This window comes from Silvibacterium dinghuense (assembly GCF_004123295.1).
GTDB classification, from domain to species: domain Bacteria; phylum Acidobacteriota; class Terriglobia; order Terriglobales; family Acidobacteriaceae; genus Silvibacterium; species Silvibacterium dinghuense.
In genome coordinates this window covers 1-115343 of sequence record NZ_SDMK01000003.1, presented here as the reverse complement: position 1 = coordinate 115343, position 115343 = coordinate 1, and the positions used below count along the sequence as shown (strand labels likewise).

Annotated in this window: 62 protein-coding genes and 1 tRNA gene (1 of these 63 running past the window's edge); 40 read left to right on the top strand and 23 right to left on the bottom strand. The window is 56.8% G+C overall.

The window, feature by feature from the left end:
• Window positions 1-1366 carry the 5' portion of a carbohydrate porin gene (locus ESZ00_RS14485; protein WP_308419079.1) on the bottom strand. 134 nt of this gene lie to the left of the window's left edge, so 1366 of the gene's 1500 nt are visible here — the first part of the coding sequence; it begins with the start codon at window positions 1364-1366; its stop codon lies beyond the left edge, outside the window.
• A gap of 218 nt (window positions 1367-1584) precedes the next feature.
• Here ESZ00_RS14485 and ESZ00_RS14480 point away from each other — a divergent pair, with 218 nt between their 5' ends.
• Entirely contained in the window at window positions 1585-1860 is a 276-nt protein-coding gene (locus tag ESZ00_RS14480) for a metal/formaldehyde-sensitive transcriptional repressor (RefSeq protein WP_129209041.1), read from the top strand.
• Between the two features lie 254 nt (window positions 1861-2114).
• On the opposite strand, the gene ESZ00_RS14475 is transcribed toward ESZ00_RS14480, so the two are convergent.
• From ESZ00_RS14475 to ESZ00_RS14465, 3 genes are all read right to left on the bottom strand, one after another.
• The gene (locus tag ESZ00_RS14475; RefSeq protein ID WP_129209040.1) at window positions 2115-4709 is read right to left on the bottom strand and encodes a bifunctional uridylyltransferase/uridylyl-removing protein GlnD; all 2595 of its coding nucleotides are present in this window, start codon (window positions 4707-4709) and stop codon (window positions 2115-2117) included.
• A gap of 147 nt (window positions 4710-4856) precedes the next feature.
• Window positions 4857-5195 carry a P-II family nitrogen regulator gene (locus ESZ00_RS14470; protein ID WP_129209039.1) on the bottom strand — a complete coding sequence of 113 codons (339 nt, stop codon included), beginning with the start codon at window positions 5193-5195 and terminating at the stop codon, window positions 4857-4859.
• Between the two features lie 54 nt (window positions 5196-5249).
• Window positions 5250-6653, bottom strand: coding sequence for an ammonium transporter (locus ESZ00_RS14465; RefSeq protein WP_129209038.1), 1404 nt, complete (start codon window positions 6651-6653; stop codon window positions 5250-5252).
• Window positions 6654-6979: 326 nt separating this feature from the next.
• Here ESZ00_RS14465 and ESZ00_RS14460 point away from each other — a divergent pair, with 326 nt between their 5' ends.
• The 13 genes from ESZ00_RS14460 (at window position 6980) to ESZ00_RS14400 (ending at window position 31660) form a co-directional block, all read left to right on the top strand.
• Complete coding sequence (locus tag ESZ00_RS14460; protein ID WP_373283941.1) at window positions 6980-7567, top strand: NADH-quinone oxidoreductase subunit B; 588 nt, start codon at window positions 6980-6982, stop codon at window positions 7565-7567.
• A 503-nt stretch (window positions 7568-8070) separates the two neighbouring features.
• The gene (locus ESZ00_RS14455) at window positions 8071-9627 is read left to right on the top strand and encodes an OmpA family protein (protein ID WP_308419080.1); all 1557 of its coding nucleotides are present in this window, start codon (window positions 8071-8073) and stop codon (window positions 9625-9627) included.
• Window positions 9628-9835: 208 nt separating this feature from the next.
• Window positions 9836-11788 (top strand): VPS10 domain-containing protein, encoded by a 1953-nt coding sequence (locus tag ESZ00_RS14450; RefSeq protein WP_164981535.1) that lies wholly within the window; start codon window positions 9836-9838, stop codon window positions 11786-11788.
• A 338-nt stretch (window positions 11789-12126) separates the two neighbouring features.
• Window positions 12127-12203, top strand: a tRNA-Asp gene (locus ESZ00_RS14445).
• Window positions 12204-12573: 370 nt separating this feature from the next.
• Window positions 12574-13836 (top strand): hypothetical protein, encoded by a 1263-nt coding sequence (locus ESZ00_RS14440; protein ID WP_129209035.1) that lies wholly within the window; start codon window positions 12574-12576, stop codon window positions 13834-13836.
• A 346-nt stretch (window positions 13837-14182) separates the two neighbouring features.
• On the top strand, window positions 14183-16279 hold the full coding sequence (locus ESZ00_RS14435; protein ID WP_229741375.1) for an alpha-N-acetylglucosaminidase: 2097 nt from the start codon (window positions 14183-14185) through the stop codon (window positions 16277-16279).
• A 37-nt stretch (window positions 16280-16316) separates the two neighbouring features.
• A complete protein-coding gene (locus ESZ00_RS14430; RefSeq protein ID WP_129209355.1) occupies window positions 16317-17462 on the top strand; it encodes an acyltransferase family protein in 1146 nt (381 codons plus the stop codon).
• A 57-nt stretch (window positions 17463-17519) separates the two neighbouring features.
• Entirely contained in the window at window positions 17520-20918 is a 3399-nt protein-coding gene (locus tag ESZ00_RS14425; RefSeq protein WP_164981534.1) for a TonB-dependent receptor, read from the top strand.
• 95 nt (window positions 20919-21013) lie between these two features.
• The gene (locus ESZ00_RS14420; protein WP_129209032.1) at window positions 21014-23356 is read left to right on the top strand and encodes a glycoside hydrolase family 2 protein; all 2343 of its coding nucleotides are present in this window, start codon (window positions 21014-21016) and stop codon (window positions 23354-23356) included.
• Between the two features lie 138 nt (window positions 23357-23494).
• On the top strand, window positions 23495-25972 hold the full coding sequence (locus tag ESZ00_RS14415; protein WP_129209031.1) for an ABC transporter permease: 2478 nt from the start codon (window positions 23495-23497) through the stop codon (window positions 25970-25972).
• Between the two features lie 211 nt (window positions 25973-26183).
• Window positions 26184-26555, top strand: a complete 372-nt coding sequence (locus ESZ00_RS14410) for a hypothetical protein (RefSeq protein WP_229741377.1) — start codon at window positions 26184-26186, stop codon at window positions 26553-26555.
• 299 nt (window positions 26556-26854) lie between these two features.
• On the top strand, window positions 26855-30211 hold the full coding sequence (locus tag ESZ00_RS14405) for a DUF5107 domain-containing protein (RefSeq protein ID WP_129209030.1): 3357 nt from the start codon (window positions 26855-26857) through the stop codon (window positions 30209-30211).
• 15 nt (window positions 30212-30226) lie between these two features.
• Window positions 30227-31660 carry a sugar porter family MFS transporter gene (locus tag ESZ00_RS14400; RefSeq protein ID WP_229741379.1) on the top strand — a complete coding sequence of 478 codons (1434 nt, stop codon included), beginning with the start codon at window positions 30227-30229 and terminating at the stop codon, window positions 31658-31660.
• A gap of 27 nt (window positions 31661-31687) precedes the next feature.
• On the opposite strand, the gene ESZ00_RS14395 is transcribed toward ESZ00_RS14400, so the two are convergent.
• Window positions 31688-33937, bottom strand: coding sequence for an alpha-galactosidase (locus ESZ00_RS14395; RefSeq protein ID WP_229741380.1), 2250 nt, complete (start codon window positions 33935-33937; stop codon window positions 31688-31690).
• 187 nt (window positions 33938-34124) lie between these two features.
• On the opposite strand from ESZ00_RS14395, the gene ESZ00_RS14390 reads away from it, so the two are divergent.
• A complete protein-coding gene (locus ESZ00_RS14390) occupies window positions 34125-35198 on the top strand; it encodes a LacI family DNA-binding transcriptional regulator (RefSeq protein WP_129209028.1) in 1074 nt (357 codons plus the stop codon).
• 8 nt (window positions 35199-35206) lie between these two features.
• On the opposite strand, the gene ESZ00_RS14385 is transcribed toward ESZ00_RS14390, so the two are convergent.
• The 3 genes from ESZ00_RS14385 to ESZ00_RS14375 all read right to left on the bottom strand — a co-directional run bounded on the left by ESZ00_RS14385 (window position 35207) and on the right by ESZ00_RS14375 (window position 43826).
• A complete protein-coding gene (locus ESZ00_RS14385; protein ID WP_129209027.1) occupies window positions 35207-37210 on the bottom strand; it encodes a glycoside hydrolase family 97 protein in 2004 nt (667 codons plus the stop codon).
• A 113-nt stretch (window positions 37211-37323) separates the two neighbouring features.
• Window positions 37324-40866 carry a TonB-dependent receptor gene (locus ESZ00_RS14380; RefSeq protein WP_129209026.1) on the bottom strand — a complete coding sequence of 1181 codons (3543 nt, stop codon included), beginning with the start codon at window positions 40864-40866 and terminating at the stop codon, window positions 37324-37326.
• Window positions 40867-41186: 320 nt separating this feature from the next.
• On the bottom strand, window positions 41187-43826 hold the full coding sequence (locus tag ESZ00_RS14375) for a beta-mannosidase (RefSeq protein ID WP_129209025.1): 2640 nt from the start codon (window positions 43824-43826) through the stop codon (window positions 41187-41189).
• Between the two features lie 437 nt (window positions 43827-44263).
• On the opposite strand from ESZ00_RS14375, the gene ESZ00_RS14370 reads away from it, so the two are divergent.
• The 6 genes from ESZ00_RS14370 (at window position 44264) to ESZ00_RS14345 (ending at window position 53943) form a co-directional block, all read left to right on the top strand.
• A complete protein-coding gene (locus tag ESZ00_RS14370; protein WP_129209024.1) occupies window positions 44264-45919 on the top strand; it encodes an FAD-dependent oxidoreductase in 1656 nt (551 codons plus the stop codon).
• A 67-nt stretch (window positions 45920-45986) separates the two neighbouring features.
• Complete coding sequence (locus tag ESZ00_RS14365; protein ID WP_129209023.1) at window positions 45987-47048, top strand: hypothetical protein; 1062 nt, start codon at window positions 45987-45989, stop codon at window positions 47046-47048.
• A 156-nt stretch (window positions 47049-47204) separates the two neighbouring features.
• Window positions 47205-47837: a TetR/AcrR family transcriptional regulator gene (locus tag ESZ00_RS20410; protein ID WP_129209022.1), complete on the top strand. Its 633-nt coding sequence runs from the start codon at window positions 47205-47207 to the stop codon at window positions 47835-47837.
• Between the two features lie 103 nt (window positions 47838-47940).
• Window positions 47941-48549, top strand: coding sequence for an outer membrane beta-barrel protein (locus ESZ00_RS14355; protein WP_129209021.1), 609 nt, complete (start codon window positions 47941-47943; stop codon window positions 48547-48549).
• Window positions 48550-49248: 699 nt separating this feature from the next.
• Window positions 49249-52446 carry a TonB-dependent receptor gene (locus tag ESZ00_RS14350; protein ID WP_129209020.1) on the top strand — a complete coding sequence of 1066 codons (3198 nt, stop codon included), beginning with the start codon at window positions 49249-49251 and terminating at the stop codon, window positions 52444-52446.
• A gap of 189 nt (window positions 52447-52635) precedes the next feature.
• Window positions 52636-53943, top strand: coding sequence for a Gfo/Idh/MocA family protein (locus ESZ00_RS14345; protein WP_240034499.1), 1308 nt, complete (start codon window positions 52636-52638; stop codon window positions 53941-53943).
• A 397-nt stretch (window positions 53944-54340) separates the two neighbouring features.
• On the opposite strand, the gene ESZ00_RS14340 is transcribed toward ESZ00_RS14345, so the two are convergent.
• Together ESZ00_RS14340 and ESZ00_RS14335 are read right to left on the bottom strand one after the other, a co-directional pair.
• On the bottom strand, window positions 54341-56398 hold the full coding sequence (locus ESZ00_RS14340; RefSeq protein WP_129209018.1) for a beta-N-acetylhexosaminidase: 2058 nt from the start codon (window positions 56396-56398) through the stop codon (window positions 54341-54343).
• A gap of 76 nt (window positions 56399-56474) precedes the next feature.
• On the bottom strand, window positions 56475-57548 hold the full coding sequence (locus ESZ00_RS14335) for an amidohydrolase family protein (protein WP_129209017.1): 1074 nt from the start codon (window positions 57546-57548) through the stop codon (window positions 56475-56477).
• A gap of 101 nt (window positions 57549-57649) precedes the next feature.
• Here ESZ00_RS14335 and ESZ00_RS14330 point away from each other — a divergent pair, with 101 nt between their 5' ends.
• From ESZ00_RS14330 to ESZ00_RS14320, 3 genes are all read left to right on the top strand, one after another.
• On the top strand, window positions 57650-59620 hold the full coding sequence (locus ESZ00_RS14330; protein WP_129209016.1) for an enterotoxin: 1971 nt from the start codon (window positions 57650-57652) through the stop codon (window positions 59618-59620).
• 16 nt (window positions 59621-59636) lie between these two features.
• The gene (locus ESZ00_RS14325) at window positions 59637-60908 is read left to right on the top strand and encodes a D-tagatose-bisphosphate aldolase, class II, non-catalytic subunit (protein ID WP_129209015.1); all 1272 of its coding nucleotides are present in this window, start codon (window positions 59637-59639) and stop codon (window positions 60906-60908) included.
• Window positions 60909-61257: 349 nt separating this feature from the next.
• A complete protein-coding gene (locus ESZ00_RS14320) occupies window positions 61258-64818 on the top strand; it encodes a TonB-dependent receptor (protein ID WP_129209014.1) in 3561 nt (1186 codons plus the stop codon).
• 73 nt (window positions 64819-64891) lie between these two features.
• Here ESZ00_RS14320 and ESZ00_RS14315 read toward each other — a convergent pair whose 3' ends face one another.
• From ESZ00_RS14315 to ESZ00_RS14305, 3 genes are all read right to left on the bottom strand, one after another.
• Window positions 64892-66748, bottom strand: a complete 1857-nt coding sequence (locus ESZ00_RS14315; protein ID WP_129209013.1) for a glycoside hydrolase family 35 protein — start codon at window positions 66746-66748, stop codon at window positions 64892-64894.
• Window positions 66745-67752: an aldose epimerase family protein gene (locus ESZ00_RS14310; protein ID WP_129209012.1), complete on the bottom strand. Its 1008-nt coding sequence runs from the start codon at window positions 67750-67752 to the stop codon at window positions 66745-66747. Before ESZ00_RS14310 ends, ESZ00_RS14315 begins: the two co-directional genes overlap by 4 nt.
• 278 nt (window positions 67753-68030) lie before the next feature.
• Window positions 68031-70259: a glycosyl hydrolase gene (locus ESZ00_RS14305; RefSeq protein ID WP_129209011.1), complete on the bottom strand. Its 2229-nt coding sequence runs from the start codon at window positions 70257-70259 to the stop codon at window positions 68031-68033.
• 449 nt (window positions 70260-70708) lie between these two features.
• Between ESZ00_RS14305 and ESZ00_RS14300 the strand changes: the two genes are divergently transcribed.
• The 4 genes from ESZ00_RS14300 to ESZ00_RS14285 all read left to right on the top strand — a co-directional run bounded on the left by ESZ00_RS14300 (window position 70709) and on the right by ESZ00_RS14285 (window position 80637).
• Window positions 70709-74035, top strand: a complete 3327-nt coding sequence (locus ESZ00_RS14300) for an outer membrane beta-barrel protein (RefSeq protein WP_129209010.1) — start codon at window positions 70709-70711, stop codon at window positions 74033-74035.
• A gap of 217 nt (window positions 74036-74252) precedes the next feature.
• Window positions 74253-77285 (top strand): sensor histidine kinase, encoded by a 3033-nt coding sequence (locus ESZ00_RS14295; RefSeq protein ID WP_129209009.1) that lies wholly within the window; start codon window positions 74253-74255, stop codon window positions 77283-77285.
• A complete protein-coding gene (locus tag ESZ00_RS14290; protein ID WP_129209008.1) occupies window positions 77282-77911 on the top strand; it encodes a response regulator in 630 nt (209 codons plus the stop codon). The genes ESZ00_RS14295 and ESZ00_RS14290 overlap by 4 nt, the downstream gene beginning before the upstream one ends.
• Window positions 77912-78123: 212 nt before the next feature.
• Window positions 78124-80637 carry a glycoside hydrolase family 2 protein gene (locus ESZ00_RS14285; RefSeq protein ID WP_129209007.1) on the top strand — a complete coding sequence of 838 codons (2514 nt, stop codon included), beginning with the start codon at window positions 78124-78126 and terminating at the stop codon, window positions 80635-80637.
• A gap of 76 nt (window positions 80638-80713) precedes the next feature.
• On the opposite strand, the gene ESZ00_RS14280 is transcribed toward ESZ00_RS14285, so the two are convergent.
• Together ESZ00_RS14280 and ESZ00_RS14275 are read right to left on the bottom strand one after the other, a co-directional pair.
• The gene (locus tag ESZ00_RS14280; protein WP_164981533.1) at window positions 80714-81937 is read right to left on the bottom strand and encodes a HAMP domain-containing sensor histidine kinase; all 1224 of its coding nucleotides are present in this window, start codon (window positions 81935-81937) and stop codon (window positions 80714-80716) included.
• 106 nt (window positions 81938-82043) lie between these two features.
• Window positions 82044-82727 carry a response regulator transcription factor gene (locus ESZ00_RS14275; RefSeq protein WP_129209005.1) on the bottom strand — a complete coding sequence of 228 codons (684 nt, stop codon included), beginning with the start codon at window positions 82725-82727 and terminating at the stop codon, window positions 82044-82046.
• 264 nt (window positions 82728-82991) lie between these two features.
• Between ESZ00_RS14275 and ESZ00_RS14270 the strand changes: the two genes are divergently transcribed.
• Complete coding sequence (locus tag ESZ00_RS14270) at window positions 82992-85118, top strand: beta-glucosidase family protein (protein WP_229741382.1); 2127 nt, start codon at window positions 82992-82994, stop codon at window positions 85116-85118.
• A gap of 212 nt (window positions 85119-85330) precedes the next feature.
• A complete protein-coding gene (locus ESZ00_RS14265) occupies window positions 85331-86350 on the top strand; it encodes a pectinesterase family protein (protein WP_164981532.1) in 1020 nt (339 codons plus the stop codon).
• Window positions 86351-86389: 39 nt separating this feature from the next.
• Here ESZ00_RS14265 and ESZ00_RS14260 read toward each other — a convergent pair whose 3' ends face one another.
• Complete coding sequence (locus tag ESZ00_RS14260) at window positions 86390-88072, bottom strand: glycoside hydrolase family 43 protein (RefSeq protein WP_229741384.1); 1683 nt, start codon at window positions 88070-88072, stop codon at window positions 86390-86392.
• A 510-nt stretch (window positions 88073-88582) separates the two neighbouring features.
• Here ESZ00_RS14260 and ESZ00_RS14255 point away from each other — a divergent pair.
• Complete coding sequence (locus tag ESZ00_RS14255) at window positions 88583-90451, top strand: heparinase II/III family protein (RefSeq protein ID WP_164981531.1); 1869 nt, start codon at window positions 88583-88585, stop codon at window positions 90449-90451.
• 107 nt (window positions 90452-90558) lie between these two features.
• Entirely contained in the window at window positions 90559-91545 is a 987-nt protein-coding gene (locus ESZ00_RS14250; RefSeq protein ID WP_129209000.1) for a family 43 glycosylhydrolase, read from the top strand.
• A 41-nt stretch (window positions 91546-91586) separates the two neighbouring features.
• On the opposite strand, the gene ESZ00_RS14245 is transcribed toward ESZ00_RS14250, so the two are convergent.
• Window positions 91587-94364, bottom strand: a complete 2778-nt coding sequence (locus ESZ00_RS14245; protein WP_240034498.1) for a TonB-dependent receptor — start codon at window positions 94362-94364, stop codon at window positions 91587-91589.
• Here ESZ00_RS14245 and ESZ00_RS20345 point away from each other — a divergent pair.
• Window positions 94309-94593 (top strand): hypothetical protein, encoded by a 285-nt coding sequence (locus tag ESZ00_RS20345; protein WP_229741397.1) that lies wholly within the window; start codon window positions 94309-94311, stop codon window positions 94591-94593. The genes ESZ00_RS14245 and ESZ00_RS20345 overlap by 56 nt on opposite strands.
• A gap of 106 nt (window positions 94594-94699) precedes the next feature.
• On the opposite strand, the gene ESZ00_RS14240 is transcribed toward ESZ00_RS20345, so the two are convergent.
• Window positions 94700-95335, bottom strand: a complete 636-nt coding sequence (locus ESZ00_RS14240) for a CGNR zinc finger domain-containing protein (protein ID WP_129208998.1) — start codon at window positions 95333-95335, stop codon at window positions 94700-94702.
• A gap of 141 nt (window positions 95336-95476) precedes the next feature.
• Between ESZ00_RS14240 and ESZ00_RS14235 the strand changes: the two genes are divergently transcribed.
• From ESZ00_RS14235 to ESZ00_RS14225, 3 genes are all read left to right on the top strand, one after another.
• Window positions 95477-96325, top strand: coding sequence for an alpha/beta fold hydrolase (locus ESZ00_RS14235; protein WP_129208997.1), 849 nt, complete (start codon window positions 95477-95479; stop codon window positions 96323-96325).
• Entirely contained in the window at window positions 96326-97078 is a 753-nt protein-coding gene (locus ESZ00_RS14230) for an alpha/beta fold hydrolase (protein ID WP_229741385.1), read from the top strand. It begins immediately after the preceding gene.
• Window positions 97079-97144: 66 nt separating this feature from the next.
• Window positions 97145-97918, top strand: a complete 774-nt coding sequence (locus ESZ00_RS14225; RefSeq protein ID WP_129208996.1) for an SDR family oxidoreductase — start codon at window positions 97145-97147, stop codon at window positions 97916-97918.
• A gap of 114 nt (window positions 97919-98032) precedes the next feature.
• On the opposite strand, the gene ESZ00_RS14220 is transcribed toward ESZ00_RS14225, so the two are convergent.
• Window positions 98033-98326 (bottom strand): hypothetical protein, encoded by a 294-nt coding sequence (locus ESZ00_RS14220; protein ID WP_129208995.1) that lies wholly within the window; start codon window positions 98324-98326, stop codon window positions 98033-98035.
• Between the two features lie 170 nt (window positions 98327-98496).
• On the opposite strand from ESZ00_RS14220, the gene ESZ00_RS14215 reads away from it, so the two are divergent.
• On the top strand, window positions 98497-98793 hold the full coding sequence (locus ESZ00_RS14215; RefSeq protein ID WP_164981529.1) for a hypothetical protein: 297 nt from the start codon (window positions 98497-98499) through the stop codon (window positions 98791-98793).
• A 56-nt stretch (window positions 98794-98849) separates the two neighbouring features.
• Here the strand turns inward: ESZ00_RS14215 and ESZ00_RS14210 are convergent, their stop codons facing one another.
• The 4 genes from ESZ00_RS14210 to ESZ00_RS14195 all read right to left on the bottom strand — a co-directional run bounded on the left by ESZ00_RS14210 (window position 98850) and on the right by ESZ00_RS14195 (window position 108131).
• Window positions 98850-99833 (bottom strand): alpha/beta hydrolase family protein, encoded by a 984-nt coding sequence (locus tag ESZ00_RS14210; protein WP_164981528.1) that lies wholly within the window; start codon window positions 99831-99833, stop codon window positions 98850-98852.
• Window positions 99834-99910: 77 nt separating this feature from the next.
• Window positions 99911-101194, bottom strand: coding sequence for a hypothetical protein (locus ESZ00_RS14205; protein ID WP_129208992.1), 1284 nt, complete (start codon window positions 101192-101194; stop codon window positions 99911-99913).
• Between the two features lie 116 nt (window positions 101195-101310).
• Entirely contained in the window at window positions 101311-105282 is a 3972-nt protein-coding gene (locus ESZ00_RS14200; protein WP_164981527.1) for a TonB-dependent receptor, read from the bottom strand.
• Window positions 105283-105329: 47 nt separating this feature from the next.
• Window positions 105330-108131, bottom strand: coding sequence for an RNA polymerase sigma factor (locus ESZ00_RS14195; RefSeq protein ID WP_129208990.1), 2802 nt, complete (start codon window positions 108129-108131; stop codon window positions 105330-105332).
• A 472-nt stretch (window positions 108132-108603) separates the two neighbouring features.
• Here ESZ00_RS14195 and ESZ00_RS14190 point away from each other — a divergent pair, with 472 nt between their 5' ends.
• From ESZ00_RS14190 to ESZ00_RS14180, 3 genes are all read left to right on the top strand, one after another.
• Window positions 108604-110382, top strand: coding sequence for a hypothetical protein (locus tag ESZ00_RS14190; RefSeq protein WP_129208989.1), 1779 nt, complete (start codon window positions 108604-108606; stop codon window positions 110380-110382).
• A gap of 104 nt (window positions 110383-110486) precedes the next feature.
• A complete protein-coding gene (locus tag ESZ00_RS14185; protein WP_129208988.1) occupies window positions 110487-114071 on the top strand; it encodes an MBG domain-containing protein in 3585 nt (1194 codons plus the stop codon).
• Between the two features lie 223 nt (window positions 114072-114294).
• Window positions 114295-115287 (top strand): YncE family protein, encoded by a 993-nt coding sequence (locus ESZ00_RS14180; protein ID WP_129208987.1) that lies wholly within the window; start codon window positions 114295-114297, stop codon window positions 115285-115287.
• Window positions 115288-115343: the final 56 nt, after the last annotated feature.

The window sequence follows — 115343 nt, the reverse complement described above, 5'->3', positions numbered from 1 at the left end:
CTTCGATGTTTTCGCGGCCGTAGTTCAGTCTGCCGTCGCCGAGGATGAAGCCGAGTCCGCCGTAGGCCAGGTAGTTCTGGTGATCCTTCTTGATGGCGTTGCTGACGAAGGTGAGGCCGGCCTTGTCCGCGGCGCGTCCCCAGGCGCTGCCCGCGTAGTCGCCGCCGACTTCGACGGTCTGGTCGACCTCGGTGTAGGCGTAGGACTCATGCTGGCCCTCGTTCCAGCCGAAGCGGCTGAAGAGGCGCAGGTGGTCGGTGATCTCCTGCTCGTTGTTCCAGGTAAAGCCGTACTTCACTGCGCTGAAGTGGGCGTGGGCGTCGACGTTGGGTGTGGCGTCGTGACCGGTGAGGTAGGCGTTCACCGCCTCGCGGTAGTCACCCATGTGGGCGTTGTTCACGTAGGCGAGGATGCGCTCGGTACCCTTGCGGCCGTGGATCAGCGAGCGCCGCAGCTCGAACTCCCAGTTCTGCCCGCGGGCGCGCGAGAAGGCCCAGTCGAGATCGATGCCGTTGGCGACGGTGGGCATGGCAAAGATGCCGTAACGCATGCTCCAGTCGCGGTCGTCGTATTCGAGCACGCCGCCGACGGTATAGCCGCGCGTATCGGCGGCGTAGTCCCATGCACCGTTGTTGTCCACGGTCCAGTTCATGAACTGCAGATGGCTGTCGCTGCCGATGGAGTTGAGGTCGAAGACATCGGGCAGGCTCATCTTGCCGATCATCGCCACAAAGCGGCGCACCGGCACCTTGGTGGGCAGGGAGAAATAGCTGCGCTCGGCATCGATGGTCTCATCGGTGAGGCCGAAGGTCTGCTTGATGACGCCGCGGGCGAGATAGGGCGAGGTGCCGAGATTCGGGTTGCGCACCACGTCGAGATTGGTGAAGCCGGCCAGGCCGAGGGCTTCGCTCATGCCGCGTCCGCCGGCGCTTTCCATGTCGACGATGAAATCGGTGTTGTAGCGGATATTGCGGTGCGGCTGATAGCCGCCGTAGAGCGTGCCGAGCAGCGAGGTCTTGTACTCGCCGGCTCCGTGGAAGCTGTTCGTGCCCTGGTAGGGCGAGTGGAACGAGGGATGGGCCTGGAAGATGATGTTGGCCTGTCCGGCGAGGTAATAGCGAGTGTCGTCCGGATGGGGAAAGAAGGTGGTCGAGGGCTGGGGTTCGGGCTCAGGCTGCTGACGCGCGGCATCCGCGCCGGGCGCGAGATCAAAGGACAGTCCGGGAGGCAGCGGAAAGCGGGCCTGCACGAGCATGGCGTGCGAGGCTGCCTGCGCGGCAGGGGCGTCCGGCAACATGGACTGAGCCTGAGCGACCGGCGATGCCAGGGCGGTCAGCAGGCAGATGTAGGCAAGAGCAGAACGCAAACTTCCTCCGGAAACCTGTGCTCGGGCACAGGCAAGGGCCATTCTGGGATGCAGGAGCAATCTTCTTCCGGGAAGATTGCAGCGTAATTACAGGGCGAAGAGATTCCCGGGGCGGATACGAGGAGCGAGGGGGAATCTGCGGCTGGACAGTTTATAGCATACCCCCCTAGGATATAGTCAACTCCCGGACGTATCTTCCGGACAGGTATGGTAGAGGTATGACACAGGCAGATAAAGAGAAGCAGAAACTGATTGCGCGTATCCGGAGAATCCGTGGACAGGTGGATGCGATCGAGCGATCGCTTTCCTCAGGCGATGACTGCGCGGATGTGCTGATGCTGCTGGCGAATATCCGCGGCGGGATCAACAGCCTGATGGCCGAGGTGCTGGAGGATCATATTCGCCACCATATGAAGGCCCCGGACAAAGAGGGAACGCTGCCGGTTGACCTGGCCGAGGACCTGATCGATCTGGTGCGGGCTTATCTGAAGTAAGAGTTGTAAGGACTGGCCATCCTACCCAGGCCAACTGCGGGCTTGGATGGGGCACTCTCGATCTTCGCCGGATGAGAGAACCGCAGGTCCCTCCACTTCGCGAGACAAAAAAACGTCTCGCTCCGGTCGGGATGACAAGCGTTTAGGAACATGCTCTGGCCGGGATGAGGTTTCTCTGCGGATGACACTTCTTTGCTATGGATGCAAGGCCATGTTGCTACACCCTGGAGCAAGCAAGAGCTGCCGGTGCAGCTCTACTTCATCTCGCTGAGGGCCTGCTTGAGGGAGATCGTCAGCAGCCGCTGTGTCTCGTCATTGAGCTTGTTGCCGCTTGCGGTGAGATAGAAGACGTCGATGGCCATTTCGCCTTCAGTGTCGATGAGCGCGACTTCGATGTTGCAGCCGCAGCGGGCGAAGCTCTTGGCAATCTCACGCAGCAGGCCCGATGTGTCCTGTGCGACGACCTGAAGCAGCGTGCTGTGCGAAGAGGAGTCGTTGTCGAACTCGATGCGGGCATCGATGGCGACCTTGGCCTGTGCACGGCGGCCTGCGTGGCGGCGGGCGCCCAGGAGCTTATCGATGGGCACCTTGCGCGAGACGACATCGCGGATGCTCTGCAGGAAGCGGTCGATCTCGGAGGGATTCAGGGAAAGAGTCTGGAAGGGATCGGTGAACTGGAAGGTATCGACGATGACGCCGGCGGCGTTGGAGAAGGCGTCGGCCTTGACGATGTTCATGCCCCACGATGCGAGTACGCCGGCCACATCGGCGAAGAGCATGGGGCGATCCTGAGTGACGAGCGAGATTTCGCCGAGCTGACGGACGGTGCGGAAGTGCAGCTGGACGGGCTCTTCGGGGAGTGCCAGGGCCATGGTGAAATGGCCGCGTACGACTTCGGGGAGGCGTGTCTGCAGGTAGCGCTGCGGAAAGCCTTCGAGGAAGCGGCGAAGCTCGGCAGCGCGCTCGGGAGCGAGGGCGAGAATCCGGTTGAGCGTGGTGGGATCGGTATCCACGTGGTAGCGGACTTCATCGACACTGCGATCGAGGAAATTCGACGTGCCCATGTAGAGCTGCCAGAGGTTTTCGGCCTTCCATGGCGTCAGGGCATCGGGAGCGACTGCCTTGATGTCGGCGTAGGTCATCAGCGTCAGCATCTTGAGCTGCTGCTGGGTGCCGATCTTGTCGGCGAAGGCGCGCACGGTTTCCGGAGCGAAGATGTCGCGGCGCAGCGCCTGGGACATGGCCAGGTGGTTGCGGATGATGCGGCGGACGGTCTCGCGCTCCTCCATGTCGAATTCGAGGCGGGCGAAAAGGTTTTCGCTGAGCTCGACGCTTTGCAGGGCGTGATTGCCGGTGCGGCGGCCCTTGCCGATGTCGTGCATGAGCAGGGCGAGCAGGAAGAGGTCGAAGCGGTCGATCTCCGGCAAGAGCGTGGCATAGCGCTTTTCCCATTCGTGATGGGGCTGGCGCAGCGCGTGCACGTTGTCGATGACCAGGAAGGTGTGCTCGTCGACGGTATAGCGGTGGTAGGAGTCGCGGATGACCAGCGAATCGATGCCGTGGAATTCAGGGATGAGCAGCTCGAGGATGCCCAGCGCATGCATGGTGCGCAGGGCGTGCGCAGCGTAGGGGCCGAGGAGCACTTCGCGCAGGCAGTTCCAGAGGAACGGTCCCTCGGGCATGTGCACGGCGAGCACCGGGAGGCTGTCGGTGATGCGGTCTTCGACGTTCTGGCTGAGCTTGTAGCCGTGGTTGGCCATGAGGCCGAAGATGCGGAGGATGCTGTCGCCGTCGATATCGGCTGCGCCTTCGCTGAGCTCCAGGCGGCCCTGCTCCAAGTAGAAATCGGTGCCGGCGATGGGAGTGCGCTTGCGGCGGAACTGCTTGTAGAAAGAGCGGCGGGCGGGCGGCAGGTCATCGAGGAGCAGAACGGCGCGGCGATAGATGGTGCGGGCGTGGCGGTAATAGGTCCGCATCCAGTAGGCGGGATCGGCGGAGCCGCGCGTCTCAAGGCCGATGCTCTGGGCCGCGGCTTCGTCCTGGGCGTGCCAATCGAGGATGTTGTCGTCGCGGCGGTTGCGGTAGTGGAGGAAACATCGGGCTGAAGCGAGGAAGTCGTAGGCCGATTCGCGCTCGCTGTGGGGCGCGTAGAAGGCATTGCTCTCCGATTTGGGCCAGGCTTTCTGGGATTTCAGCGCGGTGAGGAGGGTGAGCCACTGGGCGAGATGGTAGTCGCGCAGACCGCCGGGACACTCCTTGATGTTGGGCTCGAGATGGAAGATGGTGTTGCCGTACTTGGCGTGGCGGCTGCGGGCGATTTCGGCCAGATTCTGCACGATGGTGTCGTGGTCGCGCAGGCCGAGGGCGGGCAGCAGGTCATTCTCGAGCTTGCGGTAGAGAGCCATATCGCCGGCGAGAAAACGCCGGTCGAGGAGCGAGACGGTGAATTCGAGGTTATCCGGATCGACGCGGTCGCATTCCTTGATGGTGCGCGTGGCGGGGCTGGCGCGGAGGCCGCAGTCCCACATGGCCTGGGTCACCGAGCGCAGCAGTTCGTGGGAGTCGCGCTCGATGTTGTCATTGGCGCAGACGTAGAGCACATCGACATCGGAGTAGGGGAACAGCTCTTTGCGGCCGAATCCGCCGGTCGCAACCAGGGCGACATTGGGGCGCCCGGCGGGACCGGCAAAGCTCTGCCAGAGCTGCCGGACGATGTTGTCGACGATGGCTGCGCGGCGGCGAATGGCGGCGGAGCCATCTCCGGTGCGGAGGTAAGTCAGACGCAGCTCTTCGCTCTCCTGCTGATACAGGTTTCGTAAATGCTGCAGCAGTGGGAGGTCGCTGGTCATAGGTGGCTGAGGAAAATTGGAAATAAACGTGGAGCCGAAGACTCCGGGTGCCTGCGGAAGATGTCAGAACGTGCCCGCAGCGCAGTGAAACTTGCATGGCCGGCCCGCTGCAGGCGTCCGGAGCAGGACGCCTGCGGCGGCGGAAGGTTAGAGCGCCGTCGAGCCGCGCTCGTCGTTACGGATGCGAATGGCTTCATCGATCTTCGAGACGAAGATCTTGCCGTCGCCGATCTTGCCGGTGCGGGCTGAGGAGAGAATGGCCTGGATCGCCTTCTCCACCAGTTCGTCGGTAACGACCATCTCCAGCTTGATCTTGGGGAGAAGGTCGACGGTGTATTCACGGCCACGATAGAACTCGGTGTGACCCTTCTGACGGCCGTGGCCGCGGGCTTCGAGAATCGTCATGCCTTCGATGCCGACTTCGAGAAGCGCATCCTTGACGGCATCGAGCTTTGAAGGCTGAATTACTGCTTCGATCTTGTGCATCGTAAAGTCCCAAAACTCCCTGGTTCGAGTGAAAGAGTATCAGGTTTGCCGCAACTAGGAGGCGTGGTCGTAGCCTTCTTCGCCGTGCTGCGTCAGATCGAGACCTTCGATCTCCTGCTCCGGGGTGACACGCAGGCCGATGGTGAGATCGACGAGCTTGAGCAGGATGAGGGTGCCGACAATGGAGATGGCCCATGCGATGGCCACCCCGATGAACTGGTTGAGGACCTGGTGCCAGTTGCCGTCCGCGCCGCCGGTGGGTATCGGAGCGCCGCTGGCGGTTTTACCGAAGATGGGGTTGATGGCGCTGGTGGCGAAGACGCCGGTGAGGATGGCGCCGAGCGTGCCGCCTGCGCCATGCACGCCGAAGGCGTCGAGGGAATCGTCATAGCCGAACCAGCTCTTCACCTTGATAACCATGAAGTAGCAGAAGATGCCGGCGATCAGACCGATGATGATGGCGGACATGGGCGAGACGAAGCCGGCCGCGGGGGTGATGGCGACCAGGCCGGCCACCGATCCCGAGATAGCGCCGAGCGCGCTGGGCTTGCCGTTGCGAATCCACTCGGCGGCGGCCCAGCTGAGGGCGGCGGCAGCGGCGGCGAAGTGCGTGTTTACGAAGGCGCTGGTGGCGAGGGTTCCGGCGGCCAGTGCGCTGCCGGCGTTAAAGCCGAACCAGCCGACCCAGAGGAGACAGGCGCCGATGAAGCTGAGTACGACCGAGTGCGGCATCATGGCTTCCTTGGGATAGCCGATGCGCTTGCCCAGGTAAATGGCCGTGACCAGCGCCGAGACGCCGGAGGTGACGTGGACGACGGTACCGCCTGCGAAATCGAGGCAAGGGAAGCGGCCGCCGAGCGAGGCGTTCAGCAGTCCGCCCTTGCCCCAGACCATGTGGGCCATGGGCGAGTAGACGACGATCGACCAGAGGATGAGGAAGGCCGCCATGCCGCTGAACTTCATGCGTTCGGCGAAGGCGCCGGTGATGAGCGCCGGGGTGATGATGGCAAACATCAGCTGGTAGACCATGAAGGTCTGCAGAGGCAGCGTAGCCGCGTAATCGGGATCGGGATTGAGTCCTACGCCCTTGAGAAAGAGGTGGTGCAGTCCGCCGATGAAGGTGGTGCCGGCGTCGAAGGCCAGGCTGTAGTTCACGATGGCCCACATGATGGTGATGATGGCCATCATGGCGAAGCTCTGCATCATGACGGAGAGCACGTTCTTCCTGCGCACCAGGCCGCCGTAAAAGAGGGCCAGGCCGGGGCCGGTCATCATCAGGACCAGTGCGGCGCTGACCAGCATCCAGCCGTTGTCGGCCGAGGACTGGGCCTGCGCAACCTGAGCCTGCAGCCTGGCGATCTGGTCAGCCGTAGACGGCGAAGGAGCGGACTGCGCAAACGAGGTGCCGCAACAGAAGAGAGCAAGTGCGAGAAAAATCCCGAGGAAAGAAGAACGCATAACACTCCCAAAATCGAAAGGTGGCAAGCTGCATCGATGCCGGAGGGTATCCGGCATTCGCTCACAATGGCATGAAATCGCGTGGGGCGGAGTGCCTTTTTCGGAGCGAATGAGACCTGAAGGTACAACGAACTTTGGAGCTACTTTTACATATTTTTCGAAAAGCTCAAACAAAGAATCGCGTCCTGAGCCATGAGGCTGCCGGTCAAAGGGTGATTCGGGAAGAAGGCACGCCCTGCGAACGAGATGGAGCAGAGGAACAGGATGTCGAAAATTCCCCGGGGCAGGGAATCGCAGGATGGCTGCCGGAGGTATAGTGGTTGCATATGAGCGACGCCACGAACGGCAGCACGATGCAGGATCGGTATCTTTTCGGGGCACTGGAGAGCAGCGCGAAGAACCGTCAGAAGCTGGCAGAAGTCAGCTACGGCTATGACCAGCCGGACGGTGTATTCCTGACCTCTCTGGATGCGGCAGTGAACTGGATTCGCAAGAATTCGGTATGGCCCATGACCTTCGGCCTGGCCTGCTGCGCGATCGAGATGATGTCGATGGGAGCATCGCGTTTCGACGTGGCGCGTTTCGGGGCAGAGGTCTTCCGGCCGTCTCCGCGGCAGTCGGACCTGATGGTGATTGCGGGGCGCGTGTCGAACAAAATGGCGCCGGTGATCAAGCGTCTCTATGACCAGATGCCGGAGCCCAAGTGGGTGATCTCGATGGGGGCCTGTGCGACCTCGGGAGGCGTATTCAACAACTACGCACTCCTGCAGGGGGTGAATCAGGTGATACCTGTCGATGTGTATGTCCCGGGGTGTCCGCCCCGTCCGGAGCAGCTTCTTTATGCGATTACGCTGCTGCAGGAAAAAATTCAGCGCGAGCGGGGCAGTCTGAAGCGGGCACTCAATCTGCAATAGTATGATGTTTCAATAAGTTGCAATTCGTTGACGATCGTTCCTCATGGCAAGGGAAAAGAGCGGCTGGCGAGGTCTGCGACGTGCCTGCGAGATGCTTTGCAGGGTATGTAGAAGTTGCCGGAAGGAAGAAAAAAATCCTCGCAAGTGCAGGCAACTCGTTGAAGAAATTATGCTCTAACAAAAAGAAAGTGTGGTAGTTTGAATACCGCCGCACAGAGTCATCCGGCTTGCTCATGGTTTCGTTTCCGCAATGTCAGATTTTCTGCAGTTCCAGACTTTCGCTGCAGTCGTGATGATGGTTTTGTAATCCTGGCCTGTACCAGTTAGGCCTTAAAGTGGTTTTTGTTCGATTTCCAAAGGTTTTGGAGGATAGGCGCATGCATTCTCGTTTCTTGAATCCTTTGAGCCGAATTCTGCTTGTGGGGTGTGCTGTAGGACTTGGCGCATCGAGCATGTATGGGCAGAGTTCGTCCTCAACGCCCTCTGCTGCGGCAGAGGCTCCGGTGTCACGGATTGACATCTTTGCCGGTTATTCGTACCTGGCTCCGAAGGGTACTGTTCAGACCCCTCAGCTGGATGGCACGACGTTCTCCGACAGCTACTCGTCGATTGACTACGGTGCCATCATCAGCGGCGCATACTACTTCAACAAGTATGTGGGCGGCCAGGTTGAGTACGCCAACCATCCGGATGGGAACAATGACGGCGCGCAGACCGCGCAGGCCGGTATCATTTTCCGTTTCCCGCTGCAGGGCATGACGCCCTTCGTTCACGGTCTGGCCGGCGGTGTCCGCCTGGGTGGTCCGAACGACGAACCCTACGCGGCGCATAACTACACCTGGGGTCCGGCTCTGACGGCCGGCGGCGGTCTGGACTACGATCTGCCGTTCTGGCATCATCGCCTGGGTCTTCGCCTGTTCCAGGCAGACTATGAGTATTTCCACGCGAACTACGGACCTGAAGTTGCCTTTGGCGGCCGCGCGAACGTCGGCAATGCCCGTCTGAGCACCGGTCTGGTCTTCAAGTTCGGCAACATCGTACCGCCTCCGCCGGTGCAGTACTCCTGCGCGGTGAGCCCGAACTCGGTCTATCCGGGTGACCCGATCACCGTTACCGGCACCGCCACGAACCTGAACCCCAAGAAGACTGCTTCCTACAGCTGGAGCGGCCAGGGTGTGACGGTGAGCGGCAGCAGCTCCGAAGGCAAGATCGACACGGCGAGCCTGGCCCCCGGTTCCTACACGGTGACCGGCCACGTGACCGAAGGCAACAAGCCTGGCGAGTCGGCTGACTGCACCGCGCAGTTCACGGTGAAGCAGTTCGAGCCGCCGACGGTCAGCTGCTCGGCGAACCCCTCGTCGGTGAAGCCGGGTGACAGCTCGACGATCACTGCGACCGGCGTGAGCCCGCAGAACCGTCCGCTGACCTACACCTACCAAGCCTCTGCCGGCACGATCAGCGGCAACGGCAACACGGCGACGCTGTCGACCACCGGTGCGCCGGCTGGCAGCATCACGGTGACCTGCAACGTGGCTGACGACAAGGGCCAGACTGCTTCGGGCACGACCACGGTCGATGTCCAGGCTCCTCCGGCTCCGGCTCCGAAGACGCAGACGCTCTGCACCATCCAGTTCGATCACGACAAGCGCCGTCCGGCTCGCGTAGACAACGACGCGAAGGGCTGCCTTGACGATGTCGCTCTGAATGCTCAGCGCGCCTCCGACGCCACCCTGGTTGTTGTTGGCAACACCGCTCCGGCACCTGAGGTCAAGGGTCGTCATCACCGCCACGAAGTCGAGCCGAATCTGGCTGCGCAGCGTGCGGTGAACACCAAGGACTACCTGGTAACGGAGAAGGGCATTGATGCCAGCCGCATCACGGTGCGGACCGGCACCACCGGCACCAACGAGGTCGACAACTACCTCGTGCCCGCCGGCGCCACCTTCGACAACGACGTGACTGGTACGACCGCCGTGGATGAGTCCTCTGTGAAGGCTCAGCCCCGCAAGGCGCTTGCCCCGGCCCACCACCACAAGAAGAAGAAGGCTGCACAGCAGTAAGCCAATCGGCGGGGATGCAAATCTCCGCTGAGGATCAGCAAAAGGCCAGCCGCGAGGCTGGCCTTTTGCTTTTGTACCAAGAGAGGAAACAGGCCTTGTACTGGGGAACCGTTCCCGCTTCCGGCGGGAGTATCATCCCAATAACGATCGAAATCCGTAACCCACTATGAACTATCGCCGTCTGCAGTCTTTTCTCCTTGGTTGTGCCGTGTTCGCTTCTCTTCCAGCCGCTTCCGCCCTGGGCGCATCCACGCCCTGGGTATCGGTCGGGCCGGAGGGTGGTGACGCCCGCAGCTTTGCCTTTGATCCCACACACCCGCAGCATCTCTATCTGGGAACACTGGATAGCTGGATTTATGAATCCAACGATGGCGGCGCCAGCTGGAAGCGCCTGGCTCGCCTGGGAAAGACCGACGACCTGGTCGTCGATAACCTGGCCGTCGATGAGGCCGATCCGAAGACGATTTATGCCGCGGTCTGGAGGATGACCCGGGATGGTGGCGGCATCTACGTGAGCCATGATGCGGGCCAGAGCTGGACGTCCTTTGCTGGCATGGAAGGGCAGTCGGTGCGCTCGTTTGCGCAGGCTCCGTCTAATTCCAAGATTCTGGTTGCCGGTGCGATCAGCGGTATTTATCGCAGCGAAGATGGCGGCGAGCACTGGGCGCAGATCAGTCCGCAGGGCAGCGGCGAGATCCGCAAGGTGGAGTCGGTGGCTATCGATCCCCAGGACCCGAAGACGATCTATGCCGGAACCTGGCACCTGCCGTGGAAGACCACCGATGGCGGTGCGAACTGGAAGAACATCAAGCAGGGCGTGATCGACGATTCGGATGTGTTCTCGATCATCATCGATCCCGCGCGGCCAAGCGTGGTGTATGCCAGCGCCTGTTCGGGAATCTATCTGAGCGATACGGGCGGGGAAGTGTTCCGGAAGGTGCAGGGTATTCCTTCGACGGCGCGGCGCACGCGTGTGCTGATGCAGGATCCGGTCAATCGCAACATTGTGTATGCGGGCACGACTGAGGGTCTCTACAAGACGGCGGATGGCGGCGCGAACTGGGCCCGGATGACCGGACCTGACGTAATCATCAATGACGTCTATGTAGATCCGAAGGACGATAAGCACGTGCTGCTGGCGACCGACCGCAGCGGTGTGCTGGCGAGCATGGATGGGGCTGCAACCTTCACGGCGTCGAATGCAGGCATATCCCAGCGGCAGGTGACGGCGTTTCTGACCGATGCGAAGAAGCCCGAGACGCTCTATGCCGGCGTGGTGAACGACAAGAGCTATGGCGGGGTTTTTGTCTCCGAAGACGGCGGCCGGACGTGGGCGCAGCGTAGCCAGGGACTGGATGGCCGCGATGTTTTCAGCCTGGTGCAGAGCGATGACGGGACAATTTTCGCGGGCACGAACCACGGTCTCTTCCGCTGGGACGGCAGCACCTGGCAGCAGGACGGCATGGTTGCGAACACGCGAGAAAAGACCGTCCTGGTGACGCGGCACGGCAAGCGCGAAAAGAAGACGGTGACGGAAGCAGACAAGCCGACACCGATCGATGGACAGGTGAACAGCATCGCGGTGAGCGGTACGGTGTGGTTCGCCGCCACGTCGACCGGGGTGTATCGCAGCGTGACGCAGGGTGCGACGTGGACCGGACCGGTTCTGAACGATGCGGACTATCGCTTTGTCGACGAACACGGGCCGGTGGTCTTTGCGGCGCGCCGGAATGACCTGCGTGTTTCCGATGACAGCGGCATGAACTGGAAGGCCGTTGCTCTGCCGGCGAAGCTGACCCAGGTACAGGCCTTGACTACGCAGCCCGACGGTACGCTGTGGCTCGGGGGCCGCGAAGGCGCCTTCTTCAGCAAGGACCAGGGGCAGACATGGGAAGCGATGACCAATCTGCCGTTTGGCAATATCGCCAGCGTGGACTGGAACGAATCGATGAAGCGCGTGGTGATCACGTCACTCGATTCCACCCTGGTTTTCGCCGTGGATCCTACGGAAAAGTCATGGAAGTGGTGGGATACGGGCTGGCGTGTACGCCGGGTGCATACCATGGGCGGCCGTCTCGTCGCTGCGTCGCTCTACGACGGGATTGTTGTGCAGCCGGAATCCTCGGGCCAGACGGGCGTACTTCAGCAGGCAACGAAATAGCGGGAAGGAATCCGGAACAGGGGTGCTGGAAAGCCGGGATCTCGTTTGAGAGCCCGGCTTCTGTTTTCAGGATGTATGCGCCATTTTCAGAGGAGAAATCACGGCGTAATCCACAGGGAAATGCAAAAAACACCCGCGAGCCGGTGAATCGGCCGTTTGAAGGAAGAGATCTTCTGATAAGATCAATCTTGTTGTGGCAGTGACGGCTTGAGTGTTCTCAACGTCCTCAAGCATGGTCCGCGACAGCAAAAACTTAGAACACGGCAGAAGCGGAAACACTGCAAAAGCCTGATTCTATGTGATATACCTAGAGTTAAAGGTGCGCACGCATCTTTCCTGGGGACGTAGCTCAGTTGGTTAGAGCGCTGCCCTGTCACGGCAGAGGTCGCGGGTTCGAGCCCCGTCGTCCCCGCCACTCAAACAAAAGCGCTTCGCTTTGAGTGGCGACCCACAGTGGCAATCAAAATGGACACGATAAGGGCACAGTAAGCGGATTCCGCTTAGGTGCTGTTTTTGCGTGTGTCCCATTTTTGACTTTGTTGGTGCCATGCCAGGCGCCATTCTCTGAACAACCTTGATCCGCGATGTTTCTTCCCTTTATTGCCGGCGAAGTTGCCCGGAACCCGATAAGCGGGCGAGTTTTGTCGACTTCTCCTGCGCGATTGCCCCTTCAGGAAGCACCTCGCTATGATGTGTGGAATGAATTTCCTACGTGGTGACGGGCCCTCCCACCCTACAGGCGTACAGAAAATAAGGAGGACGATACGGAGACGACGGATGAGCGGTTGGCCCTGCTGCGCCAGATTCTCTCCTCGCGAACGTTTGCCAAATCCGTTCGCCTCGCGCGCTTTCTCGAGTTCATCTGTCTAAGGACTCTCGAGGGCAAGGCTCGCGAAATTAACGAGCAGCAGATCGGCATTCATGTCTTCTCGCGCTCTCCCCACTACATCGCTTCGGAAGACAGCATTGTCCGGACGCAGGCTCGCCTGCTGCGGTTGAGGCTGGACGAGTATTTCGAATCCGAAGCTCCGCACTCGCCGATGGTGATTTCGATCCCCAAGGGCGGATACGTGCCGGTTTTCGAGCCGCGGCAGAGTGTTCTGGTGACCGCTCCTCCGATTCCATCCTCCTCTGTGGCCGTGAAGCCGGAGGCGGCTCTCCCGGAGAGCGAAATAAGGAGCGAAGACAGGCCTCACCGGCGGCAGTGGCTGGGTATCGCCGCTGCCTCCGTCATACTCCTGATTCTTGCGGGATGGGGCTTTCATCTATGGATGAGGGCGCGCATCGACAGCCCATCCCATCTCTTGTGGTCGGGTATCTTTGCGCCCGGCCAGCGGGCCATTCTCGTGCCTTCCGATGACGCACTGGTGCTTTACCAGGAGCTCATTCAGGCGGCGGTTCCGCTCGACGAGTACCTCAGCGGCAGCTATCTGGAGCAGTCGAATCCACGCGTGGGCAATGCGGAGCTCACTTCTAACTGGTTTGCGGCCCACCAATATACGAGTACGGCAGACCTGAATCTGGCCATGCGGCTCGGCCGGCTTCCTGAAGCTGTCAACGCGGATGTGGAGACGCGCAATGCGCGGGTGCTGCGCCTGGACGACCTCAAGAGCTCCAATATCGTTCTGATCGGGGGCATCGGGGCCAATCCCTGGATTGCGCTTTTCGCCGACCGCCTGAACTTCGATGTGAATTACGACTGGAAGACCTCCGAAGGGTATGTGCGCAATAAGCATCTCCAGAGTGGCGAGGCACCCATTTACTATGAAGCGCTGTCGAACGGTTTCCGGCGCAGCTACGGGGTATTGGCTTTTCTGCCCGGTCTTGGAGATGACGGCAATGTGCTGCTCTTCGAGGGGACCGGCATGGCTGGCACCGAATCGGCAGCGGACTTTCCCTTTAACTCTCGCAGCTTCGACGATTTTGCTCATCGGATTGGAGCGACTTCGACCCATATGCCTCACTTCGAGGCTCTGCTTGAAACGACAAGCGTGGGCGGCAATGCTCCGGAATCGCGCCTCATTGCCTGGCGGATCATTCAGCCCTGATCGTTGGTGACTCCTTTCGCCAACCTGCGGCTATTTTGATATGCGTTTTGTTTTGTTGAAGTTGCCTTTGCTCTGAGGGCGTTTTAACAGTGAAAACGGTGCATGGAACGGTGAATTAGCTTCCATCGGCTACTACGGCGAAGGGACACTCCTGCCACTGGAGGGAATGTCGCTTTTGCTGACGCGAAGAAAATTTCTTGAGATCTCCTGTGGGGGCGCAGGGGTTGCACTGGCTCCGGGCGAGTTGGCTGCGATGGTCTATAGGCGGGATGGCGCGGCCCTTACCGGAAGGGGTGGGATATCTCATGAGGGCAGGCCGCGAACAGCCAGCGACGCAGCCCGGTCGGTGCTCGTGCGCCAGCTCGGAGAGGCCTTCCCGGAGATCGAGATCTCCGAGATTCCGCTCGAGGGAGAGCAGGAAGTTTATGAGATCGAGGCTGCCGAGGGCAGGCTGAAGGTCCGCGGAAGCAGCGCCGTCGCCATCTGCCGCGGTGTTTATTCGTACCTGCGCGAGAGCTGCGGTTCGATGATTACCTGGAGCGGGCAACATCTGGATTTGCCTGCGCAGTGGCCGACAGCGGCGGCGCAGCGGGTGGTCTGCCCGTATCGGTTTGTCCAGTACCTGAATCCCTGCACCTACGGGTACACCATGGCTTTCTGGGACTGGGCGCGATGGGAGCGCGAGCTGGACTGGATGGCCTTGCACGGCATCAATATGCCGCTGGCCATGGAGGGGCAGGAGGCCATCTGGCAGCAGGTATGGCTCTCTTTCGGCCTCAGCGAAAGCGAGGTCGACCAATTCTCCACGGGCCCGGGCCATCTTCCCTGGCACCGGATGGGCAACATCAACAACTTCGATGGGCCTCTTTCCCAGAATTGGATCGAGCAGAAGCGTCTTCTCCAGAAGAAGATTCTCGACCGGATGCGTGAGCTGGACATGAAGCCGGTGGCTCCTGCCTTTGCCGGTTTTGTGCCACAGGGCTTCAAGAGAGTCCATCCCGAGGCAGAGACCTTCACGCTCCTTTGGCTGCCGGAGGAATTCAAGACCATCCCTCGCAGTACACGGACCTTTATCCTGCACCCGGGACAGACGGAGCTTTATCGCGAGATCGGAAAGCGCTTCATCGAGCGCTACAAGGCGGAGTACGGAGAGGTCTCCTACTATCTTGCGGACACCTTCAATGAGCTTTCGGTGCCGGTGCGCGAAGAGCATCGGGAGAAAGACCTGGAGCGTTTCGGCCGCACCGTTTATGAAGGCATCCTTGCCGGTGATCCTGAGGGAACCTGGGTGATGCAGGGCTGGGCCTTCGTTTACGACGCGAAGTTCTGGGATAACGCAGCCGTTGCCGCGCTACTGCGCGGCGTGCCGGACGATCGCATGCTGATTCTCGATTATTCGAATGACCTCGCAGCGGATGTGAAAGGCAAATACTCGCCTGAGCAATGGAAGCTGCAGAAGGCGTTTTTCGGCAAGCAGTGGCTGCATGGCATGGCCCACACCTTTGGGGGCAACAACAATATCAAGGGCAACCTCTCTCTGATGGCCTCAGCAGGCGCTGCGGCGCTCGCGAGTGCGCAGCGCGGAAATCTTGCCGGATGGAGCATGTGCCCGGAAGGCATTGAGAATAACGAAGTCGTCTATGAGCTGATGACCGATGCGGCCTGGCAGCGTGAGGCGATCGATCTCGACATCTGGATTCCTGCCTACTGCCGATCGCGCTACGGAGCCTGCCCCGAGAGCATGCGCAAGGCGTGGGAGCTTTTGCAAAAGACTGCTTACGGTAGCCACATCTGGATGACCAAGCAGGCCTGGCAGACGGAGCCCGGCAGCCATCCCGAGGCCGTCGCCGTGAATGCAGGCCCGGAGTATCAGCAGGCCGTCGAGCTCTTTCTCGCATGTGCTCCGCAGCTGGGTGGATCGGAGCTTTACCGAAACGACGTCATCGAGCTTACGGTGCAGGCTGTGGGAGGATACGTCGACAAAGTGCTGGCGGCTGCGGTCGCACTCTATCCAGACAGACGCGATGATGCGGTGAGACACGCGGCGCAAGCTGTTGTGTGGATGGAAGCCATGGACGGGCTGCTGAACATCCGCACCGACCGGCGGCTCGAGACATGGACCACCGCAGCGCGCTCCTGGGCTCGCAACAATGCTGAAGCCGCGTTTTATGACGAGAATGCGCGACGGCTGATTACGACCTGGGGGTGGCCTGAGCTCTCCGATTACGCTGCCCGGGCCTGGTCCGGCCTTGCCCGCGACTATTACGCGGCGCGCTGGAAAGCCTGGTTCGAGGCTCGCCATCGTGGCGCTGCTTTTTCACTCGACCTGTGGCAGCAGACGTGGCTGTCCTCGCCTTATCGCCCAAGCCCGGCAACTCCGGTTGGCGATGCTGTTGTGGAGTCGCGCCGTCTGCTGGAGGCATGCAGACGGTACGAGATCTAAGCAGGCCAGAAGAAAGAGGAGACATACCGTGCAGACCATGACGCAAAAATCGACGCAGACGATGACCGCGACAAGCCCGCGGCTGCAGTTCATCGATGTGCTGCGCGGCATCACCGTCGGCTTCATGATCATGGTGAATAATAACGGGCAGAATGAGCTGGCTTATCGCGCCATGAATCATTCTCCATGGAACGGCTTTACCCCGACCGACCTGGTATTTCCCACATTTCTTTTTGTGATGGGCGTCTCCGTGGTTCTTTCCTTTCGCGGACGCCGCGCGCAATCGACACCGAAGCGCACGCTCCTGCTGCATGTGCTGCGGCGTTTTGTCATTCTCGTGCTGCTGGGGCTGATCGTTAACGGATTTCCTTACTTTCATCTCGAGACGCTGCGCATCTACGGCGTCCTCCAGCGCATTGCCGTCTGCTATCTGCTCGCCAGCCTGCTGGAGCTGGCTACCGGCCGCATTGCGCCACGCATTTTGCTTTTTGTCGCCGCTCTGGTGGGCTACTGGGCGCTGATGCGCTGGGTCCCGGTGCCAGGTTACGGATTGCCCGGCCGCGATATCCCGCTTCTTGATCCGGATCGCAACCTGGTCGCGTATCTCGACCGGCATATCTTTCCTGGGCGTCTCTTTGAAGGCACGCGCGACCCCGAAGGCCTGCTGAGCGATCTTCCATCGTTTGCCAGCACCTTGATGGGGATGATGGCCGGGTGGTATCTGAAGCGCACGCGTGCCACCTGGCGCACCTTTGCGGTGTTTCTGCTCTCCGGTCTTATCTCGCTGGCTGCCGGCCTGTTGTGGTCACAAAGTTTTCCCCTGAACAAAAAACTCTGGACCAGCTCTTACGTGCTCTATGCCGGCGGATGGAGCCTGGTTCTCTTCGCTACCTGTTATCTGCTCTGCGAGCTATGGCAGCTGCGGGGCCGCTGGACATTGCCATGGATTGTCTTCGGCACCAATGCCATTGCCGCGTATGTATTTTCGGAACTGCTCTCATCGGCAGTCGCCACTTTTCACATTCACTCCCGCCTGTCGATTCAGCAGTATGTGTACTCGCACTTCTTTCGCCTCATCGGATCGCCAGCCTTCGGATCGCTGGTCTACTCCGTGGTGTTCGCGGCTCTCTGCTGGGGCGTCGTCTGGCAACTCTACCGCCGAGGCATTTTCATCAGGCTGTAAGCAATGACTAAAACCATAACAAAGACACTTCAGGGTAGGCGCATCAGGAGGCTGAGCATGACTGCACAAACACAAGGTTGGTTCTTCCGGTGTATCGCAACAGACCGCACATCACGCTTCTGTTTCCGCGGACAGCGTGGGGATAAATACATTTCACTCCGCAGCGCCCTAGTCGTTCTGGCGCTGTTCTTCGGCTTCTCCTTTGGGCTGCATGCGCAGAACACTGCGGCGCAGCTTGGAGGAACGATCACGGACACCAGCGGCGCAGTGGTTGCGAACGCTCATCTGTCGATCAAAAATGAGGGCACGGGACTGGTGCGCGAGGCCGACAGCGACGCGAGCGGCACCTATGTCTTCCGCGCGCTTCCACCTGGCGTCTACACGTTGACGGTGGGCGCTCCAGGGTTCGAATCTTTTGTGCAAAAAGGAATCCAGCTTACCGTTGCGCAGAATGCCACGCTGGCGGTGGGGCTGAAAATTGGAAGCACCAGCGATACCGTCACCGTAACCGGCGGCGCCGAGCTGATCAATACGACGTCGGCGGAATTAGGGCAGGTTATCGGGCAGAACCAGGTGACGGAGCTTCCACTCAACGGCCGCGATCCCTCGAATCTTGTCTTCGTGGCCGCGGGCGTCAGCAATGAGCTTTTCTCGCAGGCATCGACTTTAACCGGCAGCAACTCCTTCGCAACGGAATCGGGAGCATCGGCAGGCGGGCAACGCCAGGGCAGCGCCTGGTACCTGCTGGATGGCGTAGCCAACATGGATACCTTCGACCTGCTTGCGTCTCCATTTCCCGACTCGGATGCGACTCAGGAGTTTCGCGTCGTGACCAACAATTTCGATGCTCAATATGGTTTTGCTCCGATGGCCATCGTCAGTATCCAGACGCGTTCGGGCACGAATGAATTCCATGGCGGGTTGTTCGAGTTTGTCCGCAACAACGATTTGAATGCAAAGAACTATTTCACTGGCGCGGTCGACCTGCTCAAGCAGAATCAGTTCGGCGGTTATATCGGCGGTCCTGTCCTGCGCAACAAGCTTTTCTTCTTCACGAACTACCAGGGGACGCGCCGCAGCTATAACTCTTCTTCGAATGTTACGTACACGCCGACACAGGCGATGCTGGATGGAGACTTCAGTTCTGTGCCTGCTTCCAATCTCACCGGCCCGCTGGCTGGGGTATTTCAGACCGTCGATGGAAAGGCGCAACAGGTGAGTACCAGCCTCTTCAGTCCGGGCGCGCTGGCCATCGCCAAATCGCTGCCTCTGGGCTCGAATGCAGCGACCGGTGAAACGAACTATGCGACTCCGGCGGAAACACAGACCTATAACCAGCTCACTTCGCGGCTGGATTATAACCTCTCGCAGAAGCAGCAGATTTTTGCACGCAGCTTTCTTTACACCTTCAACCAACCCGGGCGAACCACTGTCGGCGATATTCTCTCCGGAGTGAATGCCAATACCGGCGTTTATCTGAACCTCGCCGCAGGGCATACGTGGACGATCAGCCCGACGCTGCTCAACAGCGCCATTCTCTCCTGGCAGCAGTATGACTTTTCGACCGGCACGAAAGAGTACAACGCAAGCGGCCAACCGGTCTGCCTATCGGAATACATTGCTGTTTCCGATCCGACCGGCGAGTGCTACATCGGCGGTCTGGAAGCCTTCGATGGCAATTCACTCTATGGCGGCGGCCTTGGCTTCAGCGCCTTCACGGGTGATCCCAACGATACCCACCGCCGTTACTGGATTTTTACCGATACGCTGACCAAGACTCTGGGTAAGCACACACTGCTGGCTGGAGCCAACCTCATGCACCGCTATGGCTACGAGTATTACGGCGGCGAAGTGAATGCGCAGGTGGACTTCACCGGGCAGTACACGGGATTTCCGCTCGCCGATTTTCTGCTCGGCTATCTCTACAGCATGAGCCAAGGCGCCGGCGAATCCGGAAGTGAGCAGGGATGGTTGATGGGCTACTTCGTTCAGGATCAGTACAAGCTTCGTCCCAACTTAACTGTGACCGCCGGTCTTCGCTGGGACCCGAACTTTGCCTTGACCATCGCTCACGGACGTGGCGCTGCGTTCATTCCTGGCCAGCAGAGCACCCGTTATCCCAATGCTCCGCTCGGTCTTGTGTTTGTCGGCGATAAAGGCGTCGGGCCCGGGGTTATGCCCAGCACGTATGGATACTTCGAACCGCGTCTCGGTATCGCCTGGCAGGCACGTTCGAATACCGTGGTACGCGCAGCCTTCGGCATGTTCACGACGCCGATGGAAGATGCCTTTTATAACCACGTGTGGGATGCTGCGCCATTCGCACCGGATTATTCTCTGAATGGAGGCAGTACCACTCCGCTCGATTTCGACAAGCCGTGGAGCAGCTTCACGGCGACGGGAGGCGTCAGCCCGTTCCCGCCTTTCGCGTCACCTTCACAAGTGCCATCGTCGAATGTCACCTTTACCACGCCTGTTGCGCTGCCGGCAGTCTTTTCCACGAACCTCAAGCTCGGCATCACTCAGACATGGAATCTCTCGCTGGAGCAGCAGTTCGCGAAGAACTGGGCGCTGCATATCGCTTACGTTGGCGCGGAGTCCTTTCACCAGGCTACGACGGTAGACCAGAACCCCGGCCACTACTTCGGCACGCCGACGAATGCGAATAACGGAAGCCGCACGACCTATCCCAACTTCAGCGCGATCATTCAGGTACAGGATGGCGCGACCTCGCACTACTCCGCTCTGCAGGCAGGCATTCAGAAGCACCTCTCCTGGGGACTGCAGTTTCAGAGCAACTTCACCTGGTCGCGCGATACGGACGTAGGCGGATCCGGAGATCCTTCGTTCGAATCCAGCGTGAGCGATCCGTACTCTATCCGTCACGACTACGGCCTCTCCAGCCTCAACTACCCGATCATGTGGGTGAGCGATTTCGTTTACGAATTTCCCAAGCTCGAGCACTCCGGCCTGCTGATGAAAAACGTTCTCGGAGGATGGGAGTTCTCGGGTCTCTACACCGCCATGTCCGGGCCGCCATTTACGATGAACGGTGGCGAAGGCAACAACAACTCCTTCTTCAATGAGAATCAGGACCGTGCCGATGTTGTTCCCGGACAACACGCGAATGTCCGCCAGGGTGGCAAGAGCCACTGGCTCAACAGCTACTTCAACACCGCCGCCTTCACGAACAATGCCTACGGCACGCCGGGTAACTCGCAGAAGTTTTCTATTCAGGAAGCCCCTATCGAGACCGCGGATCTGGCTGTTCTTAAGAACTGGACCATCCGCCAGCAGTATAAGTTGCAGTTTCGTTGGGAGGCATTTAACGCACTTAATCATCCGAGCTTCGGGCAACCGGACTCCAATCCTGGAGATTCGAACTTCGGACAGATCACCAGCATCGGTAATGTCGCACCGCGCGTGATGCAGGGCGCTCTCAAGTTCACCTTCTAACTCTGTATGCCTGGCCCGATGGCAAGTTCCTTTTATGTCATCGGGCCAGTTTTTTTCTTGCATCTACAGCAAAGCATTCGAGGATCTTTCACCCGATGGACCGCAGAGAGTTTCTGGCGTTTGGCAGCATGTACATGGTGGGCAGCTCTTCTGTGGCCCGCGCGTTTTCTCCGGAGCACTCGCCAGCATCCGCGCTGCAATCTTCGCGCACAGTGTACCCCTTGAGCCAGGGCTGGCTATGGAGTCGCAATCTGGTTGCCGGGGCAGAAATGCCTGGTTTCGATGACTCTTCTTTCACGCCTGTCACGCTGCCTCACAGCAATGTCTTTGTCTCATGGCATAACTTCGACCAGAATGCGTATCAGTTTGTCTCTCTCTATCGCCGCCATTTTTGCATGCCGGCTGAGCATCGCGAAAAGCGCATCTTTGTCGACTTCGAAGGCGCAGCGACTGCTTCACGGGTCTGGTTGAACGGCACGCTCCTTGGTGAATATCGCGGTGGCTTTACGCCGTTCTCTTTCGAGTTGACGGAACATGTACGGTGGGACCAAGAAAATATTCTGGCGGTCGAAGTGGATGGTCATGAACTGCAGGATGTTCCTCCGTTCGGCTATGAGATCGACTATCTGACCTATGGCGGCATCTATCGCGATGTTTCGATCCGCGTTACTCCGCAGACCTTTCTTGAGAATGTGAAGGTGACCCCGCGTGATGTGCTGAGTTCCGCACCGCAGGTGCAGGTGGACGCATGGTTTGTGAAGGCGGCCGGTGAAACCAGCGGGACTGCCTATACGTTAGAAGCCGAGCTGCTGGACGGCGCAACCGTCATCGCGCAAACGCAACAGCGCATCAGCGTCGCGGAATGGAATGCCGGTCACGCGGTGCTCGTTCTGCGAAATTTTTCCGGCGTACGCCTATGGGAACTGTCTGATCCGGTGCTCTATACCGTGCGTATCCGTCTGCAGACGAGCCATTCTGCCGACGAAACGACTGCGCGCTTCGGCTTCCGCGATGCGCGGTTTACACCGCAGGGCTTTATGCTCAACGGAAAACTCCTGAAGCTCCGTGGTCTCAATCGTCATCAGGGGTTTCCTTTCACTGGGCCTGCCATGCCTGCACGCGTGCAGCGCCGCGATGCCGAGATATTGAAAAGGGAATTGAAGTGCAACATCGTGCGCTGCTCCCATTACCCACAGTCTCATCATTTTCTCGATGCCTGTGATGAGCTTGGGCTTCTCGTCATCGACGAGACCCCAGGATGGCAGCATGTCGATGACAGCGAAGTATGGCGTGAGCGCTATCTCGATAACACTCGCCGCATGATTCGCCGCGATTGGAATCATCCTTCCATCGTGTTGTGGAGTGTGCGCATCAATGAGTCGCGAGACTTTCACGATCTCTATGTGAATGTGAATACATTGGCCCGCTCGCTCGATGCCTCGCGCCAGACCACCGGCGTGCGCTATTTCCAGGAATCCGAATTGCTTGAGGACGTTTTTTCGATGAACGACTTCGGGTTTCCGCTCAAGGTTCCGAACCATCCCCTTTATTTGAATACCGAATTTGTCGGCGCGGAGTTTCCGGTTCGCTCGTCGGATAACAATGCGCAACACCGCGAGCAGATTCTTCGCTATGCGCGCATTTATAACCAGATTGCGGCAGATGCGCACTATGCCGGAGGCCTTGGCTGGTGCGCTTTCGACTACCAGACGCACTGGGACTTCGGTTCCGGCGATCATATTTGCTATCACGGTGTCATGGATATCTTTCGCGAGCCGAAGCCGGCCGCGGGTTTCTACCGTTCCCAGTGTTCGCCTGAGGAGGAGGCTGTGCTCGAACCTGGTTTCCACTTTGCAGAAAACGATGAGCCAGGCGGATTTGAGAAAGAGGTGATCTGCTCCAACTGTGACGAGATTCGCTGCTCCATCCTGCACCACGGGGTGCCCAAGCCGATCATCGTGTTAAAGCCGGACCACGAGAACTTTCCTCATCTTGAACATCCTCCATTCTTCCTCACCTTGCCTGACGGTAATGACGACTGGGGCGATCTGCGCATGGATGGATACGTCAAAGGCACTCTCGTGATTTCGAAGACCTGTTCATCCAAGGGGATCGATCAGAAGTTTGTAGCGCATGCCGATGACCAGGAACTGATCGCCGATGGCTCGGATGCAACCCGCATCGCTCTGCGCATCACCGATGAGTATGGCAACGTGCGTCCGCTTTGCAACGATCCGATATCAATCTCTATCGAAGGGCCGGCCTCGCTGCTCGGAGAAGATATTGTGTCGCTGAGCGGCGGCGTCATGGCGATTTGGGTTCGGGCGACCCGAAGCCCGGGATCGATTGTGGTCACGGCTCGCCATGCTCATCTTGGAGAGCAAAAGGTTATCCTCCAATCTCACCCTGCGGACAGAGCTGTTTCGGTTGAGATCTGAGATATCCCGCTCGATGGAGCATCGATCCCTCTCTCGGTTACCTGCTAGAGTGTTGGCATGATCTAGGGGCTGCTCTTCCTGCAGCATCCAGGCATTGATTTGCCTTTCGTCTTCAGAGGGAAAATCCGGGAGAATCACATGAACGCATGGCTCATGGATCTTCGTCACTCGTCGCGCCGTCTGATCAAGGCGCGCGGCTTCTTTCTCACTGTCACTCTCATGCTGGCTGTTGGCATTGGGGCGATCACGGCGATCTTTTCCCTGATCGAAGGCATTCTGCTGCGCCCCTTGCCATTTCACCAGTCGGAGCGGCTGGTGCAGCTGGGTGAACATGTCGGTGACAACTCCGGAATAGGCATTACTGCCCGGGATATCCAGGCCTATTCGACCGAAGCGAAGGCGTTTGCTTCAACCGGAGCTTTGCGAGGAACCAGTTTCGTGTTGTCCGGAGGCGAGTTGCCGGAGAGTCTCCCTGCGGCACGCCTTACTGCGAGCATGTTTCCGACACTCGGGGTAGACCCTCTCGTTGGCCGCGTCTTTTCTGAAAGGGAAGAGAACGAGCGAGCGCAGGTTGCTGTCATCAGCTATACGTTCTGGAGAGACCGGTATCACAGCGATCCACATGTTATCGGCTCGACCATCGAACTCGATCGCAAACCGTACACCATCATCGGCGTGATGCCGCAAAGCTTTGAATTTCCTCTACAGGCCGGACGGCTGAACCAGGCTCAGCTTTGGGTTCCGTTGAGTCTCACCGCCGATGAGCTTTCGGATGAATCTGCCGGATTCTGGGGATATCAGATGGTGGCGCGCCTGAAAGACGGAGTGACTGTCTCTCAGGCGGCCCAGGACGCGGATCGTGTTTCCCGGCTCATCATGAGCAGTTTTCCTGCAACGATGTCAAAGATCCGTATCCGTGGCGATGTCAAGTTGCTGAGCGAAGTTCTCACTGGAGATGTCAGGCCGCTCTTGCGTGTTCTATTGGTCGCGGTCGCCGTGGTGCTTTTGATTGCCTGCGCGAATGTGGCCATTCTTATGCTCGTGCGTGCTGTCCGGAGTCATCGTGAGTATGCTGTTCGTCTGGCGCTCGGCGCACGCCCTGCTGCGATCCTGCGCGGAAGCATCGTGGAAGGGTTGCTGCTCAGTCTCAGCGGCGGGTTGGTGGGCATACTTCTTGCCGCAGTCGCTGTTCGGATTGCCGTTCGTGCACTTTCCGAATCCATGCCGCGCGTGGATTCGATTTCGATCGATGCGCATGTGGCGCTCTTCGCGCTCGGAATTGTCCTTCTCACCGGAATTCTTTGCAGTCTTGTTCCGGCGTTCGCCGCGCTGCAGATCCATCCGATGGAAAGTCTAAAGTCCTATGCCGTGACGACGACCGGCGCAGCGAGTCATGTTCGGCTCCGCTCTTCTCTCGTGATTGCAGAGGTGGCAGTGGCGCTCGTCCTCCTCTCCGCATCGATTGCGTTTCTGCGCAGCTATCAGAAGATGCTTGCGATCGATCCTGGATTTCAGCCACAGCATGTTCTTGTAGCCGGCTATCGGCTTCCCCCTGAGCAATATCCGACGCAGATCTCAGTGGACAACTTTCATCGAGGACTTATCGAGAAGCTTTTGAGTAAGCCTGGCATCCTCGCCGCTGGAATTGGAGATACGCTTCCGTCGTCAGGAAACTCCGGCATGGCTGCTTATACGATCGAAGGGCAGCCCACGGAAGGATGGAAGCTGAAGTTCGCAACGTTCGGATCCGTTTATGGCAACTACTTCCAGGCTCTTGGCATTCCTTTGATTGCCGGCCGTGTTTTCTCCGATCAGGACCGTGCGGACTCTCCGCTCGTTGTCGTTGTCAATCAGTCTATGGCGCGACATTCCTGGCCCGGCCAGAATCCGCTTGGCAAGCGAATGCATGTGGGCAATCCAAGGAAAAATCTGCCCTGGGCTACGGTCATCGGCATCGTCGGCGATACGCGCATCGGAGGGCGCGATCAGAAGACGAATGATGGATGGTATGCATCCGCGCTGCAACCTGCTGTTCTTTATGGATCGGTGTCTCCGCAAGCCTCTTCTGCCCCAGCGGGTGGATCTATCATCGTGCGCGCAGCTATGCCTCCAGAGTCGATTGCTGGAATGGTTCGACACGCGGTTGCAGAGATCGATCCTCAGCTTGCCATCGATCAGGTGCGCTCCATGACCGATGTGATGTCGGTTACCGAGGCGCCACGCCGAATCATGACCGAGCTCATCAGCGCCTTCGGTCTTGTGGCTCTGGTGCTTGCTGTTGCAGGAATCTACGCTGTCATGTCTTTCTCCGTCGCGTTGCGAACTCAAGAGATTGCTATCCGCATGGCTCTTGGCGCGCGGCGTAGCAGCATCGCACGCATGATCCTGCATTCCGGTGTAACTCTTGCTGTGATGGGCAGCGCGCTCGGAACACTCGGAGCATTTGTGGGTTCTCGCCTGATTCGCTCGTTTCTTTTTCAGATCAACCCTACCGACCCATGGATCTACGGAGGCAGCATATTGCTGATGCTGGCTATCGCTTATTTGGCATCCCTTGTTCCCGCGCTCCGCGCCGCTTCTGCTGAGCCCATCCAGGCATTACGATCCGGGAGTTAGCTTTTCGCGCAGATCGAAGACCGGTCGTAGCTATTGAAGGCGTGAAAGGCGGCTGTGTTCCTAGGCGGACTCATGGCCCGCGAAAAAATCAAGCAGACTCTGCGGCGAGTTTTCTCCGAAAAGGAGCTTCTGCATCCGCTCGCTGGCCTTTGAGAGTTGGGCGCTATCCGTACATTGCGAGATTGGCGCCTTCACCCGATGGCGCCATGAGGTGCGCCGCATCGTCGAGCAACGTTACGCCCGGGAGGCGATCCCGATCGGTGATCGACCGGCAGCGAATAGATGGGCCGCGGTGGGCACCTTAATGGGTTACATCCTTGGCGTCAGCAGGCAGAACGCTGCGAATGGACAGTTTGCTCGAGTACGGGACCTGGATCGATCTGATTTCCTGGAGGCTGTGCCGACTGCGTGGTCGCAGCTTGATCCGGAGGAGTATCCGTTTGCGCGCAGTGTGGCCGAGCGTATCCGCGATCACGACGACAGGGTGGATTTTCTTGCTGGGATCGATGTCATCCTCAGGGGGATTGGCTCGCCGCGTCGCCGCTCCAATCTTCGATCCAAACAGGTGCATCGAACCATCTAGGGCTTGATGGGCAGGAGGTGAGTCGCTTTAACGGTAACGTACACGAAAAATATAAACATGTCCATCGACTGTTGATCGCGATAAGCGGTATTGCACTGCTTGCCGGCGGGAGCTGAGTCAGAAGGGATTCCCATGCTGTATGCTCAATCCGGATAAAGCTGTAAACACTGTCGTAACGGGTTAAGAGTCTTGTCTCATGCTAGAAGGGTAAAAAGCAGTTGCCATTTTTACTTTCGTAGCGTTAACGTAAACGGAAAGAGAAGCTGGGATGTATCCGAATCTTTTTGTTCAGGCAAACTATGAATTCACCCGTATCGGCTGATCCGACTCTCGTACTGCCCGAAGCTCCTGCCTCCGAGACTGCCCCCGTAAAGGTGTGGCAACAGCCGGTGGTCATGAAGACATACATGCCGGCCGATCCAGATCCCAATCCTTTGTTCCTGGAGAAGCGTGTCTACCAGGGCAGCAGCGGCAAGGTTTATCCTCTCGCAGTCATTGATCGGATTTCGACCGAGCCCTCGGAGCATACATGGCAGGCTGTACATCTTGAAAACGAATACCTGCGGCTGATGATTCTGCCTGAGATCGGCGGAAGAATCCACGTGGGATATGACAAGATCAATGGCTACGACTTTTTTTATCGCCAGAATGTCATTAAGCCGGCGCTCGTGGGGCTGGCCGGTCCATGGATCTCCGGCGGAGTGGAATTCAACTGGCCACAGCATCATCGGCCGGCTACTTTCATGCCCGTCGAGATTTCGATCGAACGCGCTGACGATGGATCGGTAACGGTGTGGTGCAGCGATCATGATCCGCTGTCGCGGATGAAGGGCATGCATGGCGTATGTCTGCGTCCGGGGTGCGCCTTTCTGGAATTGAAGGCTCGTCTCTTCAACCGCACCCTCGATACGCAGACGTTTCTATGGTGGGCCAATGTTGCGACGCGGGTTCATGAGCACTATCAGTCTTTTTTCCCGAGCGATGTTCGCTTTGTTGCCGATCACGCGAAGCGCGCTGTCACGGAGTTTCCACGCAGCCTGGGAAGTTATTACGGCATCCCGTATGGTGAGCGGGCGATCAGCGGCGTGCCCGCAGAAGAGCTGCCCAGCCAATTTGTGCCTGATGGATCTTATCCGCCAAATGATCTGAGCTGGTATTCCAACATCCCGGTTCCGACGAGCTACATGATCGTGAACACGCGGGAAGATTTCTTCGGCGGCTATGACCACGCAGCCCATGCAGGCGTTATTCACATCGCCAATCATCATATTGCCCCAGGAAAGAAGCAGTGGACGTGGGGGAACCACGAGTTTGGTTATGCCTGGGACCGCAGCCTCACAGACAACGATGGGCCATACATCGAACTGATGGCCGGCGTTTATACGGATAACCAGCCGGATTTTTCGTTTCTCGCTCCTGGAGAGACGAAGACTTTCAGCCAGTTCTGGTATCCAATTCGCGCCATCGGCATTCCCGATAAGGCGACCTTGGATGTTGCGATTCGTCTCGAGCGTGAAGAAGACAGTACCAAGATTCATCTTCTGGCGACGCGTGCGATGACCGATGCCACGCTGAGAATCACTTCGGAAGGGCGAGAGCCACTGACCTGGATCGGTGCCCTGCATCCAGAGAATGCAACTACGATCGAACTTCCGCTTGTCGGCACGATCGAAGACTGGATGCTTGAGGTCATCTCGGAGGGGGAGACTGTGCTGCGCTACACTCCCTCGGAGATGACCCCGGCTGCGGCGCCTGTGGAGGCGACCGAGCCGCCATTGCCTGAGGATGTGCCTACTGTTGACGAGCTTTTCCTGACTGGGTTGCATCTCGAGCAGTATCGACATGCGACTCGTTCGCCAGAAATATATTGGCGGGAAGCACTGCGGCGAGATCCGGGAGACAGCCGGACAAACAATGCAGTAGGGCGCGCGCATCTCCGTAAAGGCGAAGTCGTGATTGCGGAAGAGCATTTCAGAAAAGCCATTTCGAGGCTGACTTTTAGAAACCCCAATCCATACGACAGTGAGCCCTACTACAATTTGGGGCTGGTCCTGATCCTCCAGGATCGGCCTGATGAGGCCTACGACGCTTTTTACAAGGCGACGTGGTCGGCAGCATGGCGCGGGCCGGCATTCCATCGGCTTGCGGAGATCGATGTGCGCAGGGTGCAGTTCCGGGTTGCGCTCGATCATCTTCAGCGATCGCTTCTTGCCGATGGCACTAACTCAAATGCCCGAAACCTGCGGATCGAGGTACTTCGACGCATAGGAAGTTCAGAGCAGGCGGAGAAGGAGCTTGACGAGCTTCTATCCATCGACCCGCTCGATGTCTGGAGCCGTTTTCTCAAATCGGGTGCGATCCCGTCGGACGCGGGCAAGCGTCTTGATCTGGCGTACGACTGTATTCGCGCGGGCCTGCTGGATGAAGCAGAGCGGGCGATTGGTGCAGGGATAAGCGCGATGGAGCTTTATACGCGCTCCTCTATCCTCGCTCTCAAGGGCGATCCGGAGCAAAGCCGCATTGTTGGCCGGCAGGCAGCAGCGGCCGATACGCGCTATGTCTTTCCAAGCAGGCTTGAGGAGATGAAGGTCCTGCTTTTCGCTGTCGAATCGAATCCAGCGGACGCTCGAGCCTCGTATTATCTGGGAAATTTTCTTTACGACCGCAGACGGCATCGCGATGCGATCTTGCACTGGGAAAGAGCTGCGGAACTTGATCCTCCGCTTCCGACTGTCTGGCGGAATCTGGGAATCGGCTATTACAACGAAGAGCGTGATGCAGAGAAAGCGCGAAAGGCGTTTCGGCAGGCTCGGATTGCAGATCCCGATGATGCACGGATTTTGTACGAAGAAGATCAGCTGCGGAAGAGGCTCGGAGATGATCCCGATGAGCGTCTCGCCACGCTTGAAGCTTATGGAACTCTGGTAGCGCAGCGGGATGATCTTTCCGTCGAGCTGGCGGCCTTATACAACCAAGTCGGCAGACCGGCTGATGCTCTTGCATTACTACTCTCTAGGCAATTTCAGCCTTGGGAGGGTGGTGAGGGGATGGTTCTTGGAGAGTATGTCCGGGCTCAACTTCTCCTTGGCCGATCTCTGCTGCAGGCAGGCGATGCTCAGGCGGCTATTCGCTGTTTCGAGTCAGCCGACAAGCCGCCGAAAAGCCTTAATGAAGCACGGCACCTTCTGGCGAACAGCAGCAACATCGAGTTCTGGCTGGGAGAGGCGTTTGCTGCCAACGGTGACAACGCACGAGCAATGCATCACTGGCAGCGAGCTGAGCGGCAGCGGGGCGACTTTCAGCAGATGCAGGTGAGACCCGTATCTGAAATGACCTATTGGAGCGCGATGGCCATGCGCCGGCTGGGCCGCGAGCAGGAGGCGATCTCTGCCTTCGAGAGCATTCTGCAGTATGCGACGGCGCTCGATCAGGATCAGGCAAAGATCGATTACTTTGCGACCTCGCTGCCCACTCTTCTCCTCTTTGATGAGGATCTGCAGAAGCGGCAACATATCACCGCTCTGTTACTGACCGCGCAGGCACTCTCCGGTCTTGGCCGGGAAGCAGAAGCTGGTGCGGCACTCGAGGAAGTGCGGCGCTTGGATCGCTCGCACCCGGGGGCTCAGGATCTTCTGCAGCATATTGCGCGCCGTTAAAGGGGATCTCGTCTCGTGCATATTTCGAGTCTTTCTCAAGGTGACGCGTCTCATTCTTCCACCGCAAGCGTTACCGGCTATGCGTGGAGGATCGCGATTGTCGCGGCCCTCGGCGGATTGCTGTTCGGCTACGACTGGGTTGTGATCGGAGGCGCTCGCCACTTTTTTGAGGTTTACTTTCACCTCGGCAGTGCTGCAGCGATTGGATGGGCGAACAGCTGCGCACTGGTCGGATGCTTCTTCGGCTCTTTGATCGCAGGGCCATTGGGCGCGCGCTTTGGGCGCAAACCGGTGCTTTTGGCATCCGCAATTCTTTTCGCAGTGTCTTCGATCCTGACAGGATGGGCATTTTCGTTCTCCTCTTTTGTCCTCTGGCGTATCGCGGGAGGCATCGCGATTGGCCTCAGTTCTAACATCTCTCCTCTTTACATTGCGGAAGTCAGTCCAGCGGCACATCGTGGCCGCCTTGTGAGTCTCAACCAGTTCGCGGTGGTTGTGGGTATTCTGCTTGCGCAGATCGCAAATTGGCTGATCGCCAAACCGGTTCCAGAGACAGCATCACGAGAGGCATTGCTGGCGTCATGGAATGTTCTGTATGGATGGCGCTGGATGTTCACAGCCGTTGCTCTGCCTGCTGTCATCTTTCTTCTCGCCTCATTGGGGCTTCCAGAAAGTCCTCGCTGGCTCATGGCTCGGGGGCAGGAAAAGAAAGCCGCAGAGATTCTTGAGAGAATCAGCGGGACCAGACAATACGCAGAGCTTGAGCGGGATGCCATCCGCAGTTCCTTGCACTCCGAGCGGAACAAGACTGCTCACTGGAGCGGCCTGCTACAAGGCGGAATCCGTAGATTTCTGCTGATTGGTGTTGTGCTGGCAGTACTCCAGCAGTGGAGCGGCATCAATATCCTCTTCAACTATGCCGAAGAGGTCTATCGCTCTGCCGGTCTTGGAGCGAATCAGATCTTTCTCGATATCGTGATCACGGGCACGATCAACCTGATCTTTACCGTTCTGGCCATGATGTTCGTCGATCGACTGGGGCGGAGACCGCTGATGCTGTTCGGCTGTCTCGGCATTGGGATCTCGCACATCCTCGCGGGTGTTGCATATCGCGCCGGATGGCGCGGAGCTCCCGTGCTGGTGCTGACCCTTGGCGCTATTGCCTGTTATGCCATGACATTGGCTCCGTTGACCTGGGTACTCATCTCCGAGATATTTCCAAACCGTGTGCGATCGCTTGGGGTCTCTGCCGCGGTCTGCGCGCTGTGGATCTCTTCATTTGCCTTAACCTACTCTTTTCCGTTCATGCAGCGCTGGATGGGAAGCTCCGGGAGCTTCTTTACTTATGGGGCCATCTGTCTTTCGGGAGCGATCTTTGTTGCTCTCGTGGTGCCGGAGACGAAGGGCCACTCTTTAGAGGAAATCGAGGCTCAAGCCACTCGATCGTGATCGAGCCTCGATTTCTTACTATAAGTTCTACTGGCCTGGTTCTCTCTGCAGTGTGAACAGCGCAGCCTGGAAATCTCCCCGCAACGACACGCTCACTCCGTGCTGCATCCAGTAGTCCCCGCTGGCGCGCTCGACTGTTCCATCGGCCAAGCTGCCATCTTCCGCGTGGATACTGTAAGTTGCATCCGGGTCGAGTCCCCTCAGGAGCAAGCGGGGAAATGGCTTGCCCTTTGAGCTTGAGTGGAGAAATGCGAATACCGCAGCCTCATGCTGATCTTGCGCCACGGATTCAGTAGCGGAATACTCACCATTCTCCGGAGACATGAGACGGTAAAGAGAGCCCTGCTGCACGGTCTCCCGAATGGCCTTGTATTGGTCGATGAGATGCTTCGCGATGGTAAAGTCTTCGGCATTCCACTTATTCAGATTGGCGCCAATGCCAAGGCTCCCCTGCATGGAAGAGAGAAAGCGATACTCAAGTGAGGTAGAGCGATTGTTCATCCAGTTTGGCGAGTCGGTGACCCAGGCCATCATCAGACCGGGGGCGTATGCATAAGTGAAGCCATCCTGGATGCTCAGGCGATCGAATGGGTCTGTGTTATCGGACGGCCAGGCCTCATCGGTAAAGCGGAGAATGCCGAGGTCGACGCGGGCACCACCGCCAGAGCAGGTTTCTATCTCCACCCCGGGATGCTTCTGCCGCAACTCCGCCAGGATGCTGTATAAGTTCTCCACATATTTGACGTACACCTCTTTCTGCTCAGGGAGCGGCGCTGATGGCCAGCCTGGCTCAGACCAGTTGCGGTTATAGTCCCACTTGAGAAAGGCGATATCGTTTTCGGTCAGAAGTTTATCCAGGAAGCCGAAGACATAAGCGCGCACATCCGGTCTTGCCAGGTTCAGCACGAGCTGGTTGCGGCCTTCACTGCGTGGGCGGTCGGTAAAGTTCAGCACCCAGTCCGGATGGTTGCGGTAGAGCTCGCTATCTGGGTTGACCATCTCCGGTTCCACCCACAGTCCGAAGTCCATGCCAAGCGAGTGGACCTTATCGATCAGAGGCTTTAAGCCATGAGGAAACTTCTGCGGATTTACAAACCAGTCTCCCAGGCCTGCATGATCGTCTTTTCGTTCACCGAACCAGCCATCGTCCATTACGAACCGCTCAACGCCAATGCTGGCGGCCTTTTCAGCGAGAGCCTCCTGGCCTGCTTCGTTGACATCAAAGCCGGTCGCTTCCCACGAGTTGTAGAGAACAGGTCTTACGCGCGGATGCGGAGCTTGCGGAACCATGCTGCCAAGTTCGAAGCGATGCAGCAGGCGCGAAGCTCCACCGATGCCGGTGTGAGAGTAGCCGCCGTAGAATGTCGGCGTTTCCATCGATTGGCCAGGAGCCAGGAGATAAGAGAAGTCGAAGGGCGTGTAGCCACCCGTGATGCGTGGCCGCTCCTGCCAATCCTCCTCGATATTGATTTGCCATGAACCGCTCCAGCCCAGAGCGCCAAACCACACATCGCCTGTCTCCTGATCCGGCTGCTGGCCGCGTTCGATGGCGAACCATGGATTTACTTCATCCCCGGTCGATCCTTTGCGGCTCTCAAGGACTACCTTGCCGGGACGAAGTGCCTGCTGTTGCAGGTTCCATTCGTCGGCCCACCGGCCCGTCAGATAGGTGAGCCGATAGTCGTCACTTGCGGGCAGGTTCCAGGTCGCAGCAAAGACCTGCTCAATCGTCAGAGCCTGTGAGGTATGGTTTTCAATGCGTGCCGAACGCGCAATGATGCCGGTTTCTCCATCGGCCTTGTACAGGAGATGGACAAACACATCACGGCGGATATCTTTGAGCGTGATCGTGAGCTGATTTCCGTCGATCTTGTGATCCACATATTTAAGTACCAAGTCGCGATTGCCGTCAGGGAAGGTGATCTTCAGATCCGGCACGATGGATAAGCCGCCGCCCCACCCCACAAACTCCTGCGGTGTAGCGTTCACCGGTGGATCGAAAGAGGAGGTTCCATTGTCAGCCTTCGCTGCGGGGATCGGGTCTGCGGGGCGCAATCGCTTGCCCCAGTAGAGTGTCTGCAGGGCACCTGCCTGATTCACTCCGAAGGCATAGGTAGTGTCACCCGCATCCAGGCGGAAGGTATGTGCGCTGTCATCGATCCTGATCTGCGCGGCTTTTGAAGCTCCAGAAACGGGTTCTGCTAATGAAAAGCGGGGCGTGATGACGATGGATGAAGCGAACGCAAGGCAGATCGCAGAATGCCAGATGGTCTTCAAGATCAGTTTCCTTTCCTGCATGGATATACCCCTGAAAACGGTGAAGCTTGCAGCAGTGTTCCGTGTACGTTACCGTTATTTTCCACGGTACCTATCTCACTCTTTGCCTGTCAAAATCATTTCTCGCAGGTATCGCGCAATCATCCATGTGCGAGACTGAAAGGCGAGAAGAGAAGCATTTTTGCCTATGGCAACGAACAAAAAGAGCGGCAAGGCCGCCGGTATCAAGGACATTGCAGATGCACTCGGCACGTCGATCGGCACAGTCGACCGTGCTCTGCATGGGCGTAGCGGAGTCAGTGAGCGCACGAAGGCGCGTGTGCTTCGAATGGCCGAACAACTCGGCTACAAGCCGAATATCGCCGCACGCTCTCTGAAACTCAATCGGAGTATTCGTATTGCCGCCGTACTCCCGCGTGAGATTGCTGCTTTTTTCGATCCGCTGCGCAGCGGTATTCAAGCGGCGGCCGATGAAGCGATAGGAATGCGGGTGACCCTGGACTTTATCGATTATCCTCGCCTTGGCTGCGGAGATCAGGCCGCGCTTGAGAGTGCCGCTGCGAAGAAATACGACGGTATCCTGTTTACGCCTGGCCGTCCGCGTGAGCTAGCCCCGGTTATCAGAAAGATTGTCGGGCAGGGAGTACCCATGATCTGCGTAGCCAGCGATGCGCCGGACAGCGGACGTGTTTCTTCTGTGACCGTTGATGCTTATACGAGCGGTGCGCTTGCGGCTGAACTCCTGTCGCATCGACTGCAGACACCTTCCCGGGTGGCGACGATTACCGGCGAACTGGCGACATTCGATCATGCTGAAAAACTTCGTGGATTTGCAGCGACGCTGGCCATGCTGGCACCTCACCTTACTTTGCTGCCCGTAGTGGAATCTCATGAGCTGCCAGAAGACGCATACAGGCAAAGTACCAATCTTCTCAAGAGCAAGAACCGTCCCGATGCACTCTATATCAGCACGGCTAACAGTCTTCCCGTGCTGCGTGCTCTGGAAGAGTTGAAGCTTCTGGGAAAAGTACAAGTGGTTGCTACAGATCTCTTCCAGGAACTGGTGCCGCTTCTCGAATCCGGACAAGTGCTCGCGACGCTTTACCAGAGGCCGGAAGCTCAAGGCAAAATGGCTTTTGAGGCGCTTCTTGGGCATCTTGCAAACCGAGAGAAGCCTCTCAAGGTGCACCGTTTCGCGCCTCATATCATTTTGCGCAGTAACCTACCGTTGTTTATTGACCGCTTGACAGAGTCGGAGTAGATCGAGTGTTACGGTAAAGGCACGAAGCGAATGGCGCATCCGCCGCCGCTGGCAAGCCGCAGTGTCAACGTATCACCGCTTTGTACAGTCTGTTGGCGCATGGTGACATGCTTCGGTTCGTGATCTGCGTCTGCTGCGTCCTCATACAGCTCCGCCTTGTATCTGCCTGTCCCCAGAAAATTCAGAGGGACGTGTAGTTCTCTTGGCGTCCAGTTGGTGAGGCTTCCCAGATACCAGTCTTTGCCCTGGCGTCTGGCGATGGTGACGTATTCTCCGGGCAGTCCATCCAGGACACGTGTCTCATCCCAGGTGGTGGGCACCTCCTTGATGAATTGGAATTCTGGCTGCCCGGCATAAGCGCTCGGAACATCGGAGACCATCGCCAGCGGCTCTTCGAAGACCACATAGAGCGCAAGCTGTTGCGCTCGCGTTCCCATCACCATTGGCGCCTGATCGCGAGCGACAAAAGCCTGGGGCGTAACGTTATCGAAGCCGCCAGGAGTGTAGTCCATCGGGCCGCTCAGCATACGCGTGAAGGGAAACGTCACCCGGTTCAACGGGCCATCTCTTCGCCCGGCCTTATTGTTCTCGAGACCGAGCACTGCTTCGTAGTTCAGGACGTTGGGGTATGTCCGCTGAATTCCCCATGGTTGCGTGGCGCCGTGAAAGTCCACCATGAGGTGATGTTCTGCGGCGAGTTTGGCGACGTTGTAGTACCACTGGATACCGGCCTGATCATTGCGAAGAATGAAGTCGATCTTGACGCCTGCAACGCCCCATTTCTCGTAAAGTGGGAAGGCTTCCTGCATCTGTGCAGCGACTGCTTTCGAGTAGAGCCAGATCCAGATCTTGACATGCTTTTGCGCAGCGTATTGTACCAGCTCCGGTACATCGACGTTGCCGCGCAGCTTCGTAATATCGCTGCCGGACCATCCGGCATCCAGCATCATGTACGGAAATCCGGACGCGGCAGCGAAGTCGACGTAGTACTCCATATTCTTCGTTGTGTAAGCAGACTTGCCGTCGGGTCCGAGATCGCCGTTCCACCAGTTCCACGAGGCTTTACCGGGAATGATCCAGCTTGTGTCCGTGATGCGATTGGGCGGGTTGAGGTCGGTGAACAGGTTGGATTCGACCAGCTTGCCCGGCGTATCCCCGAGCAGGATGATCCGCCATGCACTGTCATGAGGCAGGCTTGCATCGACAGCGGGACCTTTTCCGTCCATCGGAGGGGATATCTTGCTCACCAGGAAGTGCCCGGTCCAGTTACCTGTCGGGTTTTCAAGATACATGGCAGCATTGCCTTCGAGATCCGCTTCTCCTACGGCAGCCCAGGCCACACCTGGCATCTCCATCAACATGGAAGAGCCGTTCAGAATGTAACTCGAGACGCCGCCCTGGTTGCTTAACGCGCTCAGCACTTGCGGCACATATTCACTTTCATAGCCGCTTTGGTAATTGGGAAGGCGTAGCGCCCAGGCCGAAGCATCCATCACTGGACGGAACTCCGTATCTTCCTGCACGAGTTTGTAGCGTGAGAGGCCGGCTTGCTCAGGCACATGATATCGAAAGGCTATGCCGCTGTTGTATGCTCTGGCTTCTATCTCGAAAGTGCGGCCGGGATCTGCGCCTTCCTTTAATTCCAGCGTTACTGCGTTGTAGCTGTCATGGACACTGGATGTTTTTCCAGCAACCAATTTGTAGGCGTCCATTCCGGTATCGGAGTGGGCGCTTGCGATGTGTACCTCGGAGCCAAGCGGAGGCTGGTTCTCAAGCTCGAGGCTCAATGCGGAGCTCTCGAATGCTTCCTTGCCTCGATAGGCGAGCGAGTAGACAAGTTGGCCGTCCTGCAGATTATTTGTGGCAGAGTCGGACTGCCTGGGTTTGACTGTGAAGCGAAGAACGATTTGCTGATCGGGTGAGGCAAGGGCCACGGTGTTTGATTGACCGAAGCCAGATGGTGCACCGACAAAAACGAGCGCGGAGAGAAGACAGAGAGGGCAGCCAATCATTCGCACGGGTGAGGTCTCCAGTAGGGTGGTGCTTCACAGAGCATGAGGTGGTGGCGCTATACCGAAGCGGCTTCTCATTAGAGAAGCCGCTTCGGTATGGAATTACATTCTTTCTAAAACACGTACTTTAACGACAATTGGAAGAAGCGTGCATCCGGAGTGTTGTTCTGGAAGAACTTCGGGCCGGAGATGAGACCGCCGGTGGCGTTCATCGATCCATTCGGTGTTCCGAGTGTTGGATGATTCAAGACATTGAATGCATCGGCTCTGAACTGAAGAAACTGCGCTCTCCAGGTCGTGAAGTTTTTGAACAGCGACATATTGACCTGATAGTAGCCCGGTCCATAGACGGTATTCTGGCGGCCGCCAAGGAGTGCAAGCGCCGTCGCTCTGTCCGTGACAGGACCCGCGAACAGGACAGGTACTCCATCGGAATTTACAGAGCCGACAGGGTGTGTCGCGTCCGAGATCGTCTCGCCAGGAAGCGGATTACGGAAAGCGCATGGGTTGATGTAATTCAGCTTGGTCTTCACCGTCGCTGGGCAGGAGGTGAGGCTGGGATTGCTGGGATCGGGAGTGCCTCCGCCTGCGTATGGATCATGAACCGGATAGGCGCGAGCACTGCCGCCGGAAGCTGTGCTGATGTTAGGAGAGACGGTGAAAGGGACACCGGTTTGCGCTGCGTATGTCAGGCTTGAAGACCAGCCACCTGCCAACTCATCAAGCCAGCGCGAAGAGTTGCTGAGGAATGCGCGGCCATGGCCGAAGGGGAGCTCGTAGTTTCCGTTCAAGGTGAATCGGTTGCGAATGTCGAATACCGAATTGGTGAGCTCATCGATGTATGGAATGAGGGCCGGCTGGCGAACTCCGATGGCCGAAAAAAGACCGCCGGCATCGCTGGCATCATCAAGAGCGTGAGACCAGGTATAAGTCGCAAGGAAGGACAGGCCATGCGAGTACCGCTTCTCGAGTTTCGCCTGGAGCGAGTTATAGGTGCTGACACCGGCGAAGCTTACCTGTCCGATGCCGCCCAGATCTGGGAATGGGTTGAATGGATTGGTGTTGGTTCCCGGCCGCCAGAGCCTTGGAGCGGTGTTGGGTGCTGCATAAAGCTCCATGTGCCGCGAGAGGTTTCCTACATACGTCGTGGTGAAGGTGAAATTGGGAGAGAGCTGCTGCTGTACACCGAGGCTATACGTCATGGTGTATGGAGGCTTGACCTTCGCATCCATGGAGTGGAAGCCAGGCTGCGAGATGAACGTCTGCAGCTGACCATTATTCGTAGCCGGCAGCAATCCAGCTTGCAGTGAGATGCCCTGCGAGGCCAGCGACGGGCAGTCGTCCTGCACGCAGGTGGGAGCGTAGAAGCTTGCCTGATTGGAATAGGGGAAGTTGGCGCCCAGGTTGCCATTCCCCAGCGACTGGAGACCACCGTAGAAGATACCGAAGCCGGACCGGATGACAGTGGTTTCGCGTGGCGAATATGCAAAGCCGATGCGCGGAGCGAAGTCGGTCTTCTGCGAGGTGACGAGGCGGTCGTTATCGACGTACTGGATGGTTACATTGTCTTTAGCCAGTGCATTGAGGAATGGCGCGCCCAGCGCGACATTCTGCTGGCTCTTCGGGAACTGTAAGACTCCGCTGCCTGTGCCAATACCGAGTGGACCGGTTACGATGAAGTTCGACTGCTGTCCGGCCATCTCCTTATAGGGTTGGAAGTAGTCGTAACGAACGCCAAGATTCAGAGTGAGCTTGTGGGTGAGTCTCCAGTCGTCCTGCACGTAGCCGGCATCATACCACTGGGCATCGTTCACATTCGGTGAGACAGAGATAGCAGCATAATCCTCTTGATCTGCCAGCATGTCGGCAACCGCCGAGCCGGTGTTCGCCACGCCTACGAGCCCGGTATATTGACCGTTCCACTGGTACTGTCCACGGTCAACCGGTGCATAGATGTAGTAAAAGCGAACGGCCTGGAAAGAAGCGCCAAACTTCAGAGAGTGATTGCCCCAGATCTTCGTTACGTTGTCGAGAATTTGATACACATTCTGCGATTCGCGGCTGATGCCAACCGAGCCCCACTGTTGAATGGCTCCATTGACATAGCCATAAGGGAGACCGTACTGTCCCGGCTTCAGATACGAAGGTTGCGCTCCGAGGCCGAGCGATGTTGCGAGCGTAGGATTGTAGGCGTTTGGCTGTTGAAAGTTGAAGACGCCCCAGTTGTATCCAAAGCGAAACTCGTTGGTCAGGGTAGGCGTAAAGATATGGGTTTCACTGCCACTGAAATTCATGGCCAGATTGGTATCGTACTGTCCGCCATAGCCGCTGCCATCCAGCACTGGTCCGAGCGGCAGGCCGTTGGTTTTGATTTCGTGCAGATAGCTATAGCGCGCATAGATCTGGTCCTTCGAACTAATGTTCCAGTCGAGACGCTGATCCCACTGCGCGATGTTGTCGGTATTGCCCAGGTTCACGAGGTAATTGTTGTAAAGCTTGCCGTTGTTGGCATTCGGGGACGGATACAGGTTCAGAATGCGCTGTGCCACAGCGTTGATCTGGTTTGCGCAAAAAACATTCGTCTGGCCATTACAGGTAAGGGGCTGGTTGGGATCAGCCGAATTCGGTTGATAGAGGTAGGTCGAAGCTCCGACGCCGGTGAGATTTCCATTGAGCAGTTCGGAGAAATCCCCCTGGCGCTCCAGGGCGCTGGGCACGTTAATCGGCGTTGGGTTGCTGATTGAAATCCGGTTCGCTTCGATATCGCCGAAGTAGAACAGCTTGTTTCTCCAGATGGGGAAGCCCAGTGTCCCGCCGAACTGGTTCTGGTGGTACGGAGGGATCTGTGCGTCGGGGCCGGCATTCCAGTTGATTGCATCCAGATTGGTGTTGCGGAAATACTCCCAGACATCGCCGTGGATCTGGTTCGTTCCTGACTTGATGTTCGCCTGCAAAACAGCGCCTGCAGAGTGTCCAAACTCAGCGCTGAAGTTGCTTGTCTGCAGGCTGAATTCAGACAGTGCGTCCGGCGGAGGGCGCATGATGTAGCTGGAACCGTTCAGGAAGTCTACGAGGTTGGTGTTGTTGTCGACGCCATCGAGGATGAAGTCGTTCTGTTCCGCACGCTGACCATTCGCGACGAAGTCGCCCGATCCAGATCCGCGGGTATTGCCGAAGGGCGGAGCAACACCATTAGTGAGTTGAGCGATATAGACCCAGTTGCGCCCGTTCAGGGGAGTATCGTTGATCTCTTTCGTGGAAATGACCTGTCCCACTGCTGCGTCCTGAGTCTGAAGTACAGGTGCAGATGAGGACACATTCACGGTTTCAGCGGTAGAGCCCAAGGGGAGCGTGAAATTTACGCTTAGCCGCTGCTGGATATCGAGCTGCAGATTCTCCCGGGTTACCGTCTTAAAGCCTTTGGAAGACACCGTGATCGTGTAATGGCCGATCTTCAAGGGAGAGAAGACAAACACGCCGTTGCCATTCGTCGCCGCCTGCAAAACAAGTCCGGTTTCGACATTCGTGACACTCACAGATGCGCCAGGGATGACAGCTCCGCTCGGGTCGAGAGCAATGCCGGTGATGGCGCCCTGATCGGTCTGCGCAAAACAGCTATGGGTGCTGGTAAAGAGCCATAGGGCCACTGCCACCATGCTCAAGAGCAGGAGGGAAAGTTGCCGCTGCGTTCGATTGGGCCTCAAAGAATGTTGTGCCATTTGTTTCTCTCTCCGGGTATCCGTACCGCTCTCTACCGTCATCGTGCACACTTTTTACGAATCGTGTACGTTAACGATTTTGATTAAAACTGCGCGTGTACGTTACCGGAAAGAACGGTAATCACCCACTAGAGAGGTTGTCAAGAAACATTTCAGAGGGTTGCCCGGCAGGAGGCTTTTATACCGAAAAGAACCGGCTCCCCGAGTTCCTCGTAACCGGAAAGGGGGAGCCGCTTCAATCGTCTTTTTACTATGGTTTACTGCGGTCTTGTCCCTGCGGCAGGAGCAAATGCGTCGGCAAGGGTTTGAATCTTCATGGAACCCTTAAGCGCCTGGAGCTGTGCTCCGCTTGTAACGTGAATCGTTACCGGGGTGCGCGGAAGAAGATCGACATAATTATCTGAGAAGGTTGCGTCGTTTTCACCAAATGAGACATACACACTGCGTGCCACGACCGGCGAGGATAGACGCAGATCATAGCCTTCATCCGCTTTGGTGAGTTCAGTCTCTATCATGGGGTGAGGTAGGGCGATGTTCTTGGTTGGAACCAGGTACAAGAGGTTTTGAGAGATGATCTTCTCTCCCTCTTGAAGCTGAGCCACTAGAACGAGCTTGTTGGCATCCTCAGTCTGGACGAGTTGAGTACGCGGTATCTTCATGGCGATGGAAGAACTCAGAGGCTGCACCTGAATAGATTTTTTCGCCTGAAAGATAACAGTGCCGTCAAATTTGATCACGCGGATGGAAAGGCTGGCCTGTTCCGCCGCAACATGGTCGCTGACCACATAGACTGCAACGCTCCCATCCTCTTCCTGCGGTGAGACAAGGACTGGGGCATAAAAGCGGCGGGCATAGTACTGGAGTGCTTTCCAGCGTCCGTAGTAGTCCATGCTTGCCCAGGATGCGACGGGCCAACAGTCATTCAATTGCCAGAAGATGGTGCCCATGGTGCGTGGTCGTAACCGCCGCCATCCTTCAGCTCCGGTCTTGACTGCTTCCGCTTGCAGGACCTGGCTGGCGTAGAGAAAAGACGCAAAGTCCTTCGGTTCGCCGTAATAGCGATTCATATACTCTTCGATCAACTTGTTGCCATCGCCATTCTTTTGATGGGCCTTCATGACAGGAGTGAAGATACTGGTGCGATCTTCAGGGGTCGTGAAGGTTTCGATCGTCTTCATCTCGGGGAAGGACTGAAAACCAAACTCAGAGACGAACCGCCATGGGTGATCGTTATATGCGGAGAAGTCCTTCCGGCCGTGCCAGACTGTCCAGTCGTGATTGTCGCCGCTCTGGTATGTATCGCTCAGGTCTTCGTAATCGGCCGAAGGAGAACTGGGCCAGTATGGGACATCGGGGGCATACTTCGCAGCGGCAACCGCGAGCACTCCGCTGAATTCTGTCAGATAGTCCTGCCAGATATGCTCGTGCACTGCTGGCGGAAGCTGCCCGCGCCCATTCCAGTCTCTTAAGAGCTCTGTCTCATTGTTTCCGCTCCAGAGAATGATGCTCGGATGGTTGCGCAGCCTGCGGATCTGATACGCGGCTTCGGCGGCAATCTCCTGCTTAAAATCGTAGGTTCCCGGTTGCCAGTCATTTCCGAACATCATGTCCTGCCAGACCATGATCCCCAATTCATCGCATAGTTCATAGAACTCATCGGTCTCGTAGTAGCCGCCACCCCAGTCTCGAATCGCATTCATGTTGGCTGCTCGTGCTGACTCGAGAATGTGCTTGTACTGTGCGGTTGTTACCCGGCTTGGAAAGCTGTCAAAAGGGATGACGTCGGCTCCTTTGATGAACACCGGTATCCCATTCACGACAAACTCGAACGACCGCCCCCATTGGTCGGGATCTCGACGAAGCACAATAGAGCGCAGACCGATCTTCCGCTCCGCACTGTCATCGATGTGACCGCTGGTGCTGATTGTTGCTGTGAAATGGTAGAGAGGCTGCGCGCCATAGCCGGCCGGAAACCAAAGCGAAGGGCGATCGATATTGACGGGCACACTCAATTCATTGAGTCCCGGAGATAACAGAACATCCTGGGCAATCTGCTGGCGGCTCGCCCCTAGTCCGTACTCCACGGCGAGGCGGGCATGTTGCACCTTTGAGGATTCCACTTCCGCGTGAACGATCAGGTGCGCGCTTGTTGCTGTAACGGTAGGCTCTTCGACGAAGAGGTCTGCCAGACGCGCGTCGTCCCATGTTTCGAGATACGCAGAGCGCCAGATCCCACTGGTCACAAAGCGCGGTCCCCAGTCCCAGCCATATTCATAAGCGGCTTTGCGGATGTATACCTTGGGCTCAGTGTGGGTTTTGACGCGCCATGGATCCTTGTCGGCCACTGCTTGAGCAGCCTTGAGCGGAGGAGGGAAGTAGATACGGAGGTTGTTGTCGCCCACCTTCAATTTTCCGGAGACATCGATCCGCCACTCGCGGAACATATTGTCCGGCTTTGCTATGCTCTTATCGTTCAGGAACACTTCACAGGCAGCATCAAGCCCCTCGAAAACCAGAACCTGATGCTCGTGAGCCAGGTCTGCGCGGCTGACATGCAGCGTTCTCCGATACTCCCATGCGGCATCCTGAATCCACTGCAAGTGAGACTCGTTATCGCGATAGAACGGCTCCGGAATGCGCTTGTTCGCCAGTAGGTCGAGATGCACATCCCCTGGAACTTTCGCAGGCATCCATGCGGTGGTTTCAGGCAGGCTCGAATCTTGTCCGGATGAGTCAGCTCGCCGGAAGGTCCAGTCTGTTCCGTCCAGAGTTTGTCGGTGCACTGTCTCTGCAAGGGCAGGGAACAGAAACCCTGAAAGGAAGACAAGGCTCAGGAGGAGTAACCCGCTGAAAATTGTCTTTGCCTGGGCGGCGTGTATGTCTGATCGTTGCGTCATCCTTAACCTTTCATGCGAAATCGAACAGGTTGAAAGCCTTTTCAGCAGGGAGCGATGAGAGTGAGCATCGCCCGGATAGAAATATCCGGTGTTCCGGTCTCGCATGCCATTCTAGCGGCAAGATGGCGTGAACGTACACGCGTCCAGTACTTGCATAAGTGAGCTTGAACGCGTGTGCGGTTACTGCCGGGGACGCCTGATCGCCTGAGAGTTGAGCGTGCTGCAATGACTGCCTCACCCTTGGTCGCAACCGCACAAGATGGCGCTTCGACCAGCGCTGATTCCATGAGGGCGCGACGATTTGGAAAAGATCTGCACCCTTTTTCTATGGCGAACGTCTAAACAGCATATAGAATACGTACCAGAAGGTATTTATTGTTGCGGAGCCCTGGTGCATCGAAACTCATTATTTCCATTCGTTTACTGAAGCTCGAGTCATGATTACGTCTAAGATTCTGAAACAACACGATTTGTTCTCGGACTTGCCGAGTGAGGCCTTATCCCGCTTTGCGAGGAAAGCGGCAGATATCCGTCTGCGCCGCGGTGAGTGGCTGGCGCGTGAGGGCGAAAGGCTCTTCTTTTTCATCATCCTCAGAGGCTCGCTCGAATTGACGAAGGAGATCGAGGGACGAGAGATCCATATATCTGATTACAACGCTGGAGAGTTTTTCGGCGAAGCGAATGCTCTGTTCGGCATTCCTGCACTCTCTTCGCTGCGCGCCAAAACGAGTTGCCGCGTTGCAGCCTTTGGCTCACAGCAGTTACAAGAGTTGATTCAGAGCCAGACGGCGTGCGGCAAAATTATCCTGCAGTCTCTGCAGGATGGCCTCGCGGGTGGCCCACGCCATGCCATGGGGCTGCCGACAGTTCGCGTCCACGTTGCAGGGCGGTCGAATGATTCTGCACTGCAACGGCCTCTTGCCTTTCTTAAGTCCAATCGAATTGCTTACGAGGTTATAGAAGGAGGCGCGTCCGACGCGACTCTGGCTGTGGTGCCTCCCGGAATCTCGATCGATGGAGTTCCCCTCGAGCAGCCATGGTCAGAGAGAAAGATTGCCGAGGCCTATGGCCTGGACACAAGGCCTCATCGTACCCACTACGACACGATCATTATCGGAGGTGGTCCTGCTGGACTCGCGGCTGCTGTTTATGGCGCTTCCGAAGGACTGAAGGTTCTGCTTGTCGAGCAATGGGCGATGGGAGGCCAGGCGGGGACCTCGTCGCGGATTGAAAATTATCTCGGGTTCCCAAGTGGGATATCGGGAGAAGATCTGGCCGGGCGCGCGGTGCGGCAAGCAAAACAATTCGGGGCAGAGCTTGTCCTCACGCGCTGGGTCATGTCCGTGGAACGGAAAAGTGATAGCACCTTTGAGCTCATGCTCGATGGTGAGGAGTTGGTCTTTTCGAAGACCGTCATTCTGGCTACCGGAGTCCATTGGCGCGGGCTCGAAGTGGATGGAGTCGAGTCTCTCCGCGGTAAGGGCGTCTTCCATGGAGCGGCCAGCGTCGAGCCGTCGACCTTCTCGGGCAAGCGTCTCTTCATCATCGGCGGTGGTAATTCTGCAGGCCAGGCTGCGATGTCTCTGGCCAACTATGCGCAAACCGTGACGTTGCTGGTGAGGGGAGAAACTTTGGCTACCAGCATGTCGCAATACCTCATCGCACAACTTCATGGAAAGTCCAATATCCGCATAGAGACGAACACTTCCATCCTGTCCGTTTCAGGCAAGAACGCACTGCGCTCCATCTGCACTACGTCGAACGGAAAGATAACTCAGGCACGCAAGATTGATGCTCTCTTCATCATGATTGGAGCAGATGCCGAAACCGGATGGCTGCCACTCGAACTTCAACGGAATGAGGATGGGTTTATCTGTACCGGGCGAAACATCTCCTCTTCTTCTACCTGGGATGAGCAGCGTAGCCCGTTTCTCCTTGAGACCAACCTGCCTGGGCTTTTCTGTGCCGGCGATGTTCGCAATGGCTCTATCAAGCGTGTTTCGAGCGCTGTGGGAGAGGGCAGTATGGCGATTACGTTTGTTCATCAGTTTCTTGCGCTTGAGCGAGAGGCGGAATGCCGATCGGCTCATTAGCTCTGTCAGTTGTAACTGTTTTTGCAATTTTAAAAATACCTACTAGTAGGTATCATTGAGGTGATCCATGCGTTTCAAATTTACTGCTCTTTGCTTTTTCTCACTCTTTACCAGTCTCTGTGTTGCTCAGGGGCTCGACAACGCCACATTCTCTCAGCGGATCGATACGTCCCAATCTGCTCCGACAATCCAGATTACAGCCTGGACATCCCCCAGGGTTCAGCATGCGTATGGCCTGCCAGAATCGAAGCCCAAAGCCAGGGGGACGCTCACGGTGAACAGCACTGGAATCACCTTCCATAGCAAAGCGGGCGAATACGCAGTTCCGTGGGGCTCGATGATCGCTTTGAGCAATGGAAATGAACGTGTCGAGCTTTGGGGTACTACGGGAAGGATCGTTCGGATGATGATTCCGAATGGCGGTGGGCTTGCCGCCGCGGGTGTCATGCACCACAAGGTCTACGAGCTTACTGTCGAATTCCATGATGCGCGTGGTGCCTACCATGCTGCGGTTTTCCTGTTGCCAGGAGGGGATGCTACTCGCGTCCTCGACAGCTATACGCAGGCCGTTCCGGCAGCTCGTCATGAAGCTGCTGGCACCGATGCCGTTTCCACTCCGACGAGTCAGGATTCCTCGCTATGCGGCAGCACCGATTCGCACAACGTGCTCGTCGCAGCGCCAGTCTGGAGTCAAGCAGAGGTGCCAGCAGCTTATCGTGCGCTGGTCTATGAACACATCGTCGACCGCTTGCAGCGTGTCGAAGGTGTTGGCCATGTTTATCGTGCCGGAGAACGGAGCACCATGTCCGCTTGCCCGCGCTATACCGTCGCTATCTCCGTTGTCAGCTTTAAGCCGGGAAGCCAGGTGATACGAGCAGCCACTGGGCCGATCGGCTTCTTTGCCGGTACAACTCAAATGATCTTCAATGTTCAAATTACCGATGGGGCCGGCGGACTGCATGCAAATGAGCAGATCAAAGCCTCTGCACGCGGAGAATCAGAGAGCAGGAACGTCGCAGATGCTGTGGCGAAGAAGCTGGCGAAGTCCTATGCCACTTCTATCAAACAGTATGAAAAGAGCAAGCCAGCAGTAAGCGAGCAGCATTCGTCGCCGCTTGCACCCAGCTAAAGATGGCCAACTGAAGGTATTGGAAGCGCATTGCGGCAGCACCGGAATTTATCGCAGAGAGATGGTATGAACCAGGACATAAGTCAAACGACCAAACAAGTGGAGTTCGATCCTCGAGCGTATCTGCTGCTATCAGCTAGGATGGTAGCGAGAAACATGTCTTCACAAAAGCCGACAAAACACGAACTCAAGACCCAGGAGACCCGTGAGCTCCTGCTGCGTGCCGCCGAACAGGTCATCGTTCGCGACGGCTATGAAAATGCCGACCTTGCGGAGATCGCCAAGCTCGCCGGGCGCACCAAAGGGGCTATCTACGCTCAGTTCAAGAGCAAAGAAGATGTCTTTCTTGCCCTCGTCCAGGAGCATGCCCTGCGGCGCAGAGCCATCATGCAAAAAATGCTGGCCGCATCGACGTCCATCGAGGGGAATCTGTCTGCCTTCCGCAAGTACTTCCTGGAATTTGCGGCCGACGATGCCTGGGGCTCTCTTCTGCTTGAGTTTAAGCTCTACACGGTCCGACGCCCGGAGTCATTGGCGCGTCTCCAGAAGGTCTACGAAAGTATCCTTCCCGCCAACGAAGAGCTGGCTTATTCGGCACTTCTTGGGCCAGCGCCGAAGGGAAAGACTTCCATCAGCAGGGCAATCGCCGTGCATGCGGCGTTTGCTGCGCTGACCGCTTTGCAGCTGGAATCTAAATTTGATCCCGAACTTGTCAGCCGTGATGTGGTCAAGAAAGTGGCTGCAAAGATCTTCGACTCCATGTTCGGGGATGTGTCCGCTCACAAATAACAGCCATAAAGAGAAGGCAGAGGAAGCCTTATCTGCCTGCTTCAGTCATGCGTGTTTTTGCGATTAATAAATTCGTACTGGTACGTATTTATAGGAGATATGTATGCGCAAATTTCTTTATTCCATCGGATTTTTTCTTCTATCGTGCGGCCTTGCGGCAGCTCAGGCTGAGCCTACCGCGCTGCTCAAACCTTCCTCCCAGATCACACTTCAGGGAGGCGGCGTCTTTTCCAGGGCAATGAGCGATGATGGTGTGCGCTACAAGCCAACCTCTGCGGCCAGCATCGATGCAGGCTATCGCTTCTATCTCATCCGATGGTTCGGGGTCGAAGCCGATTTCGACTACTTCCGCAATCGTCAGAAATACACCACGTCAACCTTCGTACTTTCGCAAAAGGCCGATGTTGCAGCGGTCAGTGGCGAGGCGGTTTTCAATCTCCCCAATCCGCTTACCAAGAAGTTCCAATCCTTCTTCATGGTGGGTGGGGGCGCTCTTATCTTCCATCCCCAAAATACAGATGTGAACTTTGAGACCAAGAACGCGATCGTCTTCGGCGGCGGTATCGATATACCGGTAAGCAGGCATCTGGGAATCCGGGTACAGTCGAAGAGCTTCCTCTACAAAGCTCCTGACTTTGGCCAGACAGCGCTAAAGACAGACAAGTTCGCTCAAGCGATGATTCCTTCCGCAGGACTTGTCTATAAGTTCTGACCAGAACAGCCTATAAAGCGGGTACAGATGCCATCTCTGCCAAAGTGCGCAAGCGCATGCGGCTAAAGAGAAATCAACGCAGAGATCCTCGTCAATCACAAAGTCCGAAAATAATCGGCTTGCGGCAAGTGACAAATTAAGCCTCTTCATTTGGGAGAGCTGACGAAGGTGTTGGAGCAATCCGCACCTTTTTATTTTTCCCACGCTTCAGAGTGAGGACAGCCCTCTACCAGGCTTGAGCGCCAGGGTGCGTTCGCTGGTCAGCAGGGATGCCTGCAGCGTCATGTCGTCTCCTATGCGGATACCTCTCAAGGGAAACACCGCGCTCTGGGTTTGCCTGAAAAGTAATAAAACGAAACAGAAGAGATGCCCCAACGACGCCTGGCTTTTGGGCTAAGCCTTATGGTTTGCGCATGCTAAGAGACCGTTTTGTGCTGGTAGATGCCTATAGTTTTTGGGCAACTGCCATAGGCGCGATAAATGTTTCTTATGCTTTCGTAAGATTTCTATTGACATATGCGTGAGGCTCGAAAAAGAATCGTTTACTTTCTTTATCTGGCGCGATGTGTAGCAAAACGCAATTGCTTCTCGCCGGATGGGCTGAACGGCAGGCAGGAGACGCTCACGGCTTATTACTGGAAGAGGCTGGGCCGAAGAGTGGTGGTTTGAATTGCAGGAATAACCCAAAAGAGGCTCAAAATGAGCAAACGCGTTTCCCTTATTCTCTCGATAGCAGCACTGTTTTTTTGTAGCAGTGCGCTTGCCCAGACTCTGAACGCAACACTGCGTGGGACAGTCACCGATAGTTCGGGGGCTGTTATAGCCGGGGCTGACGTAACCCTGCTGGAGCCGAAGACCGGACAGACGGTGCGCCAGGTAAAGACCAGTAATAGCGGCGACTATACGTTTGATGAGCTCAAGCCGGGTACGTATGAGCTGCACTGCAGCGCGCCGAAGTTCAAACAGTTTGTAGCTCAGGACCTGGTGCTCGACAGCGGGCAGGCTCGCCGTCTTGATCCTCAGCTGGCGCTGGGCGCTGCCGTGGAAGAGGTGACGGTTAACGCAGGTGCGGCGGTTATCAACACCGAGTCACCGACGATCTCCGATCTCTTCACCGCAAAGGAACATGACCAGTCGCCGCAGGTGACGATCTATCCGAGCACCTGGTATCAGCTGACGACGCTCGCGGGCGTGCAGGGCGGTACTTATCCGCCTGTCGCCGATGGTGAGCAGGCGTCGCAGCAGACGCAGACCTTTGACGGCATTCCGAACGACCTGCAGGGCATCCAGAGTAACAATGCGAATTTCTATGAGCAGGTTTCAGCAACGCTGTTCAACGCGCCGGCTGAGAGCCCTGTGCCGTTTGAGATGAATCAGGTGACCAAGCGTGGCTCGAACAGCTTCCACGGCAAGGCGACGTATCGCATCTATGATTCGATCTTCGACGCGACCGGTTACTTTGACAGTTCGAAGTCGGCCTATCTCCAGCATGAGTGGGATCTTGAAGCGGCGGGACCGATCTGGAAGAACCGCACGTTCTTCTATGCTGGCTGGTTCGGACAGCGGATTCCGCTGGGATCGACGGTAGTGGCGAGCGTGCCTTCGAATGACTGGCGTAACGGCATCTTTGCAACGACTATCACCGATCCGACAACCGGTCTGCCTTTTGCGAACAATACGATTCCCTCCAACCGCATCAGTTCGGTTTCGCTGGCGGTGCAGAGTAACTATTTTCCGGCGCCGAATGTGGCCAATGGCACCACGGTTAACAACTATCAGTTTCACTACCCGTTCAACAGCGATCTCTATCGCGGTGACTGGCCGATTGTGCGCGTGGACCACCAGGTCTCGAAAAACAATTCGCTCTTTGTGCGCTGGATGCTGCGCCGCACGCCGTACGTGCTGAGCAACGGGTTGCCGGACCTGATCTGGACGCGCATGCGCCATCACCAGCAGTGGGCTGCGGGTGATACGCATATCTTCTCGCCCGCGGTGGTCAATAATCTGCGTCTTGGTTTCTCGACAGATCATATTGTGGATGGTCAAAGTGAGGCTGGGCAGACGCCGCCTGACGGCAGCCAGGTGATCTCAACGATTGGGCTGGAGGGATCGAACCCAAGCGGACTCACAGGGCAGGGCTTTCCAGAGATGGATATCTCCGGCCTCAACTCGCTTTCCGATGTCTCCGGTGGAACAAAGGCGAATAATAAGATCTTCAATGTCAATGACTCGGTGGATTGGCAGGTCGGTACGCATTCCATCAAGATCGGCGGCGGTATCGAGCACTATCACAACTTCTATGGGGTGGTTCCGAACTACGGCCAGTTCACCTTCGATGGATCGCTTACGGGCAGTGCCTATGCGGACTTCCTGCTCGGTTATCCGATTTCGGATCAGCGCCAGACTCCGCTCGGCAACCAGACGCAGGATTTGACGGAGTACAACCTGTTTGCAGAGGATTCCTACAAACTGTCGCAGAAACTTACTCTGAGCTATGGCATCCGCTGGGATGTTTACGGAACGCCGTATGCGGCCGATCACCTGATGTATAACTTCGACCCAACGACGGGCGATGTGGTGGTGGACCCGAAGGCCATCTCGCAGGTGAGCTCGCTCTATCCTTCGAACATCACCGTGGTGTCGGGTAATGTGCGGGCCATTGCGCAGAAGAGTAATGTGGTGCCGCGTATTGGTGTGGCGTATGCCTTCGACGATAAGTCGGTGATTCGCGCCGGCTACGGCATCTTCACCACCAGGCTCGATGCGTCGGGTGCGTTGAATAACTTCCTGCCGATCAATCCGCAGCTTGGCTCGACCGGGCCGTTCTCGATCAGCGAAAACTACACGAACCAATGGAGTGCGGGATCCACACCGCTGCTCGCATTCCCTGATCCGTATCCCTCGAGCACTACATCCGCCGACGTGCCTAGCCAGAGCGTGAATGGCTATCCTATGCACATTACACATGGGCGCCTGCAGCAGTACAGCCTGAGCTATGAGCGCGAGGTTGCACATATCGGCCTGCGCGCATCGTACCTTGGCTCACACGGCGGGAACCTGAACTACACCGTGAATACGAACCTGCCGATGCCGAGCACGATCCCATTCACCACCAGCCGCCGCCCGTATCCGCAGTTCGTCGATACGACGATGCTGCGTTTCGATGGCGGCTCGCGCTTCAACGCGCTGCAGTTCGAAGCAAAGCGTCGCGTGGGCGGGCTTACCTTCAGCGGCAGCTATTCTTACACCGAGAGCCTGGCCAACTATCTCGACACGGAGAATCCGTACGACGTGACGAGCGGACACTGGGCGAACGATGGACAGACTCGCCGCAATTATGTCTCGGCCAACATGGTTTGGGCGCTGCCTTTCGGTCACGGACAGCGGTTCCTGAGCGATGGCGGCCACCTGATGAACGAAGCGGTCGGCGGCTGGTCAGCGAGTGTGCTCACGTATATGGCATCGGGTCTGGGCTTTTCACCGCACTTCGACAGTGCCGATCCGTCGAACACGGATACCTTCGGTGGACTGCCTGATCTGGTCGGTGATCCAAACAACGTGCCTGGAGGCAAGCGGCCCAGCGATTGGTTCAATACTGCGGCCTTCGCGGTGCCACAGGATGGACACTTCGGCAATGCGCGGCCCAACAGCCTGGAAGGGCAACACTTGTATCAGACGCATCTTTCGATCACGAAGAGTGTCGCGCTTACTAGCCGCGTGCATTTTAACTTCGTGACGCAGATGTCGAATATCTTCAACCATCCACAGTTCCTGACTCCGAGCGGCGATATTTCTGTGGCGGGCGGGAACCAGTTCACCAGTCAATACGGGACCTTCGATTCGCTGGAGAGTGGGCAGCAACGGCAGATCACGTTCCTGGGCGGTTTCACCTTCTAATCAAAAGAAATGCGGTGCTCCGGCGCCGCATTTTGCTTGTTTATACGCAATCATCATGGCAATTGCTTATGCTGTTGCCATGATTGTCTTGCGCAATGTTGGATCATGCTGTGCGTTGCGGGAGCTTCGCGCAGAGAGGATGTGGATATGCAGGATGTTTCACGGAGAAGCTTTCTCCGAGCAGGTGCAATGAGCGCCGCAGCGATGAATCTGCCGATGCCCTCTGAGGCGTCGGCAGGCAGCGAACCGAAACTCACAGGGCAGACCATGATGAATGTGTCCTATGAGGCGAAGAACCCACGCGTTGCGTTGATTGGGACAGGCGGCCGAGGCACTTCGTTGCTGGGCAATCTTCTAGGATGCGATGCGCAGGTGGTAGCGCTGTGCGACATTGTGGCGGAGAAGGCTGAGCACGCACAATCGCTGGTCGTGAAGGCAGGGCAGAAGGCGCCGGAACTGTATACCAGGGGCGATCACGACTATGAACGGCTGGTCGCCCGTGAAGACGTGGATCTGGTGGTGATTGCAACGCCATGGAACTGGCACGTGCCTATGGCAGTTGCAACCATGCAGCATGGCAAGCATGCCGCGGTAGAAGTGCCGGCAGCGACGACGATCGAAGATTGCTGGAAGCTGGTGCATACTTCGGAGACGACACGCAAACATTGCGTGATGCTCGAGAACTGTTGTTATGGGTTCAACGAAACTCTGATCCTGAACATGGTGCGTGCTGGTGAATTCGGCGACTTACTCTATGGCGAGGCCGCCTATCTGCATGATCTGCGCGAGGAGCTTTTCTCGAATGCAGGCGAAGGGCTATGGCGGCGTAACTTCCATACGCTGCTGAACGGCAACATGTATCCGACGCATGGGCTTGGCCCGGTGGCGAACTACATGAGCGTGAATCGCGGCGACCGCTTTGAATACCTGGTTTCGATGAGCAGCCCACAGCGTGGTCTCGATGTGTATCGCAAGGTGCATTTAAAGGAGGGCGATCCACGCTGGTCGGAGAAATACATTACCGGCGATCTGAATACTTCGCTCATCAAGACCGCGAATGGACTGACGATCACGCTGAAGCACGATGTGAGCAATCCTCATCCTTACGATCGCATCAACACGATTGCCGGTACAAAGGGACTATTCACGGATTATCCGCCGCGCATCTATTTTGATGGCGAAGACCCGGAAGCATGGGGAGCGATCGACCGCTACAAGGACCAGTACCAGCATCCGCTATGGAAGAATGAGGGCGAACTGGCACGCAAACTCGGCGGCCACGGAGGCATGGATTTCATTATGTGCTTCCGCCTGCTTGAGTGCATGCGGAAAGGACTGCCGCCGGATATGGATGTGTATGATGCCGCGACCTGGTCTGCGCCTGGTCCGCTCAGTGAGCAGTCCGTAGCGAATGGCAGTGCTCCGATGAAGTTTCCGGACTTCACTGGCGGACGCTGGAAGGACCGGCAGGGATCACCAATAGGCAAAGAAGCCTAGAGTCTGTTATGAACTTTCCCGCGGCGGACGCTGGGCGCCAATTTTTCTGAGGTCGAGGAGCGAGTTGCGACGGATATCGGGTTATCTCCGAGCAGCGAGCGACGAAGAGATCGGGAAAATTGGCCCCAGCCCCCTGAAAACGAATATTGGGGTTGCGGGGAAAATCGACCCATACTTCGTTGTCGTCCTCACCTAGGAATAGCCTAAGCTTTCGTCCTCCGTCTCGTCTCGGCCGATTTTCCCCGCGCAACGCCGCTCGCGCGAAAGTTCATAACAGGCTCTCAGGCTGTGGGAGAGGACGCGAGTCTTCTTCTCCTATGTTTTTGTTTTACGAAAAAGCAGGGCCATTTCGGCCCTGCTTTTCATGTCACGAAGTTATCTCTTCGATGCGCGCTCTTTACTTTGTGGCCGAAATATTGTCCAGCAGCGCATTGAGCGGATCCAGTACAACGAAGTCGGTAAGCTCCACATGCTTGCCGGCATCTGAAAGAAGCTGCTTCTGTTGATCGAGCCATGCCGCGGATGGATGCTGCTTTGCCTCGATATAGCCGAGCGATTCCAGGCCCAGCAGGCCGAGGCGCGGAAGCTGCTCGCGCCGTTGCTGCATCTCGGCAATGAAGGGATGATCGACTGCCAGTTGATCCAGTGCGGGGCGGCTGCTGACCCAGGACTGGAAAAGGGATTCCAGTGCCGCGAGAGCATTCTTGTGCTCCGCCGGGTCGGTGCTGTGTAGATAGGTTTCCACCATAGCTGCCAAGGCTTCTTTCATCGGAGGGTCGGGATGCACAAAGTCGACGAGATGCCCGATCGGAGTCCGCTGCGAGGTGTGCTGCTCGGCATAGCGCTCGTGGAAGTCCACAGGCTGAAGAACAGAGGCGAGTACCGAGAGACTTTCCGCACCCTCTTCGCTGCCTGCAATCTGCCGCAATCCGCGCTCCGGGCCGGAGAGATGCGTGAGGTGCAGCGCATCGAGGCGGAGCGATTCGACCTGCAGGCGGCGGTACATGTCCTGGGTGTCGCGCGTGTTTGCCGGTGACCAGAAGCGCTCTGCAACCGCTGCGGTGCGGGGCCAGATGCGTGAGTCCACAATCAGCCCCGTAACCTGTTCGCCCCACATGCAAGCTTCTCCCCCGAGGACAAGCTTAGCCTGCGCATCGGTGAGGCCGGCATCTGCGGGGACTGGATCGGCTGCATACATCTCCGCTGCCGAGTACATGTGATCGAGATAGAAGGGCTTCGAGAGCAGACCATGGTGGCCCTGTCGTGCGCTGTTTATGAGGAACTCGATGCCATGCCAATTCTGCACAACCACATCGGGAGAAAGATCAGCCTGGAGGATCTCATCCCAGCCCACCATCTGGCGGTGGTGCTTCTTCAACAGCTCCTGCACACGTGCATTGAAGTAGGCCTGGAGTGCGGCTGTGTCCTTCAGATTGTGCTGCTGCATGAAATGTTGAATGGAGGGGTTCTCTTTCCATTGCTTGCCGTTACTCTCATCGCCGCCGATGTGGATGTAATCATCGGGGAATAGAGTGGTCATCTCGTCGATGAAACTGTCGAGGAAGCGGTAGGTGGATTCGCGCGTCGGATCCATGGCCGGGTCGTAGATTTTGTTCTGGTACTCCACGTGATAGGGGCCGGGTGCGCTGGCCAGATCCGAATAGCCGACAAACCATGAGGTGGAGTGACCAGGCATGTCGAATTCAGGAACGACGCGTATGCCGCGCTCGGTGGCATACTTCACGACTTCACGAATCTGATCCTGCGTGTAATAGAGGCCATTGGAACCAAGCTGCTGGAGCTTGGGGAAACGCTGGCTCTCGACGCGGAAGCCCTGATCTTCGGTGAGGTGCCAGTGCAGGACATTCATCTTGACGGCGGCCATTCCATCAAGGTTCCGGAGGATGACGTCTACGGGAAGGAAGTGTCTGCCGGGATCGAGCAGGAGGCCGCGCCAGGGAAAGCGCGGAGCATCCTGAATATGGACGAAGGGCAGAGAAAACCCGTCTCCCGATGCCTGGACAAGTTGAAGCAGCGTTTCAAAGCCATGCATCGCTCCAAAGACGTTGGCTGCCTGGAGTTGCACCTTGCCGGCACGAATATCGAGCGTGTAGCTCTCGTCGATGCCCAGCGCCGGCATGGTGAGGGATGAGTCTTTGATTTCAATCGAGACGAGAGCCTGTGCGGGCTGCTGAAGATCTCTGCTGAGTTCCACTCCGGTCATGCTCTCAAGCCGGGTGAGCATACGATTCGTGGCAGATTTCAGGAGCGCATTTTCCGATCCATTCAGAGAGACGGTCCATGCGGAGGTGACCGGCAGCCAGCCATCGGAAACCGTCAGGCTCTGCGGCTGCGGCATCAGAGTGTTCACAAAGTGCACAGGCGGTGCCTGTGCGTACAGCCTGCCGGAGAAAAGAAGAGGCAGGCCCAGCAGTGCGTACAACAGAGGCTTCATCCTGAAATTCCGGTTCGTCACGACGGCTCCTTATATCGGGGGAAAATAGGCGATCAGCAAAAAGTAGGCATCTGCGTCAGCGCAACTTCGGCAGAAGCTTCAAGGCATTGTCCCGATAGACCTTCTTCAGCACGTCGTCCGGCAGGAAGAGACCGTAGATATTCCATCGCCCCTGCCGTGAGGCGTGCGATGGATATTCGAAGTACTCGTCTGCGGTTTCGAGGAAGCGGAAATAGAGACGGTACATCTCCACTTCCGGCAGTAAGTCTGTACCGAAGAGGATGCGGTCGGCGTATTTCAGGAAGAAGGAACGAGCGGTGTATGGCTGGCGTCCGAGTTCCGGCGTGCGTGCGCTGATGTCGATATAGAAGTTAGGAAGCGCATCAAGCTGGCCGGAAAGATAGGCGAGGTCTTCGCCTGATTCTGCGCAATGTGCGCCTACGAAGGTGACATTGGGATGGCGGGCGATGACGCGATTGCGCTGTTCCAGCAGTTCACGCTTCGAGACCGGTGAGTGGCTGAATCCCCAATCGGGATGCGCCGCGAGCTCCTCATAGCGTTCATTCTCGGCATCGATAGGTTCGAAGAAGGCGCTTGGGTCCGCGGTATGGAACATCACCGGCAGCTTCAGGGTTTCGCATGCTTCAAAGATGGGGATGAAGCGCTCGTCGTCGATGCGCAGCAGTGAGCCGTTGGCATCGCGCAGCACCAGGCCGAGATCTTTCCAGAATTTGATGCCGACCGCACCATGCTCCACCATCTGGTGGAGGCGGTCGATGGTGAGCTTCACGAAGTCCGGACGGTCGAGACCATTCCAGTCCATCCAGCCGATCGACGAGAAGCGATCGGGAGCGGCGTTGTGGAACTTGTCCATCATGTCGAGCGCCTTTTGCCCGACTTTCATGGTGATGTTGATACAGTGCTCGACGTTGGTCTGGTCCATGATGGACAGGACTTCTCTGGGGTCTGTCGAGTCGAGATGGTTGTGGTAGTCGATGACGGGGAAGCGTGCGCGTTCTATGGTGTGAACCGCGGTTTGCAGCGAGGAGCGCGGATGGAAATCGCTTAGCCGCAAATCCACCTCCGCGGTGGCATTGACCAAGTTGACGAACATATCGTTGTCAGTCTTCCCGGATTCTCCTGAAGGCATCGTCAGCTCCTCTTTTTCTCCATGGTATAAAAGGTTGTCGTTTTATTTCGTTTTGTTTCGACAAAACTACTGCGATCGATCTCTCCTCGTCAAGGAGCTATATGGCAGAACCTTCCCGATATTCGATCTATGTTGCAATTCTCCTCCTCGCGGGCGGATCTGCAGCCTGGGCCGCTGGGCCGCAGCCTGTATTTGGCAACCGTGTGGTCAGCGCCAATGTACAGAATGACGGAGGGCGGCTGCGATTGGGGGTTCTGGAAGATCGCTCGACGCACGCCCAGCTGCCCTTGGGGGAAGCCTTTGTGCTTGTCCTGCAGGATGGCCGGGAGGTGCCTGCCTCATCCATGAAGATGGAGGGAGGATTTACAGAATCCGTGCTCGAGGCAAGCCCCGAAGCGGCCAGAGCGGCGGAGCATCTGCCGGGCAGGGAACTGTGCGCAGAGCTCAAAGATGAGGGCTCCGGTGCCATGGTGCATTGGTGCATGATCGCCCGGGGCGATGCGCCTTATCTGCGCCAGGAGATCACCATCCACGCTGGCGGCAGGTCATTGCCGCTGGCGGATGTGGAGATGCTGCATTTCCACGACGATGAGGCCAAGGTGGTGGGCTCGGTTGCGGGCTCGCCGATGATCAGCGGGGAGTTTTTCCGCGGCTTTGAACATCCGCTGTCCTATAGCGAGGTAAAGGATGGAGAGGCGGTCGCGGGGCTCAAGCGCACATTGCCACTCGATGCCGGTCAATCCATTACGTATTCGTCGGTTGCGGGAGTGACTCACCCGGGACAGATGCGCCGCGATTTTCTTGCTTACATCGAGCTGGAACGTGCGCATCCTTACCGGACTTTTCTGCACTACAACACCTGGTATGACCTGGGCTTTGGCGAGCGCTTCGGCGCTGATGGCGTGCTGAACCGTATGCATGCGTTCGGAGAGGAGCTGGTCCGGAAGCGCGGTGTGGTCATGGACTCGTTCCTGATGGATGACGGCTGGGACAATACCAGCTCCTTGTGGGGGTTCGATAGCGGATTTCCGGATGGCTTTGCGCCTTTGCGTGCCACGGCAAAGCAGTATGGGTTCGGTATCGGCGTATGGCTTTCGCCGTGGGGTGGCTACGATAAGGAAAAGAGCGAGCGCATTGCTTATGGAAAGCGGGAAGGCTACGAGATCGTAAAAGACGGCTATGCCTTGTCCGGTCCCAAGTATTACGCCAAATTCGAAGAAGCATGCCTGAATTTCATCAGCCAATACGGTGTGAATCAGTTCAAGTTCGATGGTACGGGCAATGCGAACCAGGTCTTTCCCGGCAGTGTGTTTGACAGCGATTTTTCTGCTGCGATTCATCTGATCGATCGCTTGCGGAAACAGGAAAGCAACCTCTTTATCAATCTCACGACAGGTACGAAGCCCTCTCCTTTCTGGCTGCGATACGCGGATACGATCTGGCGCTCGGGGATGGACAACAGCTTTGCCGGGGAAGGGAGCTGGAGACAGCGATGGATTACCTATCGTGACGGCCAGACGTATCAGAATATTGTTCAGGCCGGGCCGCTGTTTCCTTTAAATTCGCTGATGCTGCATGGGCTGATCTATGCGCGGGAGGCGGAACATCTCAGCGATGATCCTGGGCACGATTTCGCAGATGAGGTGCACTCTTATTTCGGATCGGGAACGCAGTTGCAGGAGATGTACATCACGCCGTCGCTGCTCTCCTCCGCAGACTGGGATGTTCTTGCGGAGAGCGCTCGCTGGTCACGTGCCAATGCGGCGATTCTTCGTGACACCCATTGGGTCGGAGGCAATCCGTTGCATGGAGAAGTCTATGGATGGGCTTCGTGGAGCAAGCATGGCGGAATTCTGGTTTTGCGGAATCCTTCCTCCCATGCTGCGTCGTTTCCTGTGGACATCGGAAAGGCATTCGAACTACCGGGAGATGCCGCTTCGCGTTATGTAGCGCATAGTCCCTGGAAGGCAGATGCTGCGCAGCCTGCTGTGGAACTGCAGTCTGGTGATCCGCACACCTTTACGCTGAAGCCATTCGAAGTATTGACCCTGCAGGCTACGCCCCGCAGCTGAATCGGAGAAAGAGAATATGTCGCAGCTATTGCAACAGCTTTTGAAAGAGCGGAATGAGCCCGGGAAGGCGCGCGGTATCTATTCCGTATGTTCGGCGCATCCATGGGTGATCCGTGCATCCATGCAGCAGGCGATTGCCGACGGCAGTCCGTTGTTGATTGAAGCGACTTCAAATCAGGTGAACCAGGATGGCGGTTATACCGGTATGCGGCCGAAGGATTTTCGCAAGCTGGTAGAAGAGCTTGCCGCGGAAGAAGGCCTCGCGCTCGACCGGATTATTCTTGGCGGCGATCATCTCGGGCCGAATCCATGGCAGAACCTGCCTGCGGAAGAGGCAATGAGGCGTGCTGAGGCTATGGTCGCGGAGTATGCAGCTGCCGGCTTCCGCAAAATCCATCTCGATGCCAGCATGGCCTGTGCCGATGATGTGTCTCCTCTGCCAACTGCGGTTGTCGCAGAGCGCGCAGCGCGGCTTTGCCGGGCAGCGGAAAAGGCGGCCACCGGCGAGAAGCCCGGGTACATCTTCGGCACGGAGGTTCCGGTGCCGGGAGGCGCGACAGAAAGTCTGAACGGGCTTGAAGTGACCAGACTCAAGGATGCCGAAGAGACCTGGCGTATTCATCGGGAGGTCTTTCACGCACACGGCCTTGATGATGCATGGGAGCGTATGCTGGGCATGGTGGTGCAGCCAGGGGTCGAATTCAACCACGACAGCGTTGTGAATTATGACCGCGCCAAAGCGGTTACGCTGACCTCTCTACTTGACCGCGCCCATGGGCTGGTGTTCGAAGCGCACTCCACGGATTATCAGCGCCCCGATCTTTACCGTGCTCTTGTGGAGGATGGGTTTGCCATTCTGAAGGTCGGTCCGGCACTTACTTTTGCCATGCGCGAGGCGCTCTTTGCACTCGCTGCGATCGAAAAGGAGTTGGTGCCGCCGGAAGAATCGTCTCGATTGCCGGAGGTCATGGAAGAGGTGATGCTGGCTCATCCGAAGAACTGGTCGAGTCATTATCACGGCAATACAAAGGAGCAGAAGCTCCTGCGCCGTTACAGCTACAGTGATCGCATTCGTTATTACTGGAATGACCCGGATGCGGAGCGGGCGGTGGAGTTGCTGATGCGAAATCTTCGCGCCGTAACACTGCCGGAAACACTGCTGAGCGCCTATCTGCCGCTTGAGTACAGGGAAGTGCGACAGGGAGTTTTGCAGGCCGAGCCGGAAGCGATTGTCCTGCGACAGATTCGTCGGGCGCTAGAGCCCTATGCCGCTGCCTGCTTCGGTTGAGGCCGGAACAGCAAAAGACAGATGAGAGATCGAGGGCGTTTCATCCTATGGCGGCGAGTGTGCCGCCATAGGATGAAACGCCCCTATTTTTGTAGACCGTGGCCTCGACTTCATCACTCGATCGCTACACCAAAAAGCGATATTTTTGCCGGCGTATGAAGAAAAGTATTTCGTGGAATAACGAATAGTGTCGTTTTGTGTCGATTATTAATTTTTACGTTGCATTTACTATTATTTTTTATTTACTTTACCTGCATTATCCGCTCTTTTGTTGACTGGTCCTGATGTTTGAATTGCTCCCCCGCAGCGAGGGGCGGCTGCGAAAGAGACGGCAATTCCGGAGGAACCAATGTCGCAGAAGAGAACGTTGCAGTTCTGTTGGACACTTTGTCTTCTCTTGCTTGGTGCATTGGGGATTGTGTTTCCGTCCTCGATAAAAGCGCAGGTTGATCAAGGGGCTGTCACAGGAGTCGTAGAAGATGGCACGGGAGCCGTTGTTGCAAAGGCGGCGGTAACACTTACAGATCTTGATACCGGGTTGGTATTGAAGACGGTGACAGGTGATGGCGGTGTATATACGTTCTCGCCTGTAAAGATCGGAAACTATAGCATCAGCGCCAGTGCCGCGGGTTTTTCTACGACGACGCAGGCTGGGCTGCAGGTGAACGTACAGCAGCGCCTAAACGTTAACCTGGCCCTCAAGCCGGGTTCGATCGATCAGTCCGTGACGGTGAGCAGCGCTCCGCCGCAACTGCAGACGGAAGAAGCATCCGTGGGACAGGTGATGGATGCAAAAGAGATCAATAACACTCCGCTGAATGGCCGCAACTGGGTCTATATCGCGCATCTGAGCGCAGGTGTTACGCCCTCGGTTGGCGCACGCGGCACGGGGACCGGCGACTTCTCCGCGAATGGACAGAATGCCGAGCAGAACAACTTTGTGCTGGACGGCGTGGATAACAATACGGCTGTTGTCGATTACCTGAACGGATCTTCTTTCGTTGTTCGTCCTCCGCCGGATGCGCTGGCCGAGTTCAAGATCCAGACCGGCGATTACAGTGCAGAGTTCGGGCACTCTGCCGGTGCGGTCATCAATGCCAGCCTGAAGTCAGGCACCAACCAGATTCACGGTACGGCATGGGAATATGTACGGAATGATATTTTCGACGCGCGCAATTATTTCGATACCTCGGTAGCCAAGTATCGCGAGAATCAGTTCGGGGCGACTCTGGGCCTGCCCATTCTTAAGAACAAGCTGTTTTTCTTCGGCGATGTGGAAGCGAATCGCATTGTGCAGGGCGTGAATGATGGGTATTTTTCTGTGCCCACGGCAAAGATGCGTACCGGAGACTTCAGCGAGCTGCTCAATCCCACGCTGAGTGGAGCCTCGGGAGCGATCTACCTCTATCAGCTTTCGAGTGCAGGCGGACAGACGAGCACGGGGGCTACGCCTACGAATGGAACCAGCAACCCCTATGTTCAGAGCTGCAACGGGCAGGTGAACGTGCTTTGCTCTTCGCAGATCAACAGCCTGGCGCAGAAGGTTCTGAACCTGTATCCGCTGCCGAATACCGGTGCCGAAGGGCAGACTTATAACAACTACACGTCGCTGGTGAATGCGACGAACAATACCTGGCAGTGGGACGCGCGCGTGGACTGGAATATCAGTTCGAAGGATCAGGCGTTTGTGCGCTACAGCTATCTGAATCAGGCCGGCTATCAGCCTCCTCCGCTGGGTGTGATCGTGGATGGCGGTTCGTATACGAGCGACGGCAACAATCGCAACCTGGGCGAGAATTTTGCGCTCAGCGAAACGCATGTTTTCACCGATAAGCTGGTGAACGAGTTCCGCTTCGGCTATAACTACGGCCACTTTTTCTATACTGGCGCGTCCAGCGATTCGGATGTTTCCTCCAGCCTCGGACTGGGCGGTATTCCTTACGAGACAGGCTTTGGCGGCATTCCGAACATCGAACTCGATGGTGTGAATTCGCTGACGACGATGGGGCAGCCTGCGTACTATCCTTCGCAGGAGTACCAGAATTCGTATCAGATTCTGGACAATCTGACGCAGCAGGTGAAGAACCACTCCATCAAGGTGGGCTATAGCTTTCAGCGTATCCGGTTCGATGCGTTGCAGCCGCCCTATGCTCGTGGTTATTACGACTATTCCGGTGCTTATACCGGGATTCCCGGAGTGCAGGACAGCGGATACGGTGCTGCGGACTTTCTGCAGGATGCGCAGTACAGCTCCAGCATCTCGAACATCCTGAATACCGACGATCTGCGCTGGGCGCACTCTGCCTATGTGCAGGATGACTGGAAGGCGACGCCGCGGCTTACAGTGAACATCGGCGTGCGTTATGACTATCAGACGCCGATCCTGGAGCGCCATGATAACCAGGCATCGCTCTTCCCGGAGACGCTTGCTGCCGGAGCGGGGACTGGCACCTTCGCCATGCCCATCAGCAAGGAAAGCACGACGATTCCGTCCGGCTTTCTTTCGGCTCTAAGTTCCAGCAACCTGTCGCTGGTGTATTCGAAGAACCGCTATCTCGTCGATCCGCGGAAGGATAACTTCGCTCCGCGCATTGGTGTGGCCTATAGCCTGGATGACCGCACCGTGGTGCGTGCCGGATACGGTCTCTTCTATGGTGGATTCCAGGCGCTGGGACTTGGGAACAATATGTCTCAGAATTACCCCTTCAGCTTTACCGCAAACTACGGCGGTAACACTTCCTGCTATCAGGGCAACTGCCCCACGGATGGCTTCACGCTTGCGAATGGCTTCAGCTCGCAGATCGCGGCGGGGCTGCTGAATTCCGCAGGCACGTCACTGCTGACTCCGATCGGTGCGGATAAGGACCCAAAGACGACTTATAGCCAGGAGTACAACCTGAGCGTGGAGCGTTCTCTGAGCAATCAGATGACGGCAACGCTCAGCTATGTCGGCACGGATGGACGCCATCTTCCGACTTCCTACAACGTGAATTCTCCGATGGAGATTGTACCTTCGACGAGCAGTGCGCAGTCGGTGCGGCCGTTCACAAACTTCTCCGGTGCGAACTTCATTAGCTATCGTGCATCGTCAAACTACAATTCGCTCCAGGCCAAGCTTGAAAAGCGTTATTCCTCCGGCCTGAGCTTCCTGGCTACTTATACCTTTGCGCATGGGCTCGACAATGACATTCTGGTGCTCGAGTCGAACAATGCGAGTTGGTATCGCAACCCGTTGCTGATTCCAATCAGCATGGAGTATGCGAACTCTCCGATGGATGTGCGTCACCGTGTTACCTTCAACGGAAACTATGAGCTTCCGTTTGGACAGGGACGCCGTTTCTATAACCATGCGGGTGTTGTGAACCAGGCCGTCGGCGGCTGGTCCACGAGCTTGACCTTCCAGGCTCAGACCGGCAATCCGATCAGCATCGGCCCGAACATCACGGTTGCATCGGGTCTGGGCACCGCAAATGCGATCCGCTTGAGCGATCCGTTTGCAAGCGGCGGCAGTTCGCCGGCTTCCAACTCCACGACTTGCGCGACGAAGACCAAGACCGTCGCACACTGGTTCAATCCATGTGCGTTTGGAAGTCCGCTTCCGGCGAGCGATCTTACTGCGGCTACATCGAATCTGGCCACGGTTCTCAGCTATGCCGGCGGAACCCGCAGCCAGACGTTTGGCCCGGGCCTGGATCGCGTGAATATGTCCTTCTTCAAGAACTTCACTACCTGGCGTGAGCAGCGGCTGCAGTTCCGGGCCGATGTTTTCAACCTGCTGAATACTCCCGCTTTCGGAACGCCGTCTACGACGAATGGACCAACAGGCGGCGAGATCACGAGTACCCGCAGCCTGCAGTCGTATACGCCAGATGCGAGGTTCTTTCAGTTCTCGGCGAAGTACACTTTTTAACCTTAAGCAAGATACAAAGAGAAGAGGCGGCGATTGCATCGCCGCCTCTTCTCTTTGTGGAAGGACTTTGTTGTTATTTCGCGGGAGCCGCTGTAGCGAAGATCGGTTTATCTCGGCCCTGCATGGTGGGATGGCTTACGCCGTGAAGATCGAGGACGATCACTTCGTTCTCGCCCTGCTTTAACCACGATCCGGGAGTAAAGAGCGTGTGTTGAGGGCCGATGCTCCAGATGCGGCCGAGCGGGTGTCCGTTGATCCAGACAAATCCTTTTGTGAAGTTGCTGGTGTCCAGATAGGTATCTGCGGTGGATTCGGTTTGAAATGAGCCACGATAGAAGCAAGGAGACTGATCACATGCATTACTGCGGAAGGTCATCTCTCCGGGGTTGAGCATCGGCAGCGGATAAATCGACCAGTCCTGCAGCGGAGCGGAGGCGAGCGTTACGCTGCCGAGAATACCTTTTCGTTCTCCGCGGAGTACAGGAGTGAAATTTACGCGTCCGCTGTTTTCGACCAGGAAGTCGAGACGCTGTCCTTTTTTCACGGTGACATGCAGCCGGGTCTGATTCAGCCGACGGTCAAGCGTGCCGAGTAGTTTGCCGTCGGCATAGATTTGCGCGTAGTCATGGAGCCCATCGATGATGAGGTCTCCATCCGCATCGGCCGGTGCCTGTGTGCGGTAGAGAATGTATCCGTAGGCCTGGCCAAGGTCTTCCATCGATTGCAATCCGGCAGAGTGAATCGGCGCAGGAAGGTTATCCCAGAGAGATGCCGCACTGGACAGCGAAAAGCTGGGAATCGTCTGTAGAGTCGGTGCTGCAGGAACCGGCAGAGGAGTTATACCGGTGGCCTTCGCAATCACATCACGAAACTTATAGAACTTATCCGTAGGAATGCCGCTTTCGCTCACCGGCGCGTCGTAATCGTAGCTGGTCGTGTCCGGTTGATACTCTCCTCTGGTCGAGTTGGCGCCGTTCATCCAGCCGAAACTTGTGCCTCCGTCAAACATGTACATGCTTACGGAGTAGCCCTGATTGAGCATCCATGCCAACTCCGCGGCTTCTTTGTCGCCGTCGGTGACGTGATGTTTTTCTCCCCAGTGATCGAACCATCCGGCCCAGTATTCCCCGCTCATGAATGGGCCGTCCGGGCGCAGGGTATGGAGCAGTGCAAAGCCTTCCTTTGCGCCTCCGGTGCCGAAGTTAATCACGGCTGGTAACTCAGGGAGCGCGCCATGGGGAAGCTGCTCCGGGCCGTCGGCGGTATAGAGCATGGCCCTGGTAAAACCGCTGGCCTGGAGGATGCTCTTGATCTGTTCCATGTATGCGTGATCGTCCCCAAAGGACCCGTATTCATTCTCGACCTGTACTGCGATGATCGGACCGCTATTGCCGATCTGCAGCGGCGCCAGCTCCTGTCCAAGCCGCTTCATCCACGAAGTTACAGGTGTAATGAACTTAGGATCAGAGCTGCGAACGACGATGCCTTTCTGCCGCAGCAGCCACGAAGGATATCCGCCCCACTCCCACTCTGCACATACATACGGGCCTGGACGGAGGATCACATAAAGGCCTTCCTGCTGCGCTTCGCGGATAAACTCTGCAACATCGTTTTGCCCGCTGAAGTCGTAGCTGCCTGGCTGCGGCTCATGCAGGTTCCAGAAGACATAGGTGGTGATCGTGTTCAGCCCCATGGCCTTTGCCATTTTGAGGCGCGCCCGCCATTCTGCGCGAGGAATGCGGGCATAGTGGATTTCTCCGGAGATGATGCGAAAGGGTTTTCCATCCAGCGCAAAATGCCCCTGCTGGACGCCGAATGTGTGGGGTGTGCTTTGAGCAAAAAGTGCATGGATGGGGAGCGTCGTGATGCTCAGTGTTAATAGAGCACTGCACGACCAGCGTCCACGAGGTCTCCTGGCAGAGTCAGTCATAATTCTCCGGATTGTTGTGAGATAAGTGGGGCAGTGGAAGCGGTGGGATGCTTTGATGCAAAGCGAATGAATTCTTCCCTGGTGATACCAGCCCGGGATAGATGGAATTCGATCGTGAAGCGGAAGGATTCTCCCGGCATCAGCGGTGTAGCCAGATCCTTTTCACGCGCCTGACGCAGTGATCCACAGGGTGCGGTCGTCGGTTCGGGGGCGAAGGCGTATTGCTTCGGCGTGTTTTCGTTTTCTGGCCAGCCTCCTTGGCAGATCCATAGGCCGATGTAAGGAAGCTTCGATGTATCGAAGCGCATGACAAGACCCTGGCGGTGCAGGGTACGATAGAGGCCGCACCATCCGTGGTTGAGCCTGCCTGTATAAAGCATGTCGGCGGTCTTTTCTATGGAATGTGCCAAGTGATCGAGACGCTGGGAGTATGGATTTGCTGCAGGCCAGCGGACGTTCTCGCCAGGTGCGCCGAGGCGATCGTGCAACGACGAGTGCAGCGTGAGGTTGGAGACTTCCTGCGGAAGAACGATCCAACTGTCTGAATCGATTGCGAGCAGAGGGTGCGTAGCGTACAGGAAATCGGTGGCTTGTTCTCCGATGTTTTTTATGCAGTAGGCAATGCTCAGGCTTGAGTCATGGAGAGAGATATCTTTGCGGAACCTGAGCGGACGGCTGAAGCCTTCCGCGCAAAGAGAAAGCGTGGTTTTCGTGGGGACTGACAGGATTTCCCATGGCATCTGCCAGAAGTCACCGTGGTCGGGAATCTGCTCGCCGTTCAGGTTGCATGCACTGACGGTAGGCAGACATTCTTCGATGCCTGCGCAGGCTCCTTGCAGGAAGATATTGTGCCGAGCCGGCTGCAGGGGCCAGAAGGGACGATGCGGCTGCAGGAGAAATTCGAGTCCCGAGTCCAGGCTTATCACTGAGGTAATGCGACCACCCTCTGCGGGTGCGACGATGACTTGGAGTGCTTCTGTTCTGAGCTCCAGAGATTGTGACACAAGGACTCCGCTTCAGCGCTGAGGTGCAGGTTCTCCGAGAGCCTTCCGATTTCGTCGCGATTGTCAGCGGGTCGATATGACGATTCGCAGTCGTGCTATTGCCAGATCGCAATGCCGGTGGGGATGGAGAGCCAGGAGTATTGCAAGGGAATAGTAGCACTTAAATGTAATAAAACGAAACTAAACGGTGCATGCGTTGCGATCGAGGGCTGGAGGCTGCATCGACATGTTGATGGAAGACCACCCTTTGCGCAGGATGGCAGCGGCTCTCCGATAGATCATGCTTTCCCTTGCACGACGAGCAGCAGGGTGGCATAGGCCGACAGGTGCAGCGGCAAGGAGGAGTAGGGCTTCAAGGTATCGATCTGCAGAGTTTCCGTCTCTCCTGTCTCTGGATTCCATCGCTCCACTTTTTGTGCTTTGAGATTCAACAGCAGGCGATTATCCAGCGTGCGGCTGCCTTCGTTGAACAGCAGGATGACTTGGCCATTACGAATCGTTCGCATCTCCACGCGCAGTGCTGGGTCTGGTTCTGCAAGTTCGACTCCTTGTTTCGGAATCGATGCTTTGAGTTGCTGCAGGAGCGGCGCTGGTGTCTCAAGAGGGGCAGGAGGAGCGGCGGGCGGGAATTGTGGCGGTGTCGGCGTGGGCGCCAGATCTACGGGTACGATGTTGGCCCATGCGAAATCTTCGCTTTTGGTTGAGCGAGCCTGCAGATCCGTGCGGCCGGCAATGAACGAGGGAACTGCTCCGATGAAAAGGACGTGGCCTCCTGTCTTGGCAAAGGCACGAAGCCGCTCGACCACCGTCTGGGGCAGCAATATGGCATGCGGGACAATGACGGTCTTGTATGCATTTCCACTGTCGCTTCGGAATGCTCCGGGTTCTGCCTTCAGCAGATGCCCAACCGCATCTTCGTCGACGATGTCGAAGTCGATCTGATGCTCGGATAAGACCCGTTCCATGGAGACAAAGGTGTCATCGGTTTTGGCACTGCCCATCCAGAGGCTTTCAGCCGGCAGCAGCAGCGCGACCTGAGCTGCGGGTCTGCCTTGCGAGAGGATGTAGCTCATGCGGCTTGCATCGTGCATCAGCGCGGGATAGCCCGGATCGCGCATGAATTCTATGGGGCCGCCCTTGCCTGAAGTCGTGGTCGAGGGGTAGTACATCGTTTCTACTAGATTGATGCCGCGGACGAACTGCTCATTCAGGATGTAGCGCGCCATCGGAACATCCGGCAGTGGACGATAAGCGGCGAAGCTCTCAGTGAATACCCGGGGATGCCCATAGACGTGCGCAGCCGAGCTTGCAAGCCTGGGATAATCGGATACGGTATCTGTCCATATCTGATGCCAGATGGCATCGATTCCTGGAACCTGCACATAGCGCATATCGCGAAAGAAGTCGCCTTCGCTACGAGCCAGCTGAAGCTGCATTTCTTCGTGGTTCAGGTGTACCTGGTACTCGACGCCGTGGGCTGTGCACCAGTCGGCCTGCGGCTTGAAGAAGCCATCACGGAACATCTCCGCGAACACATCGTAGTAGTCTGCTTTCGCGCGCAGTTGTTCTGCTGTCAGTGCGATGTCCTTGCCTTGCAGCAGTGCTGCCAGCCATGGCCGCGGATCGTAGCCTTTCTCTTTCTGAAAGCGGTCGAAGAGTGCTGGCGTCCAGGGTAGTCCGCTGATCGAATAGTCCGGCTCATCGCCGCGGAAGCCGAGTATCGTCTTGCCAAACTCGTCTCCGACAGCTTTGAAATACGCTTCGTGTGTGATCTTCAGGTATTCCGCAGTTGCATTCGGATCAAGGTAGTCTTCGAGGGATTGCGAGGTATCCTTGACCGCTTTCGGATTGGTGTCGGACCTGGTTGGTGAGGTACGGAACTGGTGCTCTACGATGTAGACCGTCCAACTGCCGCTGCCCGATGGCGCGGTCCAGCTTACATGGCCGTCGGAAATCGGTAGCTGAACGCTCTTGCCGTCTGCGCGCATGGCTGCGACGGCTACCGTTGCTGGTGTCACTGCCTGGCTGAAGCTTGCTCCGCCACTTATCGTGGAGTGCGATACGGCGACGAGTGCCTGCATGCGGAGATCCGGGTGATCGGAAGAGATTTTGCCGCCGGCAAATCCACTTGGGTATCCGGCATCGTCGACGATCCAGATGCGCAGGTTGCGGCGCTTTGCTTCCTCTACAAACTGCTTGAAGAAGTTGAAGTACTCGGGCGAGAGATAGGGCAGCTCCGCATTGCGTCCCCCCTGCACGGTGACGGCATGGAAGCCGAGCTGCACCATCGTGTCGAGGTCATGCCGCACCGATTCGATGGTGATGGGGCCGTTCAAGCCATAGTATGGCTCCGGGCCGTATTCCGGCGGCGGTGTCCGCCATGTTTTTCGCAGCTGCTCGACTGTCGGATTGCTGAATCGCTGCCAGGAGGAGGGTCTCTGAGCGCCTGCAACCATGAAAGTGCTGCCTATGGCCAGCAGGCATGCAATGCGGAAATGACGAAGCATGAGAAGAGACACCTTTCCGGGATAACGATTCACGCGACGTAGCCGCAGGCCTGATTATCCTATAGGAATTATTTCCTATTTGAATATTGATGGGATGCCGGTGTCTTGAGCTCTGCGAGAAGCTGGGGGACGATGCAACCGCCGTACTGTCGCGTGCGGCATGCGCTATGCAGCGCAGAGCGGTATGTGGTGGCAAAGCGTGGCGCCTGCCCGCATGGGCTCTAGCGCTGACGCTTCGCTTCGGTGTGATCTTATCGATCGACCTTGTTGCCTTCGTATCCACTTTTTTGTGAGCGGTTCTACTTTCGGCGGATTCGCGGTGTTGATTCCGGCGCATACAGTCTTCGGCGAACCCTGGATAGAGAGATTCGGATGACTGACAGGGCAAGGATCCCGCTCCGTAGAACGGATTACAGGAGCGGGACGATGGCGATTATGGAGGCAGTCGAATGGATAGGAACTGGCGCAGAGATTCTCTGCTGGCGCTGCTGATCTGTGTGCTCATGCTTGGCATGGCCGCTCCGGCTTTGGCGCAGGCAGTAGGAGCCAGCCTCAACGGGCAGATTGTGGACCCGACGGGAGCAGCGATTCCCGGGGCAACGGTCACGGTTAAAAACACGGGCACAGGGTTAACGCTGACGTCGAAGAGCTCAGAGGTGGGTACCTATCGCGTGGCGCCGCTGCCACCGGGCGATTACACGCTGTCTGTTCAGGCTTCGGGTTTCCAGAGCTACCTGCAGCAGGGCATTACAATCACGGTGGATACTCCGGCGACACAGAATGTGACGCTGAAGACAGGCGACGTACAGCAGACGGTCACGGTAACAGCCAATGCCGAGCTGCTGAACACGACAAGCGGTTCGCTGGGGCAGACGATCGATTCGACGTCTGTTTCGCAGCTGCCATTGAACGGGCGGTCGCCTTCGACTCTGGTCTATCTCGCGCCGGGTATGACTTCGGGCGGCAACACCTATTCGCAGACGGGATTTTCGTTCCCTACGGAGACGACTGTATCCGCGAACGGCGGCACGCAGGGCAGCACGTACTTCCTGCTGGACGGCGTACCCAATATGGATACCTATCTCGGGCTGCCGGCGCCGTTTCCCAATGCCGACGCGACGCAGGAATTCCGCGTGATCACGAACAACTTCAATGCCGCATATGGATTCGCTCCGGGTGCGGTGGTGAGCATCCAGACCAAGTCCGGCACCAATGATATTCATGGCGGAGCCTTCGACTTCTACCGCGATAAGGTCTTCAACGCGAAGGACTGGTTCTCGCACGAAGTGAACCCGCTGCACCAGAACCAGTTCGGCGGCTATGCGGGCGCGCCGATCATCAAGAATAAGCTGTTCGTCTTTGCTAATTACCAGGGGACGCGGAATGCCTCGGCCTCGACATCGCTTTCCTCCTACCTGCCGACGCAGGCCATGCTCAACGGCGACTTCAGTGCCTACTCGAGCAGCGGGCAGGAGACGCTGCCGGCGCCTTTCCATATGGTGAATGGTGTGCCGAACCAGATCGACCCGAGCCTCTACAGCGCCGTCGCGGTGAAGGTTGCGTCAGATGCGCTGCCACTGGGGCAGCAGGCGGACGGACTCACTTATTACACCTCGCCGGCGTTCATTAACCAGTTTGATGAAGGGACGTCGCGGCTGGATTACGACATCACGCCGAATCACCGGCTCTCTCTGCGCAGCTTCGTGAACAGCTTCATTCAGCCTTCAGGGGATGTACCGGGAAACCTGCTGGCGATGAACAATAACTGGACCTACGACTTTGCCATCAACGAGCGCTACTACAACGAGACGTTGAACTATACATGGACGATCTCGCCCTCGACGGTGAACGTGCTCTCGGCCTTCTGGACGCAGATGAATGCGGTGAACGGCGCCGAGGCGGATACCAAGGAAGGCCAGCCCTTCTGCTGGTCGAACTATATCGATGTGACCGAATTGCCGGGGCAGTGCTATGTGGAAGGCTTCTCGGTGGGCGGCGACGGGTTCAACGTGGGCTACTACGAACCGTCGTCGGAGGGTCGTACGACTTATGGGCTCTATGACCAGCTGACGAAGACGATCGGCACGCACACACTCTCCTTCGGTGTGGATGTGCAGCACCAGTCGGCGGCGGAGCAGACGCAGTATCCGGCCGCGCCGATCCTCGACTTCAGCGGCGAGTATACGGGCGTGGGGCTGGCCGATTATCTGCTCGGCGACCTCTCGTCGTACACGCAAGGCGCCGGCGAGATTGCGGCAGTGCATGGCTGGCAACCGGGTTTCTTCGCGCAGGACGAGTATCGCTTCCGGCCAAATCTGACGTTGACGGCAGGGCTGCGCTGGGATCCGAATATTCCGCCCCAGATTGTGAATGGACGCGCAGCGACTTTCGTTCCCGGACAGCAGAGCACGGTGTATCCCAATGCGCCGGTAGGCCTGGTCTTCCCCGGCGATACGGGTATTGGCGATGGGCTGATGCGCACGACATACGGGTACTGGGAGCCGCGCATCGGTGTGGCCTGGCAGCCGCGCAGCCTGCCGCATACCTCCGTGCATGCGGGCTTCGGACTATTTACCTCGCCGATGATCTACTCGGACTACAACCACACGGCGGACAATGCGCCGTTTGCTCCGACCTACAGCCTCTACGGCACCGGCACGACACCGCTGGACCTGGCGGCTCCGTGGTCGACATTTGCGGGCACCAATTATGTGAGCCCATTTCCGCCATTTGCATCCTCATCCTACAAGCCGGCCTCGACGGTGGCTTTCAATTCCGGGCTGAGCATTCCGGCAACCATCGATCCGGGCTTCAAGCTGGGCACGACGCAGAGCTGGAATGTGACGCTGGAGCAGCAGATTGGTCAGGCGATGGTGTTGCGGCTGGCGTACGTGGGTAGCCAGACCTATCATGCGCCATTCATCCTGGACCGCAACCCGGGCGTGTACGCGAGCGCGGGAGCGCGCAGCCAGTACACGCAGTTCGGGGAGATTCTCGACATGCTGAGCTACGGCACAGCGAACTACCACGCGTTGCAGGTGAGTCTGGAGCGGCGGCTGAGCCACAATCTACAGTTCCAAACCAACTTCAGCTGGTCGAAGACGCAGGATCTGGCATCGTCGGCCAACATCAGCTTCGGAACGAACCAGCTAGGCGATCCGTTCAACCTGGCATGGAGCCATGGCATTTCGAGTGAGAACGTGCCGCTGCGCTGGGTAGGCAACCTGACCTACACCACACCGGAGCTGCGCGCACATAATGGCCTGCTGCGGCAGGTGCTGGGGAGTTGGGAGCTGAGCCTCATTACCACGGCGCAGTCCGGCTTCCCATTCTCGGTGAGCGGCGGCTTCGGCGCGAACGAGTCCGAGGCGCTGCAGTATGAGGATCGCGCCGATCGCGTCTCCGGCCAGGGACTTGAGGTGCGCAAGGGAGGGAAATCGAACTGGATCAACAGCTACTACAACGTGAATGCGTTTGTAGAGAACCAGCCGGGAACCTTTGGTGACAGCGATAAGAACCTGATGCAGGCTCCTCCGCTGACCTATACGGATGCGGGCCTGTTCAAGAACTTCCCGTTCCTCGAGCGCTATAACCTGCAATTCCGCTGGGAGATGTTTAACGCCTTCAATCAGCCGAGTTTTGCGGCTCCGAACTCTACCAACCAGCTCTCCTATGATTCGACGATCGGCAATGTCGGCGGTAGTGAGGGTAAGATCACGGCGACGGGATCGGAACCGGCACGTATCGGCCAGATGGCGCTGAAGCTGACCTTCTAACTGCTTCGCGCAGGGTGGGACGCCTTCGGCTTCCGCTCCCTTTGGTTGCGGAGTGGGGTTCTGTTCTACCCCACTCATGCCCAAAGCAGGCATGGGCGGGCACTTGGCTTTGAACTTGAAACATGGTTACAAGGCCCGGGTTCTCAAAACCTGGGCTTTCTTGTTTCTGCTTCCTTCATGAGACGCATATCCGGGGTCTATCATCAGCGGCATACGCATGAATTGGTTGGGTTCACTGGGAAGCCGTGCGGTATGGCGGCTATGGATGATCGCACTCGGGCTTTTATCGCTCGGTAGCGTGGCAGCGCACGGACAGATGAGCACAAGTCCGCGCCTGCAGTACACACAGCGCGTGTGGCATGTGCAGGATGGTCTGCCAGAGGAGACAGTGCAGGCTGTGCAGCAGGCTGCAGAGGGTTACCTCTGGATTGGCACGACTGGCGGTCTGGTGCGCTTCGACGGCTCGCGCTTTATCACCTATAGCCGAAGTACGAATCCGGGTGTATCCGAGAACAGTATCTTTTGCCTGGCGGCGGTAAAGGATGGGAGTTTGTGGTTTGGTACCGAGGGTGGCGGGCTGGTTCATCTCGAGCATGGGAGCTTTCACAGTTATGGGCCGGAGCAGGGGCTGACAGACAGCTTTGTGCGCAGCGTGATCGAAGACAGCGCGGGACGCCTCTGGGTAGGTACGGATAATGGTCTCTTCCGCATGGAGCATGACCGGGCGCTGCGTGTGGATACCTCGCAGGTGGCGCCGAGCCTGGCTGTGCATGCCATCTATGAAGACCGCGAACATCGTGTATGGGTGGGTGGCTCGCGTCTGCTGATGTTCTCCGGAGGTGGGGTGCATGCCTACCGGCTTGAGGGAGCTTACAGCCAGAACCGGGTAAAGAGCATCGTCCAGACTTCCGACGGTACGGTGTGGGTGGGCACCGTGAGCGGGTTGCAACGGCTAAGAGGCGGACGTTTCGAAGCCGTGCCTGGACTGCATGCCACGGTGCGGACACTGCGTGAGATGGACGACGGGACGTTATGGATCGGAACGATCGGACACGGATTGTTTCTCTACAGCCATGGCCTTCTTCAGAGCGCCGCCGATCGTGGATTGTTGCCGAGCAAGACGGTTCTGAGCCTGGCAACGGACAGCGCGCACCAGATGTGGATCGGGACGCAGGATGGATTGACGCGGTTGAGCCGCACACCGGTGGGAGTGGTGCCGCTCCCGGGTGGGTCGGATCCGGATTTCGAGACGATTTCCTTTGACCCTAAAGGGGACCCGGAAGGGATGGTATGGGTCGCCGCGTCGCAGGTCTATGCGATTCGGCAGCAGCTCGCGTCGCTGTATAGCTTTTCGCAGCTTTCGGGCGTTCCGGTGCGGAATGTCTTTCGCGATCGCGAAGGAGGTCTCTGGATCGGCAGCGATGGCAGCGGTGCCTATCGTGTTGCCGCAGGCGAAGTGACGCATTACTCGGCACCGGAGACGTTATCGAATAATTTTGTGCGCGGATTTCTCGAGAGCCGCGACCGGGCGATGTGGATTGCGACCGATGAAGGCGTGACGCGCATTGCGAATGGGCATGTGCGCAATTACCGCGTCCGCGATGGGCTCGCATATTTCAGCACGCGCTCCCTGATCGAGGACAACGAGGGCAAAATCTGGATCGGCACGGATCAGGGCCTGAGCTGCTGGGAGGCTGGACGATTTGTACAGAACGAAGCAACACGGATGCTGGCGAAGGAGAAAATCTGGTCGATCCTGCAGGACCGTTCCGAGGCGATCTGGTTTGGCACCCGGGATCACGGCATCTTCCGCTATCGAGAGGGAGTACTTGAGCACTTCACGACGGAGCAAGGGCTGACGAGCAACAGTGTCTATCAGCTGCTGGAGGATCGCTTTGACCAGCTGTGGATCAGCAGCCCGGATTCCATTTCGTCGATCCCACTCTCGGCGCTCGATTCGGCACAGCCGGAGAGCGGTGCGCAATTGCCGGTTACGACCTACGGCATGCCCTACGATGCAAGCGGAGCGCAGATGTATGGAGGCAGGCAGCCGGCAGGTTGTGTGGATCGTGACGGCGGGTTATGGTTTCCGAGCAGCAAAGGTGCGCTGCACATTGTGCCTGAGCCGGCTCCCCGGCTGGAGGCGCCTGCTGTGATGCTTACCGACGCTATCGTGGATGGCCGTTCGATCCCGGCGAGTGCGTTGCATACGATTCCTGCGGATACGTCGCGGCTGGAATTCAGTTACTCTCCCCTCTCGCTTCGTGCCCAAGGCAGCGCGCATTTTCGCTATAAGCTGGAGCCTTTCGATCGACAATGGACGTATGCGGGAAGCTCGCGCATGGCGGCCTATACGAATCTTCCTGCCGGACGCTACACCTTTCATGTTGCTGCCTTCCCCTTGAATAATCCTGAGGCGGTATCGGAGACATCGCTCACCTTTCGTAAGGAACCGCATTTCTATGCGAGCTGGTGGTTTCTTTCGCTTTGTGTTGTGCTGGCAGGATTGCTGGTCCTGGCTTCGTACCGTTGGCGAATGCGCTTGTTGAACCTGCGCTTTCAGGCGGTGCTCGAAGAGCGCAGCCGGCTGGCGCGGGAGATGCACGATACGGTCATTCAGGGTTGCACGAGTATCTCCGCGCTGCTTGAGGCAATATCTTCTTTCGAGCGGGAGAACACGTCGATGCAGCATGATCTGTTGCACCATGCGCGTACGCAGGTTCGAACGACGATCGAAGAGGCGAGGCAGGCGGTGTGGAATCTTCGTCACGGCGAAGAGCCGCAGCAGGATATTGCGGCGGCGGTGGAGTCGATGGCCGAGCACACGGCCCGCGAGTTTGGTATCCCCATTGTGTGCCGAAAGACGGGCTCTGCATTTCTGATTCCACGATCGGCAGCGCATGAAATTCTGATGGTCATTCGCGAGGCTATCTATAACGCGGTGATGCATGGCCGCCCGTCGCAAATCTGGATTGAGCTGGAGGCGCAGTCCGGGTGGCGCGTGGGACAGGGCGTAGGACAAAGAGCGGCGCAGCTCTCCGCAGTGGTGCGTGATGATGGCATGGGCTTCGACCCTGCCTCTCCGCCTGATGATGGCAAGCCACATTACGGTATTGCGGGCATGCGGGAGCGGATCGAGCGCCTGCACGGCGAGATTCAATGGACAAGTGTTCCGGGCTCGGGAACGACTGTTTGCTTCAGCATTCGAAGGCAGGCGCTGGCTCCAGCGCGGGAGGGCATTGCCGTATGACAGAAGAGACGCAGACGAGCGTGCTGGTCGTCGATGACCACCCGATCATGCGCTATGGCGTAGTAGCGATCATTGCCGCGCGAAGCGATATGCGGGTGGTTGCGCAGACAGGAACTGCCTCCGGAGCAGTCGAGCTATTTCGCGAACATCGTCCGGACATCACGTTAATGGACCTGCGCCTGCCGGATCGCAGCGGGGTCGAAGCAATTCGCGAAATCCGGAGCTTTGCGCCGTGGGCCAGATTGATCGTGCTGACGACGTATGAGGGCGACGAGGATATTCATCAGGCGCTCGAGGCGGGCGCACGCGGCTACCTTATCAAAGGCATGCCGCATGAAGCATTGATCGAGGCGATCCGGAAGGTGAAGGCAGGCGGGCGCTTTGTGCCTGCACCGGTGGCGAGAGCGCTGGCCTCGCGTATGCCTGACGGTGAACTCAGCACGCGCGAGCGCGAAGTGCTTGAGCTGCTGGTGCGCGGGAAGAGCAATCGCGAAATCGCCGAGCTGCTTTCGATCAAGGAGGCGACGGTGAAGTCGCACGTCAGCGTCATTCTTATGCGCCTGAATGTGACTGATCGTACACAGGCCGTCATTACGGCGCTGCAGCGCGGACTTGCACATCTGTGAGTGTGCTGATTGCTGCAGGTCCATAACCTCAAATTCAGGTTTGGTTCGACTTTTGGTGGATACGCAAGAAGTTGTGCCTCACGTAATGTTTCGGGTGCAGATGTATTCGCAAAGAGCGAAGCCATCTGTGCGACTATCACCCGTATGGTCTGGCTCACTGCGCGATGCGGAGGGTAGACTGTCTTTATTCGCATTGAGCAGGAACCTTATCCATGTCCATCTCGCGTCGAGAATTTTTAAGCTCCGGAGTTGTTACCGGGGCAGGTTTAGCTCTTGCCCGTTTTATGCAGCCTTCTGCGGCCTCTGCCGCCGAGAGGGAAGGCCCCAACGTTACATCTTCTGCCGTATGGCCGATTGCACCGCGTTTTCGCGAGGCGCACAGCTTTGATCAAGGATGGCAATTCGCGCGGTCGGATGGGAGCGTGCAGGGTCTTCCATCTGATGTTGCCGGTGGGGATCTGATTCCGCCTGATGACAAGAGTTGGGAAGCGGTGACACTGCCGCACAGCGTGAGGCTTGAGCCGCTCAATGCCGGCGGAGGGCAGAATTTTCAGGGCGTGTGCTGGTACCAGAAGCGGTTCACCGCGAAACCGGAGTGGCGCGGACGAGTCGTGAGACTAACGTTTGATGGGGCGATGTCTGTTGCCGATATATGGCTTAACGGACGCCATCTGACTACCCATTACGGCGGATATCTTCCGTTCGTTCTCGACCTTTCTCCGTTGCTCGATTTTGCGAATGGGAATAACCATGTTCTGACGGTGCGGCTGAATAACAAAGACAATCCCGAGGTGCCGCCAGGCAAGCCGCAGGGCGAGCTCGATTTTGTTTACTTCGGTGGACTCTATCGCAGCGTACGGCTGGAGGTTATCCATCCGGTCCATATCAGCGATCCGATGTTCGCAAACAAGACCGCGGGTGGCGGCATCTTCGTGACCTATCCTTCGGTGTCGAGAGACGCAGCGACTGTGCAGGTGCAAGTGGATGTTTCCAATGTCTCTGGGCGAACGCGGCATGCGGCTGTGCGGCTGGAGCTGTGGGACGCGGCGGGTATGTCCGTTGCGAAAGTAGAACGTGAAGTCGAGATCAACGAAGGTAGCTCGCATGCGATCACTCAGATGATCGTCGTGCAGCAACCACATCTATGGCATCCCTATCGTCCGTACCTCTATCAGTTGCATGCAATAGTGCTCGAGGAGGGAGTTTCGGTCGATGACCAGTACCTGCGCATCGGGATCAGGACATTTCGCTTCGATCGCGATGAGGGGTTGGTGCTCAATGGGGAGAAGTTCTTTTCTTTAGGAGCGAACCGCCATCAGGATCATCCCTATGTCGGTTGCGCGTTGCCTGCTTCAGCGCATTACCGCGATGCATGGAAGCTGCGCGATGCGGGCTTCACCTCTTACCGCTGTCATTATCCCCAGCACCCGGCATTCATGGATGCTTGCGATGAGCTGGGCATTCTGGGTATCGTGTCAAACCCTGGATGGCAGTTCATCGGTGATGCCGTCTTTCGGGAGCGTGTGTATCAAGATGCACGGGAGATGATTCGCCGGGATCGTAACCATGCGTGTGTGGTGCTATGGGAGGCGCAGCTCAATGAGACGGATAACAGGAGTGTTGCCGCAGAGCTCTATCGCATCGTTCATGAAGAGTATCCGGGCAAGGATTGTTATGCCGCCGGCGACCGGATTACGGAGCCGGTTTCAGGCTTTTCGGGATGGGATGTAGAGTACTCACGCAATGATGGTAGCCGACCCTTGTGGACTCGCGAATGGGGGGATCAGGTAGATAACTGGACCGACCAGCAAGGAAGTGCGCGCGTGGACCGGGAATGGGGCGAAACACCGATGCTGGTGCAGGCGGCGCGTCATCTGACAGCGCTCGATGAGATCTATGCGGAATTAACGGAGCCTCTTAAGCCGGGCAACGCTCGGGCTGCGGGCGCAGACCTGTGGGCGGGGATTGATTATTATCGCGGTTATCATCACCAAACATATTTCGGTTCGCCGCTTGATTTGTTCCGGCTGCCGAAGTTCGACTATTACCTGTTTCAGAGCCAGAGACCAGCGAGTCGCGATGCTTCGGACTATGGCAGTGGCCCCATGGTTTTCATCGCGAACTTTGCGACTTTCCAATCCCCAACGACGGTGATAGTGTTCAGCAATTGCGAAGAGGTGCGGCTGACACAGAACGGAAAGCTGGTTGCAACGCAGCGGCCGGATGAGGGATATCATCTGCCACATCCTCCCTTTACCTTTCGCCTGGAGCCGTTCAGTCAACTGCATTCCATGCTGTTTGCTACCGGCGTGGCTGCGCCTGGGACGGCGATCGGCAATGTGAAAGCGGAAGGATGCATCGGCGGAGTCGTAGTCGCAACCCACGAGATCAAAGCGCCGGGTGTAGCGACACATATAGAGCTGATTGCCGATACCTGTGGCCGCTCGTTGACTGCGGATGGCGCAGACTGGGTACGGCTCTATGCACACGTCTGCGACTCACGGGGGACCACATACCCCTATGGCGCGGATCAGGTGAGCTTTCATGTAGATGGGGAAGGCGCGATTATCGGTGATGAGCGCCTGCTGGCCAATCCCATGCGAGCGCAGGTAGGTATTGCTACGGCATTACTTCGGACAACACCGCGAGCCGGTATGATCCGGATCGTGGCTTCCGCTCCTGGTTTGAAGGCAGCAGAACTGCAGATTCAATCCGTGACAGGATAGGCCATATTTAGAACCTTATCCTGATGAGCTGCTGGGATCGCTTATGCCAGAGAGCGTCCAGCGTGTCGGGCGAGGTTTATCTTTGCTTTGCGGATGGGGCATTCGCTTTCTCATTGAGAGGGAATATCGCGATAAGTCGAAGGCCAGGAGATGCGTTCTCGGCGTGAAGTGTTCCTCCATGCCATTGCACTCCGCGGCGAGCGATAGAGAGGCCGAGGCCGAGACCAGGTCGCTCACTTTGCGAGTCTTCTTCCCGATAGAAGGGATCAAAGATTCGCTCCAGACGCTCAGGTGGTACGCCTCCGCCGAAATCGCGGACGGTGACGATAGCCTCATTGAGCTGGTGATGCATCGCGACTTCGATGTGAGACCCCGGAGAGGAATGGACAATCGCGTTACGAAGCACATTTTCGAGTACACGGCCGATAAGTTCAGGACGGGTATTGTGCAGGATCATAGAGGAAGATTGAAGCTCGATCGTGACAGACCGTGAAGAGGCTTCGATCGATGCATCCTGGACGGCATTTCTGACGATTTGCTCGAGGTCTGCATCTTGTAGAGGCGCTTGATTCTCTATCGCGCTCCAACGTTGATGGAATTCGGTAATCTCACCGACGAGCGCGGATAGTTTCTTTACATTCGTTTCGATCTGTGCGGTCAGGTCGTCCTGGCGCTGTTGCTTCGCCAGGTGTACGGCGAGGGACAATCGCGCGAGAGGTGCACGAAGTTCGTGGGAAATGTCCTGCAGGAGAAGCCGTTCGGTACGGAAGCTCTGCTCAACGCGCTCGGCCATGGCATTGAAGTTGGCCGCAACCTGTCCAATTTCGTCTTCACGATGGGAGGCGATTCGCAGCTCCATCTGTCCTTTACCGAAGGCATGCAGTGCGTCGCGGATGCGGCGTAGCGGGAATACCAGATAAAGCAGGGAGAACAGGAGCAGGCCGGTGGTCACGATCATGCACACGGCAAAGTAACCCCATGTCGCTGGGCCGGTCTGGATTGCAGTACCTACTACGGCAAAGCAGAATTGTCCGTCATCGGAGCGTTGGGCCAGGTGGAAGACCCCGTGGAAATATCCGCGATATCGCAGATCGGTCGCTCGGGGCAGAAGTCCCGCCAGCGAGTTGCCGGTAATGAGGTCGGTTCCATTCGCAGAGAGCAAAAAGTGCCGACCACCGAAGGCGCGATCGAGGCTGCGGAGGTATTCCGCAAGTGCGTCTGGTCCATGTGCCTGGAGCGCACTGCGAGCCTCATTCAACTCGAGGCGATCCATTGCCTCGAATGTCGGAGCGACGTACATCTCGTAACTCTTCTGCGCCAGGAAGTGCGCAACGAGGAGTCCACATGTCAGTGAAATCAGGTAAGCAGCCGTGACGCCGATGAGAATGGAGCGCCTGAACAATGACCTACATCCTTTCGATTGTCGCGTGCAGCGAGTATCCGATGCCGCGAATAGTCTGAATGCTGGCGGCGTCTTCGCCAAGTTTTGCCCGAAGGCGGCTGATGTGCACATCGAGGCTGCGATCAAAGGCGTCGAGCTCGCGATCCTGCAACGCGAGTGCGATGGACTCTCGTGTTACCGTTCGGCCCCGCGCATGAAGCAACATGGAGAGTAGTTCTGCCTCAAGCGATGTGAGCCTTATCACGCGATTGTCGTGGGTAAGTTCCCGGGTACGGGATTCAAAGCGATGAGAGCCGAAGAGGAACACCGGATCATAATTGCTGCGATGAGTGCGCCGTAAAACTGCACGTATGCGCGAGAGCAGTTCATCCGGATCGCAGGGTTTGCAGATGTAGTCATCCGCTCCGCCGTCGAGGCCTTGTACCCGGTCCGCAGCCGCGATACGCGACGTAAGCATGATGACCGGGATGTCGCTGACGCGACGCAGCTGATGCAACGCCGAAAAGCCGTCCATTTCTGGCATGGCGACGTCCATGAGTATGAGGTTGAAAGGGGCTGACGCGACTTCCTGCAGTGCCTGCTTGCCGGTGTGACATAAGGTCACATGGATGCCAGCCTGGTGCAGGATCACGCCGAGTAATTCGGCGTACTCAATGTCGTCATCGACCAGAAGTATGGATGTGTTCACTGTGGAGTCTGAACCTCATTCCCGAATTCAGTGTATAAAGTGTGCCAGCCGGAGCCTCTTAAGAATTCTTAAGAGACAGAGATGATGCCATGCGGCTCAAATATAGTTCGCGCGTGAACCGCGCCTGGGGCAAGGAAACGACCTATGCAGAAGTTCGACAGAAGCTCAAAGAGAGGAACACGCCGTGGAGCTGCGCTCCTGTTTGCGGTTTCACAATTTACGTTCGCAGCCGCGATGCTCGCGCAGGATACCTCGCACCCATGGATGAATACGAGTCTCTCTGCAGGTGAGCGTGCCGATCTTGTGCTGAAGCAGATGACTCTCGACGAGAAGATTGCGCTGCTCCACGGAAATGGTATGCCGCATGTTCCTAACTGGCAGATGCCGCTGACTCGGCTGGGCAATGGTGGAGCGGGATACGTGGAAGGCATTCCTCGTCTCGGGATTCCACCGATTGTGATCTCCGACGCAGCGTATGGCGTACGCAGTAGCGGAGAGAATGGCCGGTATTCGACTGCGCTTCCTTCTGATCTGGCAGCGGCCTCGAGCTGGGATGCGGGACTGGCCTGCGAGTATGGCGCACTGATCGGTCGCGAACTGCGCGATCAGGGGTTCAACATGACTTTGGGCGGTGGTGTCGATCTGACGCGAGATCCGAGGAATGGGCGAACTTTTGAATACGCGGGGGAAGACCCTCTGCTGGCCGGCACGGTGGTCGGCAATCTGATGAAGTGCGAGCAGGCCGAGCATGTCATCGGCGATATCAAGCACTATGCGATGAACGATCAGGAGACCGGCCGGAATATTGTTAATGTTCTGGCTTCGAAGAAGGCGATGCAGGAGAGCGATCTGCTTGCATTCCACATCGCCATCGATATTGCGAACCCGGGCGCGGTGATGTGTTCTTATAACCGTGTAAACGGCGCGTACGCCTGCGAAAATCCTTATCTTCTGCATGAAGTGCTGAAGTATGACTGGAAGTTTCCCGGTTTCGTGCTTTCAGACTGGGGTGGGACGCACAGCACGGTAGAGGCGATCGCCGCTGGTCTCGATCAGGAGCAGCCGATGGCCGACTACCTCGGCCCGAAGTTGAAGGAGGCTGTGGAGGCCGGCAAGGTTTCGGTGGCTGAGATCGATGACAGCGCCCGGCGCGTGCTTTATGCAGAATTCGTGTCCGGCATTGTCGATCATCCCGTTGCAAAGGGCGTGCCCGATGTAGAGGGGGGATTGGAAGTTGCGCGGAAGGTCGAAGAGCAGAGCATCGTGCTGCTCAAGGATCAGAATGGGGTGCTGCCATTAACGAGCTCCGCAGTGCACTCGATTGCCGTGATTGGGGGGCACGCCGATGTCGGCATGATCTCGGGTGGAGGCTCAGCGCAGGTTGATCCTCCGGGCGGCAATGCGATCGTGCCGTGGGGGCAGGGAGCGACGCACTGGCAGGATCATATCTGGTTCCCGACCTCGCCGCTCAAGGCGCTTCGCGCACAGATGCCCGATACCAGGATCGACTTCAATTCCGGGCATGATCCTGCAGCCGCAGCTGAAGCGGCTAAGAACGCCGATGTCGCGATTGTCTTTGCCTACCAGTGGGAGTCGGAGGGGATGGACCTGCCGAATCTTTCGCTGCCGGATGGACAGGATGAGCTGATCGAGAAGGTTGCAGCAGCGAATCCGCGAACGATCGTGGTGCTCGAGACGGGAACAGCGGTGAAGATGCCGTGGGCGGATAAGGTGCAAGGCATCGTTGAGGCATGGTATGCGGGAAGCAATGGCCACAGGGCATTGGCGAATGTCCTGACGGGACAGGTGAATCCCTCAGCCAAACTGGCGATGACTTTCCCTCGAGATGAAGGGGATCTCCCGCACCCGAGCATTCCTGCGCTTTCTCGCGAGGATGAAGGGCAGGGTACGCACGCGGTGAATGGTGAGACACACCCGGCGTCGAAGTATTCGGTGAGCTACGACGAAGGTGCGAAGGTCGGATATAAGTGGTATGAGGCAGAGCATAAGCCCGTTCTTTTTCCATTTGGCTTCGGTCTCTCTTACACCACGTATGCATATTCTGATCTGAAGATCGGCGGCGAAGGCAAGGAGCGTACGGCGATCTTCTCGGTGAAGAATACAGGTAGCCGCGCAGGTACGGAGATCGCACAGGTTTACGTCACCATTCCGGATGTAGCAGGTGAGCCATTCCAGCGGCTTGCAGGCTGGCAGCGTGTGGAGCTTATCCCGGGCGAGTCGAAAACTGTTACGGTAGCTATCGATTCGCGCGTGCTCAAGGTTTTCAACGAACAGAAGGGCGACTGGACGCTACTTCCGGGCACCTATCGCGTTGCAGCAGGGGCATCGTCTGCTGATACTCCGCTTCGGAGCGAATTTGCAATTCGCTGATTAGAGGCTTTGCTCAAATAAGAACCCATAGCCGAGTACGGATAGGGGAGAGCTTCTATCCGTATGGTTACGGATGATGTGATTCGTCCGGAGGTGGAATCCAGCCCTCATAATAGAGTGGACGAGCCGGAGCATCAGGATGCATCTCCAAAGGGCCACGCACAATGAATCGAAACTGTGATGGTTTGGAGTTGCGCTGCATACGAGTTTTTATGCTTGCGTGGTTGCTACTGCTGCTGTTGCCTCTAGCCGGATTCGCAGCAGATCATCGTGTCCGCTTTTCGGTGGCTCCAGGGGGCGACGCGGAGTTTCACACGGTGCAGGCGGCTATCGATCACGCTCCGCTCGAAGGCGCCATCATCAGGATTGCGCCTGGCCGTTACCGCGAGAAGATCACGATCCATAAGCCGCATATCGCGCTGATTGGAACAGGGGCATCGCCCGAAGACACTGTCCTGAGTTGGGATGATTCGGCAAAAACAGTGGGAAGCACTTCCAGATCTGGCAGTATCTTGGTGGATGCTGATGGCTTTCAAGCGGAAAACCTGACGATCGAAAACACCTGGGAGAACGAGCACCAACGCTCGAAGGAATACGCTTCGCAGGCCGTGGCACTCATGATGAGCTCGGATCGCGCGGTGCTGGATCATGTGTGGCTGCTAGGAGCCCAGGACACACTCTATGCGAACAGCAGGACCTGCCGAGATGCGTCGTCGGAAGAGGCCTGTGCGGCTTCGAGACAGTATTTCTCGAACTGCTTTATTGAAGGACATGTGGACTACATCTTTGGAGATGCAAAGGCCGTCTTCGATCATTGTGAACTTCATTCGCGTGCTGCACCGAATGTGATGATTACTGCGCAGAGCAGACATTCTCCGATGGAAGACTCCGGTTATACCTTTCTTCATTGCCGCATTACGGGAGAGAACACAGTAGGCAAGGTGGCTCTTGGCAGGCCATGGCGTCCCTATGCCACCGTTACTTTTTACGAGACAGATATCGAACAGACGATCATGGCAGAAGGCTGGTCGGATTGGAATGACCGGCTTATGACCAGCACCTATCGCGAATACGACTCGCATGGCCCTGGTGTGAATGGAGGGCATCGTATCGTGGATAGCCCGGTTTTAACCAGGGCGGAGAGGAAGAAGCTGAATCCTGGCCATCTGCTTGCGGGTAGCGATGGATGGGATCCCGAAAAAGTGGTAAAGGCACTGCGCAAACTGCGTTGAGCCAGGATTGTGCGTTTGTTGTGATGAAGATCGGAGTTGCTACGATCCGTTTCCCCTGTCAGCAGGCTTGGCGAAGCGAAACCAGTCTACGTCTACGTAACCATTCTCTCGATTCATAATGCGGCTTTGTGCAAAGAGCCCCAGCTTTGCCCCGATCCAAACGCCCTCCCGAGCCTTGAAACCGGAACCGGCAGGTTGAAAGCTTTGGCCGTCTGTACTGAAGGAGAAAGTCGCACGAGCTTCAGCGTCCATGTCTATGTGTAAGTAGACGGTGTCGGACTCGAGTTTGCCGATCACTGTTTCTTTTTCGACTCCGTCCTGTTCGGCATCCATGCATGTGCCGTACACAACAACGAGTCCGGCTTCGGTCTTGCGTATAGCGAGATATGCATAGTCCTGCCCAAGCAGAACCAGCCCGCTGCGATCGCCGATTTGGAAGTTATGCGCGGTCAACCTGGTGGTCAGGGTGAAGACTGGCCCTGGAAGTTTTTGCGAGAGAAGATTAGGAGTGGTCCAGAGACGCTCCCCGATAGTGCTATCAATTGCGACGTTCAATAACCGCAGTACGCCGAGTGCAGGAGAGGGAAGAGCCCAGCCAGGCTGTGGGTTTGCCTGCCACTGCCATTGCGGACCGATCTGGGAGCCATCGAATTCATCGGAATCGGCCGGTGTTTCGCGCGGCTGGAATCCTGTAACGTGCGGCTTTTGAAACTCAGCTACAGGTTCCCCAATGCCGTGGTGATCCTGATTCACGCCGATGATCGGCCAGTCATCTTTCTGCCAGTGCATGGGCTCAAGCAGGACCACGCGTCCGTACGGGCCGCGATCCTGAAAATGGAGAAACCAGTCTTCGTGTTCTGCCGTGGTTACCCATGCGCCTTGATGCGGTCCGTTGAAGGCAGTGTTTCCTTGCGCGAGAACGACTTTGCGTTCGTAGGGGCCGTAAATGGATCGGGAGCGTAGCACTAGCTGGTAGCCCGCAGTGACGCCGCCTGCAGGAGCAAAGATGTAGTAGTAGCCGTGATGCTTGTAGAGCTTGGGGCCTTCGAGCGTGGTGTCGCTCGGATGCCCATCTACGACCAGGCTGCCGTCATCGAGCAGCTGTTCTGCGTCCGGCGTCATGCGATCGATCACCAGAATATTTTTGATTCCGGAACGGCTGGCCGCCATGCCATGAATGAGATAAGCCTTGCCATCGTCATCCCACAGGGGACAAGGGTCAATCCATCCTTTGGCCGCGCGGATTAACTTCGGCGGTGACCATGGGCCGGTGATTTTCGTGGCTTTCGTCATGTAAATGCCGAAGTCTGGATCGGAATAGAAGATGAAGAACATGCCCGCGTGATAGCGGATGCTTGGAGCCCATGCGCCGCTTCCATGGCGGGTAGTGCGATAGGTCTGCAGAGGAGATAAGGCTGGCAGGGCATGTGCAACCAATCGCCAGTTCACCAGGTCCCTGGATTCGAGGATCGGCAGGCCGGGCACCTGATCGAAGCTGGATGCGACCAGGTAGAACATCTCGCCAACCCGGATTACGTCCGGATCAGAATAGTCGGCATAGAGAACCGGATTTTTGTATTTGCCGTTTCCCTCATCGGCAACCCATACGTTTGATAGCGTACGTGCGTTTTTTTCGGCTTGAGCAAGCCGCGAAAACAGACATAGCGATAGAAGAAAAACGAAAAAAAGCAACGCAGGACGTTGAGAACGCTTGATAGGCACAATGGCTAGACCATACGAAGGCGATACAGAATTTATACATGCATGGATGGAGTCATGCGACCAGCTCTTCTGCTTCGTCCTGCATATCGAAGGCGGTAAATCTGTGAATTGGCCGCGCCGCCAGTCTGTTATCGGGTGCTAGCAACAAGGTCCTCCAGTGATCAAACGCCGGTTGCCGGACAGGATACGCAGTGTCCATTCGTATTTCTATCCATGCATGCTGATCCCAATTCTTCGCGCGTAGCGTTGCACGGCAATCCTATTGGTCGGGATCTTCTATATTTCTGAAGTCGTTATTCTGGCACATGAGAGAGTGTGCTTATTCTGATTCACGACAGTTGTCATTACTTTATTGCAGATTTCTATCTGCGCGTGGAGCATTCTAGGGTGATGAGTTCACATTGCGAATTATTCGCTGTTAACGTCGAGCACCGCTTGGAATGTCTAAAAATGTAAATGCCGGTCTTGGATTGGAGCAGGAAGCATATTGGTAAAGAGGAGAGACGTTGCATGAAGCAGATGTTGCATGGAATGGGTGCCTGGGTGCTGCTCTTCGTAGCTGTTACCGCATTTGCACAGGGAGTACAGCTGTCTTCTGAGCGAGTGCAGCAGATTGCGGCTATGCTTCCTGCGGCCGCACGAGGGCTGGATGTTCCATGTTCCAACCGCGGGATTTGGGCTCCTCGCGCTGCACAATTGCAGGATCAGATTCAGCAGGCGGATAGTTTGATCGCAGAGCCGCTGCCGGCGTGGAGCGATGAGGCATATCTTGACTTCAGTCGAACAGGACAGCGTCCGCGCGGCGAGGCAATGTTGCATGCGCGGCAGGACCGGCTTGCTTCGCTCACGATGGCGGAGTGCGCGCAATGGAAGGGGCGATATCTGCAGGCGCTTACTGCTCTTCTCGACGGACTCGCAGAGCAGCCGACCTGGACGCTCCCTGCGCATGATGCAGACCTCAGCTCTTTCCACCGGGAGCACTATCGGGTGGAATTGAACTCCGCGGTGTTGGCTGATGATCTTGCAGAGGCGCTTTATCTGCTCGGTAATGCGATTCCCCACGCTACGCAAGATCGGGTTCGTATGGCAATATTGGAGCGCACTATTCAGCCTGCGCGTGAGATTTATCTAAACCGGTCCAAGGAGTTTTGGGTTAGCGGTGCGACGAATTGGAATGCCGTGTGCCTGGATGGCGTGACCGGAGCAGCGCTGATGACGCTATCGTCGAGCAAGGATCGGGCATGGTTTACGGCAGTCGCGGAAAAGTATTCCCGGAATTATTTGCGCAGCTTCACTCCGGAAGGCTATGCGATCGAAGGCATCGGGTATTGGGGATATGGTTTCACGCACTATGCGCTGCTGCGCGAGATGCTTTGGAACCAGACCGGTGGGGGCATCGATCTTTTCCGCAGTCAGCAGGTAAGGAATATTGCGCTCTTTGGCCGCCGTTTTCAGATGATCCCTGGAGTTATGGCGGATTTTGGCGACGCGCATTTCGGAGTAAAGCCGAATAACTCGCTCATTGCATATGTCGACCATGCATATTCTCTTGGCACACAATCACTGGAGAATCCATTTTCCTTTGGGAGGCCACTGCTCGGACAGTCTCTGGTCGCTCAGATCACCGCATGGCATCTGGCACCGCCACTGCAGAGGTTCGATACGGCTACCCTCGATGTCGATCCGTTGCGAGACTACTTCCCCGGAGCCGGTGTGCTGGTTTCTCGGCCCGGAGCGCAGGGAGGTGTTGCGATCACGATCAAGGGAGGCGGTAATGGAGGGCACAGTCACAATGACCTCGGTGCCTTTTCAGTCGGCCTTGGTACAGAGCAGGTCTTGGGGGACCCAGGAGGGCCCGAAGCATACAATGCAAACACCTTTAGCAGTAGACGCTTTGACTCGAAGCTGTTGAACTCTTACGGACACCCCGTGCCGGTGATCGGTGGACAGCTACAAAAGGATGCGACCAGCATCACGCTTAGAGGACCTGAAACACACTTCACAGGTGCTGAGGATACATGGATGCTCGATCTTTCTGAGGCATACGCTGTCCCTGCATTGCATGACTTTACTCGGACAATGAAACATACACGCGCCGGAAAAGGAAATATTGAAATTGTCGACCGGTTCAGCCTGTCGACTCCCACAACTGTGGAAGAATCATTGCCTACACATGGACAGGTGAAACAACTGGATGCGCATACGCTTCTCTTCACCATGCATGGTGAGAGCGTGCGTGTGACGATCGAAGCTTCAGCGCCAATTACAATCCGCCAGGAGACAATCGACGAGTACGGCAATCCTTTCCTGCGCGTGGGAATCTCTGCCCTACTGCAGGGTCACGCAGCGTTTGACATGATTATTGAGCCTGAGCCCTAGATCTTAAGCTATCCATGCGATCGTGCTGGTAACGGTCGCTCTCTCAGAGGTAGTGCATCGCTTGTTCAGCCTGGATTTGTTTCGGGAATGCCTAGACAGGAAGGTTCATGAAAAAGCTTGGTTTTGTACTTGGGATTCTCGTTCTTCTCGCATGCACACATCCGCTGGTTGCAAGAGTCCGGGTGATTCGCCCCGGTAACGTGTGGCTCGACAGCAGCGGACAGCAGATTCAGGCCCATGGTGGTGGGGTGATTCGCTGGCATGGCAGGTATTACTGGTTTGGAGAGGACAGAACCAGGACAAACGATCCCGAGAAGCGATATGTCGCATGTTATTTCTCGAAGGACCTTGTGCGCTGGAACTCGTGCGGGCAGGTGTTCGTGTTGAGTGATCCGGAACACCTGGGCAAGAACTGGGTGCTGGAACGCCCCAAGGTCTTTCCGAATCGGCGGACGGGGAAGTTTGTCCTCTACTTCCATCTAGACGATGCGAAGTATCAGTTCGCGCGTGTTGGCGTGGCGGTGAGCAACCGGATCGATGGTCCATATACCTATGTGCACAGTTTCCGTCCCCTGGGGCAGGAGAGCCGAGATATCGGTCAGTTTATCGACGATGACGGCTCAGCCTATCTGATCTTCGAGGCGAGACCGACCAGGGGCTTCTTCATTGGCCGCCTGTCGGATGATTACCTTGAAGTGAGCGAGAAGATGAGTTTCATCCATGCCCCGCTCGAAGGCGGGGCGCTCGTGCATGATAAGGGAATTTACTACGTAGTGGGTTCGCATATGACAGGGTGGGCACCGAACTCGAATGTCTATGCCACATCCAATACGCTGATCGGTCCCTGGACAGAGTTCAAAGATGTGGCTCCGCCCGAGGCAAAAACCTATGGGGCGCAGTCCACCATGCTACTTAAGGTCGAAGGCACGAAGCAGACGACTGTGATCTTCATGGCAGATATCTGGAAGCCAAAGACACTTTGGGATTCGCGCTATCTGTGGATGCCGGTCGAGATCGAGGATGGAAAACTCCATTTGCCTGCACCTCAGCCGTGGTCCATCAACCTTAAGACAGGTGTTACAAAGCTTAAATAGTGTATCGGCTCTCTCATGGAGATAGCTCCGCAGTATCGTGCTCAGCGCTCTGCTCCGCTGTGCCAGCGCAGGCTAAGGCTATAAGTGGGTTTGTAGTATTCGCGTTGTGTCATGTACTGTGGGCTACCGTTATAGAACCCAAAGACCTCATTGGTCAGGTTCAATCCGTCGATATGCGCTTGCAGTCCGTGCCAGATGCGCGCGCCTACCTGGGCATCCACTTGCAAGTGCGGAAAGAAATAGTTATCACCATTTGGCCCGTTCGGGAGGCCTGCCGAGTTGTTACTGGGGTCTGCCTGATTGTTGAAGTACTGATAAGCATTGTCGTTCGCGCCGTTGTAGCTAATGCCGGTGTGAATCTCGAAGCGGCCGTATTCATACGATGGCTCGATATTGAACGCGTGGCGAGCCTGTCCGATGAGTGGTGGCGCGTCGGTACGTCCGGGAATCCCATGAGTGTGCGAACCGGTATAAGCATAGTTCAGCATCATGCCCAGCCCACTCAGTATCCCTGGCAGGCTATTGAGCCGTTGTTGCCATGAGAATTCCAGTCCGTAGATGCTCGCGTTGTCCGCGTTGATATTCTGAGCCGCCAGATCGGGAGAACCGTCGGGGTTGACGGTGGTATACGGAAGGTAGACTGAGACGATCGGATCGATCAACTGCTTGTAAAAATATCCTGTCTGGATTACGCCGAAGGGGCGCAGCTCCTGTTCGAGCAGGAGGTCGAAGTTATTGGCGTGTGTAGGCTGTTCATTCGGGTTGCCGATCGCGTATCGCGGTACACTGCCCGCGCCATTGTCGAGTAGGTAGGGAACCAGATCATATGGATTAGGGCGGGATATGCCGCGCGCATACACCGCACGAATGGCGGTTAGCTGTGCTACCTGCCAGCGCGCCTGCACGCTGGGCAGGGGATCGATGTAGGACTTGCTGGTCGAGGTGGGCGATGTTCCGATCCAGTTTCCGTTGTCATCGAGGCCGTCTCCATTCGGACCGGCGGTTGGGTTGACGGTGAAGCCAAGAGAGTGAACCTGGGTCGCCTCAAGCCGTAGACCAGCCTGCAGCCGGAATTTTGGCCAGTCGATCGTATTCATCATGTAGCCGGCGGAGACTCGCTCGATCAGATCAAAGTTGTTTGAATCGGACCCGAAGTGCGTCAAGGTCTGATCCAACGGAAATTGCCCTTGATTTTGCGCCACGTAGGCCTGCATCCGGTAGTAATCCGTGAATGGTCCGTTGTGATAGCTGCCGTCGTAATAGTTTGGATCGGTGAAGCCCGTTTGAAAGAGTGAAGCCAGTACCGTGGGATTGCCATTGGCATCTGTTGGAGTGTCATAGGTCGGCGTCCACGCATATTGGAACGCATGACTGTTACGAAACTCTCCGCCGAATTCGAAGGTGGAAGATAGCGAGCCAAGATGGTAGTTGATACCCATTCCGGCCTGCTCCTGCAGGTTTAGCTCTACGGCCTGCCCGGTCGTGGTGATGAACTGCGTCATGCCGTAATTGTTCAGGTTATACATCGGCGACGAGCCGACCATACAATTCTCTGACCAGCGCGGACGATGAATATCTGCCTGAGCATTGGGATCGAACGTGCATGAGGCCTGTCCCGTAACATTCCCATCGCCGCCGGCAGGAAAGTTGATGTTGTTGAGAGCGTTCGAGGTCGGTGCAAAGTCTGCTTCGGGATTGCCGCCGGAGTTCAGTTCTCGGGAGCGTGAAATAGCCGAGCCCCAGTGAACCCATGAATTTTTGAAGATGTGATTGCCATTGAGCGAAAATGTGCCCACTGCCAGATCGGGCCTGCGCAAGGACTCGTAGAAGCTGGGAGCCTTATTTGTTTCGATCTCGTAGTACCATTTGTCACCCCAGTCCTTGAAGTCGGAGAGCATGAAGTGAGCGGCGATGATTGAGTGATCGCTCAGTTTGTAGTCCAGACTGCTGGTGCCACCCCAGCGCAGCCGGTCGTAGCGGTATTCGCGCAGCGTGATCTTGTTGAAATCAGGAGTGTCGGATCCATCCGGGTTGAGGATTGGGTTAGGCTCGATATCGTTAATCCCGCGGCCGTTGTAATCGTATTCGGCTCCGCCAATCAGTCCCCAGCGTTGAGCTGCGCCAAAGCGCATCCCAGCTGTCGTATCCACCTTGCCCATGTAGCGCGTGCTTTGGATTGGTGTGTACCCCATGGTCGTTTCGATACCGAAGTATGGTTTCGTTCCGGCTGTTTTCGTAACCAGGTTCACAGAGCCGCCGATGCCGTCCGCATCCTGGTTGGCCGATAGTGTCTTGTTCAATTCAATCGACTGAACCATATCGTCGGGGATGGTCGCCAAATCAACCTGGCGGATGGCGACCTCTGGCGCAGGTATGGTCACGCCGTCGATGGTCACGTTCGTGAGACGCGGATCAAGCCCGCGTACCTGCACATACACACCCTCCCCTTCATCCCGCTGTAGCGTCACACCCGGCATGCGACCTACCGCGTCGGCGATGTTCGCGTTTGGCAGTGCGACAATCTCACTCTCCGGTATCACGTTCACGATGTTTGCCGAGGTGATCTCCTCGTTAATGGCCTGAGTCATCGTTTGCGTTGGTCCTGATGCCTCGGTGACAATCACCTGCTCGGTGGCAGAACCGACCTGGAGAACAACATCCAGGGTTTGAGCCTGCCCAACTCCCAATGCGACAACTTGTGCCTGTGGATTGAAACCTGGTGAGGTGACGGTCAGAGTATAGCTCCCTGCAGCCAATCCGATCATGGTGAAGTTCCCCAACCCATTCGTTATGGCCACAGTATTTCCGGGACTGATCACCACGCGCGCATTTCGGATGACCGCTTTCGATCTGTCGGTCACTGTGCCGCTGATCGATCCTTTCGCGCTCTGTGCGAGCGCACTGGAGGATGATCCCGGCTTTGCCAGCATCAACCCGACGAACAACAGACAGATCAAAATTCGCTTGCCTGCTTGCATACTTGCCTCACAAAGCCCGGAGTGGGTGATTCGGGTGGCAGTATGGCAACGCAATCTAAAATCAAACTAAAGGTCTGCGGCCGAAAGCTCCTTTTCATGCGGAATTAACCTTTGCGCATCGCCAGGTGGAGACAAGAAGCTTTTATTTGGGTGGCCGGCGTGCGGAGATGAAACTTTCACTCGGCAGAGGCTGCATCCCTCTTCCTGCGCTGGTATGCTGCAACCTTGAACTTGTTGCCGCAGATATTCATGCTGCACCAGCGTCGTGAACCTTTTTTACTTGTGTCGAAAAAGTGAAGTACGCATGCTTCGCATTGGCGAATCCGGTGGCGCTCTGGCTCACTCAGCAAGTTCGCTGCACCGTCGAAGATCAATGTCCACAGATCCGATGGCCGTTTCAATTCAAAGTGCGGCTCCCGGACAATCTGGCCCTCATGCCTGCGGATGGCCATCACCAATGGATGCTGGTGAAGACCTAGATTCACCTCGTGGATGAATTCCTCAGAAGGCGCCGCGCCATCTTCGATGCGCACAACAGCGGCGCGCAGCCGCTCTCGAAATGCAATTAACTCCTTGAGAAGTAAAGCTGCTTCCGGCATGTGCCGCCAGCTTCGTACGACTGCCTTCGTCTTTGTGGAGCGTACAACTCCCGCAGCAATCAGCCAGCGCTCCAGAGCCTGTACATCAGAAAGAAGTTCGGTTGGCCCTTGATCCAGTACCGGTCTTGTGTTTAGCAAATCCAGAATCAGCCTGTTTGCCACGAAAAGAAAGCCATCGACCCATTCGCTGGGCTCTATAGTAGAAGCGCGCATTGAGACTCCTCTTTCCCAAAATAATTCATAGAAACATAAACACCTATATTGACTATTTTAAAGGTGTTTAATATTCTCGCTTCATAGGCGCCGGATCATCCGCGCTCGATTGCCAGAAGGTTCGCCGCAGAAGGAGAGATTATGCAGACGTTTCAACATGCCGATGTTCGCGGCCTCAAGATGTTCTACCGCGAGGCTGGATCCAAAGAGTCCCCTACCATCGTGCTTCTACACGGTTTTCCAAGCTCGTCGCACATGTTTCGCGATCTAATTCCTCAACTGGCGGACAAGTTTCATGTCATCGCGCCAGATTACATTGGTTTTGGCTATAGCGACGCGCCCGATGTAAGCGAATTTGAATACACCTTCGACAACCTGGCCGTCTATGTCGAATATTTTCTGTTCAACGTCCTAGGTCTGAAGAAGTTCAGCATCTACGTGCAGGACTATGGCGCTCCTATCGGATATCGCATTGCCTTCAAGCATCAGGATGCAATCGAGGGTATCGTTGTCCAGAATGGAAATGCCTATGCCGAGGGTATTGGCGGTGGCTTCGACCCGTTGAAGCCATTTTGGGCAAATCGTACGGCAGAGACAGAAGCACCGGTAAGGGCGGTGCTTGCACTTGAGACGACGATCTTTCAATACACGCATGGCGTCAAGGATGTGAGCCGTATTAATCCCGATGCTTACACCGTCGATCAGCATTTTCTCGACCGTCCAGGCAACGATGCGATTCAATTGAATCTGCTCCATAACTACCAGGCGAACCTGCTGCATTATGACGAATGGCAGACGTTCTTCCGCAATAAGCAGCCGAAGACGCTGATTGTCTGGGGTAAGAACGATCCGTTTTTCACCGTCGAAGGTGCGCAGGCATATCTGCGTGACATCCCGCGTGCAGAGTTGCATCTGCTTGATACCGGACACTTCGCGCTGGAAGACTCCTCAAGGTTCATTGCAGAAAAAATTTTGCATACCTTCGCCTGATTGCGTCGCCAGTCTCGCATCTCATCCGTACGAAAAGATGAAAAGAGGAAAATCATCATGTCAACATTGAGAAATGCCACAGTAATTGTGATCCATGGCGCATGGGCGGATGGTTCGAGCTGGGAGCCCGTCATCCGCCGGCTGCAGGACGACGGATTCCACGTTGTAGCTGCACCTATTCCACTTACTTCACTGAGCGAGGATGCTGAGGCGCTGCGGCGGACAATTGCCCGCACACAAGGTCCGGTGATTGTTGCTGGGCATGCCTACGCCGGAGCGGTCGTGGGAACGGCGAACGACGAGCGTGTGAAGGCGCTCGTCTATGTTGCCGCTTTGGCTCCGGACGAGGGAGAAACAGTTGCGGACGTCTTCTATCGTGAAGCATCTCATCCAAAAGCTCCTAAGCTTGCACCAGATGCAGACGGCTTCATCTGGATGCCTGATGAGAGCTTCGCAGAGGCATTTGCGCAGAATGCAACCGCTGAACAGATTGCTTTGAGCCGTGCGGTGCAGCGGCCAATTTCGGTCAGGAGTATTCAAGAACCAATTACTTCGCCTGCATGGAAGACCAAGCGGAGCTGGTACCTGCTTGCAGAAGAAGACCGGATGATTCATCCCACAACACAGCGTTTTCTGGCAGAACGGATGAACGCGACGATACGCTCATTCGCCGTTGACCACACGCCGCTGCTCACTGCGCCGGATAAAGTTACAGGCATTATTCGCGAGGCAGCCCAAACAGCATTGCTCTGAAAAGCGGTGCGATGGCTATGCAGGATTCCGCGGTGCTGTGCATTTTCATAGGACAGGAGTACTTTCGTGAAACAGAACTCTGTGGCTATCGTTACCGGCGCCAGTCAAGGCATTGGCCGCTCAACTGCCATTCGACTGGCTAAAGATTTTTCCGCAGTTGTTCTTGTCGCAAGGAACGGAGATTCGCTGAAGGATGTTGCGGATGCGGTTCGCACGGCAGGAGCCGAGCCACTTTCTTTGGTGCTAGATCTTAGCAGAGTGGATGCGCCTGAAACGGTTGTCCAATCGACACTGGATCGCTACGATCGTATCGATGCTCTGCTCAATATCGCAGGAGCGGTGCCACAGATCGATCTTTTTGAGATGACGGACGAGCAATGGTATCAGGGCATGGAACTGAAGCTTCATGGAGCGCGCAGGTTAACGATTCGAGCGTGGGAAGCGCTGAAAGCAAGCAAGGGATCAGTGGTCTTCATGTCGGGGAGTGCGGCGCTCGATCCAAAACCTGGCTTTGCCGCGGTAGCAACGACCAACGCAGCGATTATTGCCATGGCAAAAGCTTTTGCGGAGCAGGGAATCAAAGACGGCGTACAGGTGAACAGCATTGTGCCGGGCGCGGTGATGACGGGAAGGCGGCGATCGTTTCTTGAGAAATGGGCGCCGGCTCATAATATGAGCGTTGAAGAGGCGACAAAGAAGTTTCCTGAAGAGGCGGGTATCAGCCGTTACGGAGAGCCAGAGGAGATTGCCGCGCTGTTAGCGTTCATGGTGTCGCCAGAGGCCAGGTGGATGACCGGAACCTCCGTGCGCATGGATGGTGGCGAAGTCAAGGGGATCTGATGCACTCTTGGATTACGCGAAAGATGTGAACACGAATGGGGAACAGACGAGCATGGCAGGACAATCGGGAGGTGATGATCCCGTTATTCTTGACGCGATGCCGGCTCCCAATAGTTAGCCTGAACCTTTGCCGCGCGTAGGCAGCGAGTAGTGGCCATATAGCGCAAATAGATCGTGGCGCTTGCACCAAAGATGGCGTGTCTGCCAAGTAAGATCATTATTCATACTGCGCAGATTGTTCGGTACATACGAAACAGCGAAGAATTTGGCCGTGGTCAGCGATGCCAGGCTTTTCTCCGCTCTATCGTCGAAGTGCTTTATACCGGCGCGGATGCGATTGTCTGTGTGACCGCATATGAGCTTCGCCGTCTGACTCTCTGTCATCAGGCTGCGCCTGGTGATGATCACGCCTAGGCCTGGCACCTATGTTCCTTCAATCGAGCAGCGTACTGAGTCCGGGCCACATGATCCGGAGTCTGAACCGCATGATCCTCTGTATCTCGAAGCCCAGCGCCTATGCTCTCCGACCTCCATCAGAGGTGACCCGATCCTCGAATCTGAAGCTGCATATTTAGGAGGTGCTGGTGGGCATTGGGCAACTGACGCGCAAGGCCATCATGTCTGATCTCTCCGAAAGTAATCTGCGTGAGGCGCCCGTTGTGCCGATCGGCAGTGCAGGAACGGATCTCTGGACGGCAAAGCTGACGAACGGCTTTCGCTTTCTGTACGCGATGGTCACTAGCCGGCAGATGATCCGTTCCCGCCATGCACAGGCTGTTGACTATGCGCCGCAGGTGATATCCGCTGTTTATTGGCAGAGATCGCTGCTTGATAGCATGAATGGCTGCGGACTAACATCCGACCTGGCATGGTAAAGCCAGGCTCTTCTTTAACTGCTCGGCTCTAATTTATCCAAAATAATCGGTAGAGATCAGCTGCCAGCCTTGTTATCGGCACTGAGATTTTTCGTGTCCAGCTTCGACTGCATCCAGTCGAGCATCCGGCTATTCGTACTTACTTTTTCGAGGTATTCCTGCCGGCTATGGTACTCGACGATTTCGGCGCTGCCGGCTGCAGCAGTTTCCATCTGACGACGCACATCTTCCGGCATAGCGAGGTTGAAGAGGTTCTCCTGAATGCGGATTACCGTGTGTGTTGGATGTTTCCGCCATTGAGTCAGCCAATGGACGGGATCAAGCGGTGCAACCGATGCCAGGAACTCCGGCCGCAGGTAGGCAGGGCGCTCGCTCTCTGGAACCTGCGGAGATTTAGCCAGCCAATTGGGCCAGTCCCCCCAGGGATCCATCACATCGACAGCCTGGATGCGCGAGTCGGTGGCTGCAGCAAGGATTGCAATGGTGCCGCCGGAGCCCTGGCCGAAGATTCCAACACGGTCGGCGTCGAGATCGCTGCGAGTTTCCAGATAGTTGATCACCATCTGTACATCGTGTACTGACGCACCGATAGACTCGGGGAGCTGGCTGACGAACCACTGCTTCATTGGCCGATCATGGTAGCGAGAGCCGGTCAGCGCGGAGACGAATCCGGCAACGGCAAAACCATGCCGGATGAAATTCTCACACAGTGCATTGTTGAGAAATTTTGCCGTATCGGTGGGATAGCTGTAGAGCACCAAAACAACCGGAGGCTTTGCGATTCCCGCTGGACGAATTACATAGAGATCCATTGGGTCGTTATCACGCCATTGCACCTGTATCAGCTCGCGAGTGAAATCGGGCAGGGTGTCCTTCTGGCCGAGAATTGGCGGCTGCGCATGCAGACCACTGCCTGTTAGAGAAAGAATGTCCCAGCGTTCAGTGCTCGGATTCTGGGCTGGCGCTTGTGCCTGCTGGCTCCAGAGAGCGGGCGTGAGGATAGAGAACAGTAAGCAGGCAGCAAAGCTGGTGCGGGGCATGCTGGGGGAGCGGAACATGGAAACCTCCGGATGTGGTGGTTGCGCACTTTGCGTCGGACGCTCGAGGCCCGGGCCGGCTACTGCTGAACGAGATAGAGCTGCAGGGGAGCCCCTCCGATGCGGGCGGCCCAGTTATAAGAGGTGACGAAGAGGACGTACTTATTCTCCGGATTGCCAGCGACAACGATCGCGGGGAAGGTGCAAGTGACGTAACCCTGAGCGTTGAGACTGGTAGTAGCCGTGCTTCCTCCTCCCGTGTAATTGGCGCAGTTCTGGTTGGGATCGAGGACGGTAAGAGTGGCTGAGCTATAGAGGCCGTTGTAGGTGGCGTCCTGCGCACCCAATGTGAGGACGATGTTTGCTTCCGGCGTTTGGCTTACATCGTCGTTGGGATAAATGCCGCCGGTCATCGAAGTTCCCGAAGAGGCGGTCTGGCCGAAGGCAATCGGTGAGGTGATCGTGATCGTTGGAGATGTGCCGTTGTATCCCAGAGCGGTGGCCGACTGGTAGAAGAAACCGGCGTATTGCTGGGTCGTCACGCTGCTCGTAGTCAGTGCTGAGGTCGGCTCAATGATGCCGGCGACGGAGGCTCCTGTAGGTGACGATGCCGTGGGGTCGCTCTGGTCGGAGGCAAAGAAGCCGGAGGGGCCGATCCATATGTTGGACTGCGTACCAGCCGTGGGTGCTTCGACCTGGTTGGGAGTCCACAGTAAATTGAGGATGCTCTGCTGCCCGGTAAAACTAATCGTGGCCTGATCGTTGGATGTCGCACAGCTTCCGTTGAACGAGCCGGGTCCGATCACGATGTTCCCTTGCAGGCTCTGGAACTGCCAGCTCTTGCCGGTAGTGTCTGTACTTGCGACAACACTGCCATAGCCGAGTGTGGGTGCGCTGCCGCCAAAGCTATTGGAAAAGGTGCCGGCCTGCATTCCGATGTACTGGAAACGGACCCGGCCGGTAATGGCATAGCATTGGGTCTGGGGTACAGCGAAGATCGGTGGTGTGGTGCTATCTCCTGGCCGGAGTATAGCCGCACGGCCGGGAACCTCGACAGCATATCCGGCAGAGCTGTCGGCGCCGAGTTGGAGAAATCCATGCGCCGACTGGAAGGTACCTGAGGTCGAGGCCGTGGAATAGGTGATGGGCCGATAGGTGTAAGTGTTCGAGGTGTGATTGACAATGAAAGTCCACGCTCCCGGACTCTGCCCGCCGGAGTAAGTATTGCTTGCACTCGCGGCAGAAGGTGTAGGAAGTCCCACGGTAGCGTCTGGATTGGGAACTACCAGCGTTGTTGATCCTCCGCCACAGCCGAGCAGTATCGTGAACAGCAAAAGTGCGTGAAGCGAAGCAAGAGTAAGCATGGGCCGATGGCTCGACCACGTCACATATGCAGGTGCGGTGCATGGAGAGCAAACGATGTTGACAGAGGGGAGAGGCGAACTGCGGCGTAAAAATATTTTCTTCATGTCAACCTCGCTCAGAATGCCAGTTTCAGTGCCAGCTGCAGGGTGCGCGGACGGTGGGCGTCGACAGGATGGAGAAAGGAATTACCGGTGAGGCAGTCGGTTCCGTCTCCTCCTCCCGCGCTGTAATAGGCGACTGGTCCGCCATAGCAGCTGACTTCGTTCTCCGCCTGATTGCCGAGGGTCGGATCATAGATACGGAACTGGGTGTGGTTGAAGACATTGAAGGATTCCGCGCGGAACTCGGCGTTGACGACCCCGGCTATCCGGAAGGTTTTGAGCAGAGCCATATCCCAGTTCCATCGGCTGGGATTGTTGAGGGAGTTGCGTCCGGCATTACCAAAAGTGAGGCCCTGCGGAGCGAGGAACGCTGCGGGATTCAGTAAAAGCGGGCCAAAGCTTTTGCTGTTCCTGCCGCCTGCGGGTACACGGCTGTGAGGCGAGATGCCGGAGAGATCAGGATAGGAGCCTGAGCCTACGCCGTTCGCTACGCCTGCGTTATCGAGCGCGCTGATGCCCGTCGGCGTACCGTTATTCACGACGGTGAAAGGGATGCCGGTTTCATAGAGCGTGAGACCACTGAGCTGCCATCCTCCGAGTACAGCCTTGACTGAGCGGGAATTGGCCCATGCACCGCGGTCATAGGGCTGATCCGCGGCTGTATTGGTGGGATCGTTGTCCATGAAGTGCAGGAAGTTATCAAAAAACTGGATCAAAGGCAGGTCGTAGATATAGCTGATGTGCAGGAGATGGCGCTGGTCAAAGTTCGAGCTGGCACGATTCGAGCGCAGGTTGAAGGAGTTGACGAAGGTGCTGTCCGAGCGGTCAGAGGCATTATCGAAGGAATGGCTGTAGGTATATGCGATGCCCAGTGTCAGAGGGCCGCGCGTTCTGCGGAGTGTGGCCTGGAGAGCGTTGTAGTTGGAGTTGGCGACATTCTCCAGAGCATAGATTTCACCGATGCCCGGGGCATAACTGCGCAGTGAATTCGGTGAGATGCTATTGGCGGTGGCTGACGAGAAGCTGTTGACTGCGCCGATCGCGCTGTAGCACGCAGAGACAACATTGGGATAGGCCGCATCGCCCGGGCTCACCGTCGTGCCGTTGATGAGTGTAAAGACACCTGCGGGCGAAACTGTGCAGTCACCTGTATCCGAACTTGTGCTGGCTGCGTAGTTCGCGCCACGGGTGTGCAGGGGTTGGTGGGCGGCGAAGGGATTCTTTCCCGTTGCCAGCGGAGTCAGCTGGTTGCTCTCGACCTCTGTCGTGAGATGTGTACCCTTGCTGCCCACATAGGCCACTGTGGCAAGCGCGTCGCCTGGGAGTGTGTGTTCCATGCTGAAGCTCCACTGCTGCACGTAGGGCCATACAGCTTTGGTTGGAATGGCGGTAACATTGATAGGAAAGGCCGATGGGGAATAGACACCGGATGAGTTGTCCAGGCCAATGGTTCCCCAGCCGGTAGGATTAATTTGCGTCATGCTGAGAACGATGGGGGCTGAGCCTTCGAGAGAGCCGGTGTTGGCCTCATCCGCGGTACCGTGCTCGAAGAAGATGCCGTAGCCTCCGCGCAGAGCCAGTTTGCCGGCTCCGGTCGGGTCCCAGGCAAAGCCCACGCGCGGCGCTGGATTGAAGAGATGTCCGGACATGCAACTGGAGGGGATGCCGTTCACGCCGCATCGCACGACGCCATTCACTACCAGCGGATTCACGCTGCCGTTGCTCAGATAAATCGGATAGTTTGCGCCAGTTTCAGGGTTGCGCAGACCGCCTTCTCCGTCGACTGTTACAGTCTGTGCCAGCGCTGAGCTGAAGATAGATCTCTCCCAGTTCCAGGCATTGTGATCAGCAGTAGTGAATGTGCCGAAGAGACTGAGGCGCAGGCCGAGGTTTAATGTCAGGTGCGGTGTCGCTTTGAAGTCGTCCTGGATATAAGGCTCGACGATTTGATAGCGCTGGCGATAGTGGGACTGACCACTGTCCTGCTGGAAGCTGGAGATGGCTCCATAGCCACCGGCCGGCGCGGCGTTGGTGGTCTGGCTATAAAGAAAATCGGCAAAAGCATTGCCCGTTGAGCCGATTGTGCGCTCATTGCTGAAGGTAAGCAGCCCTTGCGTGTCGCCCGTAGCTGCGCCGATGGGACCATTGATCTGATTGCGTTGAAAGACGACCCACTGGGCGCCGAATTGCAGGTGATGCCGCCCCAGCATCTTGTCGAGATTGTCGGCAAAGCTGTAGGCAGGGTTGCTGTGCTCCCATGGCATGTAGCCAGGATCGGTCGCAAAACCCAGGCCGCCATACTCTTCGTTATTGCCTGCAATCGCGACACCAGGCATCTTGGCTATACCATCGGTGCCGTGGCCGCCGTTATTGAAGATGGTGCTGAACCCGCATTCCGCTGTATTGCTGCAGCTTGTATCGAGAATCGTGGGCCGTGCCAGACTGACCGCGGGTGCGCCCTCATCCTGAAGAGTGATGTGAGAGTTGGTGTAGCTGACGACAAGCTCGTTGAGGAAGCTCGAAGAGAAGGCTCCGGAGAGCCGCGCTACCAGGCTCAGGCCCGGCGCATAGAACTTATTCCAGATGGTGGGAAAGGTGTCCTGGGTATAGGCATACTGCGGGACAGGTGTAGTTTCGCTCCATTCATCATGGATGTAGCGGAAGCTCAATTGCTGATTCGCAGGGAGAGCATGGTCGATGCGAAAGAGTTCTTCTCTCCAGTATGTCGGCAGCGAAGCGTCGGCGAGATAGCAGGATGAGCCTGTGGTGGTGCAGCCGGTGGTTGCGTTCGGGGCAGGGAAGATGCCGTTGCCAAGCAGCGCGAGTGCATTATGGTTGAGGAAGACACCGGTATTTCCTGGATAAGTCATCTGGTTGTTGTAAAAAGTGAAGGGGCTGGTGCTGTTGCCCAGGTAGAGATCGGGGCAATCCGGATACTCCGTGCGGGAGAACGATGCCTGGCCGCCATTGGCTACGGCCGGGCAAACAGTACTGAAATCTCCGTTACGCTCTCCAAGCGAGGGCACAGCCTGCCGGTAGGCATAAGGGTCTTTCTCAATGCGCGCTTCTTCAGAAAAGAAAAAGTGAGTGTGGCTACGCGCGTCATAGAGATGCGGAATCGACAATGGGCCGCCTATGGTTCCGCCGAAATCATTGCGGCGATAGAGCGGAGCGCTGTTACCCACATCGAAATAACCTTTAGCATTGAGATCCTCATTGCGGAAGAACTCATAGAGGCTGCCGTGATAGCTATCCGCACCAGATTTGGTGGTGACAATGGTGGTGCCATTGCCTGTGCTCGGGTACATAGCGCCATAATTGGAGGTGAGGACCTTGATCTCCTGAATTGCATCAATGCTGGGATAGACGATGAGGGTGCTGTGATCCTTGTTGATGCCGACGTTGAGCGTTTCCGAGCCATCCACCTGAAAACTGTTGTACTCGGTGCGGCCACCATTCACGCTGTAGGCAACGCTGCCGGCCATGCCTACCCGCGCTTCGTCCTGTTGGGTCTGATTACTGACCCCAGGAGCAAGCGCAATGAGTTGCGAGAAGTTTCTGCCATTGAGCTGAATACCGGCAACTTCCTTACCTGTGATCGTGCCACTGACCTCGGAGTTCTCTAGATGCAGCTGCGTGAGTTCCGATCCGCTCTGCACATTGACTGTCGTTTGTGCGCTACCAACACTTAACTGCACGTTGAAGATCAGAGCCTGGCCCATACCCAACGCTACGTCGTGAGCAGAAACGCCGAAGCCTGGCGATTGCACAACAATGCGATAGTGCCCGGCGGTGAGATAGGGCACAGTGTAGGAACCGGCATCGTCGGTTTCGGTATGCAGTTGCACGCCTGAGTCAAGATTTGTAACTTCCACGGCGGCATGTGGGATGGCGGCATTCTGAGCGTCGGTAACCTGACCGGCAAATCGGGCGGTCTGTGCAAGGCAGGGGAAAGTCCAAAGGAGCACAAACAGCCAAAACGACACACTGCGGAGACATCTTCTGAACCATAGGTGCATTGCTGTGTCCTGTCCTACTGGTGAGGGGACTTGATATCCGTGAGAGAAGAGTCTTGCTGGTCAGGGTGGGAAGCGGGGAAGTTCGAGGCGGCGGCTTGTACTGCTGCAGCTGAGGTGGCGAGGTCTTGCAAAATAAGTGCGGCGGAGCGGGAGTGCTCGTCGCGTGCGTAGACCAACTCTCGCGTCAGCAATTGATCGCGCTCAACGGCATTGCTGAGGTTAGCAATGGTATCGGCAGGAGAAGACTGCGAGGAGAAACCGAGGGTGGGGAAGCTTTCAATCTGCTCATGTACAGCAGAAAGCAGATGCAGCACATGCAGGCGCGTGAGTTCAGCTAATAAAGTACGGGCGCCGGGAGAGAGCATTTGTATGTCGGGGTACTGGCGCTGCAGCTCGTCGAGATGGTGATTCTCCCGCCCCAGTGCTGCCGAGGTCTCAAGCAGGATGTAGGCGAGCTGGCGGCAGCGATCCTGTGTGAGATGCTGCGAGACACAATCGTCGTCAAGGGGGCTGACCTCAGAAGAAACGGAAACAGCCTTGATCTCGGTCGGAGCAGATGAGGCTGATTGTTCCGAAGCTAGATCCTGATAACTGCGAATTTCTACCGAAACATGAGGAATTAAGCGCAGGCGGCTTGCAATCTCTTGTTTGCGCTCGTTCGTGGCGACGATGCCCTTGACCGTAACGCCCCCGACAGAACGCACGATTTCGAGACGTTCTGTCTCTGCATTGAGCTGCTGGAGTGCGAGCATCGCAGCGAGCTCGGTTACATCAAGATCCGCGGTGGTGAGCGTCGCTGGATGATAAGCCTGAGGCAGTGTAATGGGATGCGATATCGTTGTGCGAGAAGAGAGCGGCTCGAACCACTGCTCGCTTCTCGCATCCCAAGGCAGAACCTCGTAGCTCAACTCGGCAATCTGGATCGTTTCCTGATCTCGATAGACAAGGCTGCGGGCGACGGGATGCAGGTCACTCAAGCGAAGAGTGACCGATTCGCTGAGCACTGGCCCGGAGGGGGCATGAGTGGTGACGGTGATCAGACCGGCTGCTGTATGCGCAACGCTGTCCTGCTCTCCAGCGATATGATCGCGCCATGCTTCGAAGCCGGCAACGGAGAGCGGGTCGTTCCACTCAAGTCCAGCGTCGGCAAGTTTGTCGCGCAGCTCTTTCTCCGCGCTATTGATAGATTGCGGCCGTGGACGCCGACGCCCATCGATATCGCGATAGAGATCATGATGAAAGATGCCACGCGAGGAGTGAATCTCCACGCTCTGGTGAACGATACCCGGACCGTGCGCGATGCGATGCTGGCGTTCCGCACGGACACTGTCATTGAGCATGGCCGAGACCTGGATCTGCTCTTCCGGATGCGTGGTATGTTGCCAGATTGCGAGACCAGCTGCTAGGAGGACAATCGCGCTCACAGGAATTAGCGGTTGTATGTACAGCCAATTCCGTAGCCTGGTCCAAATCTGCTGCAGCTGTGAGCGGTCCGTTTTTCTCACATCCTCAAGCTTTAACTCTGCTGGGGATTCATCGTCCTGCCTGGGCCGCGGTGTGAAATTCTCGTTCCCTGCGAATACGGCACCGAACTGTGGATCGAAATAATGTGCTTCAATCAGCGCGCCTTCCGCAGTGAAGCGAAGAGAAAGGCGTAGATTACGGTCGCGGCTCAGCACGACTCCGCTTGAAAGCTCTGGCGATGCCTGCGGCGGATGTTCTGTGACTGGAAGCATTAACATCAATAGCCCTTGTTCGCTGAAGATCTCGATCAGTTCCAGCTTCTCGATAGACCGCGCCTCAACCTTAAGAATGGCGCGAGCTGAGCTGATGTCACGAACAGCAGCGACTTCTCCGTTCAACACCATGACCAGCTCTGATGGGTCGTGATAGAAAATCTCCCGCATGCGCTCCCGACCGTGCGTGAAAATACGCGCGAGGATATCCTTTTCCGACGATAGGGAGCGCTTTGAGCGCGAACGACGTCGGCCAGTTTCCATTGAACTACTCGCAGGGAGATCAGGCGGTGCAGCACCGATGCGCCGAATCTTTTCCAAACAAGCTCGACAGCTCACGATATGGGCTAACAGGTCGATATCGAGGGATGGCGCGTTGAGTGCAGCATAGCGGCGTTCAAGTTCCGTCGCGGGACAGTGACCGCATGATGCGGCGAAAATGGATTCGATCAATGCATCGGCAAATTCAGGGGAGGAAAGCGTGCTGTTGAGTTGTCGTACTTCCGGTGCGGCTCCTCGACCGAGTACCTGCATTCGCGCCGGATCAGCCAGATAGCTCTTCAGTTCCTCGCGTGCATTGCGCAATCCCAGATCGATCGCATTGCGCGTAACCCGGCAGATGGCAGCAACCTCATCTACAGCAAAGCCGTGGAAAAATCGCAACAGGAAAAAGCTGGCGAACTTAGCTGCTCGCCGCCTCCACAACAGGTATTCGAGGATTCTTCTTAAGTCGTTTTGCACCTGCATCTGGTCGAGGGTCGAAAAAGTGCGCAGGCCAATTGTGAGGGTATCGAAATCGACGACATCGAGGTTTTGCAGCAGATGGTTGCGGCGGCGTTCGGTTAAATATGCAAAACGGAGTTGCGTGTAAAGCAGAGCTTCGATGTTATCGCCGTCGATGCTGCCGCGAAGATTGAGAATGCGGACAAAGGTTTCCTGGACAAGATCCTCAGCCTGGGCGCGATCATTGTGAGAAAAATGCAGTGCCCACCGCAATAGCCATGTGTACTTGGCGGCGAAAAGGCTCTCAAGCGTCAGCCCGGAGTCGGAGTCTGGGAGGCGCGGGTGAACGAGGCGCATATGCGTTTCCTTTTATATCCGCGTGCAGGTCGTCGAATCTGTCGTATGTACGTCAACTTTTCATAATTCCCGACTCCGGCGCACTCTTTCTTATATCCGTGTGTCCCTTGGGATATCTTTCCAACCTTCATTACTTGTTTACGATGATTTATTTCCGATGTAATTCATGCGATGTTGATCGTTATGTAATGATCGCCGGTTCCATGTGGCGATAGTTTCTCGATCGGAAGCGCAGAAATAAACCAGGCGCTTCTCAGGGCCATCATCAGAGCCTGCCTCAATTACTCGCCATTCGCAAAAGATATTGAGTTATTTCTGCTGCTAAGTCTTAGTGCTTTTCTTTAAGCAGTTCGCTTCCGAACACCACACCCCAAGTCAGGCTGCGGAATGCAGCATGGATGCGTGTGGACGGCCCCCTCACCCCCAAACGGGAGTAGCCGCACAAGGCTGCTCGACCGGAGGAATTATCGCCATGAAAGTTCCGAAAGGAATTATTGCCGTTCTCGTGCTGGTGCTCGGCACCATGTTCGGGATGAACAATGCCAACGCTCAAACGCTGAAGGTTCTCACTGCCGGATCATCCGCGCAGTTTGGTCCCTTCGCCGTTGCTGCCTATGCGCTGGCCAAAGCAGGCGGCGTCACCGCTTATCACTACACCGTGAAGTCAGGCAGCTGCCCGGGAACCTCCTGCTATGCCTACTTGAATGACAGTCGCACCGTCACTTCAGGTGGAACGACTTACACCATTCCACCCGAGCCGGGTAACCTTTGGGTGTGCTGGAGCACGAATGGCATCTGGGCCTTCCTTAGCGTCGACTCGACGGTGGGTGTGCGCGCTTTCAGTGCAGTACCGCGCGCTACGTTAGCTCTGGCCGCGCTATCTTCGCTCCCGGTGAGTGCGACCACCAATTACACCTACTGGGCAGATGGAACCAATGACACTGCTCTCACCAGCACCGTGTACAGTGCCCTGAGCGGTACAGCTCTGACGGCAGCGAATACAGATATCCGCCCCGAAGATGCGCTGTTTGCCACGAACCGGGCTCTGAACAGCCTCGGTTACGGCTATGTGCCGGATCCGCGTAGCGGCCACAGCGGCCAGTACCTGATCGGCAATCCTATCGTGAGCCATTTCACTTCGACGTCGATCGCTAACCCTGTCTCTTTCGCCATTGCTGGTGGTGCCGATCCCTTCTCGGGTAGCACTGGTCCTACAGAAATCACGCTTCCCATTGGCGCGGCACCGATCGTCTTTGTCGCCAGCACCGCCAGCGGTAGCACGGTAGCCAGCGCCACCAATATCACCACGACCAATGCAGCTTGCTTGTTTAGTGGTTACGGAACTGGCGTCAGTGGTTCTCCCTCGGCCTGTTCGGCAGCGCCGTGCTCCTCCAGTTATGTATCGGGAGCCACGGGCACCATCGATCCGGTTCTCCGCGAACCTCTTTCCGGCACCATGAACACCACCCAATACACCGTCTTCGTGCCTGGTGGCGGCGATCAGGAAGCTAACATCCCCAATCCTCCGACTGCGGCCAATGATGGCAATCCTTTGGCGATTGCTTGCGGTAGTGGCCATCGCTACCGTGCTGTAGGCACAGGCGACGATGTCAACAACGTGATCGCTACACCAAACACGCTCGGCTATGCCTTCTTTAGCTATGAGTCCGTGGGTGGCGGTAAGACGGACCGCTATCTCGAACTGAACGGCTATGACCCGATCTATCCCACCAGCCATACCTACACCGGTACTTTGCCAACCTGTGCGGTGTCCGGCGGTAGCTACGACTGCCCGCTCACCTCAAGCACCGGCTTGTCCTTCCCCAATCTGCGCAACGGCGATTACACTGCCTGGTCGGTCTACCGTCTCATTACCGATTCGACCGGTGAGACCAACGCTCAGGCGCTGGTTACCGAGGCGCAGCAGTTGGTGGATAACACCATCCCTGACTTTGTGCCCTTCACTCCGGTATGCGCCACTTCCACTTCGGGCCTCAATGATCCGGGCCTCGATGTCTATCGTGAGCACTTCGTGCCTTCGACCATCGAGACCACTCCTGACACCGTATCGATCACCCCGAATGACGGTTCCCTCGGCTCGACGGTGACCTGCCGTGTCATCGCCAAGTCCCTCCCCCCGCTTACCCTTGGCGGCGGCACCGAAGCAGGCGGCGATGTGGGCGGCACTGTCGAAGGGCCGTTCACCAGCTCGCCGAGCACCCCTGGTCCCACGGAAAGCCAGCCGCACTAAGAGGCTGATTTCCATTTATCCGGGCGAAGGCTCTTGTCGAGTCTTCGCCCTGAATCTGCTTCACCAGTACGACCGATCTTCGGATTTCCTGTCTGGATGGCTTTGTGAAACTTCGTTTCCTCGCTCTGCTCTCCGCGGTATTGCGTACTTTGCTGCTTGCTTCCGCATCGCTTTTTTTGCCGCTGGCTGCCTTGGCGCAAACGAGCGGTGATACGACATCAGGCTTCGAGCCGGGGCTTATTCACTACTTCGCAGGCGATCCCAGTAACTCGAATGCGAGCTTTTCTGATGGTTCGCTCCCTACTCAGGTACCGCTGGGGAGTGTGGTGGCCACTGCTACAGATAGCCACGGGAACGTCTATGTCGCGATCTCGACGAGCCTCTTTGTGATTTACGGAGGCAATACTATTCCGCAAGCGCTCAAGAGCGTTGCAGCAGATCCGGAAACTGGCCGCATTTACCAGGTTGCCGGTTTTGGTGTCACAAGTTGCGGTGCCTGTGAAGGGCAGCCGCTGAGCCAGGTCAACATCTCAAACATCGCCGGATTGGTCATCGATAGTCAAGACAATCTCTATTACTCCGATGATGAATCGCAAGATGTCGGCACCGTGGACGTAGTGCGTAAAGTGGATGCGACTACTTCTATTGTTACCACTGTGGCTGGGCAATGGGGTGTGAACAATTCCTCTTTCAGTTCGAACATCGGCAATGGCGGTCCGGCCACCAGCGCGGTCCTCTACTACCCGGAAGACATCAAGCTTGATCCGTGGGGCAACCTCTACATTGATGACAATTTTGACGATGAAGTGCGTGTTGTCTATCAGGGAAGTGAACCGCCACCGGCATTGGCTGCCGAGGGAGTAAGTGTTACGTCCGCTCAGAAGGGCTATATCTTTAACCTCGCTGGGCAAGCTGCCTACTACTGCACAACTCTCGGAAGTTGTGGCGACGATGGTTTAGCGACTTCGGCAGGGTTAGGAGCTGAGACCTCAATCGGAGTGGATGCAGGCGGCAACGTCTACATCGCCGATGGCATGACCTCTTCCGCTGGTGCGAATGTTTCTTACATCCGGATGGTATATGCAGGTGTCAGTGCGCCAGCCGCCCTCAATCAATATCTCAATCCCGGAGGAGGCGACAGCGGTGCGCCTCAGAGCGGCTATCTCTACCCGATAACGGGGTCTGGTGCAAATCCACAATATGGTCCTTGCACAATAGCAGGTTGTGGTGATGGGGGAACGGCTGCAGATGCAATCTTTGGCTCGGGAGCCCTCCATCTCTGGCTGGACAGTCTCGGTAATCTCTATGTCTCGGACTTGTCCGCGCACGCCGTTCGCAAGATCGACGTCTCGGGTTATGCTTCGACAATTGCCGGGATTGATAACCCATCGCAGACGCCTCCAGCAACTGTGCCAGTTCCAGATGGTGGTCCGGCTGTTGGCACCTATCTGAATGCCCCTGAGCAGCTTTCCTTCGATGCGCAGGACAATCTCTACATTGCCGACGGTGGGACACTCGTCTGGAAAGCATCTCCGCTGCAGGCTCAGAATATCGACTTTTCTGCCTTTGATCCTGCAACAGTGACTTATGGGGCCAGCCCGATTACGCTAAGCGCCACAGCCAGCTCAGGATTGACGCTGCAGTATTCGGTAAGCTCGACGCCGAGCGGCATCGGCAAGCTGAATGGCTCACAGCTCCAGATCGAGGGAGCCGGACAGATCATCGTTACAGCTGCGCAACCCGGGAACGACGTCTATCTTGCTGCTACGCCGGTTTCGCAAATCCTGACTGTCAATCAGGCTTCTCTGACTGTAACAGCGAATCCGGCCTCTAAGATTTACGACACGGCAAACCCAGACTTCACGGCAACCATCACCGGGTTCGTCAACGGAGATACAGCTGGTACGCCAGGTGTCTACACCGGTGCGCCAGCCTTTACTACCACTGCTGTTACCAACTCATCGGTCGGAATGTATCCGATCACACCCTCACTTGGAACGCTGAGCTCGAAAAGCTATAACTTCGCTGCCTTCGCTGACGGAACACTCACTGTCACCGGTACACAATCGCAAACTATCAGTTTTCTTTTGGGACAGTCTTCAGTGGCCTATGGCCATGTCCCAATTACGCTGAGTGCTACGGCTACTTCGGGAGGGGTTGTCTCATTTCTGCTGCTGAGTGGGCCAGGGCAACTCTCTGGTGCGAATAACTCCATGCTGACTATTACCGGAGCGGGAACGATCGTAGTAGAGGCAGTTCAGGAGGGGTATCAGCAATATCAGGCGGCAACACCCGTAACCCACAGCCTGACAGTCACCCCAGCGTTGTTGACTGTGACCGGCCCATCCGTGGCGCTCACCTACGGTACAACTATTAATCCTGCCAGCTTCCCGGCAGCTGTCATCACTGGATTTGTGGCTGGTGATACAACGGCCACTACGCTGACTGGAAGCGCACAGTACACCACGGTAGCAGGAACGCCGAACGCGGGGACGTATCCGATTAACGTGGGATTGGGCACACTCACGCTATTACCGGCTGCGGCAGCGAACTATGCTTTTGCAACCACGGTCAATGGCACGCTCACCGTGAATCCGGCTGCACAAACCATCAATTTCAATCCAATTTCAGTCAGCCAGACCTATGGCAATCAGGTCCAGCTTACCGCGACGGCCAGCTCGGGCCTGACGCCAGTTTTTACTACGACAGGTCCAGCTTCCTTCTACAACAACATCAATAGCCTGCTTGTGCTGAATGGCGTTGGCACGGTGACGGTGACTGCCACGCAGCCGGGAAACGGTAACTATATGGCTGCGCCGCTGCTATCGCAGACCTTCACGGTGAAGCCAGCACCTCTGAATATTCAGGTCAATAATGTTGCGCGTGAAGAAGGTGCTCCAAATCCTAACTTCACTTACCAGATAGGCTGCACGCAGACTGGAGTTTCAGGCTGCTTCGTCCTGAGTGACGGGGACACCCCCAGCGTCATCACAGGTCTTCCCACAATCAGTACCGCTGCGACGCAGAGCTCGCCCCCAGGAAGCTATCCGATCACTATCGCACAAGGCACGCTATCTGCGCCTAACTACTCGCTCGTCCTTATCAACGGGACATTGACCGTTACGCAACCAGGCAGTTACGTCATCACCGCCAACCCATCGACATTGACTATCCCTCAAGGGCAGATTGGTCAGGCGACATTGACCATCACACCTGCAAACTATTACCAGGGGACGATCAGCCTAAGCTGTGGTTCACTCCCGGCAAATGTTTCCTGCGTATTCAGTCCTGCCACCTATAGTTTTCCCGGTAGTCAGAATCCGGATGGCAGCGAAAATCCCGCCCAGGGAACGCTGACTATCAATACCTCCGCGGCTGCGGTGGTCTCTTCTGTCAAGACCCTGGACAAAGGACCACGGATGGCCGGCTTCCTGCTTCCAGGTGCCTTCGCCGCATTGGTTCTGGCGTGGTCTCGCAGACGCGCTACCAGGCAGATGACGCTCTGGCGTGTCCGTGGCCTGGTCGTGTTGGGGCTCGGTATGGTGTCACTCGTTTCCTGCGGTGGTTCCACGGGGCTCGAGACGGCTGCTTCCGGGACAATAACCATCACGGTCAACGGCAGCGGAACTACACCGTCGGGTAGCGGCGCGGTTACAGCATCTGTGCCTGTCACTGTGACAATTCAGTGATATACAGGTCTTCCTGCGGGTGGAGAATTTGTGCCGCCCGTTCTTTACTTACTTGTTTGAGGGCTCTCGCATAGTGGTCCGGATGGTGCAACTCCCGCCAGGCGGATCCCAATCATCATGCTTCAGCTGCTAACCATGCTTTCTTCATGCAAAGACGGAAGGCAACGGCCTCTACTGCAGCGACTTTCCGGCGGCTGAACCCTAACCTTAAGAGGACGAATCGATGCTCAACACATATGTGAAGGCCTTTGCCGTGGCGATGCTGGCCACCTCTGCTGTTGCCGGTGCGCAGTCGGTCAAGGGTACAATCGCTCTGCCTGGCTTGCCGGAGCAACTGGCGGTCAATCCCATCACCAATCGCGTCTACGTAGCCGTGCCTAACTTCGGAGCCGAACCGTATGACACGCTCTCCGTCGTCGATGGACACACAGATGCTGTGATCCAGAACATCGAAATTCCCCCGGTGGCCTATGCGGTTGCGGTCGATCCCTTCCGCTGCCTCGTCTACGTCGGTGGCACCTATGTGGATGCCAGTGGCGTTTCACAGAACGAAGTGGCGGTTGTGAATGCCCGCACGAACACCGTGCAAAAGACGATCGCTATTTCCACTACGCCAGGCAATGGTATCCAAGGGCTCGCGGTGAACGAAGCCACCGGTATGCTGTATGTCAGCAACGGCAGCGACAACGAACTCGATGTAGTCCAGAATTTGACCGTGCAACAGCGCATCTCGCTCAGTGCTCAGCCCTTCGGAGTTGCCGTGAATCCGCTTATAGGTAACGTATATGTTGCGCTGGTTGATGGCAATGTCAGCATCATCAATGCCAAAACGAATCAGATCACTGTTACTACGCCCTTTGGAGCCTCCGATGCAGGTATTGCGGTGAATCTTCTCACCGGCAACGTGTATGTTGCGAATTCTGTCAGCTATCCAGAGTCCGGATCGGTCGGAGCTCTCAACCAGAGTGGGACACTCGAGGCTATGATCCCAGCTGGCTATGCGCCCCTCGGTATTGATGTCGACTTCGGGACTAACCTCATCTTCGTAGCGAACAGCCAGTCCAATACTGTCGGGATCATTAGCGGAAAGACCAATGCAGTGACTGCGACGCTGCCGGTCTCCAGTCTCTTTCTGGCAGTAAACCCGGTGACACAAAAGGTCTATGTAGCTCCCTCAGCAAACACTCCCATCCTGACTGTCGTAAATGAAAAGTAAGCTTCACGCAAATTAAAGAGGGAGCAATAGGAGTTGCTCCCTCTTTGACTTGCAGC

Coding starts and splice junctions, on each gene's coding strand:
- ESZ00_RS14340 (WP_129209018.1), bottom strand. CDS start 56,398: ATGAAGCCTCTGTTGTACGCACTGCTGGGCCTGCCTCTTCTTTTCTCC.
- ESZ00_RS14415 (WP_129209031.1), top strand. CDS start 23,495: ATGAACGCATGGCTCATGGATCTTCGTCACTCGTCGCGCCGTCTGATC.
- ESZ00_RS14405 (WP_129209030.1), top strand. CDS start 26,855: ATGAATTCACCCGTATCGGCTGATCCGACTCTCGTACTGCCCGAAGCT.
- ESZ00_RS14240 (WP_129208998.1), bottom strand. CDS start 95,335: ATGCGCGCTTCTACTATAGAGCCCAGCGAATGGGTCGATGGCTTTCTT.
- ESZ00_RS14235 (WP_129208997.1), top strand. CDS start 95,477: ATGCAGACGTTTCAACATGCCGATGTTCGCGGCCTCAAGATGTTCTAC.
- ESZ00_RS14380 (WP_129209026.1), bottom strand. CDS start 40,866: ATGGTGGCAGTGGCCCTATGGCTCTTTACCAGCACCCATAGCTGTTTT.
- ESZ00_RS14480 (WP_129209041.1), top strand. CDS start 1,585: ATGACACAGGCAGATAAAGAGAAGCAGAAACTGATTGCGCGTATCCGG.
- ESZ00_RS14370 (WP_129209024.1), top strand. CDS start 44,264: ATGATTACGTCTAAGATTCTGAAACAACACGATTTGTTCTCGGACTTG.
- ESZ00_RS14350 (WP_129209020.1), top strand. CDS start 49,249: ATGAGCAAACGCGTTTCCCTTATTCTCTCGATAGCAGCACTGTTTTTT.
- ESZ00_RS14180 (WP_129208987.1), top strand. CDS start 114,295: ATGCTCAACACATATGTGAAGGCCTTTGCCGTGGCGATGCTGGCCACC.
- ESZ00_RS14390 (WP_129209028.1), top strand. CDS start 34,125: ATGGCAACGAACAAAAAGAGCGGCAAGGCCGCCGGTATCAAGGACATT.
- ESZ00_RS14355 (WP_129209021.1), top strand. CDS start 47,941: ATGCGCAAATTTCTTTATTCCATCGGATTTTTTCTTCTATCGTGCGGC.
- ESZ00_RS14190 (WP_129208989.1), top strand. CDS start 108,604: ATGAAAGTTCCGAAAGGAATTATTGCCGTTCTCGTGCTGGTGCTCGGC.
- ESZ00_RS14385 (WP_129209027.1), bottom strand. CDS start 37,210: ATGATTGGCTGCCCTCTCTGTCTTCTCTCCGCGCTCGTTTTTGTCGGT.
- ESZ00_RS14470 (WP_129209039.1), bottom strand. CDS start 5,195: ATGCACAAGATCGAAGCAGTAATTCAGCCTTCAAAGCTCGATGCCGTC.
- ESZ00_RS20410 (WP_129209022.1), top strand. CDS start 47,205: ATGTCTTCACAAAAGCCGACAAAACACGAACTCAAGACCCAGGAGACC.
- ESZ00_RS14465 (WP_129209038.1), bottom strand. CDS start 6,653: ATGCGTTCTTCTTTCCTCGGGATTTTTCTCGCACTTGCTCTCTTCTGT.
- ESZ00_RS14265 (WP_164981532.1), top strand. CDS start 85,331: ATGCTTGCGTGGTTGCTACTGCTGCTGTTGCCTCTAGCCGGATTCGCA.
- ESZ00_RS20345 (WP_229741397.1), top strand. CDS start 94,309: ATGGTGAAGTTCCCCAACCCATTCGTTATGGCCACAGTATTTCCGGGA.
- ESZ00_RS14250 (WP_129209000.1), top strand. CDS start 90,559: ATGAAAAAGCTTGGTTTTGTACTTGGGATTCTCGTTCTTCTCGCATGC.
- ESZ00_RS14335 (WP_129209017.1), bottom strand. CDS start 57,548: ATGCCTTCAGGAGAATCCGGGAAGACTGACAACGATATGTTCGTCAAC.
- ESZ00_RS14270 (WP_229741382.1), top strand. CDS start 82,992: ATGAATACGAGTCTCTCTGCAGGTGAGCGTGCCGATCTTGTGCTGAAG.
- ESZ00_RS14365 (WP_129209023.1), top strand. CDS start 45,987: ATGCGTTTCAAATTTACTGCTCTTTGCTTTTTCTCACTCTTTACCAGT.
- ESZ00_RS14210 (WP_164981528.1), bottom strand. CDS start 99,833: ATGCCCCGCACCAGCTTTGCTGCCTGCTTACTGTTCTCTATCCTCACG.
- ESZ00_RS14280 (WP_164981533.1), bottom strand. CDS start 81,937: ATGTACGTCGCTCCGACATTCGAGGCAATGGATCGCCTCGAGTTGAAT.
- ESZ00_RS14195 (WP_129208990.1), bottom strand. CDS start 108,131: ATGCGCCTCGTTCACCCGCGCCTCCCAGACTCCGACTCCGGGCTGACG.
- ESZ00_RS14460 (WP_373283941.1), top strand. CDS start 6,980: ATGAGCGACGCCACGAACGGCAGCACGATGCAGGATCGGTATCTTTTC.
- ESZ00_RS14345 (WP_240034499.1), top strand. CDS start 52,636: ATGAGCGCCGCAGCGATGAATCTGCCGATGCCCTCTGAGGCGTCGGCA.
- ESZ00_RS14285 (WP_129209007.1), top strand. CDS start 78,124: ATGTCCATCTCGCGTCGAGAATTTTTAAGCTCCGGAGTTGTTACCGGG.
- ESZ00_RS14300 (WP_129209010.1), top strand. CDS start 70,709: ATGGATAGGAACTGGCGCAGAGATTCTCTGCTGGCGCTGCTGATCTGT.
- ESZ00_RS14295 (WP_129209009.1), top strand. CDS start 74,253: ATGAATTGGTTGGGTTCACTGGGAAGCCGTGCGGTATGGCGGCTATGG.
- ESZ00_RS14420 (WP_129209032.1), top strand. CDS start 21,014: ATGGACCGCAGAGAGTTTCTGGCGTTTGGCAGCATGTACATGGTGGGC.
- ESZ00_RS14325 (WP_129209015.1), top strand. CDS start 59,637: ATGTCGCAGCTATTGCAACAGCTTTTGAAAGAGCGGAATGAGCCCGGG.
- ESZ00_RS14305 (WP_129209011.1), bottom strand. CDS start 70,259: ATGCTTCGTCATTTCCGCATTGCATGCCTGCTGGCCATAGGCAGCACT.
- ESZ00_RS14290 (WP_129209008.1), top strand. CDS start 77,282: ATGACAGAAGAGACGCAGACGAGCGTGCTGGTCGTCGATGACCACCCG.
- ESZ00_RS14430 (WP_129209355.1), top strand. CDS start 16,317: ATGACGCAAAAATCGACGCAGACGATGACCGCGACAAGCCCGCGGCTG.
- ESZ00_RS14205 (WP_129208992.1), bottom strand. CDS start 101,194: ATGCTTACTCTTGCTTCGCTTCACGCACTTTTGCTGTTCACGATACTG.
- ESZ00_RS14330 (WP_129209016.1), top strand. CDS start 57,650: ATGGCAGAACCTTCCCGATATTCGATCTATGTTGCAATTCTCCTCCTC.
- ESZ00_RS14475 (WP_129209040.1), bottom strand. CDS start 4,709: ATGACCAGCGACCTCCCACTGCTGCAGCATTTACGAAACCTGTATCAG.
- ESZ00_RS14320 (WP_129209014.1), top strand. CDS start 61,258: ATGTCGCAGAAGAGAACGTTGCAGTTCTGTTGGACACTTTGTCTTCTC.
- ESZ00_RS14425 (WP_164981534.1), top strand. CDS start 17,520: ATGACTGCACAAACACAAGGTTGGTTCTTCCGGTGTATCGCAACAGAC.
- ESZ00_RS14315 (WP_129209013.1), bottom strand. CDS start 66,748: ATGACTGACTCTGCCAGGAGACCTCGTGGACGCTGGTCGTGCAGTGCT.
- ESZ00_RS14375 (WP_129209025.1), bottom strand. CDS start 43,826: ATGACGCAACGATCAGACATACACGCCGCCCAGGCAAAGACAATTTTC.
- ESZ00_RS14255 (WP_164981531.1), top strand. CDS start 88,583: ATGAAGCAGATGTTGCATGGAATGGGTGCCTGGGTGCTGCTCTTCGTA.